The following is a 115,343-nucleotide window of genomic DNA, read 5'->3' as shown; positions in this document are numbered from 1 at the left end:
ACACTATATAGAACGGGCCTCACGGGCCCGTTCTTCATTTCTGCCCACAAATTCCCCCACAAAAAAACGTGATGAGATGACGCCTTGACATCTGGCAGGTATTCTTGCGCCCAGGCAAATATCGATTGAGGGGCCGATGTACCGTCAATTCAAGAAATTCTTACAGGAGAAAATCGCCGACTTTCTCAGGAAATTCAGGAAGTGAGGAAACGCGATGAACGCATCTACTAACGTCCAAATGATCAATGGGCCAGACGGTAAGCCGGCCTTCGTTGTGCTGCCATACGATGAGTATGTGCGGCTCTATCAAAAAGAGAAGAATCTCATTCCAAATGAAGTTATTGGCGCCACCGTCGAGGGCGCCACACCTCTGCGCGCCTGGCGCGAACATCTCAAACTGACCCAGGCTGAAGTTGCGCAACGCCTCGGCATCTCTCAACCTGCCTATGCCAAGCAAGAGAACAGCGAGACTCTTCGGCCGGCAACGATCGCCAAGATCGCGGCAGCACTTGGCATTACTAGCGAACAACTGGACTTCTGAGAACTTGCCATGACAAAAAATTGATCTGCATCGGCGAAATCGGATCAAACATAGAGTGAGCTTTTCGGCCTTCGCCTTCAACGCATGATCAGCCGTCCCCGCGCGCTTGTCGCCGCAGGACGACATGGGTGGCCTTCTCCGACGCCACGCATTCCACGCATTCGTATCCCAGGGCCGGCAAGTCAATCCCTTCGAACAGCGGCTCGCCCCGGCCGAGCAAGACCGGCGAGATCGCAATATGCAGTTCATCAATGAGGCCTTCGCGCAGATACTGCCGGATCGTGTGTGCCCCGCCGCCAATCCGCACGTCCATGCCGGCCGCCGCCGCGCACGCACGATCGAGCGCCTCGCGAATGCCTCCGGTGATGAAGTGGAACGTCGTGCCGCCCGCCATCTCGATGGAAGGACGAGCGTAATGGGTCAAGATGAAGACCGGGACGTGATACGGTGGATTGTCTCCCCACCAGCCTTTCCAGTTCGTGCCCTGCCAGTCTCCACGATTGGGACTGAACATGTTGCGCCCCAGGATCCAGGCGCCGACATTGTGAAAGCCTCGGGCCGCGAAATCATCGTCAACCCCGGCGGTACCTCCGTCCTTGCCGAACAAGGCCTGCTGGAACGTGCGTGTCGGAATGAGCCACTGGTGCAGTTCCGTCGCGCCAACGCCGAGCGGATTGTTAATGTCTTGATCCGGACCTGCGCCGTATCCGTCGAGCGAAACGCTGAAGCCCTCAACGCGAACTCGTGTCATCGTTGCCTCCGTTCAGACGCTTAACCATCTTGATGGGAAAAAGTTTCTATCCAGCTGGCTCGCCGCTCCGCCTGGCAACAGACCGATGAGCCGCATCGAAAAAGATCCGGCGCCGGACATGCAATTACGGCGATGGCGGCAATACCGAGGAGTGATGGCTGGTAATCAGCCATTGCCGGCCGTCCCAGCGATAGGTATAGGTATAGCGCGCATGCACGTCGACCGACCTGGCTTTGAGCGCGAACGTATAGAGGCCGGCATCCACCGCAGTATTGCAACCGATATAGATGCGGCGCATGTCGATTGCGCCGACCGGTTTATTCTGCAGGAAGTGTTCGAAGTAATCGATGCGCTCGGCCGTTGTCAGTCTCGGCTTGCTCGATACCGTCGGCAGCAGGATGGCGTCCTCCGCATAGTTGGCTGCCACCGCTTTAGGGTCGTTGGTTTGCAGCGAAGCGTTCCAGCGGTCAAACAAGGCCGCGATTTCCCGCTCGTCCGTCTTGTGGCAAGCCGCCTCGCCAACAGGCTGCTCCGCGCCGCGCATTGATGCACATCCCGACAAGAGCAGCAGCGCCGCCCCTGACACGCAAAAAAACTTGTTCATTTCCCCTCCAGGCAAGCCAATGGGTTGTTGGAATTTTCTTTGGCACATACGTCCCCCGCATGAGGGCATCGGCCAATTATGCCATTGCGGGGATGCCTCCCAATGCCCAAAAAATACGACTTCCCCTGCCAGATCAAGGGAGCAGCATCCCAAATTGGCACATATTTGCCGCTTGGAAACAAAAAGAGTATTCTTCCCCGAAAGCAATAAAAACGATAACGGAGATAACGATGCGTCAGTTCTTGATTGTGGCCGCCTGTGCAGCGGCAATCAGCGGTTGCGGCAGGTCGCCGGCGGAGCAATTGGCCTATGACCATGCCGAAGCGCAATACCAGATCAATCGCGAAAACTCCGCCCGCTACCGGCAATCGGTCGAGGATGCGGCCAATGAAGAGGTCAAGCCCAGGGAGGCCTCCCCGCGCCCAAAAAGCTGAACCGATCGCTGAACCGGCAAAGGAAAACGCCGCTACGAAGTCATTCGTAGCGGCGTTTTCCATGGCGCCACCGCAATATCCGCTTGGCGTTCTTCCTGGCCGGCGCCAGCACCTTCAGGACATCGGTGCGGCGCCGTACGCCGCTGTCGAGAGGATGCCTTGATCACCAGCGGCCTCAACTCCCATTGGGCCCAGTCGCGGAGAAAAATCCGGGGCAAGGTCAAAAAAGACACTAAAATCTGAACGCCCGACAATCGCCAGGAACGGCCGGGGCGTGCCTGGCCAATCCATGACATGCATGCACGCATGCATACAAACAGCGACGCAACTTATTTAGCAGACATCCACAGGCCGATACCATGAGCGACCACTTCGAGATTTTCCTGCGCCTGCTCATCGCCATGCTGATCGGCTGCGCCATCGGCATCGACCGCAACCTGCGCGGCAAGCCCACCGGCATGAAGACGCTTGGCCTGGTGGCGCTGGGCTCGGCGCTGGCGACCATGGCCAGCATGAACTTCGCGCTCACGGCCGACGGCTACAGCCACGATGCGGTCAGCCGCGCCATCCAGGGCGTGATCACCGGCATCGGCTTTCTCGGCGCCGGCGTGATCATCCATGAACAGGCGTCCGAGAAAGTGCGCGGCCTGACCACGGCGGCTTCGATCTGGGTCACGGCGGCGGTGGGCATCGTGTGCGGCATCGGTTGGTGGAAAGTGGCGCTGATGGCCACCGTGCTGGTGCTGCTGCTGTTTACCGTCGGACGCCGAATCGAGAATGTCCTCCACCGCCGCTGGATGAAAAAAGCCGACCACGAGCGCGCCGCCATCGCCGCGCGCGAAGAAGATTGATGGCGCCCCGGCCGGATACGGGAAAACGACCGCAATGAAAACCCTGTTTCTATACCTCTGCACCGCCCTGGCCGAAATCGTCGGCTGCTACCTCCCTTACCTGTGGCTCAAGCAAGACCGCTCCGCCTGGCTGCTGCTGCCGGCCGCCGCCAGCCTGGCCTTGTTCGCCTGGCTGCTGACCTTGCACGATGCGGCCTCGGGACGCGTGTATGCCGCCTATGGCGGCATGTACATCGCGGCAGCGATCGCCTGGCTGTGGCTGGTGGACGGCATCCGCCCATCGGCCTGGGACGCGGCCGGCGTCGCCGTGGCGCTGGCAGGGATGGGGATCATCGCCTTTCAGCCGCGCTAAACGCCTGCCTCCCGCCCAAAACGATTCAATGCACCGCACCATTTGCGCGCAGCATGCACTGCAATACATCACGCGATGATATATATCCGTCCCCGCCGGTGTTTCCGCGCGCCGTCCCGCCCTCCTCTCCCTGCTCTGTAAAACCCCATCCGGCGGCGTTTTCCGGCCGATTGATGGCGCTGGCACGGGCTTTGCATTAACCCGTTCAGGATCAAAGGCGATCCCACCAATTTCTGATGCTGGTCTAACGATGGATCCGCAGCGCACAAGGACAATGGCGTCCGCTTGACCCGAGGCAATGCCCGGGCTTGAGCGGGCGCCATTTTGCTTTTAGGGATCAAACATGAGCAAAGCAAACCGTATCGCGTTGTTTTCGCTGGGCACGCCCCAGATGCGCGCCTTCCATCTGACCTGGATGGCTTTCTTCGTCTGCTTTTTCGCCTGGTTCGCCTGCGCGCCACTGATGCCGTTGATCAAGGGCGAGTTCCACCTCAGCGCCGGCCAGATCGCCAACATCAACATCGCCGCCGTGGCCGTGACCATCCTGGTGCGCCTGGTGATCGGCCCGATGTGCGACCGCTTCGGGCCGCGCAAGGCCTACACCGGGCTGTTGCTGGCGGGCGCGGTGCCGGTCATCGGCGTGGCCTTCGCGCAGAGCTATGAGAGTTTCCTGTTCTTCCGCCTGCTGATCGGCGCGGTGGGCGCCAGTTTCGTGATCACGCAGTACCACACCTCGGTGATGTTCGCCCCCAATGTGGTGGGCACCGCCAACGCGGCCACCGCCGGCTGGGGCAATGCCGGCGGCGGCGTGGCGCAGGCCGTGATGCCGCTGCTGGTGGCGGCGCTGCTGATGCTGGGCGTGTCGCACGGCTGGGGCTGGCGCGTGGCGCTGCTGGTGCCGGGCCTGCTCATGCTGATCATGGCCGCGCTCTACTGGCGCTACACCCAGGATTGCCCGGAAGGCAATTTCGATGCATTGCGCGCCGCCGGCGTGAATATCGAAAGCGGCAAAAAAGGCGGCTGGGCCAGCTTCCGCACCGCCGCCGGCAACTACCGCGTGTGGATGCTGTTCGTCACCTACGGCGCCTGCTTCGGCGTGGAGATCTTCATCCACAACATCGCCGCCATCTATTACGTCGAGCATTTCCAGCTGTCGTTCGAGGCCGCAGGCATGGCCGCCGCCAGCTTCGGCCTGCTGGCGCTGTTCGCCCGCGCGCTGGGCGGCTTTATCTCCGACAAGGTGGCGCTGGCTGGCGGCCTGAACCGCCGCGCCACGCTGCTGTTCGCGATGATGCTGGGCGAAGGCCTGGGCCTGCTGTGGTTCGCCCATGCCGGCAGCGTGGCCGGCGCGGTAGTGGCCATGCTGTGCTTCGGCCTGTTCACCCACATGGCCTGCGGCGCCACCTACGCGCTGGTGCCCTTCATCGACCGCCGCGCCCTGGGCGGCGTGGCCGGCATCATCGGCGCCGGCGGCAACGTCGGGGCGGTGGCGGCCGGCTTCCTGATGAAAGGCATCGGCAATACGCAACAGACGCTGTCGATGCTGGGCGTGCTGGTCGCCATTTCGGCGCTGTGCGCGGTGGCGGTGCGCTTCACGGCATCGGACAAGAACGACGAACCGGTACTGGTCGACAACAAGGCTGCAGCCTGAGGAGCAACCCAACATGAGCATGAACATCATCGTCATCGGCCACGGCATGGTCGGCCACAAGTTCCTGGAATGCCTGGCCGAGAGCGGCGCGCCCGGCCTCAAGGTCACCATCCTGTGCGAAGAGCCGCGCCCGGCCTACGACCGCGTGCACCTGTCCGAATTCTTCGCCGGCAAGAGCGCCGACGACCTGTCGCTGGTGGCGCCGGGCTTCTTCGACGCCGGCAAGAGCCCGGTGCAGTTCGACCTCAGGCTCAACGCCAAGGCCCAGCGCATCGACTGCGTGGCCAGGACAGTGCTGGTCAATATCGGCGGCGTGGAACAGACACTGGCCTACGACAAGCTGATCCTGGCGACGGGCTCCTACCCTTTTGTGCCGACGGTGGCCGGTAACCAGCGCCGCGATTGCTTCGTCTACCGCACCATCGAAGACCTGGAAGCGATGCTCGAATGCGGCAGGCGCTCCACCAGCGGCGTGGTCATCGGCGGCGGCCTGCTGGGTCTGGAATGCGCCAAGGCGCTGCGCGACATGGAACTTCAAACGCATGTGGTGGAGTTCGCGCCGCGCCTGATGGCGGTGCAGGTCGACGACAGCGGCGGCCGCATCCTGCGCCGCAAGATCGAAGAGCTGGGCGTGACCGCGCATACGCAAAAGAACACCGTGGAGATCGTGGACGGCAAGAACCACACCCACCGTATGAATTTCGAAGACGGCTCGCACCTGGAAACCGACATGATCGTGTTCTCCGCCGGCATCCGCCCGCGCGACGAACTGGCGCGCGAAGCCGGCCTGAAAGTGGGCGACCGCGGCGGCATCGCGATCGACAACAGCTGCCTGACTTCCGATCCGAGCGTCTACGCCATCGGCGAATGCGCGCTGTGGAACGGCCGCATCTTCGGCCTGGTGGCGCCCGGCTACGACATGGCCCGCACCGCCGCCAAGCACCTGCTGTCGCACATGGATGAAGCGGTCGAAGTACCGGCCTTCAACGGCGCCGACATGAGCACCAAACTGAAGCTGATGGGCGTGGACGTGGCCAGCATCGGCGACGCCCACGGCAAGGAGGCCGGCAGCCGCTCCTTCCAGTTCACCGACGAGCGCCGCCAGATCTACAAGAAGATCGTGATCTCCGAATCCGGCAAGCACCTGCTGGGCGCGGTGATGGTGGGCGACGCCGCCGAGTACGGCACGCTGCTGCAGATGATGTTGAACAAGATCGAGCTGCCGGAGTCGCCGGAGTTCCTGATCCTGCCGCAATCCGACGGCACGGCCAAACCGGGCCTGGGCGTGGATGCGCTGCCCGAGTCGGCGCAGATCTGCTCCTGCAACAACGTCTCCAAGGGCCAGTTGTGCGCGGCAGTCGCCGCGGGCGCCGTCACCATCGGCGAACTGAAGGCCTGCACCAAGGCCGGCGCCACCTGCGGCGGCTGCGTGCCGCTGGTGACGCAGGTGATGAAGGCCGAGATGAAAAAGCAGGGCCTGGCCGTCAACAACCATGTCTGCGAACACTTCCCCTACTCGCGCCAGGAGATCTACCACCTGGTGCGCGTGGGCCAGATCCGGAGCTTCGACGCCCTGCTGGAAAAACACGGCAAGGGCCTCGGTTGCGACATCTGCAAGCCGCTTGCCGCCAGCGTGCTGGCATCGGTCTGGAACGAGTTCGTGCTGAAGAAGGAACATGCCAGCCTGCAGGACTCCAACGACTACTTCCTCGGCAACATCCAGAAGGACGGCACCTACTCGGTGGTGCCGCGCATGGCCGGCGGCGAAGTGACGCCCGACGGCCTGATCGCGGTCGGCCAGATCGCCAAGAAGTATGGCCTGTACACCAAGATCACCGGCGGCCAGCGGGTCGACCTGTTCGGCGCGCGCGTGGACCAGTTGCCCGACATCTGGGAAGAGCTGATCGCCGCCGGCTTCGAGACCGGCCATGCCTACGGCAAGTCGCTGCGCACGGTGAAGTCCTGCGTCGGTTCGACCTGGTGCCGCTATGGCGTGGGCGACAGCGTCGGCTTCGCGGTGCGCCTGGAAAACCGCTACAAGGGCCTGCGTTCTCCGCACAAGATCAAGTTCGGCGTCTCCGGCTGCACCCGCGAATGCGCCGAGGCGCAGGGCAAGGACGTGGGCATCATCGCCACCGAAAAAGGCTGGAACCTGTACGTATGCGGCAACGGCGGCATGAAGCCGCGCCACGCCGAACTGATCGCCTCCGACCTCGATGAGGAAACCCTGGTGCGCTACGTCGATCGCTTCCTGATGTTCTACGTGCGCACCGCGGACCGCCTGCAACGCACCAGCACCTGGCGCGAGAACCTGGAAGGCGGCATCGATTACGTCAAGAGCGTGGTCATCGACGACAAGCTGGGCATCGCCGCAGAACTGGAAGCCGAGATGCAGCACGTGGTCGACACCTACGAATGCGAATGGAAAAAGGCCGTGACGGATCCGGAAACCCGCAAGCGTTTCCGCCACTTCGTCAACAGCAAAGCGGCCGACGGCAACATCCGGTTCGTCGAGGAACGCGGCCAGATCCGCCCGGCCACGATGGCGGAAAAGAAGCTGCTGGAGATTCCGGTGGTGGCGGAAATTGCCTGATCTGATGAAACGGTAACCACGCCTTCGATACAGCCTGTCCTGAGCTTGTCGAAGGACGGCTGCGCCGCTACTCAGTCCGAACGGTTTTCCGTGCATTGAGATCCGTTCGGGCTGAGTAGCCGCAACGCGGCGTATCGAAGACGCACCAACGCCAACAAGGAGCAAGAAAATGCACAGCGACCAACAAATCAAGCACTGGATCCCGGTCTGCGACCTCGCGGACATCGTGCCCAACACCGGCGTGTGCGCCCTCATCGACGGCGAGCAGGTGGCAGTATTCCACGTGATCGACACCAGCGGCGGCGGCAAGGAAGCGCGCGTGTTCGCCATCGGCAACTACGACCCGAACGCGGAGGCGTCGGTGCTTTCGCGCGGCCTGGTGGGCAACCTGGGGGAGCGCATCGTGGTGGCCTCGCCGATCTACAAGCAGCACTTCGACCTGCAGACCGGCGAGTGCCTGGAAGAGCCTGCCAATTCTGTCACCGCATGGCCGGCCCGCATCGAGGCCGGCCGCGTCTGGATCGGCGCCTGACATGGAGACCCCGGCCAACAAGGATGGCAAGCCGGCGCTGGTCGTCATCGGCAATGGCATGGCCGGCATGCGCACGGTCGAGGAGTTGCTCAAGCTGGCGCCGGAACTGTACGACATCACCGTGTTCGGCGCCGAGCCGCACGGCAACTACAACCGCATCATGCTCTCGCCGGTGCTGGCCGGCGACAAGAGCATCGACGACATCATGCTCAACACGCGCGAGTGGTATGCGCAGAACGGCATCACGCTGCACGCCGGCGACCCGGTCGAACACATCGACCGCCGCCGCCGCGTGGTGCGCGCCAAGAGTGGCATCGAGGTGCAGTACGACCGGCTGCTGCTAGCCACCGGCTCCACCCCGTTCATCATCCCGGTGCCGGGCCATGAACTGCCGGGCGTGATCGCCTTCCGCGACATCCAGGATGTCGACGCCATGCTGGCGGCGGCGCGCAAGCATCGCCACGCGGTGGTGATCGGCGGCGGGCTGCTGGGGCTGGAGGCCGCCAACGGCCTGATGCGCCAGGGCATGGAGGTGACCGTAGTGCACGTCACCGACACGCTGATGAACCAGCAACTGGACAAGCCGGCCGCCGAGCTGCTGAAGAAGGCGCTGGAGGCCCGGGGCCTGCGCTTCCTGCTCAATGCCGACACCGCCGGGATCGTCGGCCCGGATCGCGTGAGCGCGGTGCGCTTCAAGGACGGCAGCGAGATCCCGGCCGACCTGGTGGTGATGACCGCCGGCGTGCGCCCCAATATCGCGCTGGCCAAAACGGCCGGCCTGCATTGCGAGCGCGCCATCATCGTCGACGACACGCTGCAGACCTACGATCCGCGCATCTACGCCGTGGGCGAGTGCGTGCAGCATCGCCGTGCCACCTTCGGCCTGGTGGCGCCGATCTGGGATCAGGCGCGCGTGGCCGGCGCGCACCTGGCCGGCGCAGGCCATCGCCGTTACGTGCAGCAAGCCACCGCCACCAAGCTCAAGGTGACCGGCGTGGATCTCTATTCGGCAGGCGACTTCATCGGCGCCGACGATACCGAAGACCTAGTGCTGCGCGACCCGCGGCGCGGCGTCTACAAGCGCCTGGTGCTGCGCGGCAACCGGCTGGTGGGCGCGGTGCTGTACGGCGACGTCAAGGACGGCCCGTGGTATTTCGACCTGATCCAGAGCGGGCGCGACATTTCCGCCTTCCGGCGCGAGCTGCCGTTCGGGCAAGCGATGTGCCAGAAGGCTGCCTAGTTTCAAAGGAACCCATACGTGAACCTGTCCCAAACCCCGATCGCCATCGCCGTCTCCACCGTCCAGACCACCTGCCCCTATTGCGGCGTGGGCTGCGGCGTCTCGGCCTCGATGCAGCAGGACGGGAGCATCGGCGTCAAGGGCGACGAGCTGCATCCGGCCAATAAGGGACGCCTGTGCGTGAAGGGTTCGGCGCTGGGCGAGACGCTCGACCTCGGCGGCCGCCTGCTCCATCCCAAGATGCGCGACGGCAACGGCGCCATGCAGCGCGTCTCCTGGGAGGCGGCGCTGGACAGCGTGGCCGGCAAGCTGTCGTCCATCGTCGCCGAGCACGGCCCGGATGCGGTGGCGCTGTATGTCTCCGGCCAACTGCTGACCGAGGACTACTACATCGCCAACAAGCTGATGAAGGGCTACATCGGCAGCGCCAACATCGACACCAATTCGCGCCTGTGCATGTCGTCGGCGGTAGCCGGCCACAAGCGCGCCTTCGGCGAAGACCTGGTGCCGCTGGCCTATGAAGACCTGGAACTGGCCGACCTAGTGGTGCTGGTCGGCTCCAACGCGGCGTGGTGCCACCCGATCCTGTTCCAGCGCATCGCCCGGATCAAGGAAACCCGGCCGCACGCCAGGCTGGTGGTAATCGACCCGCGCCGCACCGCCACTTGCGAGCTGGCCGACCTGCACCTGCCGGTCAAGGCCGGCACCGACGTCTGGCTGTTCAACGGCCTGCTGAGCTACCTGGCGCATCGCGGCGCGCGCAACAACGCCTTTATCGAAGCCCACACCAACGGCTTCAACGAGGCGCTGGCGGTAGCCGACGCCGACTGCGCCGATCCCGCCACCGTGGCGCGCATCTGCAAGGTCGACCTGAAAGACCTGCTGGCCTTCTACGAAGCCTTCGCCGCGACCGAGAAAGTTGTCACCGGTTTCTCGATGGGCGTAAACCAATCCTCGGCCGGCACCGACAAGGTCAACAGCATCATCAACTGCCACCTGATCACCGGCCGCATCGGCCGACCGGGCATGGGGCCGTTTTCGATCACCGGCCAGCCCAACGCGATGGGCGGGCGCGAAGTCGGCGGCCTGGCCAACATGCTGGCCGCGCACATGGACCTGGACAACGCCGTGCACCGCGAGATCGTGCAGGGTTTCTGGGCTTCGCCGCGCATCGCCGACCAGCCGGGCTACAAGGCGGTCGACCTGTTCCGCGCGATCGAGGACGGGCGCGTGAAGGCGGTCTGGGTGATGGCCACCAATCCGATGGTCAGCCTGCCGGACGCCGACCTGGTCCAACGCGCGCTGGAGAAATGCGAACTGGTGGTGTCTTCCGACATCATCGAAAAGACCGATACCAACGCCTTCGCCCATGTGCTGCTACCGGCGCTGGGCTGGGGCGAGAAGGATGGCACGGTCACCAATTCGGAGCGCCGCATCTCGCGCCAGCGCGGCTTCCTCTCGGCGCCGGGCGAGGCGCGGGCGGACTGGGAGATCATCTGCGACGTGGCCCGGCGCATGGGCTTCGAGGGCTTCGACTTCGACGGTCCGCATGCCATCTTCGACGAACACGCGCGCCTGTCGGCGCACCGCAACGGCGAGCCCGAGACGGCTGTCGGCGGCGTCGCCAAGTGCCGCCGCGTATTCAACCTGGCGGGCCTGGCCGGTCTCGACAAGCCGCAGTACGACGCCCTGCAACCGATCCAGTGGCCGGTGCAGCGCCTGTCCGACGGCAGCGTGGCCGGCGCCGCGCGCGTGCTGGAAGACCTGCGCTTCACGCATCCCGACGGCCGCGCGCGCTTCGTGGCGACCGCCCCGCGCCAGCCGGCCCACCAGACCTGCGATGCGTTCCCGCTGGTGCTCAACACCGGCCGCGTGCGCGACCACTGGCACACCATGACGCGCACCGGCAAGTCGGCCACGCTGGCCAACCACATCCCGGAATCCTTCATCGACATCCATCCGCAGGATGCGCTGCTGTACGGCGTGCGCGAAGGCGGACTGGCGCGCATTTCCAGCCGCTGGGGCGCGATGGTGGCGCGCGTGCAGCACGGCGGCGGCATCCCGCGCGGCAGCGTGTTCGTGCCGATCCACTGGAACAACCAGTCGGCCTCGGATGCGCGCGTGGGCGCGCTGGTCAACCCTGTGGTCGACCCGGTCTCGGGCGAGCCGGAGTTCAAGCACACGCCGGTGGCGATCGAGGAGTTCCGCGTCTCATGGCATGGCTTCATCCTGACCCGGCACGACCTGGCGCTGGACGACATCACGCACTGGACGCGCGTGCAGGGCCGCGACTTCACGCGCTTCGAGCTGGCCGGTCGCAACAACATCGCGGACCATGCGGCATGGGCGCGCAAGCTGCTGGGCGTGGACGATCCCGAAGCCGACTGGCTGGAATACGAAGACCGGACCGACGGCACCTACCGCGCGGTGCACGTGGTGGACGACCGCATCGACATGTGCCTTTTCATGTCGCCCCGCCCCGACCTGCCCTCGCGCTCATGGCTGGCCGGCCTGTTCGCCAAAGAACGGCTGGCAGAAGCCGACCGCGTCGGCCTGCTGGTGGGGCAACCGATCGAAAAAGGCGCCGACGCCGGGCCGACGGTATGCTCCTGCTTCGGCGTGGGCCGCAACACGATCTGCGACGCCATCCGCGGCAAGGGCCTGAAAGAAGTGGGAGAAGTCACGGCTTGCCTGAAGGCCGGCGGCAACTGCGGCTCATGCGTGCCGGAGATCAAGAAATTGCTGGTTGAGATCAGGGTCGCAGATGCGGCCGAGGCAGCCTGAACGCCTCGCCGCAAACATTTCCGCCAAGGCAAGTTGACCTGGATGGGAAGATGCTGCTATTATCTCGCTTCTCGGAGTGTAGCGCAGCCCGGTAGCGCACCTGGTTTGGGACCAGGGGGTCCAAGGTTCGAATCCTTGTACTCCGACCACTCATCAAAACGGGCTGTCTTGCGACAGCCCGTTTTCTTTTCCGCAATCGTTTCGACCTGCTTTCCGGCCTCATCGGAAACGTGACTGCAGAAACGGCTTGCATCTCTGCCCTTAGCTCAACCGGATAGAGCAACGGCCTTCTAAGCCGTAGGTTAGGGGTTCGATTCCCTTAGGGCAGGCCAGCTTTCCAGTATTTCCCCAGCGTTTTCCCGCATTTTCCCCGCTTTTTTCCATTTAGGATTCACTATTTGGAGAATGCCGTTTTGGCAATGCCTTCGCGCTCCTGGAGTAGCAGGCATTCACGGTGCCAAGCACCATTTAGTACCAGTCCTATGATTCGCCACCGAGCATTGGTACTGCTCCCATATTCCGCTGTCGCGAACTTTGAAATGATTGCCGCTCGCCATCAGGCAAATCATTTCAAGGTAGTGAACCGTGAATATTTTTCAGAAGAAATTGCTGACCGTCGCCGTCTTATCCACTTTCGGCGGCTTGCCCTCGGTCGGTTCGGCCGCATCGGCAGAAGCCGGGGCCGACAATCGCCTGCGCATCGAGGACGACCAATACGGCACCACCGCCAGCGGCGTTCAGGCAGATCTGGCCGACACCACCATCGCCACTACCGGCAACGGCGCGTACGGCATCTACGAGAGCGGCGGCGCGACAGTCAACGCCACGCGCGTCGCCATCAGTACTTCCGGCATCAGCGCAACCGGCGTTTATACGCAAAATACCGGCAGCAACGTGAATCTGATCGATAGCCATGTCTCTACCTCAGGAACTTATGCAGTCGGCGTCCAGGCAGACACCTATGCCGGCATGAGCATACAGAACAGCCTGATCGAGACCAGCGGCAACTTCAGTAGTGGCGCCGTAGTTACTACCAATCATGCGAATATCACGGTGAACCAGTCCGATATCCGCTCCAGCGGCAACAGGAGCTACGGACTGGCCGCCCTGTACGACAGCGTTATCAGCGCCAGCAACAGCACGGTACTGACCACCGGCGCCAACAGCAATGGGCTGTACCTCTTTAACGGCAAGATCAATCTGCAGAACACGCAGGTGCGTACCGAAGGCGCCAACGCGATTGGAGCAGGTTTGACGGGAGCCAGCACGCTCAACATCGATGGCGGCTCGCTGGTGAGCGCACAAGGCAATGCGATCGAAGTCTATGGCCTGACAGGCGCGGGAGGCGCCGCGGGCGCTGCCATCGCGCTGAAGAACGGCGCGCAAGTCATCGGCGGCAGCGGTACTTTGCTGCTGGTCGGCAATGATGTGGCGCCCATCAACCTGAGCATGGATGGCGGCGTGTACGCGGAAGGCGATATCGTCTCCAAGGCCGACACTTTTTCTGCGGTGACCAATGTTTCATTGAGCAACGCCTCGCATTGGCAAGGCGCGACGGATGGCGCCGTGAAGCAATTGTCGATGTCCGGCGGCAGCCGGTGGACGATGACCAAAGACTCGACGGTAGGCGCGCTGGACATCAACGACAGCGTGGTCGGCTTCAAATCGGACGGCGGCTTCAAGACGCTGACCGTCAGCGGCGATCTGAGCGGAAACGGCACCTTCGAAATGAACAGCGATGTCGCAGCCCTGCAAGGCGACTTGCTGAAAGTGGAAGGCACGGCCAGCGGTTCGCATCAGATCCTGATGCACAACAGCGGCGCCGAACCAAGTGCCGCGGGCCAGCATCTGATGGTGGTCCAGACCGAAGGCGGCGACGCCAGGTTCAACCTGTCCAATACCGGTGGCGTGGTCGATGTCGGCACGTACCAGTATTCGCTGGAAAGCGGCGATCAGGTCGGCGGACGCGGCACCGACCAGTATCTGGTCAACACCGGACGCATCTCCACCGCCGCCGACGCCGGGATCAATACGGCGCCGACCAGCCAGCTGACCTGGTTCACGGAAATGAATTCGCTGGTCAAACGTCTGGGCGAACTGCGTCTGGGCAAAGATGAAGGCGGGGTATGGGCCCGTACGTTTGCCAAGCAACAAAACGTCGACAACAAGGTCGGCAGCGCTTTCGACCAGCGTCTGTACGGCACGCAGTTCGGCGCCGATACCAGCTTCAGGCAAGACAACGGCCGCTGGTATGTGGGCGGCATGGCGGGCCTGTCTACCGGCAACCGGCATCTCTCCGGAAGCAGCACCGGCGAGACCGACAGCTACCACGTCGGCGCGTATGCGACCTGGATCGGCAATGACGGGATTTACGTGGATATGCTGGGCAAGCTGAATCTGTTCAAGAACAGCTTCGACACCCTCAGCACCGACGGCAGCCATGTCACCGGCAGCTACAGCACGCCGGGTATTGGCATGTCGGTCGAACTCGGCCGCCATATCGAACTGGACAAGGGCTGGTTCGTGGAACCGCAGATGCAGTTGACCACCTTGTGGATCAAGGGCAAGGATTATTCCGCCAGCAATGGCCTGCAATTCGAAGTCGATCATTCGCAATCGATCCAGACCCGTTTCGGCGCGGTCGTCGGCAAGAAGATAAAGACCGCCAGCGGCCATCTGGTCCAGCCGTATGTGAAGCTGTCCGGCGTCCATGAATTCGACGGCGTCGATCAGGTCCGCAGCAACGGCCATGCTTTCCGTTCCGACCTGGGCGGTTCGCGCGTTGAAGGCGGCTTCGGCGTAGCCGCGGAGTTGGGTCGGAACAGCCGCCTGTATGTCGACCTGGAAACCGCAAAGGGGCCGAAAGTATCCGAGCCGTGGGGCATCAACTTCGGATATCGCTACGCCTGGTAAGCCTTCTCCAAGCGTTTGCGCCACAGCCGGAAGCCGTCCACGTGTGACGGCTTTTTTTCATGGGCGCCTTTTCCCCGGCGCCCCATCAGTGCCGGCCCAGCCTTTGCAAAGAGGCTTGAATCAGCGCGGCCAGCTCGGGGAGCCCCGCCTGCACGGCGGGAAGGTCGCCAGCCTTGGCCAGATGTTCCAGCGCGCTGCACATGGCAACGATTGGCGCCTGCCGCTGCATCGCAAAGGCGCCTTTGATCGAGTGCAACTGCTCCAGTACGACAACCGCCTCGCCATCGGCCAGCGCCTTCCGGATACCTTCCAGCGATTGCCGGCTGCTGTCTTGCAATATCCGGTGCAATTCTTCGGATAAAGGTTCTTTGCGGTCGCCGGCGGCGTGCGCGGCGCCTGTGCCTGCCGCCGGTTGCAGCAACAGATGCTTGCGCACCGTTTTTTCTATCTCGCCCAACGACATCGGTTTGAGCAGAATATCGTCGATGCCGGCATCCTTGCAGCGCAGGTATTCGTCTCGTGAAGCGTGCGCCGTGATTGCGATGATCGGCAGTCTGGCGCCCCGGCTGCGCAGGATTTTTGCAAAGGCATAGCCATCCATGCCGGCCATCCCCAGGTCGGTCAATACGATGTCGTAACTGTTTTGGTCGAACAGCGCCAGTCCATCGACCGCCTTGTCCGCCAGGCTGATGCTGTAGCCGAGTGTTTCCAGCTGGTCATGAATCAGGCTCAGATTGACGCGATGGTCTTCCACCACCAGCACGCGCACCGTTGCGGCCGCGTTGTCTTCCCGGCCCTCCATGCCTGCCGCTTGCGCTTTGGCGGCGCCGCCATTGACCGGTGCCATGGACAGAGCCATCCTCAAGCTGTCGAGCGCATAGCAAGACACGATGATGCGATGCGCTTCGCTCACCGGGGACCGCGGACCGTCTTCCAGCACATCGATCACCCGGGCCGCACGGGCGCGTATCCGGTCTTCATCGGCGACGCTCCAGACGCGCGGGCCGCCGAACAGGATCAATGGCAGATGCGGCATATCGAATCCCTTGGGGTGGGTAATCAGGGTTGTCCTGATGCCCCATGCCGCAAGATGCGGGACAATCGACGCTTGCCACTCTGGCTGCGGACAGAGCAGTACCGCCTCGGTCACCGGGCTATCCGACACATCCGGCGTATCCGGCAATGCGCCGCCGCGGGCGGCCGCGGGCGGAATGGCGGCCAACGGCAAGCGGACGGTAAAACTGCTGCCAGCGCCTTGGCGGCTGTCGACAGCGATCGTCCCCTGCATCAGGTCCGTCAAACGCTTGCACAGCGCCAGTCCCAATCCGGTCCCGCCAAACAGGCGCGTCGTCGATGCTTCCGCCTGCGTGAAGGGCTGGAACAACTGGCGCTGCCGTGCGGGAGAAATGCCGATGCCGGTATCGCTAACGCGAATCCTCAACAGGCTGCCAGCGGCGCCTTCTTCGGCATCGACCTGGATGACGATCTTGCCCTGTTCGGTAAACTTGATTGCATTGCTGAGCAGATTGATCAGAATTTGCCGGATACGCGTCGGGTCGCCTTCATAGCAGCGTACAAGCGTCGGCGGTATCGCATAAAACAGGCGCAAGTCCTTGGCGTCAGCCAGCGGGACAAAGATGGCGATGGCCTGCTCGATCAGGTCGAGGATATCGAAACGTATTGTTTCCAGCACCATCTGTCCCGCTTCTACTTTGGAGAAATCGAGAATATCGTTGATGATGTCCAGCAAGTCGCGCGAAGAACTGTCGATGATGCGCAGACGATCCTGCTGGCGCTCGCCCAGCGGAGTGCGTCCGAGCAATTCCAGATTGCCGAGGATGCCGTTGAGCGGGGTGCGGATTTCATGGCTCATCGTCGCCAGAAAAGCCGATTTGGCATGGTTCGCCGCATCGGCGGCGGCACGCGCCTCCTGCAGTTTTTGTTCCAACTCCTTGCGGGCCGTGATATCGGAGAAACTGCATAACAATACCTCCTCGCCCTGGTATTTGCTTCTGGCCAGATTCACCAATAAATGGCCGACATTGCCGTCGGCCAGCGTGATCTCCAGATCGTAGCCGTCGAGCGGGATATCGCTGCCGCGCTTGTCGTTGCGCACATTGCGATACAGCGCAAGAAATTGCTGCGGCAAGGGAGAAACGCCATTGTCGCTGGATTGCAATACCCCGTTTTGCAGCAACACCGCGCCATCGCGCAGAGACAGCAGGCATAGTCCGACCGGCGCGGTCGCGATGATGGTGCGATTCAGGCTTTCGCTTTCAAACACCCGTTCCGAACGTTGCAGAAGCGGTGCGAATATTTTTCTGTCGAAGAAAAAATCAGGATCCACAGCAGCGCCAGCAGCAGCAAGGTGCCGCCGGCATAGCCCATGATAAAAGGGCCGCGCGCGGCGAGGATGGTGCGCCAGGAATAGGCATAGGCCAATATCCAGCCGGTATCCGACAAGGGTTCGCTGATGGTGAAGCTGCCGTCGTGGTAAAGGTAGTCGGTGCTGTCCAGATTGGCAGCCCAAGTCCGGGCGTCCAGGACTTTTTTTGTCAGGCCGGGGTCGATCGGTTTGTTGTACCAGGTATTCAGGATCAATTTTCCCTGGCGATCGACAATCATGAAATTGCCGTCATAGGGATCTTCATGCAGCCGCTTGAGCAAAATATCGGACGACAAATTGCTGACAAAAATGGCGAACGGCCGGTCGCCGTCGAAAGCCGGCTGCACCAGCTTGAACACGTTTTCGCCGGTGAATGGATCGGGGGCCGCGGGCAGCCAGGTGACGAAGCGGGTCCTATGCAGGAAATCGAGGAACACGGGATCTTGCAGATTGCCGATATCGGGCGTGACCTTGGCGATCAGCTCGGCCGTGTCGCGCACGCCGAGCGTGACCAGCGGGTCGCCGGTTGTCGGCGCCGGCATGATCGACAGATAACGCTGCCCGGCGTCGATGAAATAGCCGGAAAACGCCCTTTCCCTTTGTTGCGCGCTGGCGGTCACGGTGTATGCCTGCGCTTCGGTGAACGACAGCATTTCTGCGAAAGACTGCGGCGGATGCGCCGCCGAGATGGCGCCGAATACCAGTTGCGGATTGACCTTGCCATTGGCCTGCACAAGCAGGCGCCCATGATTGCGGCCGAACGCCTCCTCCAGGTGGTTGTTCCGCATGAAGGGCGTGCGCCAGATCATTTCGGCATTGATGATGCCGCGCCGCATCGCCGCCTGCTTGGTTTCGATTTCCAGCAGCAGCAGCGTCTTGTTGGCCTGATAAACCGAGCGCCCGTCGGCGATGTAGTTCTGGATATTGATCCAGACCGCAAGGACGCTGGCGGCCAGCAGCGCCAGCGTCAGCACGATGCCGCCGCCCCATAGCAAACTGCGCTGATATCGGCTCAGCAACGTAATTTCACTAAACTTCTTGAGGGTGGCGACGACTTTGCTGCTTTGTGCAAACAAGGCCGATTTATGATCCGGTTTATGGTTCGGAGATGTCATGTACCTGGATGAAGAATATTGTCGTTATGGACATGCCGAAACATTGTCAATGAGGTCTTCGACCATAAAAACCGTGATTTTCTCAAGAACCGTACCAGTCCCATGCGGCCCCGGTCGTTTTCGTATTTGCCTTATTATCCGCAAAGTATAGGGGCGATATAGTGGCGGCCATGCCTTCCTGCGACAAAACAACGTGCAAACATGCAACACCGGGAGGCGCCGGATGAAACTGAAACCCGTGCACCAGATAGCGCCGCTGCCAGCACGTATTCCCCTGTCGATGAAATGAGTTCTGCCATCATGCATGAATGACATGAATCGGTTTATATTTGCATCGGTTTATACTTGTTTTTCCCTGCGCATAAAGAAGCAATGCGGATAGGATGACCAAGCGCACAATCCACAAAACAAGGGCATTCGGCAAGGCATCGGTGCTTGAAAAAGAATACAGGGATAAGAATGAAGGAATTCTCAGTACGTCTCGTCGTTGCGGATGACCACCCGGCCGTACTGGTAGGCACTCAACACATACTGGGCACGGCCGGCACAATTACGGTATTGGGCGCTGCCAGGAATTCAACCGAGCTGATCGCTTTGCTCGATAGCCAGGCCTGCGATGTGCTGGTTACCGATTATGCGATGCCGGGCGGCGAATACGGCGACGGCATCGCCCTGTTCGACTTTCTCGGGAGACGCTATCCGTCACTGAAACTCATCGTAATGACGATGATGGACAACCCCGCCGTGCTGCGCACCCTGCTGGCGCATGGCGTGCGCTGCATTCTGAGCAAATCGGACGATCCTTCGCATTTGATCCCGGCGGTGCATGTCGCTTTTTCCGATGGCACGTATTTTTCGCCGAGTATCGCGGAGATGATGCGGCATCCCGGAGAAAAAGAACCGTTGGCGCGGCCAGGCCTGACCGCGCGCGAGCTCGACATCGTGCGCCTGTATGTCTCAGGGCTGACCGTCAATGAAATCGCGGAACGGCTGCATCGCAGCAAGCAAACCGTCAGTTCCCAGAAAAGCAGCGCGATGAAAAAACTCGGCATAGAACGCGATGCCGATTTATTCAAATACGCGATAGAAACCGGCTTGCTGTCCTCATCGGCGCCGCCTGCGCCCTGATCGAACCTTGACCTGGCCTTGGGGACGCGCCATGTGTGTTCCCGGCTTAATTCCATCGCCTTCAACAGGCTGAACTACGCGGCATTCTCCACCTTGGCGTAGATATCCGGCCGCGAGATGTGCCACACGAAATCGCCGCGGGCAATCGCCTCGAAACCGCAGCGCGCATACAACCATGGCGCCGAGGATGTGGTCAGCATGACCCGCCGCAGCTTGAGCAGCGTGGGATGCTGGTTGCACGATTCGATCAGCCAGCGTCCCAGCCCGTGCCCCCGTTGCCCGTCGACCACGAATACATCGCACAGATAGCCGAAGGTCGCGTGGTCGGTCACGACGCGCGCGAAACCGACCTGCTGGCAGCCGCGGTACATGCCGAAACACAAACTGTTGGCGATCGAAGTGCGCACGGTGTCGATGCCGATGCCGGCGGCCCATGTCGAATGGGTCAGCACGTCGTGCACCAGCGCGATGTTCAGGCGCTCCGGATCGGTATCGATGACAAGATCGTCGCGGCGCCAGATGAGGTGTTCGCTCATATTATTGATTCCCTTTGTCCTGAGTTTTTGCAATGGAAACGGATCAGCTTCCGCTGCGAGACATTGGCCTTCATGATGCCACAGCACTTGGCTGCAGCGCAGCAGTTGCCATAAAGGAATACATCCCCCGCCCCGGCCGAAGGCCTTGAAACATCGCTTGCAATCCCGTTACACCTGCCCGCGCCATCCTGGCCGATCATGGGTTTATCGTTGGCGCGCGAGGCCTGGCGTTTGCGCGCACAGCACAACAGACAGGAGGACGATGTGAACAAGAAGACTCTGGCCTGGGCTACCTGCCTGGTGTTTTCGCTGGTATCGGGCATGCCCGCCGCGCAAGCCCAATCCGCTTATTCCGCCTATCCGCCGGCGCCGGCAAGCTACACCCAGGAACAACTGGACCAGATGCTGGCGCCGGTGGCGCTGTATCCCGACTCGCTGCTGGCGCAGGTGCTGATGGCATCCACCTATCCGCTGGAAGTGGTGCAGGCGCAGCGCTTCGTCGAAGCCCGTCCGGGCTTGCAGGGAGACGACCTGGCGCGCGCGGTGGCGCCGATGCCCTGGGATCCCAGCGTGAAGTCGCTGGTGCAGTTCCCGTCGGTGCTGGCGATGATGAACGATCGCCTCGACTGGATGCAGCAATTGGGGCAGGCTTTCCTGTCGCAACAGGCAGCGGTGATGGACACCGTGCAAAACCTGCGTGAGCGCGCACAGATCGCCGGCTCGCTGCGCAGCAGCCCGCAACAGCGCGTGCTGGTAAGCGACAATGTGATCGTGATCGAGCCGGCCGATCCGCAGGTGGTCTACGTGCCTTACTACAATCCGGTGGCGGTGTATGGCAGTTGGTGGTGGCCGGCCAATCCGCCGGTGTACTGGGTGCCGCCGCCGCGCTATCGGCCGCCCCAGTACAATCCCGGCGTGACGGTCGGCATCGCCTTCAGCAGCGGCATCGGCATTGGCGTGATCCGCGCCGCTTTTGGCGACGCCCGCCCCGACTGGCGCCAGCGGCAGGTGATGGTGACGCAGACGAACATCAATAATGTGACCAACAACGTCACCAACAATGTCACGGTGAACCGCAACGTGACCGTCCACCAGCGGCCGGTGGCATGGCGCCACGACTATTCCCGCTATGACGGCGCGCGCTACCAGCCGCGCCCCAATGCGCAGCAGCCCAATATTCCACCCTCCCGCCCACAACAGGGGCAACCCGCGGCGCCATGGCAAGCCCAACAGCAGCATCCGGGGCGCCCGGCCATGCCGCCTGCGGCCAATCCGCAGCAGCGCGTCGTCCAGGAAGACCAGGCTCGCCAGCGCCAGGTGCGCGAACAGCAAGCCGGCCAGGCGCGGGAAGTCCAGGCGCAGCAGCAGCAACGGGAACATCTGGCGCAAGAGCAGCAGCGCCAGCGCGAACAACAAGCCAACAACCAGCAGCGCCAACGCGAACAGCAGGCGCAGCAACAGCAGATGCTGCAACAACAACGCCAGCAGCAGATGCGGGAACAACAGTCGCATGAACAACAGGCGCGTGAACAGCAGGTACGTGAGCAGCAGGTACGTGAGCAGCAAGCACGCGAACAGCAACGCCAGGCCCGGCAAGCCCGCCCGCAACCGGAACAGATGCATCGTGAACAACAGGCCCGGCCGCCGCAACAGCAGCGCGAGGAACGTCCGCAGGAACGCCGGCGTGATGAACGGCGCGATGACAGGGGCTGAGGCCCGCATTCCCGGCGGGCGGCAGCGCCCTCGAAGGCGTTGTTGCCGGCTTGCAAAGATGGGCCCGGGCATTCCGGATAAGTTATAATCACGCTCTTTCCAGAGCTTTCCGAACATGCTGCGCCGGCCATTGGCGGCGGCGCACGCAAGGCCAGTCAAGGGTTGGATTTTCCAGCCCTTTTTTCATTGGCCGCCGCTCGGGAAGCGCGGCGCCGGCCTGCCGTTTTTCGTTTCCCCGGCGCCCCGACCTGAACCGACAGATCCGACATGCAAGAACCAAGCAACGACATCACCGGCGCCAACGCGGCCGCCGAAGCCAACGAAGGCGGCAACCGCAAGGTGTCGACCGAACTGATCGCGCGCGAAGTCAAGCGCCGCCGCACCTTCGGCATCATCTCCCACCCTGACGCGGGCAAGACCACGCTGACCGAAAAGCTGCTGCTGTTCTCGGGCGCGATCCAGCTGGCGGGCACCGTCAAGGCGCGCAAGAGCGGCCGCCATGCGACTTCGGACTGGATGGAGATCGAAAAGCAGCGCGGCATCTCGGTGGCCAGCTCGGTGATGCAGTTCGAATACCGCGACCACGTGGTGAACCTGCTCGATACCCCGGGCCACCAGGACTTCTCGGAAGATACCTACCGCGTGCTGACCGCGGTCGACTCGGCGCTGATGGTGATCGACGCGGCCAAGGGCGTGGAAGAGCAGACCATCAAACTGCTCAACGTCTGCCGCATGCGCAATACGCCCATCATCACCTTCATGAACAAGATGGACCGCGAAACGCGCGATCCGCTGGAATTGCTCGATGAGCTGGAATCGGTGCTGAAGATCCAGTGCGCGCCGGTGACCTGGCCGATCGGCATGGGCAAGAATTTCCGCGGCGTGTACCACCTGCTGCGCGACGAGATCATGCTGTTCAAGGCCGGCGAGGAACGCGCCGATGGCAATGTCGAGATCATCAAGGGCATCGACAATCCCAAGCTGGTTGAGATGTTCCCATTGGAAATCGACCAACTGAAAATGGAAGTCGAACTGGTGCATGGCGCATCGCATCCGTTCAACCTGGACGACTTCCTGGCCGGCATCCAGACTCCCGTGTTCTTCGGTTCGGCCATCAACAACTTCGGCGTGCGCGAGATCCTCAATGCGCTGCTGGACTGGGCGCCGGGCCCAGGCGGGCGCGACGCCACCGTGCGCAGCGTCAAGCCGACCGAAGAGCCGTTCTCGGGCTTCGTATTCAAGATCCAGGCCAACATGGACCCGGCGCACCGCGACCGCATCGCCTTCCTGCGCGTATGCTCGGGCCGCTTCGAGCGCGGCATGAAACTGAAGCACCTGCGCCTGAACCGCGACATCAAGGTGTCGTCGGTGGTGACCTTCATGGCGTCCAGCCGCGAGCAGGTGGAAGAGGCGTATGCCGGCGACATCATCGGCCTGCCCAACCACGGCAATATGCAGATCGGCGACAGCTTCTCCGAAGGCGAGATGCTGCAGTTCACCGGCATCCCCTACTTCGCGCCGGACTTCTTCCGCGTGGCGCGCATCCGCAATCCGCTCAAGATCAAGCAGTTGCATAAGGGCCTGCAGCAGTTGGGCGAAGAAGGCGCGGTGCAGGTGTTCAAGCCGGTCACCGGCAGCGACCTGATCCTGGGCGCAGTCGGCGTGCTGCAGTTCGAAGTGGTGGCCAGCCGCCTGTTGAACGAATACGGCGTCGATGCGGTGTTCGAAGGCACCAGCATCAGCAGCGCGCGCTGGATCACCTGCGACGACAAGAAGAAACTGGCCGACTTCGAGAAATCCTCGGCCGGCGCCAACCTGGCCATCGATGCGGCCGGCAACCTGGCCTACCTGGCCAGCTCGGGCGTGAACCTGCGCCTGACGCAGGAGCGCTGGCCCGAAGTCGTGTTCCATGCGACGCGGGAGCATGCGGCCAAGCTGGACTGAGCGGCCCTTACTACCCTGCCGCACTTACAAAAACGCCCGGTCAGGTTTTTTGCCTGCCGGGCGTTTTTTCATTCCGAGTTAAGGCTCATGCTGAACCGCCCATCGCCGACTCCGTTCGGGCTAAACGGGCCTGCCAGGGCCGTATCGAAGCCAGCGCGCCAGCGTTGGCGTTCTTGCCTGCCCTTCGATACGCTGCTGCGCAGCTACTCAGGGCGAACGGGGTCTGGAACTCCACAAACACAAATGCCGTTCCGTTAAGGCGCATTCTGAACCACTCACCACAGAATCCGTTCGGGCTGAGTAGGCCCGCCAGGGCCGTATCGAAGCCAGCGTGCCAGCGTTGGCGGACTTGCCTGCCCTTCGATACGCTGCTGCGCAGCTACTCAGGGCGAACGGAGTCTGGACTCCACAAAAAAACAAATGCCGTTCAGCATTTAGCTGAACGGCATCAGGCGCAAGGCCGGTTTCTTGCTACAGCGGTTTGCGACGACTTACTTGGCGGCGTTCTTGTATGCTTCGACGCCAGCCAGGATCTCGGCGCGCGCAGCGTCCGGGCCTTCCCAGCCGTCGACCTTGACCCACTTGCCCTTTTCCAGGTCCTTGTAGTGTTCGAAGAAGTGCTTGATCTGGTTCAGGCGCAGTTCGTTCATGTCTTCCGGCTTTTGCCAGTGGGTGTAGATCGGCAGGATCTTGTCGACCGGCACGGCCAGCAGCTTGGCGTCGACGCCGGACTCGTCGGTCATCTTGAGCACGCCGATCGGACGGCAGCGCACCACCACGCCCGGGAACAGCGGGAACGGGGTGATCACCAGCACATCCACCGGGTCGCCGTCTTGCGACAGGGTCTGCGGAACGTAGCCGTAGTTGCACGGATAGTGCATGGCGGTGCCCATGAAGCGGTCGACGAAGATCGCGCCGGTGTCCTTGTCCACTTCGTACTTGATCGGATCGGCGTTCATCGGGATCTCGATGATCACGTTGAAGTCATTCGGCAGGTCGCGGCCGGCGGGAACGTTGTTCAGGCTCATGGGGATTTCTCGCTAAAGGGGAAAGAAAAACGGAAAGCAGGCTTCTGGATTGGCGAATACACCGCCGACATACGCAGAAAACGGCAATTATAGCGGCTTTCTGTCCGAATTCAGGCCCGAACCGACAGGAAAAACCACCACATCGACGCATTGGCACACTATGCCGGCCGCAGCTTACGCCAGCATGACGCCGTGGTAGCGCCAGTGGCCAAAGAAAAGGCGGAAGGGCCGTGGCCGCTTCCGCCTTTGTTCTCAACCGACTTCAACCGGCAATGACCGCGGTCAGCGGATCGCCGTCGCCAGCGCGCATTGCTTGTAATGCGCCGCCGCCTGTTCGGACTGGTCCAGCGCCTCGTGCAGCTGCGCCAGCGCCAGGTGCGATTCGCGCACGGTGCGCGGCTCGATGGCGTCCGACAGCGCCTGCTCCAGATGGCGCTGGGCCTTGCCCCACAGCTTCTGGCGCAGGCAGAACATGCCCAGCGTCAGCGCCAGTTCGGCATCGGTCGGGTTCTTGGCCAGCCAGGATTCGCAATGCTCGATCTGCGCCAGCAAGGCCGCCGAACCGGCTTCGGCGGTCGACTCACGGTAGGCGCGCAGCAGGCGGATATCCCAGTCGGCGGCCAGGGCGCGCTCCAGCAAGGTGCGCGCCTCATCGTGCAGGCCGCGGCTGGAGAAGGCATGGGCCGCGCGCGCGGCGATGAAGGGCTTCAGCTTGTCGGCGTTGGGCACCTCCGCCCACAGCCGGCGGATCGATTCGGCATCGTGCGAACGGTCCGACAGCAAGGCATCGTAAGACATTTCGCGCAGGCGGTTGGACAGGGCAGGATGCAGCGCGTTGCGCTTGTCCAGCGTCTGCACCAGGCGCAGCACTTCGGTCCAGTTCTTGGCTTGCTGGTTGGCCTTGAGCGCCCATTGCAGGGCCTGGATGTGGCGCGTGCCGTTGGCGTTGAGCTCTTCCACGGTGTCCAGCGCCTGCTTGAACTGGTGCTCGTCGACTTGCAATTCAAGCGCGGTCATCAGGCGCGCGGCCTTGAGCGTAGGATCGACCTCGGTGCTGGCCAGCCAGATATCGCGGCGGTCGGCCTGGCGCATGCGGTGCGCGGCACGGGCGCCGATCAGGGCCGAGATGCCGGCGTTTTCCGGCAGGTCGGAAGCGCGGGTGGCGGACTTCTCGGCCTGGCCGAAGCGTCCCTCGAAGTACGCCTTGAGCGCATCGCGCAGGGCCTTGTTGCTTTCGTTCTCGCGCTTGGCGCGACGATAGGCGATCACGCGGCCGGGCAGTTTCTGGGTCAGGCGCACGGCGCGGATGACCACGTAGATCGCCAAGAACAGCGCCAGCACCAGGAAGATGAAGAAATTCAGCGAGAGATCCAGGCGGTATGGCGGGTAGAACAGCACCACGTTGCCCGGATTGAAGCGCGCCAGCACGGCCAGGCCGATGGCGGACGCGAACAGGGTGAGAAGCCAGAGCAGTATTTTCATATCGCTATTCCGTCATCCGCTCAGCGACGGGCTTTGTAGTTGCGCACCGCATTGAGGCTTTCGGCCAGCGAGGGCATCTGGATGGACAGGTTGCTGCCCTGCACTTGCTTGAGCAGCGCCTGCGTCGTCTGCACCTGCTTGGCGCGGGTGTCGAAATACTTGGCAATGTTGTCCTGCGCGGCCGACAGGTCGTTGCGGAAGGCGAACTCGTTGCGCGAGAGCAGCGCCAGGCGCGCATTGAGCAGGCGCAGCTTCAGGTTCTCGCGCACGAAGTAAGCCTGGCCCGGCGACAGCAGGATCGCGTCCGGCGCCTGCACTTCGCGGATGCGCACCAGTTGCTTGAGCTCGGCCCACATCTCGGTGCTCATGCTTTGCCATGTGTCTTGCGCACCGGCCAGCCATTGCGACCAGGCCGAGGGTTCGGCGGGGAGGTCCGCCGCCTTGGCGTCCCCGGCAGCCTTGCCGTTGGCGGCCTTGGCCGGCTTGATCGGCTGCATGCGCTTGGGTTCGGTGGCCGACTCGACCGGCTTTTCATCCACCAGCAGCGGCATGTTGTCGACCTGGCCGATGGCGCTGTCCAGGCGCACGGCGATGCCGGCGATGTCCACCGTCGGCAATGCCTTGAGGCGGTCGATGTCGCGCGCGATGGCGCGACGGATGGCGATGAATTGCGGCTTGTCGGAACGCGACAGGTTCTTGTCGGCATTCTGCAAGGCGATCAGCGCGCCCTGCACGTTGCCGGCCAGCTCCAGTTGCTGGTCGGCGGTGGACAGCACGTCCTCGATCTCGGAGAGCGCCCAGTCGTCGCGGTTCTTGTTGAGATCCTGGTACATCTGTTCCAGGGCCAGTTGCTGGCTTTGCGACTCGGCCTGCTTGCTGTCGAGCACGCTGACCTTGGCTTGCAGTTCCTTGGTGTTCTCCTGCACCGCCTTGAGCACGCCCTTGACCTCGTTATTGGTGTTGTCGCCGCTTTGCAGGCGCTGCGCGACCTCGTTGCGCAGGCTGCGCAGCTCGGTATGCGATGTCCACCATTGCGCGGCCAGCGCGGCGATGACCAGCAACAACAGCACGGTCAGGAGGCGCATCCTCCTGCGCAATGCCGCGGCGCCATCCGGCGCGGATGAAAAATGGGGGGAGCTCGCAGGGCTGGTGTAACTCGCCTCCGGCTTGGCTTCCGGCAGATTGGGCTCGGGTGTGGATTGCTGTTCGTTCATGGGCTGGATTGTAACGCGGCAAGTAGTCGTTCGTCGCCCGAACCGGTCAGGGTGACGCTGCAAAAGCCCAATGACTGGGCGGTTTGCGCGATCCTGTGGTGCGAAACGAAGATTCTCTGTCGTTGCAGTTTTACCACACGATCATCGCCTCCGGCTAGTCTTGCCATCTCAAGCAAATTGCGCAATGCCTCGGAACTGGTGATGACCCAGTCGGCGCCGGCATCGGCCAGCGCCAGCAATTGCGCGCGATTGCGTCCATCCAGCGATGGCATGAGGCGGCGATAGGCGGTGACGTAGTCGACCGCGATGCCCTGCCCCCGCAACGCCTCGCCGAGGAAATCGCGCCCGGCCTGGCCGCGCACGATCAATGCGCGCTTGCCGCGCAACTGCGCCAGCGGCAGCGCCTTGAGCAACTCCTCGGAATCCATCTTGTCGGTGCGCTGCGGGCCGAAGATGACGGCATTGCCGTCATCGATGCCGTGCGCGCGCAAGGCCGCGCGGCTGCCTTCGCCGACAATGCCGATGGCCACTTGCCGCGGCCACTGCGGGCGCAGGCGCAATGCCGCGTCGATGGCGTTGGGGCTGACGAACACCGCCAGGGCGAACGCTTCCAGCCGGTCCAGCGCGGCCTGCAGTTCGGCAGCGTCTTCAACCGGCTCGATCGCCAGCAAGGGAAAGATTTCAACCCGGCGCCCCAGCGCTTCGACCCGTGCGGCGAAGGCTGTCGCCTGCTGCAGCGGCCGCGTGACAACAACTGGCACCGCTGCGACCGGCACGGCAGCGCCCGGCACCGCCGGGGACGGATCAGGACGGTTCGGCATCGGCCTGCGCCTTGCAGGCCGCGAGAATGGCATCGGCATCCTTGGCCTTGAGCAAGCCTGCCACCTGCTCGCCCAATGCCTCGGGCGCGTTGACGGAACCCTCGGCTTCGGCCGCGGCGATGCGGCTGCCATCGGGGGTGGCGATCATGGCGCGCAGATGCAAACGCTGGCCGTCGACGGCGGCGTAAGCCGCCAGCGGAATCTGGCAGCTGCCGCCGAAGATACGTGACACCGAACGCTCGGCGGCCGAAGCCACGGCGGCGGTATCGTCATGCAGCGGCGCCAGGAAGCGCTTGAGATCGTCGCGACCGGCCGGGATTTCGATGGCCAGCGTGCCCTGGCCCGGCGACGGCAGGCTTTGTTCGGGATCGAGATAGGCGCGGATGCGCTGCTTCAGGCCGAGGCGGTTCAGGCCGGCCACGGCCAGGATGATGCCCGCATAGTCGCCGCGATCGAGCTTGGACAGGCGCGTGTCGAGGTTGCCGCGCAGCGGCTTGACCACCAGTTGCGGATAGCGCGCGGCGATCATGGCCTGGCGGCGCAGGCTGCTGGTGCCGACGACGGCGCCGGCCGGCAGCGCGTCCAGCGCGGCGAAGTCGTTGGAGACGAAGGCGTCGCGCGGATCTTCGCGCTCCAGGATGGCCGCCAGTTCGAATCCTTCCGGCAACTCCATCGGCATGTCCTTGAGGCAATGCACGGCGAGGTCGGCGCGCCCTTCGGCCATTGCCACCTCCAGCTCCTTGACGAACAGGCCCTTGCCGCCGACCTTGGACAGCGTGCGATCCAAAATCTGGTCGCCGCGCGTGGTGGTGCCGAGGATACTGATGCTGCACTGCGGATATAATGCTTTGATCCGGTCGCGTACGTGTTCGGCCTGCCACATGGCCAGGCGGCTTTCACGGGACACGATGACGACGTTCGAAGGAGGAAATTCTTTCAAGGCGGGCTTTCCAATTCAGTCGTGGCACCCGCGGCAGAGGCGGCAGGACAAAGCAGGCGACCGGCGATCACAGACTGAAATTTAAATTTAAATACATAAAAATATCGAGACAAATTCTAGCACCTAGTAGCACGCAACACCCCGGCAGTTCGATCCACAAGCACGACTTTCTTCCTTGAAAACCGCAGCAACCGTCGATCATGGCAACTACAAATAACCAGACTAAACGCAGTGCCCGCTCCGCCCCATCCACCGCTCGTTCCGGCAACACCAAGGCCGCCACCGCCGCCAAACCCGCCCGCAACACCGACAAAGACGCGCCGCTGAAAGAGGACATCCGCCTCCTGGGCCGCCTGCTCGGCGAAGTGGTGCGCGAACAGGAAGGCGACGAGGTCTTCGACGTGGTCGAAACCATCCGCCAGACCGCCGTGCGCTTTCGCCGCGAATCCGACGCCAAGGCCGGCGCCGAGCTCGACAAGTTGCTCAAGAAGCTCACCCGCGACCAGACCAATTCCGTGGTGCGCGCCTTCTCGTATTTCTCGCACCTGGCCAACATCGCCGAAGACCAGCACCACAACCGTCGCCGACGCGCGCACTTGCTGGCCGGTTCGGCGCCGCAGCCCGGCAGCGTGGCCTATGCGCTCTCGCGGCTGGACGATACCGGCGTTTCCGGCGCGCAGGTGCGCTCCTTCTTGAAAGAGTCGCTGATCTCGCCGGTGCTGACCGCCCACCCCACCGAAGTGCAGCGCAAGAGCATCCTCGATGCCGAGCGCGAGATCGCGCGCCTGGTGGCCGAACGCGACAACCCGCTCACGCCCAAGGAACTGCGCCACAACACCGAACTGCTGCGCGCGCGCATCGCCACGCTGTGGCAGACGCGCATGCTGCGCTATACCAAGCTGACGGTGGCCGATGAAATCGAAAACGCCCTGTCCTACTACCGCATCACCTTCCTGCGCGAACTGCCGGCGCTGTACGACGACATCGAAGGCGAGATCGACAGCCAGTTCCCCGCTCGCGCCAGATCAAGCGCCAAGTCGCTCGGCGGCGCCGAGCTGCCGCCTTACCTGCAGATGGGCAGCTGGATCGGCGGCGACCGCGACGGCAACCCCAACGTCAATGCCGGCACCATGCAGCATGCGTTGAAGCGCCAGTCCGCCACCATCTTCGACTATTACCTGGAAGAAGTGCACACGCTGGGCGCCGAGCTGTCGATCTCGACGCTGATGGTCGATGCCAGCCCGGAACTGCTGGCGCTGGCCGCGGCCTCGCCCGACCATTCCGACCACCGCGCCGACGAGCCCTACCGCCGCGCGCTGATCGGCGTGTACGCGCGCCTGGCGGCCACCGCCCGCGCGCTGGGCGTGGTCAACATCCTGCGCCAGGAAGTCGGCGCCGCCGCCCCCTACGGCACACCGGCCGAATGCGTGGCCGAACTGGATGTGCTGGTCGCCTCGCTGCAGGCCAACCACGGCGCCGCGCTGGTCAAGCCGCGCCTGGCCGGCTTGAAGCGTGCGGTGGAAATCTTCGGCTTCCACCTGGCCACGCTGGACATGCGCCAGAGCTCCGACATCCACGAGCGCGTGCTGGCCGAGCTGTTCGCCAAGGCCCAGGTCGAAAGCGACTACGCAAGCCTGGCCGAAGAACGCAAGGTGGCGCTGCTGCTGGGCGAACTGGGCAAGCCGCGCCTGCTGTACTCGCCCTACCTGGAATACGCCGACGAAACCAATTCCGAACTGAGCATCCTGCGCACCGCGCGCGAAATCCGCCGCCGCTATGGCGAGCGCGCCATCCGCAACTACATCATCTCGCACACCGAGACCCTGTCCGACTTGCTGGAAGTGCTGCTGCTGCAAAAGGAAACCGGCCTCCTGCACATCGAAGGCAACCAGTTGAAGGAACTGGAGCTGATGGTCATCCCGCTGTTCGAGACCATCCCCGACCTGCGCTGCGCGGCCGGCATCATGGGCGGCTGGCTGGCGCTGCCGCAGGTCAAGCCGCTCATCGCCCGCCAGGGCAAGCTGCAGGAAGTCATGCTGGGCTATTCGGACTCCAACAAGGATGGCGGTTTCCTGACCTCCAACTGGGAGCTGTACAAGGCCGAGAACCAGCTGGTGGCGTTGTTCAATGAGGCCGGCGTCAAGCTGCGCCTGTTCCACGGCCGCGGCGGCACCGTCGGCCGCGGCGGCGGCCCCAGCTACCAGGCCATCCTGGCGCAGCCGCCGGGCACCGTGAACGGCCAGATCCGCCTGACCGAGCAGGGCGAAATCATCGCCTCCAAGTTTTCCAACCCGGAAATCGGGCGCCGCAACCTGGAACTGCTGGTCGCGGCCACGCTGGAAGCCAGCCTGATGCCGCCAGCCACCGATGCCAAGGAAACCCGCAAGCTGGCCGAGTACGAACGCGTGATGGAAGAGCTTTCCGAACGCGCCTACCGCGCCTACCGCAACCTGGTCTACGAAACGCCCGGCTTCACCGACTACTTCTTCGCGGCCACGCCGATCGCCGAGATCGCCCAGCTCAACATCGGCTCGCGCCCGGCCTCGCGCAAGGCCACCCAGCGCATCGAAGACCTGCGCGCCATTCCCTGGGGCTTCTCATGGGGCCAGTGCCGCCTGCTGTTCCCGGGCTGGTACGGTTTCGGCAGCGCGGTCTCGGGCTGGCTGGCCGATGCCGGCAACCCCAAGGAAAGCGCCCGCCGCCTGGCCACGCTGCGCGGAATGTGCAAGGAGTGGCCGTTCTTCGCCGCCCTGCTGTCCAACATGGACATGGTGCTGTCCAAGACCGATCTCGCCGTGGCGTCGCGCTATGCCGGGCTGGTGGCCGACCGCAAGCTGCGCAACGCCATCTTCGGGCGCATCGCCGATGAGCATGAACGCACCAGCGCCATGCTCAGCACCGTCACCGGCAGCAAGGAACGCCTGGCCGCCAACCCGCTGCTGGCGCGCTCGATCAAGAACCGCTTCGCCTATCTCGATCCGCTCAACCACCTGCAGGTCGAACTGATCAAGCGCTACCGCACCGCCATCGCCACCGGCCGGGCGCCGGAAGAACGCGTGCAGCGCGGCATCCACCTGACCATCAACGGCGTCGCCGCCGGCCTGCGCAATACCGGTTGATCGTCACCCCTCCCCGGCATGGCCAGCAACGGCTGGCCATGCCGCTCTTCCCCTCTCCGCTTTTCCCGTGCCGGCCCATGACAGGCCGGCCCGGGCCTTCCTGTTCCGACAACCTTTCCCGCCCGCCTGGAAAAAGATGAAACGCCCCGTCTCAAGAACTGCGTTTCCTTGCCGTTAACGTTTCGTCAGGGGTGTATCTGGCAGCCGGGCAACTGTGTTGCGCCTGCCGTACAGCTGGGTGTTTTCATGCGCCGGATCGGTTTTTTGCGCCAAAAGGATCTGCCGTAACCTCAGCGCCGCCCTCCAATTTTGTAAAATGGAATCTCATCAGGATTTCAACCGCAGCTGTCGCAGCCGGGGTGTTGGCTTTATCGAAAGACCAACATGTACGGCGCGTGGAGACAAGCCGAGAACGGCGGCGCGGGCATCGACACGAGGAATCACACAACATGCGTATCCGGGGAAAATCTCTCGTCTCGTTTTGCGTCGGCGCTCTCTTTTTCGCAGCCGCGCCCGTGTTCGCCCAGACCGCGCCCAATGCCGCGCCGTCGGCGCAGCTGGTTGCCGAACGCGTCTCGCTGACCAGCGTCGACGGCAAAGGCGGCAAAGCCACCGCGCTGTATGGCGTGTGGATCAAGGCGCGCAAAACGGCGTCCACTGACAAGAATGGCAAGCGCCCGACCGTCATCGCCCTGCATGGTTGCGGCGGCCTGTACAGCATGATCCGCGAAGGCAAGGGCGAATTCACGCCGCGCCACCTGGCCATGGCGCGCGTGCTCACCGATGCCGGCTACAACGTGCTGTTCCCGGACAGCTTCACGCCGCGCGGCCGACGCTCGATCTGCCAGGACAATGCCACCCAGCGCGAAGCCAGCGTCATGAACCGGCGTTACGATGTGCAGGCGGCGCTGCACTGGGTCACTTCCCAACCCGATGTCGACATGTCGCGCGTGGCGCTGCTGGGCTGGTCGCATGGCGCCAGCACCGTGCTGGCCGCGATGAACCTGGCCGACACCGATGTGGCCGTGCGCAAGGTGCAGCCGCGCGCCGCCGTGGCTTTCTATCCGAACTGCCAACCCTACGCCAAGCCCGGCACGCCGTTCAAGCCGGCCGCGCCGCTGCTGGTCCTGATGGGCGAGAACGACGACTGGACGCCCCCCCAGGCTTGCGAAGCGATGGAAAAGAAGATGGAAGGCAGCGATACCGAAATCGCCTTGCGCCTGTATCCGGACACCTACCATGACTTCGATGCCCCGGGACTGCCGGTCCATGTGCGCATGGACATCAACGGCATCGGCAAGCCCGGCTCGGGCGTGACCAGCGGCAGCAATCCGGACGCGCGCGCGATGGCCTACCGGTCGATGCTGAACTTCCTCGAAGCCAAGCTCAACTAAGAACCTGTTGACGATACCTCCGAGGTTGTCGGGTCGCCGCCGCACCGCCACGCGACGCCCGCCCAAAAAAATGCCGGCACATTTTGTGTGCCGGCATTTTTGTTGAGCGACGATTGGCGCGTCAGTCGATCATGTCCCGCATGCCCTCGCCCAGCTCGGCCAGCGGCGGCATTTCCTCGGTGAAGGTTTCCAGCGTCAGGCCCAGCTTTCCGGCCACCTCGGCCGGGAAGGTCGACTCCAGTTCATCGGCCGAATACCGGTTCTCTTCGGCGCGGGCGCGCCAGGCGGCCAGGTGGACGATGGCGGCGAACTGGTCGAACTTGCCTTCCAGCGGCTGCGGGAAGGCCTTGATCACTTGCGAGAACTCGTCCGGGAAGCGCCAGCGCTTGGCCAGCTCGGCGCCGACGTCGGAAAAATCATAGCCGAAGGACTTGCGCTCCACCTCCAGGCGGCGCGCATCCAGCGGCCCCGCGATCTTGTCTACCTGCAATGCCTGCTCCGGCATGCCGGCATGCATCACCAACTGGCCGATGGCGTGCATCAGGCCGACAATGAAGGCGAAATCGGAATTGGCCCTGACCCGCTTGGCCAGCCACCTGGAAATGATGGCGGTGTCCAGGCTATAGCGCCAGAACAGCTTGAGGTCCACCCCCGGCAGCTTCTTGAAGCTGCCCGCCATGCCGGTGGACACCACCAGCGTGCGCACGGTCATGAAACCCAGCATCAGCACCGCGTCCTCGACGGTGCCGATGGTGCGCGAGACATGGTAGTAGGATGAGTTGGCCAGGCGCAGGATCTTGGCGCTGAGCACCTGGTCTGCCGTCAGTTTCTTGCCGATCTCTTCGATGGAGACGGATTCGTTGTTGAAGCTTTCGATGACTTCCTGCACCACCCTGGGAATGCTGGGCAATGCGGTTTGCTGCTGGAACAGTGCCTCCAGATTCATGACCATTTCTCCTGTATCAGTAAGACGACCCCCGAACATCTTTCCAATCTCTCAGCGAGTGCCGCTTAACTTTCCCCTTGCTTTCCAGTTGAGCCGGCCAGTCATCGCGGCTCAAGTATAGCGACTTGATTTGCCAATCATGCAAGCTTTTTACGGGTTACATTACGGGTTGCATTCTGGGCTGCCGACAGGCTGCTCAGGAGCGGCATGCGCCAGCGATGCCGCACGGAAATATCGTGCGCGTCGCATCAGGTGATGGGAATCCGAAAACGGGAAGAGGGAAAAACATGCATGCCGCAGTGCGGCAGATGCGAAAAAGCCGCGGCACGCAGCATTTCCGGCTGCCGCGACATGGCTTGACGCTGCCGCGCTTGCTATAATCGCCCATTCTCCGGAATTCCCAATATGACAGACCAATTTTCGAAAAAAGGCGAAGCCTGGTCGGCTCGCTTTTCTGAACCCGTCTCCGACCTCGTCAAGCGCTATACCGCATCGGTCTTCTTCGACAACCGCCTGGCCCAGGTCGATATCCAGGGCTCGCTGGCCCATGCCGAGATGCTGGCCCACCAGGGCATCATCAACGCCGCCGACTACGCTGACATCCAGCGCGGCATGGCGCAGATCAAGGGCGAGATCGACGCCGGCAAGTTCGAATGGCTGCTGGATCTGGAAGACGTCCACCTCAACATCGAAAAGCGCCTGACCGAACTGGTCGGCGACGCCGGCAAACGCCTGCACACCGGCCGTTCGCGCAACGACCAGGTCGCCACAGACATCCGCCTCTACATGCGCGGCGCCGTGGACGACATCATCGGCCTGCTGCGCGAGTTGCGCAGCGCCCTGCTGGACCTGGCCGAACAGCACGCCGACACCATCCTGCCGGGCTTTACCCACATGCAGGTGGCGCAGCCGATCACCTTCGGCCACCACGTGCTGGCCTATGTCGAGATGTTCGGCCGCGACGCCGAACGCATGCTTGATGCCAGGAAGCGCATCAACCGCCTGCCGCTGGGCGCCGCGGCGCTGGCCGGCACCACCTTCCCGATCGATCGCCTGCGCGTGGCCAGGACGCTGGGCTTCGACGACGTCTGCCGCAACTCGCTGGACGCCGTCTCCGACCGCGATTTCGCCATCGAATTCTGCGCCGCCGCCGCGCTGGTGATGACCCACATCTCGCGCATGTCCGAAGAGCTGGTGATCTGGATGAGCCCGCGCGTGGGCTTCATCGACATCGCCGACCGCTTCTGCACCGGCTCCTCGATCATGCCGCAGAAGAAGAATCCGGACGTGCCCGAACTGGCGCGCGGCAAGACCGGCCGCGTCAACGGCCACCTGGTGTCGCTGCTGACCCTGATGAAGGGCCAGCCGCTGGCCTACAACAAGGACAACCAGGAAGACAAGGAACCGCTGTTCGACACCGTCGACACCCTGACCGACACGCTGCGCATCTTCGCCGACATGGCGCGCGGCATCAGTGTCAAGCCGGACGCCATGCGCGCGGCCGCGCTGCAGGGCTACGCCACCGCCACCGACCTGGCCGACTACCTGGTCAAGAAGGGCCTGCCCTTCCGCGACGCCCACGAAGCCGTCGCGCACGCGGTGCGCACCTGCGTGGACAAGGGCTGCGACCTGGCCGACCTGTCGCTGGACGAGCTGCGCGCATTCTCGTCGCTGGTCGGCGAGGATGTGTTCGAGGTACTGACGCTGGAAGGCTCGGTCGCCGCGCGCGACCACATCGGCGGCACCGCGCCCAACCAGGTGCGTGCGGCCATTGCGCATATCCGCAACGAATTGAAGAACTGAAGCAAGCACCACCCGCCAGCCCTGCGGGACTGGATTCGCATGCCGCTGCGATGCGCCCTACCCGGACGCATTGAAGCGGGTTGTAAAAGCCGGCGCGCGTATTTTTGGGATATGCTGTGCCGGCTGTATCGAAAGAGGCCGCAAAACGGTCTTCAGAGGATGGAGCACAAGTCCCGTTATCCCGGGCGCCTTTTGCATCATCCTCGATGAAGGAATCACTGTAAGAACCCGCGCCGGTCTGCACGGGAGGCGACAGCCGATTTCTACAATATCTAACTGAGGAGAGAACTCGATGCAATTCAATACCATGCTCAAGACCATTCCCGCGCTGCTGCTGGGCGCGACCCTGTCGACCGGCGCACTGGCCGCCGACATCAAGCTGGGCGTCGCCGAAGCGCTGACCGGTCCGGCCGCCAAGTACGGCGTGGCCATCAAGAACGGCTTCACCCTGGCAGCAGAGGAAGTCAACGCCAAGGGCGGCATCAACGGCAACAAGCTGGCCCTGGTGATCGAAGACGAACAAGGCAAGAAGGAAGAAGCCATCAACGTCTTCAAGAAACTGATTTTCCAGGACAAGGTGCTGGCGGTATTCGGCCCCACCCTGTCGAACTCGGCCTTCGCCGCCGACCCGATCGCCAACGCCGCCAAGGTCGTGGCTTTCGGCACCAGCAACACGGCTGACGGCATTACCGCCATGGGCCCGTTCACCTTCCGCAACTCCGTGATGGAAGCCGACGTGCTGCCGGTCACCGTGAAGGCTGCCGTGAAGCACTTCGGCATCAAGAAGGTCGCCGTGATCTACGGTAACGACGACGCCTTCACCAAGTCCGGCTACGACGTCTTCAAGGCCACGCTGGAACAGCAGAAGATCCCGACCACCACCACCGAGGCCTATGCCAAGGGCGACGTCGACTTCAAGGCCCAGCTGACCAAGATCAAGGCCGGCAATCCGGACGCCATCGTCTGCTCCTGCCTGGCCGAGGAAGCCGCCAACATCATCCTGCAGACCCGCGCGCTGGGCATGAAGCAGCCCTTCATCGGCGGCAACGGCCTGAACTCGCCGAAGCTGTTCGAGATCGCCAAGGACGCCGGCGACAATACCCTGATGGGCAGCCCCTGGTCGTCGGAAAACCTGACCCCGGTCAACAAGGCCTTCATCGCGGCCTACAAGGCCAAGTTCGGTTCCGATCCCGACCAGTTCGCGGCACAGGCCTACGATGCCCTGTACATCATGGCTGAAGCGCTGAAGAACGTGAAGCTGTCGGGCAACCTGGCCAACGACCGCGACGCCGTGCGCAAGGCGCTGCCCACGGTGAAGATCGAAGGCGCGACCGGCAAGTTCGCGTTCCGTCCAGCTCCGGCCGTCGCCGGCAAGCAGGTGGGCTTCGACGCCGACCAGGAAGCGATCGTCAACATCGCCAAGGGCGGCAAGTTCGTCCTGCTGAAGTAATTCGGCATCGGCAATACGCAAGCACGCAGCGAAACTCTCCTGAGTTGCGGTAGCGCATGGCCGGCCTCTTGGCCGGTCATGCGCATCCCCGCAGACGCACCAAGGATCGCCGGCTGCCATCCGGTTTGAACAGAACGGAAACCAGAACAGGCCTGTAACGAGAAAGGGCCGCACTTCCGATGTAACGAGGGATACATCGCCCGCCTGACCGGGACAAGCCAGGCGCGAGAGCGATTCCCATTACCTATCGCAGGCTCTATGTTAGAACAACAGCTCATCAATGCCCTCTCGCTGGGCAGCGTGTATGCGCTCTTCGCGCTCGGTTTCACGCTGGTCTTCGGCGTGCTGGGCGTGATCAACCTTTCGCACGGCGCGATCTTCATGCTGGGCAGCTACGCCGCCCTGCTGCTGGTCGAGCAGATGGCGCTGCCGCTGTGGCTGGCGCTGGTCCTGGCCATGGTCGCCACCGGCCTGCTCGGCCTCATCATCGACGTGCTGGTTCTCAAGCCTTTGCGCAAACGCAACGCGCCGCACCTGATCCCGATGATCGCCACCATCGGCGTGGCCATCATGATCACCAACATCGCGCAGGGCCTGTTCGGCGCCGAGAACAAGCGCTTCCCGGTCGGCACCATTCCCGAGGAAAGCGTCAGCCTGGGCAACCTGCACATCACTGCGGTGCAAGTGGCTATCGTGGTGATCGCCTTCGTGCTGATGGTGGTGCTGCTGGGCGTGATGCGCAAGACCCAGCTCGGCCGCGCGCTGCGCGCCATCGCCGAGTCGCCCAAGGCGGCTTACCTGCTGGGCATCAACGTCGAGGGCCTGTTCCTGCTGACCTCGTTCGCCGCCGCCGCGCTGGGCGGCGCCGCTGGCGTGCTGGTGGGCGTGTCGTTCAACGCGATCTCGCCCTTCATGGGCCAGCCGATGCTGCACAAGGGCATCGCCGTGATCATCCTGGGCGGCATGGGCGACATCCGCGGCGCGATGATCGGCGGCCTGTTCCTCGGTTTCGCCGAGGTGCTGACGGTGGCCTATATCTCGAGCGACTTCCGCGACGCGGTGGCCTTCGGCCTCCTGTTCCTGATCCTGCTGGTCAAGCCGTCCGGCATGTTTGGCAAAGTGCTGGAAAGAAAGGCATAAGACCATGAGCTTTATGGAATGGTGGGATGGCTTCTGGGCCACCTACAACACAGTCATTTTCAGCATCGGCGTCAACGCCATGCTGGCCCTGTCGATCTATGTGACGCTGTCGTGCGGCCTGCTGTCGCTGGCCAACGCGGCGTTCATGGGCATCGGCGCCTACACCGCGTCGCTGCTGACGATGCAGTTCGAGATGCCCTTCCCGGTCGCGCTGGCCGCCGGCGGCGTGCTGCCTTCGCTGGTGGCATTGGCGATCGGCATTCCGACCCTGCGCCTGTCGGGCGTCTACCTCGCGATGGCCACACTGGGCTTCGGCGAAGTGGTGCGCGTGATCGTGCTGAACCTGGAGATTACCGGCGGCCCGATGGGGCTGAACGGCGTGCCGCCGCTGACCGAATGGTGGCACATCGTGCTGCTGCTGGGCGTGACCATCTATTGCCTGGCGCGCCTGCGCCGCTCCAAGACCGGCCGCGCCTTCGAGGCGATCAAGGAAGACGAGGTGGCGGCGCGCCTGATGGGCGTGAACGTGGCCGGCTACAAGCTGCTGGCCTTTGTCATCGGCGCGGCCATCGCCGGCGTGGCCGGCGGCCTGAACGCCCACTTCACCTTCACCATCGGCCCCAACAACTACGGCTTCGAAAACGCGGTCGACATCCTGACCATGGCGGTCTTCGGCGGCACCAGCAACCTGATCGGCCCGATGATCGGTTCGACCATCCTCTCGCTGCTGCCCGAAGTGCTGCGCCACTTCAAGGACTTCCGGCTGGCCATCAACGGCCTGATCCTGATCCTGGTGGTGCTGTACCTGCCCAAGGGCATCTGGGACCCGCGCCGCATTCGCGCGATCCTGGGCCGCAACGCTGCTGACAAGAAGGTGAAGTGATGCTCTTAGAACTCAAGCAGATCAGCAAGAACTTCGGCGGCCTGCAGGTGCTGCAAGGCGTCGATTTCAACGTCCGCGAAGGCGAGATCTTCGGCCTGATCGGCCCCAACGGCGCCGGCAAGACCACCGTCTTCAACCTCATCACCGGCCTGCTGCGCGCCTCTTCCGGCAGCATCGCCTTCAACGGCGAAGACATCGGCGAGGTCGCCCCGCACAAGATCACCGAACGCGGCATCGCGCGCACCTTCCAGAACATCCGCGTGTTCAAGGAAATGACGCTGCTGGAAAACGTGGTGGTCGGCATGCACGACCACCTCAACTACGGCGTGGCCGGCATGCTGTTCAACCTGGGGGGCTTTCGCAAGGCCGAACAGGAAGCGCGCGAGCGCGCGCTGGAGCTGCTGTCCTGGGTGCGCCTGGAGCACAAGGCGCACATGCTGGCCGACAGCCTCTCCTACGGCGAGCAGCGCAAGCTGGAGTTCGCCCGCGCGCTGGCGACCAGGCCCAGGCTCTTGCTGCTGGACGAGCCGGTGGCCGGCATGAACCCGGCGGAAAAGACCGAACTGATGGCCGAGATCGTCAACATCAAAGAGCGCGGCTTCACGATCTTCATGATCGAGCACGACATGCGCTTCGTGATGGGCCTGTGCGAACGCATCGCGGTGCTCAACTTCGGCAAGATCATCGCCGAAGGCACGCCGGACCAGATCAAGAACAACCAGGAAGTGATCGAGGCCTACCTCGGCAAGGAAGAAGCATGACAGGCAACAGCAAACCCATCCTGCAAATCGAGGACCTGGCCGTCGCCTACGGCCACATCGAGGCGGTCAAGGGCATCAGCCTGACCTTGAACGAGGGCGAGATCACCGCGCTGGTCGGCGCCAACGGCGCCGGCAAGAGCACCTCGCTGCTGGCCATCTCGGGCCTGGTGAAGGCGCAGCGCGGCCGCGTGCTGTACAGAGGGGAAAAAAACGAGGGCGACGACCTGGTGCAGATGTCGCCGCATCGGATCGTCGAAGCCGGCGTGGTGCAGGTGGCCGAAGGCCGCGCCACGCTGACCACGCTGACGGTCGAGGAAAACCTCGCGCTGGGCGCCTATACCCGCAAGGATAAGGACGGCGTGGCGCGCGACCTGGACTGGGTGTATTCCCTATTCCCGGTGCTGAAGAACCGCGCCGCCGGCCTGGCCGGCAACCTCTCCGGCGGCGAGCAGCAGATGCTGGCGATCGGCCGCGCGCTGATGGCCAGGCCCAAGGTGCTGCTGCTGGACGAACCGTCGATGGGCCTGGCGCCGCTGATCATCCAGGAAATCTTCCGCATCGTGCAGGAGATCAACAAGACCGGCATGACGGTGCTGCTGGTGGAACAGAACGTGCGCCAGGCGCTGCGCATCGCGCAACGCGGCTACGTGCTGGAGACCGGCAAGATCGTGCTGGAAGACACCGGCGCCAACCTGCTGGGCAACCCGAAGGTGGTGGAAGCGTATCTGGGCGGCTGAGCGCCCCGCCCGCCTTCCGGCGCAAACGGCGGCCCTTGTGCCGCCGTTTCTTTTTGCCGCCGGCGCGATTGAAAAGGCCGGATACGCATGCCGTTTCGGGCGGCTCCAAAAAATCCGTAAAAAATTCAATTCCCCTGTTGACCCCTCGCCCAATTACCCTTAATATGCAGCCTCTTTCAAGCACAGCAGCTTTATCGCCGTGTCTGATAAGCCCACGTGGCGGAATTGGTAGACGCGCATGGTTCAGGTCCATGTGCCGCGAGGTGTGGGGGTTCGAGTCCCTCCGTGGGCACCAAAACATAAAAGGTCGATTGATGAAAATCAATCGGCCTTTTGCGTTTTGGAGTGCGTTATTTCTTCTTCGTTTTTTCCTGCGGCCGCTCCACCGCGCCGCGCACTTCAAAGCGGATGCTATCCAGCTCCGTCCCCGACTTGTCCTGCAGCGCGAGCACATGCTTGCCGGGCCATGGCATCCAGTCATACGCCAGTTCCTGATCCGTGTCCGCAGAAGCGTTGGCGGCAATCTGCCGCACATGCGCGCGACCGGAACGCAGGATGGCATCGGGGATCGCCTTGCCATCCAATACCCAGCGGCTGCCAACCGGCGCGCCTTGCGCGCGGAAGCGGATGCGCTGGCGTGCCGGCGGGATGTCGGGATCGAGCGCCGCCAGCATGCCGCCGGTGGGGTAAGTGATGGCGGGACGGATTTCGCGCGCGCGGGCGATGCGGATGTCGGACTGCGCGGTGCCCGGCAAGAAGTATTCGGTGCGCGCCGCCTCGATGTCGTCCTCGTAGCGAATGGCGCGCGCCATCACGTTGGCGGGCTTGGCCGGCGCCGCCTCCGGCCGGCGCGCGTGCAGGTATTGCATCACCTCCTGCCACACCGGCGCGGCGCCGGTCACGCCGGATACGTCCCACATCGGCGCGCCCGAGGCGTTGCCGACCCACACCCCGATCGTATAGCGCCCCGAGTAACCGACGCACCAGTTGTCGCGCATGTCCTTCGAGGTCCCGGTCTTGACCGCGCTCCAGATGCGCGTGGACAGCGCATTCTCCAATCCGAAGGTGCGCGCGCGGGCGCTGCGGTCGGCCAGGATGTCGCCAATGATGAACGAGGCATCGGCATCCATGACCCGGGTAAAGCGGGCTGGCGCGCGGGCCTCATCAAGGCGGGTGCGCAATGGCGAATACCGTCCCTGGTTGGCCAGCGCCCGATAGGCATTGGCGAGGTTGGCCAGCGTCACGTCGGCGCTGCCCAGCGCCAGGCTGTAGCCGTAATAGTCCCCGCTTTCGCGCAGGTTGAAACCCAGCGCCTGCAACCGCTGGAAGAAACGTTCCGGCGTCACCGTCACCAGCGTGCGCACGGCCGGGATGTTGAGCGACGATCCCAGCGCAGTGCGCAGGCTGACCAGCCCCTTGAATTGCTTGTCGTAGTTCTGCGGAATGTAGAGCCCGGCCGAGGTGGCGAGGTTGACCGGCGAGTCGTCCAGCAACGAGGCGGCGGTCATCCATTTCTTTTCGATCGCCAGTTCATACAGGAACGGCTTGAGCGTCGAGCCGGCCTGGCGCTGCGACACCACGCCGTCGACATTGGCCGCCGCCGATAGCGCGCTGCCGCTGGAGCCGACCCAGGCCAGCACCTCGCCGCTGGCGTTGTCGATGACGATCACCGCGCCGTCTTCGATGTTGCGCTCGACCAGGCCGGCCAGTTGCCGGCGCAAGGCTTGCGAGGCGAAGCGCTGCAAGTCGGCGTCCAACGTCGAACGCAAGCGCTGGCCGGGTTGCGTGAGCAGCTTGCGCGCCAGATGGGGCGCCAGTTGCGGCGCATCGCTGGCGCCCGGCAGGTCGCGGCGGCTGGCGGCGCGCGCCAATGCCAGTTCGGTGGCGCCGTCCAGCCCATGGCACTGTTCCGGCGCGCGCTCTTCCTTCAGGATCGCGCAGGCGCGTTCGAATACGCGGCGCGGCGAAGCGTTGGGCGCGCGGATCAGCGCCACCGCAATGGCCGCCTCGCTCTGGTTGAGGCCGCTCGGATGCTTGCCGAACATCACGCGCGACAGCGCATGCACGCCGACCAATTCGCCGCGAAACGCCACCATATTGAGGTAGGCCTCCAGGATCTGGTCCTTGCGCCATGAGCGTTCCAGCGCCTGCGCCACAAACGCTTGCGAGATCTTTTGCGTGACCGAACGCGGGGAAGATTTGCGGCGCAGGTCGGCATCGATCAATCCGGCCAGCTGCATGGTGATGGTGGACGCGCCGCGCGTGCGCGTGTGCCACAGGTTGCCCCAGGCGGATGCGGCCACCGCGTTCCAGTCGATGCCGCTGTGCTGGTAGAAGCGCCGGTCTTCCGAGGCGATCAGCGCATTGCGCAGCGCCGGCGATACGTCTTCCAGTCCGACCCAGGCCAGCTTGCGCTCGTCCATGTTGACGCGCTGCTGCTGCAACAGCTCGCCGTGGCGGTCGTAGAGGCTGGCTTCGGACGGCATGAAATCCCGTTTGACGTCGGCAAAGCCGGGCACGGCATGCGCGGCCGCGGGCGCCAGCAAGGCTGCCAGCAGCAGCAATCTTGCAAGCTTGCGTCCCATTGCGCATCGGATCGACATGCCTGCTCCCTTATTGCGCGGCCTTGACCATGACCTTGCGGTTCGGGATTTCGCCGAACATTTCCGGCGCATACATCGCCTCGACCCGCGTCGGCGGCAAATTGAACTCGCCGGCGTTGTTCAGGCGCACCGTGTAGCTGATGCTGGTACGCCCCTTGGGCATCGACTCGTAGTAGGCGCGATAGCCTTCGAAGCTGCGCTCCTCATAGGCCAGCCAACCCAGGCCGCGCTCCTTCGGCTGGTTCTGCTCGCCCTGGGCGATGGCCGAATCGCGGCCCAGGCCGGAATCCAGCAAGGTCGCGCCGCCCGGCACCGGGTCGGTGACCACGACCCAGGTCATGTCGGCCTGGGCATCGATCTCCAGCGTCACGCGCAGCACGTCGCCGCGGGTATAGCTGCCGGCCTGCTTCTGCTCCACCGCTTCCACCTTGCGCGTGATCCGGTAGCCGCTGGAGAACGGTTGCGCCAGCGGCACCGCGGCCAGGCTTTGCAGCGTCACCCATGGCTTGCCGCTGCCTTCCTGCGTGAAGCGTACTGTGCCGCCCGCGGCATCGGCCTTGGGCCAGGGCAATTGCAGCTTGCCGCCGGCGGCGGCTCCGCCCCATGCCAAGGCCTGGGCAGCGACCGTGGTCCCGCCCTGCTCCAGCGTGGCGCGCGTGCTGCCGCTGACCGGCTCGCCCTCGAACTTGCGCGCGAATTTCTCCAGCGCCAGGCTGCCCCAGACGTTGGCGGTGGTGGTGTTCCAATGGCCGCGCTGCTGGCGTCCGATCGCACCGGCCACCAGGCGCGGCATGTCGTCGCGCCAGGCCGGATTGTTCAGTTCCAGCAGGATCAGGCGGTTGGCGTTGGCATCGCCGCCGCTCATCAGCCACCACCAGTAATCGCCCTCCTCGTTGGAGAAGCCCATGCGCGTGCCCTGGAAGTTCAGGCGCGCGCGCAGGATCTGCTCGGCTTCATCGAGCTTCTTCTGGCGCTCGGGAATGGCCGGCACGCGCTGCAACAGCGCGATCCAGTCCAGCAGGCCGGAAGTCGGCCACTGGTTGGGATTGATCTGCAGCGAGCCGAGCATGGCGGGCTGCACGCGGTTGTAGCGCGACAGCGCCTCCAGCGCGGCCAGCTTGCGCACGTCCAGGTCTTTTTGCGGCGACCAGAAATCGCGCGTGACGCGCCCTTCGACGAAGTTGGCCAATCCCTCCAGCATCTTGTCGCGGCTTTGCTGCGGGATCGCATAGCCGGCCTCGCTGGTGGCTGCCAGCAGGTAGGCGGTCAGGGTATCGCTGCCGCGCCGCGCGCCGCTGTCGGACGGCGGGAAGTAATACGCCAGACCGTCGCCATCGAGATAGGTCGGCAGGTCGGCGGCGATCTTCTGCCAGCCGGCCTCGTCGCGCAGGCCGATGGCTTTGGAGGTTTTCTGCTCCAGGCAAGAGAAGGGATAGTCGGTGAAGTAGCGCGTCAATCCCTCGGCGCCGCCGGCCAGGCTGGGCCTGAGCGTTGCCGTCAAACCGCCGCGCCCCGGCAGGCTGCCTGCAGGCTGGGCGACGCTGATGGTCGCGCTCTTGTCGAGCTGGAACAGCGTGGCTTGCTGCACCGTGACCGGCACCGCCGGCAATACGCGCTGGCTGAACTTCATGGCGTCCCGGGCCCCTTGCCCGCCCTGTTCCTGCGCGCCGATTTCCCAGGCCAGTTGCGCAATGCCTTCCGGCACCTGCACCGGCCACGCCACCTCGGCCGACTGGCCGGCGGCCACCGCCACGTCACGCTCCGGCAGGCTCAGCGCGACAGCCGGCAGGTTGCCCTGGGCGCGCGCGGTCAGCTTGATCTTCATGTCATGCGTGGTGGTGTTGCGCACCGTGACCATGCCGCTGAAGCTGTCGCCTTCACGCACCAGCGGCGGCAAGCCCGAGATGACCTGCACATCCTGGGTCGAGCGGATATTGACGCTGCCGGTGCCGAAGTAGTTGGCGCCGCTTTCGGCCACGGCGACGATGCGAAACGACGTCAGCGCATCGTTCAACGGCACCTCGAGCTGGGCGCGGCCTTGCGCGTCCAGCGTCACATTGGGTTTCCACAGCAGCAGCGTGTCGAACAGTTCGCGCGTGGGCGCGCGGCCGCCGCCACCGCCGGCCGGGGTGGCCTTCTTGCCGTAGTGGCGCTTGCCGACCACCTGCATCTGCGCGGTCGCGGTTTCCACCCCATAGCTGCGCCGCTGCAGCATCGCATGCAACACATCCCAACTGGTGTTGGGCTGCAGTTCGAGCAAGGCCTCGTCCACCGCCGCCAGCGCGAATTCGGCGCCGGCCGCCGGCTGGCCGTCGGGCAACTTGACCTGCACCGTGACCTTGGCCGTGGCCCGGATCGGATAGGCCGGCTTGTCGGCGCTCACCGTCACTTGCAGCTGGTGCCCGGCCTCGCCGACGTTGATCTCGGCAACGCCGAACTTCCAGGCCGGCTTGGAGAGATCGACGATGGGGCCCGGCGCCTGGTATTCGCGGAACTCATGCCACCAGTTGATCGGCTCCTTCCAGCCCCACAGGAAGAAGGAATACCAGGGTACCTCGCGCATGCGCCCGCGCACGGCCAGCACCGACACATAAACGTTGGGCCCATACCCGGCCTTGACCGGCACGGCGATGCTCGGGTCCTGCCCCGACAATTGCACTACCTGGGTATCGATCACGCCTTCGCGCTCCACCGCCACCAGCGCGGTGGCGTAGCGGAACGGCATGCGCACCTGGAACCTGGCGGTGTCGCCCGGCTGGTAGCTCTTCTTCTCCGGCAGGATGTCGATGCGGTCCTGGTTCTCGCCCTCGAACCACAGTTCGCCACGGCCGGTCACCCACACCGACGAATACGCCGCGGCGGCATTGCCGCGCGCATCCTTGGCCAAGGCGATCAGATCCACATTGCCCGGCTCCGACAATTCGGTATCGCACAGGAACATGCCGTGCGCATCGCTCTTGCCCGAGCACAGCTTGCCGAGGTCTTGCGTGCTCTGGTCGTTTTCGTAGGCATAGAAACCGCCGACCATGCGCTTGCGGTGCGAATTGGTCTTGCGCGCGATGGCGCGGATCTCGACCGGCACACCGGCCTGCGGCCGGCCGGCTGTATCCAGCGTCACCGCCGTCAGCGTCAGTTTCTTCTTGACCGAAATCCAGTTGCCGGCGCGCAGGCCGACCACCACGGCGGACGGCCACAGCGGCGTCACGTTGGAGATGGTCTGCACCTCGCCGTTGGGGTCGCTGTAGGTCATCTCTGTGACCAGTTCCTGCGGCCGTGGCGAGGCCGGCAGCCGGGCGATCACGGCGCGCCCGGCGCCGTTCTTGTCGAGCGTGACGGGCAGCTTGTCGGCCACGATCTTCTGGTCGTCGGCATTGCTGCTGTCATCGGCGCGCGGCGGCTCGAAGGAGAAACCGTCGTAGCCGCCGATGCTGACGCTGCGCGAACGCACCAGGCTGGACACGTTCACGTTCTGGCCGGCGGCGCCGCCGCCGTTGATGTAGTTCAGTTGCAGGTCGAGCGGCAATTCCTTGATCGCTACCTGCGCGCCCTTGGGCGGCGTGATGCGCCCCTGCATCAGCGGCAGGCGGAACTCCTCGACGCGGAAGCTGCCGGTATAGTAGCTGCGGCGCCCGCCATCCCAGCCGCGCTCGCCACCGGCCTGGTTGTCGTTCGCATCCTGGCCATTGGCACTGGCACTGGCGCTGACCTTGCCGTCGTCCAGCACCACCTCATAGATGCCGAGCTTGGCCTGCCTGGGCAAGGCAAAGACTGTTTCGGCGCTCTTCTGCCCTCGCCAGGCCAGCGGGAACTGGAACTCCTGGCCGCTGCCCTGGTGGATGATGCGCGCGCGCGTGGGCAGGTCTTCCTTGCGCAACGTAGCGAAGCCTTGCATGGTTTCGCTACGGATCACATGCTTCATCGATACCGTTTCGCCCGCGCGAAACAGCGTACGGTCGAAGATGGTGGTGGCGCGCGTGGTGGCGACTTTTGCGGTCTCGGTCGGCAGGTTGAAACGCCAGGGCTCGATGCCGTCGTTCCACGAACTGAGCGCGAACGCCATGTCGGCGCGGCCTTTCTCATCGGTCTTGCGGGCGCTGACAAACAAGCCGTTGATGCTGCCCGCATTCGCTTCGCTGTAGGGCCGGCTGGCGCAGGCGTCTTCCAGCGCCGGCATGATGGCCACGCCGTTGGCGTCGGTCCGGCCTTGCCATAGCTGCGTGCCTTCGCAATTGGACACGCGCACATCGGCATCGGCAACCGGCTTGGCGTTATCCAGCCGGGTCACCCACACGGCGCCATTGGCGCGGCCCAGCTTGACGTGGACGGCAAGGTTGGTCACCAGTGCGCTGGTGCGCACATACATCGGCTGCGGTTTGCCCAGCAGCGATGCGCCGAGCTTGTGCGACTCCAGTTCGACCACATAGAAACCCGGGTCCTTCAACGGAATGCCCACCACCTCGAAGGGCCACACGCCATCCTTGGCTTCCTTCAGCGGCGGCAGGTCGAGCAGCTTCACGCCCGGCTCCTTCTGCAACAGGCTGATGCTGCGCGAATCGACCTTCTTCGGGTCGCCCCATTTCTCGTGGTACTTGTTCAGGCGGGCGAGCCAGGCGATGACGCCCTTGTCGCCGTCGACCTTGAGGTCGGCCACCTTGCCGGGCATGGCTTTGCCGTCCGCGCCGCGCACCTGCAAACCGGCTTCGACACGGCGCAAGGTCACCGGCAGGGCCGGGTCGGCATTGAGTTCGATGATGCCGAACGGCGCCGCGGGGAATTTGGCCAATGGCGGAAAGTCCGCCAGCGCCGACTTCAGCGGAAACGACCCGGCATTGCCCAGCGTGCGGCCATCCTCGTCCTGGAAGCCGGCCGGCAGCGTGATCGTGAATTCGGACTTTTCCGGGAATGGCGGTTTGAAGCTGAGATCATGGATGGTCTCGCCCTGATCGTTCGGATTCAGGTCGGGCTTGATCTTGCCGGTGGTGGCGTTCATCACGATTTGCGCGGCCAGCTTGCGCGGCACCGGCGAGGAGAACGACAGCGTCACCGGCAGGATGGGCGAACAGGCGGCATTGGCATTCTCGCGCTGGCAACTGAAACTGGCGGTGAACTCGCTGCGCACCTGGAACTTGAACACCTGCGGCTGCGCGGTCACGATTGCGGGGGCATTGGCGGGCGCATTGGCGGCGGCGATGCCGCGGTCCCACACCAGTTGCACATGGGCGTCGTTGGGCAGGCGCTGCTGGCATTGCACCGTGGTGACCGAGGCGGGATCGATATTCCTGGCGAACTCCTTGAGCAGCGCCTGGCGGTCGCTTTCGGCCAACGGTTTGGTGGGGATGCGTTCATTGACGCCTTCGGCTTCGCAGTACAGATGGTCGCGCACCGAAGCTGCCGTCGCCGCGCCGTTCTGGAACAGGATGAACGCCTGGTCTTCGGCGATGCGCGCGCCGGCATAGGGTTGCACGCGCGTCACGGCCGGGCCGCCGGTGCTGAACTGGAAGCGCCCCTTGCCGCCGAGCGGATTGCCGGCCACCGACCTGGTTCCCGTGCGCAGGTTGAAGCTGCAGCTGGTGCCGGGCGGCAGGTCGCGTTCGAAGTCGAAGATCCAGTTCTTGTCATCGGCCCAGCGCGAGGTGCCGGCCACCGGGCAATCGACGTCGAAGGGCGAGCCGGCCTTGGGATCGCCGAACTTGACCATGGCTTCGGAAAAACGCGCCCGTACCTGGCGGATGCGCGACACTTCGCCCTGCGGCGAGAAGCTGGTGACACTGGCGCCGGCCGCCACCGCGCCGGAGGGCGACAAGGCCATGCCGGCCAAGACGCCGATGGCCAGCAAGCTCGCGCCGAATGCGCTGAACCGATTGAGCATCTTGCGGATGACAACCCGCGTCTGCAGCATCTGCTTTGTCCTGGCGTTCCATGCTGCGGCCATGCAGGCCTCCGTTTGCTTCATCTTGTTCTCCGGATCGATCTTGTTATGGCGCTGTGACCTGAATTACGGCAATTTGTTGCCTGGCTGGAGAGCGTATCAGAGCTTGCATTGCAAAAAGTCCAGAAAGCAGCTGATGCGCCTCGAAAGTTGGGTATTGCGGTAATAGACCGCCGAAATCTTTTGCCGGTAACCGCTGTAGGCTGGCTCAAGCAACTTGACCAGCCGGCCGGCGGCGATATCGGCATCCGTCATGAAGTTCGACAGCGAGGCGATACCCTGCCCGTGCAACGCCAGATGGCGGATGGTCTCGCCGCTGGAAGCGCGGATCGCCGGCCTGGCCGGATAGCGGTCGCCGCCGGCATGCAACAGCGGCCACTGGTTCAGCGATTCGGGCTGGGCGAAGCCGATCAGCCGGTGCTGCTCCAGCGCCTCCACCGATTTGGGTTCGCCATGGCGCGCCAGGTAACCGGGGCTGGCGACGATGTTCAGGCGCGCCGAACTAAGCGGCTTGGCATGCAATGTGGAGTCCTGCAGCTCGCCGATGCGGATGGCAATGTCGGTGCGCTGCTCCACCAGGTCGATGAAACGGTCATTGGTGGTCAGCTCCAGCTCAATCTCGGGATACGCCTCGCGGAAAGCGCCCACGTGCGGCACCACGCAATGGAGCATGAATGGCACGGCCGCATCCACCCGCAGCTTGCCGACCGGCTTTTGCGTGCGCGCCCGCACCGCCTCCTCGGCCTGCTCCATTGCGGCCAGGATATGGCGCGCCTGTTCGAGGAAGGCCTGCCCTTCTTCGGTCAGGTCCATGCGCCGCGTGGTACGGGTCAGCAAGCTCGCCCCCAGCTTTTCTTCCAGCCGCGACAGGGCCCGGCTCACGCCGGAGGTGGTCTGCTCCAGCACCTCCGCCGCGGCGGAAAGGCTGCCGGCTTCCACCACGGCAACAAAGGTGCGCAATTCTTCCGATTGAATTGACATCATTGACTCCGAATCAAATATTCTTTGATTTTAACGGTATTTTTCTCAAGAAAGATCGCAGGCACAATCCCGACCATCGCTGGCAACGCCTTTTCGGACGCCGGCCAACAACAAGGATTTGATAGGCCAATTGCGCACAAGGCTGCCGCGCTACCTTCGACCGGCGTCGAAGCCTGCTGACCTTACCTTGATCGGAGAAACCGGATGTCTACTGAAAACACTGGCAAGCAAACTGCCCTGGTGGTCGGCGCCAAAGGCGTCATCGGCAGCAAGCTGATCGAGCACCTGCTCACGCTGCCCGAGTGGGACGTTATCGGCCTGTCGCGCCGCGGCGGCGAAGACCGTGCGGACGGCCGCCTGCGCCATATCGCGGTCGATCTGCTGGATGCGGGCGACACGCGCGCGAAGCTGGCGCCGCTGGAGCATGTCACCCATATTTTCTATACGGCTTACCAGCATCGCGCCACCTGGAGCGAACTGGTGGCGCCCAACCTGGCGATGCTGGAGAACACCGTGGAAACAGTCGAAGCGGCCGCGCCGGGACTGCGCCACATCAGCCTGATGCAGGGCTACAAGGTCTATGGCGGCCACCTGGGCCCCTTCAAGACGCCGGCGCGCGAAACCGATGCCCAGTTCATGCCGCCCGAATTCATGTTCGACCAGCAGCGTTACCTGGAACAGCGGCAGGCGCAGTCAGGCCAGCGCTGGAGCTGGTCGGCGATCCGGCCGGCAGTGGTGGGCGGGGCGGCGCTGGGCAATCCGATGAACCTGGCGTTGGCCATTGCGGTGTATGCCAGCATCTCGAAAGCGCTGGGCTTGCCGCTGCGCTTTCCCGGCAAACCGGGCGCCTATGACAAGCTGGTGGAGATGACCGATGCCGGCCTGCTGGCCAAGGCGACGGTCTGGGCCGCGGCCAATGAGGGCTGTGCCAACCAGGCCTTCAACATCGGCAACGGCGATATCTTCCGCTGGAGCGAGATGTGGCCGAAGATCGCGCGCTGGTTCGACATGGAAGTCGGGCCGCCGCTGCCATTGGCGTTGGCCGACGTGATGAGCGACAAGGCGCCGCTGTGGGAAACCATCGCGCGCGCCCACGGCCTGGCCGCGCATTCCTACGATACGCTGTCGTCATGGGGATTCGCCGATTTCGTGTTTTCGTGGGACTACGACATGTTCGGCGACGGTTCCAAGGCGCGGCGTTTCGGCTTCCATGAGTATGTGGAGAGCGAACGGATGTTTTACCGGCTGTTCGATGAGTTCAGGCGGAACAAGGTCATCCCTTGAGCGCGCCCTGTCGCCCTGTATGTGTACACGCAAAAAAAAAGAGCTTGCCGCGGCAAGCTCTTTTCATTGCGACCAGGTGGATCGGCAAAACGCCAACGGCTCAGGCGTCGCCCTTCTTGATCCAGGCCGCCAGCTGGTGCGGGCCCAGGCTGTCGTAGTCTTCGAAAGGCTGGTGGATCCAGGGATTGGTCGGCAGGTAGTCGATATGGTAATCGGGCTCCACCACCGAGCATCCCTTCCACCACAGGACCGCGGACTTGATCTCGGTGACGGTGGGATAGTGCTCCTTCAGGTGCACCAGCACCTTTTGCAGCGTCACACCGGAATCGACCAGGTCGTCCACCAGCAGGATGCGGCCGCCCAGGGTGCCCTTGGTGATGGTGATGTACTTGGCGATGTCCAGCGAGCTGCGGATGGTGCCGGCCGCCTCGCGATAGGAGCTGGTCGAGAGGATGGCCAGCGGCACGTCGAAAATGCGCGACATCACGTCGCCCGGCCGCAGGCCGCCACGCGCCAGGCACAAGACCTGGTCGAATTGCCAGCCGGACTCGTAGACTTTCAACGCCAGCCGTTCGATCAGGCGGTTGTAGTCGTCCCAGGTGACCCACAGGTCTTTGTCGTCGGAGATCTTCATCTTGTTTATTGCTTGTTGCGAATTGCTTATTGCTGTTATGTGGCAGAGCCTGTGCTTACTTGAACGGATGGCGCAGGACGATGGTTTCTTCGCGGTCGGGACCGGTGGAGATCATGTCGATGGGCACGCCGACCAGTTCTTCGATGCGCTTGATGTAGGCGCGGGCGTTGGCCGGCAGCGCATCCAGCGACTTGGCGCCGACGGTGGACTCGCTCCAGCCCGGCATTTCTTCGTAGATCGGTTCGCAAGCCGCGGCCTCTTCAGCGCCGACCGGGAAAATGTCGACCTGCTTGCCGTTGAGCTTGTAGCCGGTGCACAGCTTGAGCGAGTCGATGCCGTCGAGCACGTCGAGCTTGGTCAGGCACATGCCGGACACGCCGTTGATCTGCACCGAGCGCTTGAGCAGCGCGGCGTCGAACCAGCCGCAACGGCGCGCACGGCCGGTGACGGTGCCGAACTCATGGCCGACGGAGGCCAGGTGCTTGCCGACGCCGGCATCGGTGGGCAGTTCGGCCGGGAACGGGCCGGAACCGACGCGGGTCGTGTAGGCCTTGGTGATGCCCATGATGTAGTGCAGCATGCCCGGGCCGACGCCGGTACCGGCGGCGGCATTGCCGGCCACGCAGTTGCTCGAGGTGACGAACGGGTAGGTGCCGTGGTCGACGTCCAGCAGGCTGCCCTGCGCGCCTTCGAACAGCAGCTTGCCGCCGGCGTTGTGCGCAGCGTACAGGTCGCTGGAGACGTCGGTGACCATGGGCCTGATGCGCGGCACGTTGGCCAGCGCGTCGTCCAGGGTCTTCTGGTAGTCGACCGGCTGGGTCTTGAGGTAATGGGTCAGGACGAAGTTGTGGTAGTCCAGGTTGGCCAGCAGCTTCTCGGCGAAGCGCTTTTCGTTGAGCAGGTCGGCCACGCGGATGGCGCGGCGCGCCACCTTGTCTTCATAGGCCGGGCCGATGCCCTTGCCGGTGGTGCCGATCTTGTCGGCGCCGCGGGCGGTTTCGCGCGCCACATCCAGGGCGACGTGGTAAGGCAGGATCAGCGGACAGGCTTCCGACACCTTCAGGCGCGAGCACACTTCCACGCCAGCCGCTTCCAGCTTGTCGATCTCGCGCAGCAGGTCGGGCACCGACAGCACCACGCCATTGCCGATGTAGCATGCCACGCCGGGGCGCATGATGCCGGACGGAATCAGTTGCAGTGCAGTCTTCTGACCGCCGATGACCAGCGTATGGCCGGCATTGTGGCCGCCCTGGAAACGCACCACGCCTTGCGCGTGGTCGGTCAGCCAATCGACGATCTTGCCCTTACCTTCGTCGCCCCATTGCGTACCGATGACGACGACATTCTTTGCATTGCTATTCTGTAACATGACTCAGCCCAAGTTTTTGATAATCCAGTTTCCATTGCTGAATTCGACGACGCGGTCGCAGTCGAATTCGTCCTGATCGTTTTCGTGACCCGGCAGGCTCTGGATCACGATTTCCCCCGCCTGCCGCAATTGCGCTATTTTCTCACGCAGGCCGGCTTCGGTACCCCATGGCGCGCGAATTGCGCGCTTTCTTTCCGCGCCCGGCATCAGGCGCGCCAGTTCGCGCAAATCCATCGAAAAGCCGGTGGCCGGGCGGGCGCGGCCGAAGGCCTCGCCGACATGGTCGTAACGGCCGCCGCGCACCACCGCATTGGGCAGGCCCGGCACATAGGCGGCGAACATCACGCCGCTGTGGTAATGATACCCGCGCAGGTCGGCCAGATCGATGGTCACGACCGCGCCCTTGTGGCTGCCGGCCAGTTCGACCAGCGCCTGCAGCTCGTCGAGCGCCTGCGCGATGCCCGGCAAGGCCGGCAGCGTGATGCGCGCGCGCGCGATGACGGAGATGTCGCCGTACAAGCCCGGCAGCGCCAGCAGCGCCTGGCGGGTGCTGTCCTGGTAGGCGGCGGTGATTTCCTTGAGGCCCGGCACGTCCTTGGCTTCCAGCAGGCCGAACAACTGGGCCTCCTGGCGTTTGGCGGCCGGGTCGTTGGCGATGATGGCGCGCAGCACGCCGACATGGCACAGGTCCAGGCGGATCTGCTGCATGCCGGCCAGCGCCAGCGAATTGAGCGCCAGTTCCTGGATTTCGGCGTCGGCTTCGATGCCGGCATGGCCGTAGATCTCGGCGCCGATCTGGATCGGCTCGCGCGTGGCGTGCAGGCCCGACGGACGGGTATGCAGCACGCTGCCGGCGTAGCACAGGCGAGTGACCGAGGCGCGGTTGAGCAGGTGGGCATCGATGCGCGCGACCTGGGTGGTCATGTCGGCGCGCACGCCCAGCGTACGGCCGGACAACTGGTCGACCAGCTTGAAGGTGCGCAGGTCGGTGTCGGCGCCGGCGCCGGTCAGCAGCGACTCCAGGTATTCCAGCAGCGGCGGCATGACCATTTCGTAGCCGTACAGGCGGAAATTGTCGAGCAGGCGCCGACGCAACTCTTCGATCTTGCGCGCTTCGGACGGCAAGACGTCGGCAATGTTTTCAGGAAGAAGCCAGTTAGGCATAGACGAAAAATAACTCAGGAAAAAAAACAGGCGGGCGGCCCGGCGGTCTGCATCGGCAAACCATCAACGCTTCAAGTCTGGAGCGGGACTGGACGAAAAACCGGGGCGTTTCGGAATAGAAGAACATCCTGACGCCCCACTCCCGCCATCCGGGAAACTTGCCTGCCCGGAACAATCCGCCACAAAAAAGGAAAGATGCCCTCAACCAGCGGCATCCATCCTCTTGCCCGTTGCACCCTTATGCAGCGCGGGCCTTGTCCACGTTGTCGGTTTATTTCTTGGAAACGCTGTTGCTGTTGCCGATACCCTTGAAATATTTAAAGAATTCCGAACTCGGATCCACCACCATCACGTCATGGCGGTTCTTGAAGCTCGCGCGATAGGCCTCGAGGCTGCGGTAGAACTTGTAGAAGTCGGGGTTCTGGCCGAATGCCTGTGCATAGATCTGCGAGGCCTTGGCATCGCCCGCGCCGCGGATCTTCTCGGAGGCGCGGTAGGCTTCTGCCAGGATCACCACGCGCTGGCGGTCGGCATCGGCGCGGATCTTCTCGGACTCGGCGGCGCCGGTGGAACGCAGCTCATTGGCCACGCGCACCCGCTCGGACTTCATGCGCTCGAAAACGGAGTTGCTGATCTGGTCGACATAGTCCACGCGGCGCAAACGCACGTCGATGATTTCGACGCCGATCTGCTTGGCCTCGTTGGCCACGCGCGCCTGCAACGCATCCATGACGCTGTTGCGCTGGCTGGAAATGACTTCGCGCACGGTACGCTTGGTGATTTCGTCGTTCAGCGCCGCCTTGACGATCTGCGACAGGCGATCCTGGGTGCGGCGTTCGTCGGCGCCGAAGCTGACGAAGTACAGGCGCGGATCGACGATGCGCCACTTGACGTAGGCGTCAACCAGCACGTTCATCTTCTCCGCGGTGATGAAGCGGTCGGCATCTGGCGTATCCAGGGTCTGGATGCGCTTGTCCAGATACATCACGTTCTGGAACGGCGGCGGCAACTTGAAGTGCAGGCCCGGTTCGCTGATCACCTGCTTGACTTCGCCCAGCGCGAACACGATGGCCGAGGAACGCTGGTTCACCACGAAGATAGTGGAGGAAGCCAGCCAGATCGCCACCACGGCGACGATGATGGAGGTAATGAGGCGGCCCATCAGCGCACCTCCCTTTCGCGCGCTTCGCGCGGATCCCGGTTTCTTATGTCGCGCATCAGCTCGGACGAATACACTGTGTCATTTCCCGAAGTCGGATTGGAAGAAGCTGCCGCGCCGGCGGCCTGCCCCGCAGGCGCAGCCTGCGGCTTGCCCGATGCCGCGGCCGGCTGCTCGCCCGCGGTCTGCTGGATCAGCTTGTCCAGCGGCAGGTAGAGCAGGTTGCTGCCGCTCTTGGCGTCGACCATCACCTTGGTGGTGTTGGCGAAGATCTGCTGCATCGTTTCGAGATACATGCGCTCCCGGGTGACGGCCGGCGCCTTCTGGTACTCATCCAGCACCTGCTTGAAGCGCGAGGCATCGCCCTCGGAATTCGCAATGACGCGGGAGCGGTAAGCCTCGGCTTCTTCCAGCAGGCGCGAAGCGGCGCCGGAAGCGCGCGGGATCACGTCGTTGGCATAGGCCTGGCCTTCGTTTTTCAGGCGCTCGCGATCCTGGCCGGCCTTGACCGCATCATCGAAAGCCGCCTGCACCTGCTCCGGCGGCTGCACGCCCTGCATGGTCACGTTGGTGATCTGCACGCCGGTCTTGTAGCGATCGAGGATTTGCTGCATGCGCTGGCTCACATCCAAGGCGACTTTTTCCCGGCCTTCATAGAGCACGAAGTCCATCTTGCTGCGGCCGACGATCTCGCGCATCGCGGTCTCGGCCACCTGGCGCACGGAGTCGTCCTGGTCGCGGTTGTTGAACAGCCATTCGGCGGCATTCTTGAGCTTGTATTGCACCGCGAACTGGATGTCGATGATGTTCTCATCGTCGGTCAGCATCAGCGATTCTTTCAGTTGCTTGTTGCGCACATTGCCGCGGTAGCCGATCTCGGCGGTACGCACTTGCGACATGTTCACGATTTCGTGGCCCTGGATGGGATACGGCCAACGCCAGTTGAAGCCTGGCAAGGTGGTATGGCTGTAACGGCCGAAAGTGGTCACCACGGCGGTCTGGCCTTCCTGGACGATGAAGAAGCCGCTGGCCAGCCACAGGAATGCGACGATGATGGCGATCACGCCCGCGCCGATGCCGGCGCCCTTGACGTCGCCGCGGTTGAAGCCGCCGCCGCCCTCGGAGGAACCGCCGCCACCGCCCTTGCGGCCGAACATGCCGGACAGGCGCTGGTTGAAATCGCGCCAGAGCTGGTCGAGATCCGGCGGCCCGCCGTTGCCGGATGGCTTCTCGGGTCGTTTTTCGCCGTTACTTCCGTTATTCTGATTGTCGCGGTTGTCGTCTTGCGAACCACGTCCCCATTGGGGATCGTTCAACGAAAACTTCACACCGATTTTCTTGAATAAAGACACAAGCATGCGTTTGCGATCCGGCTGTAGTTATTGATAAGTGAATCAAGGAGGAATGTGCGCTCAGAGTCACTGACAAAACGCCGCTGGCGGCGTCGCGCCTCCTTGCCGTACCTTCGTACTGCCTGCGTCGGCGCGCCTTGCCAACGACTTTTGTTAGTGACTCTCAGGGAATTGCTCAGACGTGCACACCTTCGGAATCGACAGGCTGTGATCGGCTGCGGCCCCTGGCCTCCAATGCGGCCTTCAGCGAAGCGGCCACCGCTTCGCGCAGCAGATCCAAGCCAGCACCAGACTTCGCACTGACGAAAACCCGCTGGATTTTACCATACTCGTCATACTCGACCGCCGGCTCCAGGCCGGCCGCATCGATCTTGTTCCAGACCAGGATCTGCGGCACATGGTCGGCGCCGATCTCCCTCAAGACCTCGTTGACCTGCTCGATCTGTTCCATGCGCACCGGGCTGGCGGCGTCCACCACATGCAGCAGCAGGTCGGCATGGATGGTCTCTTCCAGCGTCGCGCGGAAAGCCTCCACCAATTGGTGCGGCAATTCGCGGATGAAGCCGACGGTATCCGAAATGACGACATGCCCGACCTCGCCCAGATAAACGCGGCGGGAAGTCGTATCCAACGTCGCGAAAAGCTGGTTGGCGGCATAAACGCCGGCCTTGGCCAGCGCATTGAAAATGGTCGATTTGCCGGCGTTGGTATATCCCACCAGCGACACCGAAAAGGTCTCGTTGCGCCCCCGCGCCCGTCGTTGCGTCGCATGCTGCCGCCGCAACTTGGCCAGCACCGCGCGCAATGCCTTGACCCGCTCGCCCAGCAGCCGGCGGTCGGTTTCCAGCTGGGTTTCGCCGGGACCGCGCAGGCCGATGCCGCCCTTTTGCCGTTCCAGGTGGGTCCAGCCGCGAATCAGGCGGGTCGCCAGATGCTGCAATTGCGCCAGCTCGACCTGAACCTTGCCTTCGTGGCTTTTGGCCCGTTGGGCAAAAATATCCAGGATCAGGCTGGTGCGGTCGAGCACACGCACCTTCAGCACGCGTTCAAGATTGCGCTGTTGGGCGGGTGACAATGCATGGTTGAAGATGACGAGCTCAAGTTCCAGATCGGCAACCGCGTCGGCGACTTCCTGCGCCTTGCCGGAACCGACGAAGAGAGCCGCATCCGGGCTGGCACGACGTCCGGTGATGGTAATCACCGGCTCCGCGCCGGCGGACTTCGCTAACAGGAACAACTCATCCAGACTTGCGGCGAAATCATTCTTGCCGAAATCCAGGCCGACTAACGCGGCACGCATATCAAGCTGCACACGGCGTTACGCCGGCTCGGTAGACCATTATTCGGCGTCGGACGAGTCGAGACTCAGGTTGACCGCGCGCGCAGGCACGACGGTGGAAATGGCGTGTTTGTAAACCATCTGCGTAACGGTGTTGCGCAGCAGGACCACGTATTGATCGAAAGACTCCACATGGCCTTGCAGCTTGATGCCGTTGACCAGATAGATAGAGACGGGAACGTGCTCTTTTCTCAATGCGTTCAGAAATGGGTCTTGTAACAATTGCCCTTTGTTGCTCATGGCAGCTCCACGGTGTTGTTGTGATTAGGACTTGGAGGCACTTTAGTGAAAAACAAGTGCTTTACCAATTTATGCTTCATCAATGTAAACGATTTTGCCTGCAACGCCAAAATCATTAACTAAATTACAGCATCTCTACGGATTATTTGTCCTGACGGACAAACGGATTCTTTCCGGAACGGAACTCGATACGCAGTGGAGTGCCAACCAGGGAGAAAGTTTCCCGGAAGTGCTTCTCCAGATAGCGTTTGTAGTTGTCGTCGATGGCTTCCAGCGCATTGCCATGGATAACGACCACCGGCGGATTCTGCCCCCCCTGGTGCGCATAGCGCAGCTTTGGGCGAATCGATCCCTTGCGGCGCGGCTGCTGGTGTTCCAGCGCCTCTTCCAGCGCCCGCGTGAGCCTGGGCGTGCTGAGCTTGGCCATCGCCGCGGCGTAGGCGGAATCGATGGATTTCATCAGGGGGCCGATGCCGGTCGACTTCAGGGCCGAGATGAAATGGAACTTGGCGAACGAGAGGAAATTGAGCTTGCGCTCCAGATCCATCTTGATCTGGTCGCGCTGGTCGCTTTGCATGCCGTCCCACTTGTTGACGCCGACCACCAGCGCCCGGCCGGACTCCAGCACGAAGCCGGCAATATGCGCGTCCTGCTCGGAAATATCTTGCTGGGCATCAAGCAGCAACAAGACTACGTTGGCGTCCGAAATCGACTTGAGCGTCTTGACCACCGAGAACTTCTCGATGGCTTCGAACACCTTGCCGCGGCGGCGGATGCCGGCCGTATCGATCAGGGTGTAATGACGGCCATCGCGTTCGAACGGGATCTCGATCGAGTCGCGGGTGGTGCCGGGCATATCGAAAGCGATCACCCGTTCTTCGCCCAGCAGCGTGTTGACCAGCGTCGACTTGCCCACGTTGGGACGGCCGACGATGGCGATCTTGATGCCGCGGATGGCAGCCTCTTCCAGCTCCGGTTCCGGCGTGCGCTGTGCCTCGGCGACGTTCAACGCCTCCTCCACCAGGTCCGCCACGCCGTCGCCGTGGGCGGCGGAAATCACATACGGATCGCCCATGCCCAGCTCGTAGAAGTCGGCCGTGACCGAGGTGTACTTCATGCCCTCGGATTTGTTGACCACCAGCAGCACCGGGCGGCCGCACTTGCGCAGGAAGTCGGTGATGGTCTTGTCATGCGGCGTCAGGCCCTGGCGGCCGTCGACGATGAACACCACCGCGTCGGCCTCGACCACCGCCTGCTTGGTCTGCTTGGCCATCTCGTGCATGATGCCGTCCTTGGCGACGGGCTCGAAACCACCGGTATCGATCACCAAAAACGGGCGTTCGCCGACCCGGCCTTCGCCGTAGTGACGATCACGCGTGAGGCCGGGCAAATCCGCAACCAATGCATCACGGCTGCGGGTGAGCCTGTTGAACAACGTCGATTTGCCGACGTTGGGACGGCCTACTAGTGCAATTACCGGTTTCATTTCAATATTATTCGGTCACGACAGCGACCACAGTTCCTGATTTGGTTTGGAAAACGGCAGACTGGCCGGCATTGACCGGAGGAGCCTGGATGGGACTGCCATCACTGGGCAGACGGGCCACGAAGGAACCGTCTTCGCGCGACAAGAAGTGAATATACCCCTGGTAATCGCCCACAGCCACGGCACGGCCGACGCTGATCGGCGTGGACAGTTGGCGATTCTTCAACTTGTCGTTGCGCCATATGCCCGCGCCGGTGTCGCGCGCGAATTCGGTGACAGTACCGCCGACATCGGCGGCATAGACATAGTTATCGTCGAGCGACACGCCTACATCGCTGGAGAACTCCTTGATCCAGCGGACATTGCCGTTGATCAGGTCGAAGCAGCCAATGCGGCCCTGATAGGCCACCGCGCAGATGTCGCGTGCGCCCAGCGCGGGCACGCCGGACACGTCGGAGATACGCTCAAGCTCGGTGGTGCCGCGCGGGTCGCCGACCGGGATTTCCCAGCGCGGGCCGCCATTGTTCAATGCCAGCGCCGACAGGCGTCCGCCCGGCAGCGCCACGAAGGCGGTCTGCGAACCGATCACGATGCCCGGCGCATTGCGCAGGGTCAGCGACGGCACGGTGCGCTGCGCCATCCAGCGGCGATTGCCGTTGTCGGCATCATAGGCGGTCACACGGTTGTCGATGCTGCGCACCACGACCAGGCCCTCGCCCACCGCCGGGGCCGACAGCACCTCGCTGGAGGCTTGCGCCTTCCAGGTCGGCTTGCCGGAAGCGTCGAATGCCTGGATCCGGCCCTTTTCGCCCACCACGACCACCGTGCTGCCATCGGTGCCGACGCCCGCGGTCAGCGGCATGTCGGCACGCACGCGCCAGAGGGTCTGGCCGTTCTCGGCATTGATGCGCACCACGGTGCCGTCAGCGGCCGCCGCGAACACGCTGCCGGCGGCATAGGCCGGCGTGAAGGTGAAGTTGCCGGCCTTGCCGACCGAGACCGACCAGGCCGTCTGCACGCGCAACTTCTGGGTGAATTCGACCAGCGGCGCCGGCGGGTTCGGGTCTTTCTTGCCGGAAAACCAGGCACAGCCCGAGAGGGCCACGACCGCCGCAGCGGCGGCCAGCCTCAACGCCAGCTTGCCGGCGGACTGGGATCGAGCAAAAGATGTTGCCTTGGCAGCAGTCGCTGTCGCACTACGCATATTGTTTTCCTCTGAGCGATGGATGGATTCGCGGTGGGATTGCGGTTGACTCTTCGGCCGGAGGCCCCGGCCATGGCTGGCTGCGCGCAGCCCCGCAACGGCCGGGCGCGCGCATGCCATATTCCGGTCAGGCCTTGGGCGCTTCGCCGCCGATGGCGTCCAGCTTGATCTGGATCAACTGGCGGCTGGGATCCTTGGCTTCGGTCTTTTCTAGCGCCAGCTTGTAGGCGGCGCGGGCATCGTCGCGCTTGCCCTGGGCCAGCAGCACATCGCCCTTGCGGTCGGCAATGGCGCCGGCGAACTGCGCCGGGAAGTCCCCCGACAATACCTTCAGGGCATCGTCATAGGCCTTGGCGTCGAGCATCACGCCGGCCAGGCGCACCGCTGCGATCGCCTTGTATTCAGGGCCGCGGCCATGGTCGAGCACCCACTGCAACTGCTTGCGGGCGGCGTCCGTATCATTGGTGTCGAAGGCCGACTTGGCGGCCACCAACGCGCTCATTTCGGCATAGGCGGTGCCGCTGAACTTGTCCTGGATGTCGGCCGCGGTGCGCTGCACCTTGGCATTGTCCTTGGCCGCCAGCGACTTCTGCTGTTCTTCATACAGTACCGAGGCTTGCCCCGCCTGCCGGGACTGGTAGGTGTTCCAACCGGTCCAGGCGGCATAGGCCGCCAGCGCAACGATCACCAGCCAGGTAACCAGATTGCCGTATTTCGCCCACCATGCCTTGATGGAGTCGAGCTGTTCTTGTTCTTCGAGATCGTATGCCATGTAACTCTGCAAAAAGTCTTATCGATTAGGGATGGTAGTGCACGTGCTCGTGATCATGTCCATGATCGTGGCCATCGACGATCTGGTCGACGATGTAGTCGACTACCACGTCGAACGCCATGCTGTCCTGGTTGGCCCGGCCGTCGCCGGCATCGCCCTCGCGCAGGTGCTTGACGGTCGCCGTGCCGGATTTCACTTCGTCTTCGCCGATGATCACGGCGAAGGCAGCACCGCTGCCGTCGGCGCGCTTCATCTGCGCCTTGAAGCTGCCGCCGCCGTTCGACGATGCGCAATGTAGCACAACATCGAGGCCGGCAGTCCGCAAACGCTCGGCCAATACGAAAGATTGCATCTGCGCATCTTCGCCTTGATGCACCAGGTAGACATCGCACTGGTTGGGGGCGTATTGCTCGCCGCTGGCTTTCATCAGCTCCAGCAGGCGCTCAACGCCCATGGCGAAGCCGCAGGCCGGCGTCGGCTTGCCGCCGAACATCTCGACCAGCGGATCGTAGCGGCCGCCGCCGCAGACCGTGCCTTGCGAGCCGAGCTGGTCGGTGACCCATTCGAACACGGTGCGGTTGTAGTAGTCCATGCCGCGCACCAGGCGCGGGTTGATGGTGAACGGAATATTGTTGTGGCGCAGGATCTTCTGCACGCCCTCGAAGTGGGCCTTCGATTCCTCGCCCAAGTAATCCAGCAGTTGGGGCGCGCCATTGACCATTGCCTGCATGGCCGGATTCTTGGTGTCCAGGATGCGCAGCGGATTGGAATGCAGGCGACGCTGGGCGTCGGTATCCAGCAATTCCTTGTGCTGCTCGAAATAGGCGATCAGGTCGGCGCGGTGCTTGTTGCGCTCCTGCGCATCGCCGATGGAATTCAGCTCAAGGCGGATGTCGGACAGGCCCAGGTCGTCCCACAGGCGCTGGCACATCATGATCAGTTCGGCATCGATGTCCGGGCCGGTAAAGCCGACCGCTTCCGCGCCGACCTGGTGGAACTGGCGATAGCGGCCACGCTGCGGACGCTCGTGGCGAAACATGGGGCCGACGTACCACAGGCGCTTGGGGCCGTCGTAGGTCAGGTTGTGCTCCAGCGCGGCGCGCACCACGCCGGCGGTGTTTTCCGGACGCAGGGTCAGGTTGTCGCCGTTCATGGAATCGGTGAAGGAATACATTTCCTTCTCGACGATGTCGGTCACCTCGCCCAGGCCGCGCGCGAACAGCGCGGTCGGCTCGACGATGGGCGTGCGGATCTGCTGGAAGCCGTAGCTCTTGAGCACCGAATGCACAGTGTTCTCGAACAGCTCCCACAACGGCGCGTCGGCGGGCAGGATGTCATTCATCCCTTTGACGCCAACGATCTTCTCGACTTTCTTTTGCTCTGACATACCGATACCGGATAGTGTTGTCTTCAATTCAAACTGGATTGCCTGCCATCGCCCGTGATGCACGGCGCATGGCAGGCGCAAGTGTACTGTATCGCTACGGCCGCGCTTTCCCTCCCGCGACCTAAACGTGATCAGGCCTGGCCGTTCTGGCCCGCCTGGCCATAGCGGGTCTGGACATACTCCAGCACCACGCTCTGGAATTCCTCGGCAATGCGTTCGCCGCGCAGCGTCATCCGCTTTTCGCCATCGATAAAGACCGGCGCGGCCGGCGACTCGCCGGTGCCGGGCAGGCTGATGCCGATGTTGGCATGCTTGGATTCGCCGGGGCCGTTGACGATGCATCCCATCACCGCCACGTTCATGCTCTCGACGCCGGGGTACTTGCCCTTCCACACCGGCATCTGGTCGCGCAGGTAGGTCTGGATCTTGTCAGCCAGGTCCTGGAACACGGTCGAGGTGGTGCGTCCGCAGCCGGGGCAGGCGATCACCATCGGGGTGAACTTGCGCAGGCCCATGGTCTGCAGGATTTCCTGGCCGACCACCACTTCCCTGGTGCGATCGCCGCCCGGCTCGGGCGTGAGCGAAATACGGATGGTGTCGCCGATGCCTTCTTGCAACAACACCGACAGCGCCGCAGTGGATGCGACGATGCCCTTGCTGCCCATGCCGGCCTCGGTCAGCCCCAAATGCAGCGGATAGTCGCAACGGCGCGCCAGTTCACGATATACCGCGATCAGGTCCTGCACGCCGGAGACCTTGCACGAGAGGATGATCTTGTCGCCCGCCAGCCCCAGCTCTTCGGCGCGCTGGGCATTCTCAATGGCGGAAGTCACCAGCGCCTCGTACATCACCGCCTGTGCCGGCCAGGGTTCGGCGCGGCCGGCGTTCTCGTCCATGATGCGCGCCAGCAGCGCCTGGTCCAGGCTGCCCCAGTTGACGCCGATGCGCACCGGCTTGTCATACTGGCAAGCCACTTCGATCATCTGGGCGAACTGGGTGTCGCGCTTGGCGCCCTTGCCGACGTTGCCGGGGTTGATGCGGTACTTCGACAAGGCCTTGGCGCAGTCCGGGTATTCGGTCAGCAGCGTATGGCCGTTGTAATGAAAATCCCCCACCAGCGGCACGTCCACGCCCATGCGGTCGAGCTGCTCGCGGATGGCCGGCACGGCGGCGGCGGCTTCCGGCGTATTGACCGTCAGGCGCACCACTTCCGAGCCGGCGCGCGCCAGATCCTTGATCTGGATCGCGGTCCCGATGGCATCCGCGGTATCGGTATTGGTCATCGACTGCACCATCACCGGGGCGCCGCCGCCGACGGCGATCTGGCGCGCGCCGTGGCTGATCAGCACGCGGCGGCTCTGGCGGCGGGCCCAGGGCCCGGAAGCGATCGGGGAAGAAGACATGGCGTCAATTCAAATTCAAACGTGCGACATTGCTGCCGTTTGCAGGTTTCAGGTCCAGCGGCTGGCCGCGCAACGTGGCGTCGACACCGGCGGCGTTGCCGACCACCAGCATTGCAGCATCCGATATGTCGAATGCTTCAGTGGTTCCCGCCTTGAGCAGGCGCGAAATCAGCGTGGTCTTGTCCGCGCGGCGGATCTCCACCCACGAATCCTCGCGGAAGGTCAGCCGCAACAGATCCTTGCTGTTGACGATATGCAATCCAGGCGGCTCTGCTGCGGCAGTTGCCTGCGCCGACGCCGGCTGGCCAGTTGCCGCGGCTGCGGCTGCAGCCGCCGGCGCCCCCGTTCCAGGCGGCGTACTTGCCGGCACCGATGCCGATGGCGTTGACGGCACGACCGGCGCAGCCTTGGCCTGCTCCACCGGCGCCGCATTGGCCGTCTTGTCGGCGCTATCGCCGGACGCGGGCGCGATCGTTTCCACGCGGGCATTGACCGGGGTCTCCGAACCCGGGCCATCCGCGGCATTCGCATCCGGAGCGGATGCGGCCTCCGGCACGGCCGAGGAATCCGCCGGGTGCGCCTTGAGCCACGCCAATTGCGGCACATTGTCGGCCACATCGGTCCAGCGCACGGCGGCCGCGCCGGCCGCCACGGCCACCACCAGCGCGCCGATGATCACCGCCGCCGCGGAAGTGTTGCCCCGGCCGCCCATCATCGCCGGCAAAGGCGCCTCGGAAAACGGCGTCGACAGCGAATACTGCGGCACGATGTGGTCGCGCTGCGCCACCGGCGACTCCTGCGGCATGCCAGCGATCACCTCATTGGCATCCAGCCCCAATGCCTTGGCATAGCTGCGCACAAAACCGCGCGCCACGGCCAGGCCCGGCAAGACCGAATAGTTGTCCGCCTCGATCGCCTGGATCTGGCGCGGCGCCAGCTTGACCAGACTGGCGACCTGCTCCACCGACCACCCCTTCTTCTGCCGCTGCGCAGCCAGCACGGCGCCCGGCAAGGGCAACGCGGGAGCGGGCGAAGGCTGAACGCCTTCCTGCGGCAAAGGCACTTCGTTCATTTGTTGATCACTCATCAAATGCTCCACATGGAAAAACTTTTTTTAAACCGGCCCATGCCGGATTCTTCTGGAGCGTCCCGGCGCAATGCTCGCTGCGCCCCTCCCGGGAATTCGACAATTGCAGCGCGCGCCGCATGAAGCATGCGGCGCACGTAAAAACCTTGAACAACAAATACAAAAGGACGCCCGGCAACGGCCAAAAAGCGCGCCGCCGGCGTCCTTGCGGAGACAACGGCAAACCACATCCCCAAGCGCGTCGATGACACTGTCGCGCCTGTAGCGGCGGATCGGATGGGACGGCTGAGCGAAACATTCAGCAAACCTGCCGTCACCCGGTGATCTCCACGATGCGGCCGAAATCCTTGCCGAACTTGCCCTGGTACTCCGCCATCTTCTGCATGCGCTCCTGCACGCGGGTGCGATCCTTGACCTCGCCCGCCAGTTGCCCGCAGGCGGCATCGATATCGTCGCCGCGCGTCTTGCGGATGGTGGTGACGATGCCCGCATCCATCAGGATCTGCGCGAACGCCTTGATGCGCGGGTTATGCGAACGCTTCAATCCCGACTCGGGGAAGGGATTGAAGGGAATCAGGTTGAATTTGCATGGGATGGCGGTATCGCCCTGCGTCACCAGCTCCACCAGCTCGCGGGCATTGGTATCGCTGTCGTTGACGCCGTCCAGCATGCAGTATTCGAAAGTAATGAAGTCGCGCGGGGCGAATTCGAGGTAGCGCTGGCACGCCGCCATCAGTTCGCGCAGCGGATGCTTGCGGTTCAGGGGAATGAGCCCATCGCGCAGCGCATCGTTGGAAGCGTGCAGCGACACCGCCAACGCCACCGGGCATTCCTGCGCCAGCTTGTCGATCATCGGCACCACGCCGGAAGTCGACAGCGTCACGCGGCGGCGCGACAAGCCGTAGGCATTGTCGTCCAGCATCAGCCGCAGCGCGGTGACGGTCGGTTCGAAGTTGAGCAGGGGCTCGCCCATGCCCATCATCACCACGTTGGTGATCTGGCGCTCGCCCTTGGGGCCGCCTTCGATGCCCTTGGTCTTGCGCAGCTCGAATTCCGCCATCCACAGCTGGCCGATGATTTCGGCCACGCTGAGATTGCGGTTGAAGCCCTGCTTGCCGGTCGAGCAGAACCGGCAATTGACTGCGCAGCCCGCCTGCGTGGAAATGCATAGCGTGCCGCGGTTTTCTTCGGGGATGAACACGGTTTCCACCGCATTGCCCTGGCCCACGTCCACCAGCCACTTGCGGGTGCCGTCGGTGGAAGTGTGGTCGCTGATGATGGCCGGCGCACGCACTTCGGCGCGGGTCTTCAGCTTGTCGCGCAACGATTTGGCCAGATCGGTCATCTGATCGAAATCAGCGACGCCGAACTGGTGTATCCATCGTTGCAATTGCTTGGCGCGAAACGGCTTCTCACCCAACTCGCCGCAATAAGCGACGAGTTGCGCGGGATCCATATCCAGCAGGTTGGTGAGAGCTGTAGTCATGATGCCTTCGGCTGGGAGCTGAACGGAAAGGCGCGGCAAGAACCGCTGCGCCGGTTTCCGCCCAAATCCGGAAAACCGATCAAAAACAGGAACAGATTAACGCGAATAGACGTTCAGTGCCGGGAAGAAATAAGCGATTTCGACCTTGGCGGTTTCTTCGGCGTCCGAACCGTGCACGGCGTTGGCGTCGATGGAGTCGGCGAAGTCGGCGCGGATGGTGCCCTTCTCGGCCTTCTTCGGATCGGTCGCGCCCATCAGGTCGCGGTTCTTCAGGATGGCGCCTTCGCCTTCCAGCACCTGGATCACGACCGGGCCGGACACCATGAAGTCCACCAGGTCCTTGAAGAAAGGACGCTCGCGGTGCACGGCATAGAAACCTTCGGCTTCAGCGCGCGACAGTTGGGCCATGCGCGCGGCGATGATCTTCAGGCCGGCGTTTTCGAAACGGGTGTAGATCTGGCCGATCACGTTCTTAGCCACAGCGTCCGGCTTGATGATCGACAGGGTGCGTTGAATTGCCATGAGAAAAAACTCCAATAAAAATAATGGCTTAAAGCCAATAATTGATAATCCAATGAACCTTGTATTTTAGCATGAAACCATCAACTGGCATGGCAATTCGAGGCTTGCAGACGGCCTTTACGCTTGATTTTCTGCCATATATCCAGCGCCGGCTCGAACTTCAACGTCCGGCCGCCTGTCTTAAGCAGGACGCGCCGTGCTATGCTGTCACTCGCATTTCAACGCAATCGGAGGACAAATGAACCAACATCTGGATACGACTTTCGGCCATTCGACCGTGGGCCTGGCCACTCGCAACCGCGTGCTGCGCAACACCTACTGGCTGCTGGCGCTGTCGATGATCCCAACCGTGCTGGGCGCCTGGCTGGGCGTGCAGCTGCATTTCAGCCTGTTCGCCGGCAGCCCGATGATCGGCTTCGTGCTGTTTCTGGCAATCGCCTTCGGTTTCTTCTATGCCATTGAAAAGACCAAGAATTCCGGCCTGGGCGTAGTCGTGCTGCTGGGCTTCACCTTCTTCATGGGGCTGATGCTGTCGCGCCTGATCGAGTTCACGCTGGGCTTTTCCAACGGCGGCGCGCTGATCATGACGGCCTTCGGCGGCACCGCGGTCATCTTCGGCGGCATGGCGACCATCGCCACCGTTTCCAAGCGCGACTTCTCCGGCATGGGCAAATTCCTGTTCGCCGGCGTGCTGGTGATCCTGGTGGCGTCGGTGGCCAATATCTTCCTGCACATGCCCGCGCTGCAACTGGCCATTTCGGCCATTGCCATCGCCATCTTCTCGGCCTACATCCTGTTCGATGTGCAACGCGTGGTCAACGGCGGCGAGACCAACTACATCTCGGCGACGCTGGCGATTTACCTGGACGTCTACAACGTCTTCGTGAACTTGCTGTCGATCCTGGGCATCCTGGGCGGCAACCGCGACTGAAGCCCCTGCCCAATACGGAAAAGCCGGCGCAAGCCGGCTTTTTTTGTTGGATCGACAACAACTTACGCCGGCAGATCGAATACCGCGATCGATTCGACGTGGGCCGTATGCGGGAACATGTTGACCACCCCGGCATACTTCAATGCATAGCCCCCCAGATGCACCAGCACCCCCGCGTCGCGCGCCAGCGTAGCCGGGTTGCACGAAACGTAGACGATGCGCCTGGGCTTGAGGTGCTGCTGCTCCGGCGGCAGCTCGACCAGCGCCTTGCACACCTCCATCGCGCCTTCCCGCGGCGGGTCGACCAGCATGCGGTCGAACTTGCCCAGCGCCACGAAATCCTCGGGCTTGGCCTCGAACAGGTTGCGGCAGTAAAACGTCGTCTTGCCATCCACGCCGTTGACCTTGGCGTTGTCCAGCGCGCGCTCGGTCAGCGCGGTGCTGCCTTCGATCCCTACCACCTCGCGCGCCTGCGTGGCCAGCGGCAGCGTGAAATTGCCCAGGCCGCAGAACAGGTCGGCCACGCGGTCTTGCGGCTGCACATCCAGCAGGCGCAATGCCCGCGCCACCAGGACTCGGTTGATCTGGTGATTGACCTGGGTGAAATCGGTCGGCTTGAACGGCATGCGGATGCCGAATTCCGGCAGCGTGTATTGCAGCTTCGATTGCGCCGGATAGTAAGGCGCGGCCGTATCCGGCCCCTTGGTCTGCAGCCACCATTCGATCTTATGCAGGTCGGCAAACGCCTTCAGGCTGACCTCATCGGCCGCACTCAGCGCCTCCATGATGCGCAACACCAGTACCGTGACCTTGGCGCCGTCATCGCCCTCGCCCACCGCCAGCTCGATTTGCGGCAAGCGGTCGCGGATCGACAGGCCGGCAATCAGTTCGCGCAGCGGCACCAGCAACGCCGAGACATTGGGCGGCAGGATCTCGCAAGTCTTCATGTCGGCGATGAAGGACGAGCGCTTTTCATGGAAACCCACCAGCATGCCGCCTTTCTTGGCCACATGGCGCACCGAGATGCGGGCGCGGTAACGATAACCCCAGGTCGGCCCGTAGATCGGGCGCAGCATGGTTTCGGCCTTGGTCTTGCCAAGATGCCAAAGATTGTCTTCCAGTACCCGCTGCTTCATCGCCACCTGCGCGGACGGCTCCAGGTGCTGCATGGCGCAGCCGCCGCACGTGCCGAAATAATCGCAGCGCGGTTTGACCCGCAGCGAGGATTCGCGGTGCAGCGCCGTCATGGTGGCGGCTTCCCACTTGGGTTTTCTGCGGAAGGATTCGAAGCTGACCAGTTCGCCGGGCAAGGCGCCCTCGACGAAGATCACCTTGCCTTGGGTGCCGTCCTCGTTTTGAAGATGGCCGACGCCGCGCCCGTCCATATCGAGCGACTTGATTTCAATGATGATGTCTTGTTGCATGAAGGAAACCGCAGGGTGGGACCGAAGCGCCATGCGCTCCAATTGTCCGCTGCCAGAAAACAAAAGCGATATTGTCCGCGATCCGGCAGCCGGAGGGAAGCGCGATGCGCGCCCGGCGCAAGGAATCGGGATGGCGCGCCGCCGGCGGGCGCATAGAGTGACCGGGAATGCGGCTCAGAACAAGGCGTCGCGGTTGACCCCGCGCGACGCCAGCAGCCGTTTCAGCTTGACCAGCGCCTCCTGCTGCACCTGGCGCACCCGCTCGCGGGTGATGCCCATTTCGCCCGCAAGCTGCTCCAACGTGGAAGGATCGTCGTTATCCAGGCCGAAGCGGCGCGCCACGATCACGCGCTGTTTTTCCGACAGGCTCTTGAGCCACTCCCGGATCAGGATCGCCATTTCATGGCTCTCGGCGCGACTGTCGGGATGCTCCTCCACCGCGCTGGGCAGCAGGTCCATCAAGCTGGCTTGCGGATCGTTGTCCAACGGCGTATCCAGGGATGCCGCATGCTCGGACAAGGCCAGCACGTCCTGCACCTCCTCCACCGGCCGTTCGACCAGGTGGGCGATATCTTCGACGCTGGCGTCGCGGCCATTGTGCTGCTGGGCCTCCAGGTGGTACTTGGCGCGCAGGATCTGGTTCAGCTCGCGCACCATATGCACCGGCAGGCGCACGGTGCGCGCCTGGTTCATGATGGCGCGTTCGATGCTCTGGCGTATCCACCAGGTCGCATAGGTCGAAAAACGGAAGCCGCGCTCGGGTTCGAACTTGTCGATGGCGCGCATGAGACCGAGATTGCCCTCCTCGATCAGGTCCAGCAAGGCCACGCCGCGGTTGATGTAATGCTTGGCGATGGATACCACCAGCCGCAGGTTGTGCTCGATCATCTTCTGCCGCGCGATGAACTCGCCCTGCTTGGCCAGGGTGGCGTAGTGCAGCTCCTCGGCCGCGCTCAGCAACGGCTTGGCGCCGATCTTGTTGAGGTAGTGCTGGGTAGTGTCGGTGGACAGTTCGGCGGCGAGCACCTTCTTGAGCTCGTCCACACCTTCGGCCACCGCCGGCTCCTGCTGCTGTTCCACGGCGGCAGTTGGGTCGCCATCGGTCACTTCCGGCTCATCGACCTCCTCGATGGGGTCGTCAATATCCTCGCTGGGAGGGTCCTGGTCTGGCAAGTGATCGCGGCGATTGCTTGTCATGTGCTAGAGCGTGTGATGAACCGTTTCAGTTCCCGCGCCGCCCCGGAACGGGGCCGCATGCAAGGCGCGGACGTACCGTGGCCGCTGGAGCAAGGCCACCGGCGCCCCGTCCCGGGACTGCCCTGAACGTTCCGGCGCGCCTTGTACTGCATCCACTCCGATCCGGATGCGGGAGCCGAAATCGTTCATGACACGCCCTAACGTGGCGGCAAGTATTTCGCAGGATCGACAGGCTTGCCCTGTTGACGGATTTCAAAGTGCAACTTCACGCTGTCGCTGTCGGAGTTGCCCATCTCGGCGATCCTCTGCCCCTTGGTGACGCTTTGTCCTTCCTTGACCAGGATGGCCTTGTTGTGCGCATAGGCCGACAACAGGTTGTTCGTATGCTTGATGATCACCAGGTTGCCGTAGCCGCGGATGCCGCTGCCGGCATACATGACCTTGCCCGCGCCGGCAGCCAGCACCGGCTGGCCGGATTTGCCTGCAATGTCCAGGCCCTTCTTGCCGCCGTCGAAAGTGCCGACCACCTTGCCTTCGGCCGGCCACATCCAGGACACTCCTTCGTCATCGGTCGCCACCGGCACCGGCTTCTCCGCGGGGTGCGCAGGCTCGGCCTTGGCCGGCGCCGCAGGCGCCGTTGCGGCCGGCGCAGCCGCCGTGTCCGGCTTCTCCAGTTCCGCCAATGCGCTTTCCGAATAAGCCCGCTTGTCGCCGCGCGGGCCGGTCTTGTTCGACACCCCGGCCGCAGCCGCGGCCGGCGTCGCCGCACCGGGCGCGCCCAGCGGCTTGACTTCGATCCCCGAGGCCGGCACCGGCGCCACCGCCGCAGTCTGGGCCTGGCCGCCTGCGCCGTCGGGCGGCGCCACGCGCAACACCTGGTCGACCTTGATGTCGTTCGGGTTGCTCAGGTTGTTCCAGGCGACGATGTCGCGATAGCTTTGGCCAGCCTCAAGCGCGATGCGATAAAGGGTGTCGCCCTTCTTCACCGTGTAGTAACCGCGCCCGGCCGGCGCCGCAGCAGGCGCTGCTGCCGACGCGGCTTCCGCCGGTTTGCCGCTGCTGGTGCGCTCGACAACCGGCGCCTGCTGATTGGGCGTCGAGCTGCAAGCAGCCAAAATCCCGACGACACTCCCCAGCACAGCCAAACGAATTTTCTTCATGCTCTTACATTAAATTTTTGTACAACGCTGGTTGACCTACGGCCAGCGTGAGAAGTTCATCCAGGGGAAACGCAAGCCGCGACCGCCCGTTTGCCGGCCGCCTTGCCACTTCGCCATCATTGCCAGACTGCACCATGCCTTTGCTCCATGATACTTGCCGCCTCCTGCCTCATGCCTGTTTCGGCAATCCGTTGCAGATCTTGATACCGGCGCCAATCCATCCTATAACGAGCCAACAGGGGTGGCGATGCGCCTGCCCCGCCCTATACCGTTCCCGGCCGCAACGGCACGAAATGGCATTGTTCCATGGTCGTGCGGCGCCATTCGTAGCGGTCTACGCGTTCGATCAGCTCCAGCACTTGCTGGCGCGCGCCTACCGGCGCCACCAGGCGGCCGCCCACGGCCAGTTGTTCCAGCAAAGCTTGCGGCACCTCAAGGCCTGCGGCCGCCAGAATGATGCCGTCGAACGGCGCCACTTGAGGCAAGCCAAGCATACCATCTCCGTAATGCAAGCGGATATTTGCAATCCTCAGCGGCCGCAGGTTGTTCTTGGCCAGTTCATGCAGCGGCTTGATGCGTTCGATCGAATACACCTCCCCCGCCACCCGCGACAACACCGCCGCCTGGTAGCCGCAGCCGGTGCCGATTTCCAGCACGCGGTCAAGCCTGCCGCCGTGGCGGTTCTGGCGCATGATCTCTATCATGCGCGCCACGATGTAAGGCTGGGAAATGGTCTGGTGGTGGCCAATCGGCAAGGAGGCATCGATATATGCCTGGCTGGCCAGCCCCGGTTCGACGAACATATGGCGCGGCACCGCCTCCAGCGCCGCCAGCACCTTGGCGTCGGCCACGCCTTGCTTGGCCACGCGCGCCACCATCGCACGGCGCACGGCTTCCGACGCCAGCGGCGATGCATGGCTGGAATTGTTGGTCTGGGTGACCGTCATCACATTCCCGACCGCCGTCCTGGGCGCCGGAGCGGCGCTCAACAGCGGCTGTGCCGGCGTCTGCGGCCTGGAGGCTGCCGGCAGCGGCGACGGCTGTGAACGCAACGCCTGCGACAGCCCTTGCTGCACCGGATTGAGCGGCTTGGGCGCGCCACGTTCGGCCCGCTGCGAAGACAGCGCCGCATTCTTGGCTGCAGTCTGCGTGGTGGCTTGCGCGCGCGCGCCATTGGCCACCGTCTTGGCGGAAGCGGCGCCGTTCTTTTTCTTGTCCACCACCGAAGACAGGCTCAGCGGAAAGCGGCTCTGCTTGTCGCTCATGCAAGCGCTTTCTTCAGGTTGTCCAGTTGGGCGCGGTGGGTCAGGTCGATCTGCAACGGGGTGATCGAGACATAGCCGTTCGATGTCGCATGGAAATCGGTGCCCTCGCCGGCATCCTTGGCCGCGCCCGCCGGACCGATCCAATACAGGTCGCGCCCATGCGGATCGACCAGCTTGTGCACCGGCTCGGACATGTGGCGCTTGCCCAGGCGCGTAGCCACGCACCCCTTCAATTCTTCATAGGGAAGATTGGGGATATTCACGTTCAGCAGGTAAGGCTTGGGCAACGCGTCGAACTGGCGCTCGACCACTTCGCGCGCAATGCGCGCGGCCGCCTTCAGCTCGGCCCACCCCTTGTGCAACTGCGAAAAGGCGATCGAAGGGATGCCGAACAGGAAACCTTCGGTCGCCGCAGCGACCGTTCCCGAGTACAACGTATCGTCACCCATGTTCTGGCCCTGGTTGATGCCGGAGACGATCAGGTCGGGCCGTTCCTTGAGCAATCCGGTCAGCGCCACATGGACGCAATCGGAGGGCGTGCCGTTCAGATAGTAGAAGCCATTAGCGGCTTGTTCCACCCAGAGCGGGCGATCCAGGGTGAGCGAATTGGAGCTGCCGGAACGGTTGCTGTCCGGCGCCACGACAGTGATATCGGCGATGGGCGCAAGCACTTCGGCCAAGGCGTTGATGCCTGGCGCGAGGTAGCCATCGTCGTTGCTGATGAGGATTTTCATTGGCTGCATTTTAACCGAAGGCCGGAGATAAAAATCCGCGATACGGCAGACAACATCGCGCGTGCCGGCTCAAGCCAGGTCGGGCTCGGGCTGTGACGCCGCGGCCTGTTCCTCGGCGCGGGAAGCCGCCTGCTGGCGGAAGAATTCCTGCACGACAGCAGCCTCGCGGGTCCGCTTGAACGGGGGCAGGCTCTGCCAGATGCGGCGGCCGTAGTTTTTGCTGATGATGCGGGGATCGCAGATCATCAGCACGCCGCGATCGCCTTCATCGCGGATCAGGCGCCCTGCCCCCTGCTTGAGGTTGATGATGGCGGCCGGCAACTGGTGGTGCACGAAACCGTTCAAGCCCTGCTTTTCCATTTCGGCAATGCGCGCGGCCAGCACCGGATCGTCCGGCGGCGAAAATGGCAGCTTGTCGATGATCACCAGCGAAAGCGCATCGCCGCGCACGTCCACGCCCTCCCAGAAACTCTGGCTGCCGATCAGCACGCCATTACCGGCGGCCCGGAAACGATCCAGCAATTCGGTGCGCCCGGCCTCGCCCTGTACGAACAGCGGGTAAGGCAGCTGGCGCGCCTCGAACTCGGCCCGCAGGCGCTCGGCGGCGCGGTTGACCGCGCGCAGCGTGGTGCACAGGAAGAAACAGCGACCGCCGGCGGCTTCGATGATGGGCAAAGCGGCATCGATGACGGCGTCGGTGTACTCGAAAGAATTGGGCTGCGGCAGATGTTGCGGCACATACAAGATGCCCTGCTGCTCGTAGTCGAACGGGCTGGGCCAGGACTGGGCCGGCTCATTCCACAAGCCCATCTGGGAGGCATAGTGGTTGAAGTCGCGCTTCACCGCCAGCGTGGCCGACGTGAAAATCCAGGAACGCGGCGTGCTTTCGCGCTGCTTGTTGAAGATCGGCGCGATCGACAGCGGCGTACGATGCAACTGCAGCGAAGACGAATACGCCTCCACCCATTGCACATAGAACTGCTTCTCCTGAGGCGCCTCCGTCCCGGCCTCCTCCTTGCCCGGCTTGTCCGCTGCCGGCTTGGTCGGCGCCGCCCCCGGCAAGACGTTCCAGTTTTCCAGCTGGCGCAGGATCTCGTTGGCGCGGTCGCGGCATTGCTGGATGGTTTCGGCGCGTTCGGCCTGCTTTTCCAGCACGGCGATCATGTCGCCCATACAATCCTTGAGCGTATCCAGGGCGGGGAAGAACACGCTGGATGCGGCGATCTGGTTGAGCGCCAGGCGCACCGAGTCTTCCGGGAAAGCCAGTCGCAGGTCGCGCGCGGCACGTTCCACCGGCGCCACCAGGCGCGCCCAGTCGGCGCCGTCCCGCGCGTGCGACAAGCCTTCGGCCAGCACGTCGCGGCACAGCTCCAGCACCTGCGAGGTCGACACAGTATCGCCGAAGAACAGCGTGGCCGTTTCGGGCAACTGGTGCGCCTCGTCGAAAATCACCGTATTGGCCGCCGGCAGCAACTCGGCGATGCCGGTGTCCTTCAAGGCCACGTCGGCGAAGAACAAATGGTGGTTGACCACCACCACATCGGCCTGCTGGGCCTCCTTGCGCGCCTTCATCACGAAACAATCCTGGTAATACTGGCATTCGGAGCCGAAGCAGGTATCGCGGGTGGAGGTGACCAGGTTCCAGACCGACGCCGTCTCGGGCACCTTGGTCAGTTCGGCCTTGTCGCCTGAAGACGTGGTTTTCATGAAGCGCGAGATCTCGCGCAGATAGCCGACATCCTCGCGCGCGGTCAGGCGGCCGTTTTGCAGCGTGCGCTCAAGGTGGAAATGGCAGACGTAATTGGAGCGCCCCTTCAGCAGCGCGACCGAAACCGGCGCCTGCAGGGCTTTGCGCACGGTCGGGATGTCGCGCGTGTAAAGCTGGTCCTGCAGCGTCTTGGTGCCGGTGGAGACGATCACCTTGCCGCCCCATAGCAATGCCGGAACCAGGTAGGCGAAGGTCTTGCCGGTGCCGGTGCCGGCCTCGGCGATCAAGGTTCCCCGGTTGGCAATGGCCGAGGCGATCGCCTTGGCCATTGCCGTTTGCGAATGGCGCGGCCGGTAGCTGCCGACGGCGCCGCCCAGCGCCCCTCCGGCGCCGAACAGCTGTTCGATCTCGGCATCATGGATACCTGGTGTTTCCGATACGGCGGTATCTTCTTGAGCGCTCACTGCAGCAAACCTGTAGGGATGAAAAAACGGAATCGCGGATTGGCCGGACCAAGGATGCCAAACAAGGCAAACCGCGATAAGCCACTATAACCCGCTATTTTACGCGGAGTCGGCGCGGCAAGCCGTATCGGTATGCCGGCCTGATGTCCGGATCAAAATATGGCGGAGCCGGCGCGCCGAAGGCAACGGGATTACGCCGGAATATCGGGAACCAGCTGCATCTTCAGCAGGGAAATATGATCCTTCAGTTGCAGCTTGCGCTTCTTCAGGCGACGCAACTGGAGGTCTTCCGCACGCGGATCGCGCATGAGCAAGTCGATCACACTGTCGAGGTCGCGGTGTTCGACCTCGAGTTCGATGATACGGCGCTGGATGTCTTCGCGATGCGTGCTGGTCATAATGAATGGCTGAATGCGTATCTGGCTTCAGGCCGGAAGCGGCGGCCGATACGCTGTCAACGCGCGGCCCGACCTTGCTTCCGGGGAAATGAGTGCTGGGGCCTGTTAACAATGCCTGTAAATGCTGACAGGCCCTAGTGTAATCCAGCCCTGTCGCGCCAACAATCGCCCGTGGCGGCGACGCCCTTACTTGGCAGCAGGCGGCGTCCCGGATTGCGCTTCGCGCTTTTTGCGTTCGGCGCGCTCGCGCTCGTTCTCGGCCTTCTTGCGCTCCACCTCCAGGCGATGGGCTTCCGCCTCCTTGATGCGCTGCTCGCGGGCGGCCGCATTGGCTGCGCGTTCGGGCGCGCGGGCCGCTTCTTCCGCCTGTTGCTGCCGCATCCTGGCCTCATGCTCCCGGATACGGTAGTCCGCCGGCTGCCCCTGGCTTTGGTCGATGCGCTGTTGCACCTGCTGGCGCTTGGCGTCGCTATCCTGCACCTTGCGCGCGGAATCGGCTTCTTTCTGCTTCTGTTCCTGCAGGCGGCGCGCGGAGTCCTCTTGGTCCTTCTTGCGCTGTTCGGCCAGGGCCTCGTCGCGCTCGTCCACATTCGCCTGGCGCTGGTAGGTGTTGGCTTCGATCTCCACCTGCTTGATGCGGCTTTCAGCCATCCGCTTGCGCTCCTTGGCGTCTTCCAGGCAGGACGTCACCAGGAACTTTTGATAGCAGGCGCGCTGGTCGACGATGTAGCGCACGCCGAGCGCATCCCGGTCCTGAGCCGCCTCGGCCAATGCCTTTTCCGCGACCTCGCGGGATTTGATCGAGCCGGCCGGATAGCGCTCGGCAATCGGCGCGCGCGCCTCCAGCGCCTCCAATGCCGACCTGGACATGGGCGCCTGGCCCGCGGCAGGAGCCTGGCGATCCGTGGGCGCGGCAGTCTGCGCCGAACTCCATCCGGCGCCCAGCATCAGCGCCAGGCCGCAAAGAAAACGGGAAACGCCATTGGCATCAGCGAAGAAACCTTGCATGTAATTCTTGCCCATCTTGGTATGGTTCATGACAGCCGGTCGGCCACAATGCGGCGATCCGCCTCCAAATACTCTTTCGACTGCATCTCAATGATACGTGAAACGGTACGGTGAAACTCATTGGACAGGGTACCGACGGTGTAAAGCTCGTCCGGCTCCACCGCCGCCGACATGATCAGCTTGACCTTGTGGTCGTAGAACACGTCGATCAACCAGGTGAAACGGCGTGCCTCCGACGACATCGCCGCCGACATGCGCGGGATGCCGGACAGGATCACCGTCTGGAACTGGCTGGCCAGCTCCAGGTAGTCGTTCTGCGAGCGCGGGCCGCCGCACAAGGTCGCGAAATCGAACCAGATGGCGCTGCCGGCGCGGCGCAGCGCACGGATTTCGCGCGCCTCGATATGCACGCGCGGATCTTCGTCGGCGGTCTCGGCCACGGCGGCGAAGGCCTGGCGCAGCTCTTCATCGGTCTGCGCGCCGAGCGGCGTGTGATAGACCTTGACTTGCTCCAGCACGCGCTTGCGGTAGTCGATGCCGGCGTCGATGTTCATGACATCCAGTTTTTCCTTGAGCAGCGCAATGGTCGGCAGCATGCGGTCGCGGTGCAAGCCGTCCGGGTACAGCGTTCCCGGCTCGTAGTTGGACGTCATCACGAAGGACACGCCGTTGTCGAACAGGCCCTTGAGCAGGTTGTAGAGGATCATCGCATCGGCGATGTCGGAGACGTGGAATTCGTCGAAGCAGATCAGGCGGTACTTCTTGGCGATGCGTTTGGCGACCTCATCCAGCGGATCGGCAATGCCCTTCAATTCGTCCAGCTGGCGGTGCACGTCGCGCATGAATTCATGGAAATGCAGGCGCGTCTTGCGCACCACCGGCACCACCGAATAGAAGCTGTCCATCAGGAACGACTTGCCGCGCCCCACCCCGCCCCACATGTACACGCCGCGCGGCACCGCCGGCCGGCTGATCAGGCGCTTGAAGGCCGACGCGCGCTGCGCCTTGTAGGCCACCCATTCCTCATACGCCTGCTGCAAGCGGGCGATCGCGCGCAATTGCGCTTCATCCGAGCCATAGCCGCGCTCGGCCAGCGAGTGTTCGTAGAATTGACGGACATCCATAGGAAATTCTCTTAAAACAAAAATGGGCGAGCCAGGCTCGCCCATTGCAGCAACAAATCAATGCTCAGCAATACGCGTGGGGCGTATTGTCGCATTGATCGCGCATCAGAAGTTCAGCGCGCGCTTGTCGACCGCCAGCGCTGCCTCCTTGGTCGCCTCGGACAGCGACGGGTGGGCGTGGCAGATACGAGCGATGTCTTCCGAAGAAGCGCGGAACTCCATGGCGACCACGGCTTCGGCAATCAGCTCCGACGCCATCGGGCCGACGATGTGCACGCCCAGGATTTCATCGGTCTTGGCATCGGCCAGGAACTTGACCATGCCCGAGGTATCGCCCAGCGCGCGTGCGCGGCCGTTGGCCAGGAACGGGAAGGTGCCGGCCTTGTACTGCACGCCTTCGGCCTTCAGTTGCTGCTCGGTCTTGCCGACCCAGGCGATTTCCGGCGAGGTGTAGATGACCCAGGGGATGGTGTTGAAGTTGACGTGGCCGTGCTGACCGGCGATACGCTCGGCCACCGCAACGCCTTCTTCTTCCGCCTTGTGCGCCAGCATCGGGCCGCGCACCACGTCGCCCACCGCCCACACGTTGGGCAGGTTGGTCTTGCAGTCGCCGTCGACGGCGATGAAGCCGCGTTCATCGAGCTTCAGGCCGACGCCTTCGGCGTTCAGGCCGATGGTGTTGGGGGTGCGGCCGATGGAGACGATCAGCTTGTCGAACTCGCCCTTTTGCGCGTCGCCCTTGCTGTCGGTGTACTCGACGGTGACGCCCTTCTTGCCCGCCTTGATCTCGCCGATCTTCACGCCCAGGCTCACGTTCAGGCCTTGCTTGGTCAGCAGCTTCTGCGCTTCCTTGGCGATCTGCTCATCGACTGCGCCCAGGAATGCCGGCAGCGCTTCCAGCACGGTCACTTCCGCGCCCAAGCGGCGCCATACCGAGCCCATTTCCAGGCCGATCACGCCGGCGCCGATCACGCCCAGTTTCTTCGGCACTTCGGTAATGGCCAGCGCGCCGGTGTTGGACAGGATCAGTTGTTCGTCGAATGGCACGCCCGGCAATGCGCGGGCGTTGGAACCGGTAGCGACGATCACGTGCTTGGCGGTGACGGTTTCTTCGGCCGCGCCCGCAACCTTGATCTCATAGCCGTTGGCGTCGCCCTTGACGAAGGAGCCGCGGCCGTGGAAGAAGGCGACCTTGTTCTTCTTGAACAGGTACAGGATGCCGTCGTTGTTCTGCTTGACCACGGTGTTCTTGCGGCCCAGCATCTTGTCCAGGTTCAGGCCCAGGCCCTTGACCTCGATGCCGTGCTCGGCGAAACCGTGGCTGGCATGCTCATAGTGCTCGGACGATTGCAGCAGCGCCTTGGACGGGATGCAACCGACGTTGGTGCAGGTGCCGCCCGGCGCCGGGCCGCCCTTTTCGTTCTTCCACTCGTCGATGCAAGCGGTGTTGAAACCCAGCTGGGCTGCGCGGATGGCGGCGATGTAACCGCCAGGGCCGCCACCGATGACGACCACGTCAAAATTCTTGCTCATGTTTTTTCCAATCTTGTCTATCGCGGACATGTATTCCGCGGATACAAAAAAGGCGCTGAAAAGAAAAGGTTTTCAGCGCCGATCCGGCTCTGTGGGCTGTCGGGCAGGCGTAGCGAGCGAGCCGAGGTCGTCGAGAGAAGCGCAGCCGTACTGGAGTACGGCGAGCATCGCATCGGCGAGATCGGTTCGCGCAGTAGCCTGCCCGGCAGTCATTAGAGATCGAGCAGGAGGCGTGCGGGATCTTCCAGCGCTTCCTTGATCGCTACCAGCGACAGGACGGCTTCACGGCCGTCGATGATGCGGTGGTCGTAGGACAGCGCGAAGTAGTTCATCGGACGGATCACGATCTGGCCGTTCTCAACCACGGCGCGATCCTTGGTGGCGTGGATGCCCAGGATCGCCGACTGCGGCGGGTTGATGATCGGGGTCGACAGCATCGAGCCGAAGGTGCCGCCGTTGGAGACGGTGAAGGTGCCGCCCGACAGTTCTTCGATCGACAGCTTGCCGTCCTTGGCCTTCTGGCCGAATTCGCCGATCTTCTTCTCGATGTCGGCGATCGACATCTGGTCGGCGTCGCGCAGGACAGGAACCACCAGGCCGCGCGGCGAGCCGACGGCCACGCCGATGTCGAAGTAGCCGTGGTAGACGATGTCGTTGCCGTCAACCGAAGCGTTGACGATCGGATACTTCTTCAGCGCGTGCACCACCGCCTTGACGAAGAAGGACATGAAGCCCAGCTTGACGCCGTGTTCCTTCTCGAACTTGTCCTTGTACTTGTTGCGCAGGTCGATGACCGGCTGCATGTTGATTTCGTTGAAGGTGGTCAGGATGGCGTTGGTCGCTTGCGATTGCAGCAGGCGCTCGGCCACGCGGGCGCGCAGGCGGCTCATCGGCACGCGCTGTTCCGGACGGTTTTCCAGGCCGGCTGCCACCGGTGCGGCAACTGCTGCCAGCGCCGGCTTGGCGGCTGCGGCAGGCGCTGCCGACGGTGCGGACAGGGCGCCCAGCACATCGCCCTTGGTCACGCGGCCATCCTTGCCGGTGCCGGTGACTTGCGAAGTCGACAGGTTGTTGTCGGCCAGCAGCTTGGCGGCGGCCGGCATGGCAACGCTGCCCTTGTTGGCAGGTTCGGCGGCAGGCGCTGCGGCTTGCGGCGCCACAGCGGCGGCGGCGGCAGGAGCGCCGGCTTGGGCCGACGCTTCGGTATCGAGGATGGCGATGACTTCGCCGGCGACGACGGTGGCGCCATCAGCCTTGATGATCTGGGTGATCACGCCTGCGTCCGGGGCCGGCAGTTCCAGCACGACCTTGTCGGTTTCGATGTCGATCAGGTTTTCGTCGCGTGCAACTTGTTCGCCCACTTTCTTGTGCCACTGCAGCAGGGTAGCTTCAGCGACGGATTCTGATAATTGCGGGACTTTTACTTCGATTTGAGCCATTTAGTTCTCCGATTCGGGTAATTCGTTTTAATGAAACGCAGGCGCGCTACCCTCGCAGCGCACCTGGTTTGCAACAATAATTATTTGGTCAGGACAAAGCCCTTGAGCTTCGAGAATGCAGTTTCGATCAGCGCCTTCTGCTGTGCGTAGTGCTTGTCGTAGTAACCCACGGCAGGCGACGCGCTGGCCGGGCGGCCTGCATAAGCCAGCTTTTGGCCTTCGGACAGGTTCTCGAAGATGTTGTGCTGGATCTGCAGCCATGCGCCCTGGTTCTGCGGCTCGTCCTGGGTCCACACCAGTTCGTTGAAGTTCGGGAACTGCTTGAGGGCAGCGGCGAACGCCTTGTGCGGGAACGGGTACAACTGCTCGACGCGGATGATGGCGGTGTCGGTCTGGCCGCGTTCCTTGCGGGCGTTGACCAGGTCGTAGTAGACCTTGCCCGAGCAGGCGATCACGCGCTTGACCTTCTTGGCGTCGATGGATTCGTCGACTTCCGGGATCACGGTCTGGAACGAACCCTTGGCCAGGTCGGACAGCGGCGAGCCGGCATCCTTGTTACGCAGCAGCGACTTGGGCGTCATGATGATCAGCGGCTTGCGGAACAGGCGGATCATCTGGCGGCGCAGCAGGTGGAAGATCTGCGCGGCGGTGGTGGGCTGCACCACTTGCATGTTGTTGTCTGCGCACAGCTGCAGGTAACGCTCCAGGCGCGCCGAGGAGTGCTCGGGGCCCTGGCCTTCATAGCCGTGCGGCAGCATCTGCACCAGGCCCGAAGCGCGGCCCCACTTCACTTCGCCGGAGCTGATGAACTGGTCCATCACGACCTGGGCGCCGTTGGCGAAGTCGCCGAACTGGGCTTCCCAGATGGTCAGGGTGTTGGGTTCGGCGGTGGAATAACCGTATTCGAAGCCCAGCACCGCTTCTTCCGACAGCACGGAGTCGATGACGGTGAAGGTCGACTGGTTTTCGGCGACGTTTTGCAGCGGCACATAGGTGCCGGCATCCCAACGCTCGCGGTTCTGGTCGTGCAGCACGGCGTGGCGGTGCACGAAAGTGCCGCGGCCGGCATCCTGGCCGGTCAGGCGCACGGCATAGCCGGACGACACCAGCGACGCGTAGGCCAGGTGTTCGCCCATGCCCCAGTCCAGGTTCATTTCGCCGCGGGCCATGGCGGCGCGGTCGTTGATGACCTTCTCGACCAGCGAGTGGGCCTTGAAGCCTTCGGGGATGGTGGTGATCTTGGCGCCCAGGCGCTTCAGTTCAGCCAGCGGCACGGCGGTTTCGGCCGCGTCGGTCCACTTGCGGTTCAGGAACGGCAGCCAGTCGACCGCGTACTTGCTCTTGAAGTTGGTCAGCACCGGATCGATGGTGTGCTTGCCGGCGTCCATCGCGGCGCGGAAGGCCTTGACCAGCTCCTCGCCGCCGTTGGCGGCGATGGTGCCCTGAGCTGCCAGCTTGTCGGCGTACAACTTGCGGGTACCCGGATGCTGGGCGATCTTCTTGTACATCAGCGGCTGGGTCAGCGCCGGGGTGTCTTGCTCGTTGTGGCCCAGTTTGCGGAAGCAGATGATGTCGACCACGATGTCCTTCTTGAACTTCATGCGGTAGTCGACGGCGATCTGGGTCGCGAACACGACGGCTTCCGGATCGTCGCCGTTGACGTGCAGCACCGGGGCCTCGATCATCTTGACCACGTCCGAGCAGTACAGCGTCGAACGGGAGTCGCGCGGGTCGGAGGTGGTGAAGCCGATCTGGTTGTTGATCACGATGTGCACGGTACCGCCGGTACCGTAGCCGCGGGTCTGCGCCAGGTTCAGGGTTTCCATCACGACGCCCTGGCCGGCGAAGGCGGCGTCGCCGTGCACCAGGATCGGCAGCACTTGCGAGCCGTCCTTGTCGCCGCGGCGATCCATGCGCGCCTTGACCGAGCCTTCCACCACCGGGTTGACGATTTCCAGGTGCGACGGGTTGAACGCCAGCGACAGGTGGACCGGGCCGCCAGGAGTCGAGACGTCGGACGAGAAGCCCTGGTGGTACTTGACGTCGCCGGCCGGCAGGTCATCAGCGTGATGGCCTTCGAATTCGGAGAACAGTTCCTGCGGGGTCTTGCCCAGGATGTTGACCAGCACGTTCAGGCGGCCGCGGTGGGCCATGCCGATCACGATTTCCTGCACGCCGTTTTCGCCGGCGCGCTGGATGGTCTCATCCAGGGAGGCGATGAAGCTTTCACCGCCTTCCAGCGAGAAGCGCTTCTGGCCGACGTACTTGGTGTGGAGATAGCGCTCCAGGCCTTCGGCCGCGGTCAGGCGTTCCAGGATGTGCTTTTTCTTCTCGGCCGAGAAACTGGGCGCGGCGCGGGTCGGCTCCAGGCGCTCTTCCAGCCAGCGCACTTCGGCCATGTCCGAGATGTAGGTGAATTCGGCGCCGATGGAGCGCGTGTAGGTGTCGCGCAGCATCTGCAGCAAGTCGCGCAGCGATGCGGTCTCAGGGCCGAAGTAGGTGTTGTTGATGTTGAACACGATATCCATGTCGGCATCGGTGAAGCCGTAGAAGGATGGATCGAGTTCGGGGATATTGGGGCGTTCCTGGCGCTGCAGCGGATCCAGGTTGGCGAAGCGGGAACCGAGGTCGCGGTAGCCGGCGATCAGCTGGGTGGCAGCGACGCGCTTGCGGCCCATGTCGGAGTCGGCGGAGGCGATGACGGTGCGGATCGGGCCTTGCTTGGCGCGCTCGGCGAACGAGGCGATGACGGGTGCGTGGGCGACGTCGGGACGGTTCGAGCCATCGGTGGCGGGAACGTGCTGGACGGCGTCGAAGTAGGCGCGCCAGTTGTCGGGGACGGATCCGGGATTGTCGAGATAGGCTTCGTACAGTTCTTCCAGGTACGGAGCATTCCCACCGAAGAGGTAGGAGTTGATGTTGTATTGCTCGTAGAGCTTTGTCATTTGCTCACCTTTCTTCGCGTTTCGCGAGATTAGCGGGTTTCTACACCTTCCGCGACACGGCCTGACCGGTTAGCGGATTGCATCAAGTTGTGGGGAAGGACCTTGTTGCCTATATGAACTTCTGTATCAGAACCCATTGCATCGGCAGGCGCCAGCGCCTGCCGATGCAATGAGCTCTACTAGGGTCGTCCAGTCAGGGCTACGGAATTATATATCCTTCTCCCCAATAAAAAAGCGAATCCCTCAGGATTCGCTTTTTTATTTGCTGCGGCTTGCGCGGGGCGTTTCAAACCGCCAACAGCGGCCTGAAGCGCCGCGCCGGCCCCTACCGCCCCGATCGCGGGACAAACAGGAACCGGGTGCACGCCCGTCCGTTGTTGCCAGCCGGCCAACTCCGCCCCGGCAGCTCCCGGCGTTCGTTCAGCGCTTGTCGATCGGCGCCACATCGCGGCGCGGCGAACCGACGAACAACTGGCGCGGACGGCCGATCTTTTGCTCCGGATCCGAGATCATTTCGTTCCATTGCGCGATCCAGCCGACGGTACGGGCCATGGCGAAGATGCAGGTGAACATCGAAGTCGGGATGCCCAGCGCGCGTTGCACGATGCCCGAGTAGAAGTCGACGTTCGGGTACAGCTTGCGCGACACGAAGTAGTCGTCTTCCAGCGCGATCTTTTCCAGCTCCATGGCCAGCTTGAACAGCGGGTCGTCGTGCAGGCCCAGCTCGTTCAGGACTTCGTAGCAGGTTTCACGCATCAGCTTGGCGCGCGGATCGTAATTCTTGTAGACGCGGTGGCCGAAGCCCATCAGCTTGACGCCGGAGTTCTTGTCCTTGACCTGCTTGATGAACTCGGGGATCTTGTCGACCGAACCGATGCTCTCCAGCATGGTCAGCGCGGCTTCGTTGGCGCCGCCGTGCGCCGGGCCCCACAGGCAGGCGATGCCGGCGGCGATACATGCGAACGGGTTGGCGCCCGACGAGCCCGACAGGCGCACGGTCGAGGTCGATGCGTTCTGCTCGTGATCGGCGTGCAGGATCAGGATGCGGTCCAGCGCGCGCACCAGCACGTCGTTGACCTTGTACTCCTCGCACGGGTTGGCGAACATCATGCGCATGAAGTTGGCGCTGTACGACAGGTCGTTGCGCGGATACACGAACGGCTGGCCGATGTTGTACTTGTATGCCATCGCCACCAGGGTCGGCAGCTTGGCGATCATGCGGATAGCCGACACGTCACGGTGGACCGGATTGCTGATGTCCAGCGAATCATGGTAGAAGGCCGACAGCGCGCCCACGGAGCCGGTCAGCACCGCCATCGGGTGCGCGTCGCGGCGGAAACCGCGGAAGAAGAAGTTCATCTGCTCGTGGACCATGGTGTGCTGGGTCACGGTATTGACGAATTCAGTCTTCTGGGCGGCATTGGGCAGCTCGCCGTGCAGCAGCAGGTAGCAAGTTTCCAGGAAATCGCAATTCACTGCCAGTTGTTCGATCGGATAACCGCGGTACAGCAGCTCGCCCTTGTCGCCGTCGATGTAGGTGATCGAGGAGTTGCAGGCTGCGGTCGACATGAAACCCGGGTCGTAGGTGAACTTGCCGGTGCCGGCGTACAGCTTGCGGATATCAATCACGTCAGGGCCGATGGTGCCCTTGTAGACAGGAAAATCTACGGATGGAGACCCGTCGGAGAACGACAGGGTAGCTTTGATATCGGTATTAGACATAGCTTTTCCTTTTGCTGGGATGGTGAAACCGTTAATCAAAACCGCGACCGCGTTGCCTGGCGGCATCCGTGATCCGATGCGCTGGGTGGCGTGAAAAAAGCAGGCCGCGTTCGAGCAAAATCCGTCTGGCTTGTGGCCAGGCGCAAAATCAGGCCGTACGCAGTTTTTGCAACAACGTGTGCACGTGCGGCAGGTCAACTGCCGCCTCCGGCTCCTTGCGAGCCAGCAGCAAGTCCATCAGGTCGTTGTCGGACAGGTCCATCAGCCGCGAAAACGCATCGACCTCTTCGTCGCTCATCCCGGCCTCGTTGGCATCGAGATAGCGCGTCAAGATCAGATCGTTCTCCAGCAAGCCTCGGCGTGCTCGCCAGCGCAGTCGTGCGCGCTTTGCCGGATCATCCTGGTGACGGGTAGTCATGAACTCGCTCACTTCTATACTTTTCATCTTTAATACTACCGAATCCCGGCGTTCCGTGTTCGGCAGCGGGAAGCCCCTGTACCCTGCTTCCCGTTTCGAACCGTCCGCGGCCCGGCTGGGCAGCGCCGCGGGCGGCTCGTACTGCTTTCCTTGCCGCTTAAACCGCGCGGCGCACCATCAGTTCCTTGATCTTGCCGATGGCCGCGTTGGGGTTCAATCCCTTCGGGCAGACATCGACGCAGTTCATGATGGAACGGCAACGGAACAGGCGGTACGGGTCTTCCAGGTTGTCCAGGCGGGCGCCGGTGGCTTCGTCGCGGCTGTCGGCGATGAAGCGGTAGGCTTGCAGCAGGCCGGCCGGGCCGACGAACTTGTCCGGATTCCACCAGAACGACGGGCACGACGTCGAGCAGCAGGCGCACAGGATGCACTCGTACACGCCGTCGAGCTCCTCACGCTGCTCGGGCGACTGCAGGCGCTCCTTCTCGGGCGGGATGCTGTCGTTGATCAGGTAAGGCTTGATCGAATCGTACTGCTTGAAGAAGTTGGTCATGTCGACGATCAGGTCGCGGATGACCGGCAGGCCCGGCAACGGCTTGAGAACGATGGGTTCGGTCAGCTCGTTCAGGTTGGTGATGCAGGCCAGGCCGTTCTTGCCGTTGATGTTCATCGCGTCCGAACCGCACACGCCTTCGCGGCAGGAGCGGCGCAGCGCCAGCGAGTCGTCCACATCGGCCTTGATGCGCTGCAAGGCGTCGAGCAGCATCTTGTCGGTGGGCTTCAACTCGACCGTCAGGTCCTGCATGTACGGCTTCTCGTCCTTGTCCGGATCGTAACGGTAGATTTTGAATTTCAAAGTGCGAGTCATGTTGCGACCTCTTAGAAAGTACGTGCTTTAGGTTTAAATGTCTCGACGGTCAGCGGCTGCATGTTGACCGGCTTGTAGTCGAGACGATTCCCCTCGGAGAACCACAGCGTGTGCTTGAGCCAGTTCACGTCGTCGCGTTGCTCGTAGTCGCTGTGCGCATGGGCGCCGCGCGATTCCTTGCGGGCGGCGGCCGATGTGATGGTGGCCTTGGCGGTTTCGATCAGGTTGTCCAGCTCCAGCGCTTCCTGGCGGGCGGTGTTGAACACCTTGGACTTGTCCTTGAACGAGACATGCTTGCGGCGCTCGTCGAGCTCCATGATCTTCTTGACGCCTTCCTGCAGCAGCGCATCGGTACGGAACACGCCGCAATACTTCTGCATGGTGGCGCGGATGTCGTTGGCGACGTCCTGCACGCGCTCCGAACCGGTGCTGTTTTCCATGCGCGCGATGCGTTCGAGCGAACGGTCCAGCGCGCCGGCCGGGATCGGCTTGTGGCTCTGGTTTTGCAGATTGCTGCCGACGATGTGGTTGCCCGCTGCGCGGCCGAACACCACCAGGTCCAGCAGCGAGTTGGTGCCCAGGCGGTTGGCGCCGTGCACCGAGACGCAAGCGCATTCGCCGATGGCGTACATGCCCTGCACCACTTCCTTTTGCGAGCCGCCCTTGGGCACGACCACCTGGCCGTACACGTTGGTCGGGATACCGCCCATCTGGTAGTGGATGGTCGGCACGACAGGGATCGGTTCCTTGGTCGCGTCGACGTTGGCGAACTTGTGCGCGATTTCCAGGATCGACGGCAGGCGCTTCTTGATGGTGTCGGCGCCGATGTGGCGCAGATCCAGCAAGACGTGGTCCTTGTGCGGACCGACGCCGCGGCCTTCCTTGATTTCCTGGTCCATCGAGCGCGAGACGAAGTCGCGCGGCGCCAGGTCCTTCAAGGTCGGCGCATAGCGCTCCATGAAGCGTTCGCCGTTGCTGTTGATCAGGATGCCGCCTTCGCCGCGCACGCCTTCGGTGATCAGCACGCCGGCGCCGGCCACGCCGGTCGGGTGGAATTGCCAGAACTCCATGTCCTGCAGCGGCAGGCCGGCGCGTGCCGCCATGCCCATGCCGTCGCCGGTGTTGATGAAGGCGTTGGTCGATGCCGCCCAGATACGGCCGGCGCCGCCGGTGGCGAACAGGGTCGCCTTGGCGTGCAGCATCATGATTTCGCCGGTTTCCATTTCCAGCGCGACCACGCCGAGGACGTCGCCCTCTTCGTTGCGGATGATGTCCAGCGCCATCCACTCGACGAAGAAGTGGGTCTTGGCGCGCACGTTACGCTGATACAGCGTGTGCAGCAGCGCGTGACCGGTACGGTCGGCGGCGGCACAGGCGCGCTGCACCGGCTTTTCGCCGAAGTTGGCGGTATGGCCGCCGAACGGTCGCTGATAGATGGTGCCGTCGGGATTGCGGTCGAACGGCATGCCGAAGTGTTCCAGCTCGTACACCGCCTTGGGCGCCTCGCGGCACATGAATTCGATGGCGTCCTGGTCGCCCAGGTAGTCCGAACCCTTGACGGTGTCGAACATGTGCCAGTACCAGTTGTCTTCCGACATGTTGCCCAGCGAAGCGCCGATGCCGCCCTGGGCGGCCACGGTGTGCGAGCGGGTCGGGAAGACCTTGGACAGCACGGCCACGTTCAGGCCGGCCTCGGCCAGTTGCAGGGAGGCGCGCATGCCGGAACCGCCGGCGCCGACGATGACCGCGTCAAAGCGGCGGGTAGTGATTGTGGATTTGATAGCAGCCACGATTTACATTCTCCACAGAATCTGCGCGGCATAGCCGGCGCAACCGATCAGCCACAGGATCGTGGCAACTTGCAAGACCAGGCGCAGGGCGACCGGCTTGACGTAATCCATCCAGATATCGCGCACGCCGATCCAGGCGTGGAAGAACAGCGCCATGAGCGTGACGAAGGTGGCGATCTTGAACCATTGGTGCGAGAACAGCGCGCCCCAGCCTTCATAGCTGAAATGCACGGAGGTGAAGAAGCACACCAGCAAGATCACGGTGTAGACAGCCATCACGACTGCGGTGGCGCGCTGCGCGAGCCAGTCGCGCAGGCCATAGTGGGCGCCGACGACGAGGCGCTTGGAACCGATATTGTTATCCATGTTTAGAATGCTCCGAACAGTTTCAATGCAACCAGGATCATCAGCGCGATGCTGACGACCAGAACGCCGGCCGACGACTTGCGCGCGCTGTCCTTGTCCAGGCCGATATGGTTGTCCATGATCAGGTGGCGGATGCCGGCGCAGAAGTGGTGGAGATAAGCCCAGGACAGGGCGAGGATGACCAGCTTGACGCACCAGTTGGAGGCGATGCCCTTGAGATGCTCGAAAGTGCCCTCGGAGAGCAGGCTGTTATCCAGCAGATACAGGATAAAAGGCAGCATCAGGAACAGGAACAGCCCGCTGACGCGGTGCATGATCGACACCAGCGCAGCCAGCGGCATACGGTAACCAGCAATTTGGGTAAGGTGTATGTTACGAAATTGCGGCCGTTGTGGTTTAGCGGCTTCAGACATACAAGGTTCTCCTCAGATTAAAACAATCTTGCAATTTTCGCCTATTTTACAAATCGTCACCAACATTATTCCGCTTCGCAGCACAGCCAAATGGGGAGCCACCGCCCCCTTCCGCCCAGGGGACGCGCCCCGCAGGACGTCAGCTCAGTTCGCTCTGGTAATGATGATTTGTCGTCAAATACAGGCCGCGCCGCATTTCCACCGGCTTGTCGCCGTAGGTAAATGAAGCGCGCTCTACACTCAACAACGGCGTGTCGGGCGGAACCCCCAGGATTTCCGCAGATTCAGGATCCGCCGCCACGGCACGGATGCGCTCCTCGGCGCGGATCATGCGGGTCCCGAATTCCGACTCGAACAGGCCATATAACGGCCCTTTGTATTCCACCAGACGTTCAGCCGTCAGCCCCTTGAAGATCACGCCAGGGAGCCAGATTTCTTCGAGGATGATGGGAACGCCATTGAAGTACTTGACCCGCCGGATAAAGATGACCGAGTCGCCGGATTTCACATCCAGCTGCCTCGCCACTTCGGCGGATGCGCGCACGCGCTTGACTTCGATAATCTTGTTTTCCGGACGCTGCGGCTCGTCGCTGTCGGCCATCAGGCGGAGGAAGCGGAATTGGGCCTGCGTTTCATGATGGGTGGCAACGAACGTCCCCTTGCCCTGGCGCCGCACCACGAGGTTTTCCGCCGCCAGCTCATCGATGGCCTTGCGCACCGTTCCCTGGCTGACCTTGAAACGGTTGCCCAGCTCGACTTCGCTGGGGATCAATTCGCCCGGCTTCCACTCGCCGGCCTCGAGGCGCTGCATGATGAGCGCCTTGATCTGCTGGTACAGCGGACTGAAGGTCGGCGCGGGGCCGGCAACACCCGATCCCACGCCTTGCGCGTCACCGTTGTTCGAATTGGGCAGGATCGAGCTCATAACCCCGAATTTCACCACAAAACCGCATCCGGCGTCCAGCAAAAATGATGCAATAATATGTCTTATATAAGACATAAGATATTGATTGACACGCGTCCTCCGCAGGCCTACACTCGCGAGCAACCTGAAAAGCCGCAACGCAGACGCGACGCGCGCTTCCGGCCAATCAACGATAACGAGAATCGATTGCATTTAGACCTTCGGGATTCCGCATTTTTATGCGAGCCGGACATGAGTGCGACGGTTTTTTGCGTGGCCGGCGGCGCTGCCCGCGAAAGCGACTGACTGCCTTCGTTTTCGACGGTATCATGGCGGTCTAACAAGAATTTGAGGAACACGCGCAAGACATCTTGCGCAAACAAGAAGCAACCGCAGACGGCCCTGCCGCGCCTTACGCGACGCGACCGCAACGTGCGCTTCGATGCAGTCCGGAATGCTTTTTTTCATCACCTCTTTGGAGATTCAACATGGCTAAAGCCCCCAAGCGTGTTGCCGTCACCGGCGCCGCCGGTCAAATCGGTTACTCCCTGCTGTTCCGCATCGCCAACGGCGACCTGCTCGGCAAAGACCAGCCGGTCATCCTGCAATTGCTGGAAATCCCTGATGAAAAAGCGCAGAAGGCGCTCAAGGGCGTCATCATGGAAATCGACGACTGCGCCTTCCCGTTGCTGGCCGGCGTGACCGCCCACAGCGATCCGCTGACCGCGTTCAAGGATGCCGACATCGCCCTGCTGGTCGGCGCCCGTCCCCGCGGCCCCGGCATGGAGCGCAAGGACCTGCTGGAAGCCAACGCCCAGATCTTCACCGTGCAGGGCAAGGCGCTGGACGCCGTGGCTTCGCGCGACGTCAAGGTGCTGGTGGTCGGCAACCCGGCCAACACCAACGCCTACATCGCCATGAAGTCGGCTCCCAACCTGCCGGCCAAGAACTTCACCGCCATGCTGCGCCTGGACCACAACCGCGCGCTGTCGCAAGTGGCCGCCAAGATCGGCAAGCCGGTCTCCGCCATCGAAAAGCTGTGCGTGTGGGGTAACCACTCGCCGACCATGTACGCCGACTACCGCTTCGCCACCGCTGACGGCAAGTCCGTGAAGGACACCATCAACGACCAGGAATGGAACGCCAACGTGTTCCTGCCGACCGTCGGCAAGCGCGGCGCGGCCATCATCGAAGCGCGCGGCCTGTCCTCGGCGGCATCGGCTGCCAACGCGGCGATCGACCACGTGCGCGACTGGGTGCTGGGCACCAACGGCAAGTGGACCACCATGGGCATCCCGTCCGACGGTTCCTACGGCATCCCCGAAGGCACCATGTTCGGCTTCCCGGTGACCACCGAAAACGGCGAGTACAAGATCGTCCAGGGCCTGGAAATCGACGCATTCTCGCAAGAGCGCATCAACATCACTCTCAAAGAGTTGCTGGAAGAGCGCGAAGGCGTCAAGCACCTGGTCGGCTAATTAAGCGACTGCAGCGCGGCGTGCGGCTTGCCGCCGCCGCGCAGTTCTCACTGAATACACAACCATTCATTCCGCAGCAATGCATCCCTCCCAGGTCTTGTTCCCAGGTGCGCAGCAACCGGTTTCGCTTCCGGTTTGCGATCACTACGCCGGCTCCGAAAAGCTGATGCGCAAGTCGATCGCCCTGCAGCAGGAACTCGGCCCGGTATTCGACATCACGCTCGACTGCGAGGATGGCGCGGCCGCCGGCAACGAGGCCGCACATGCGCAACTGGTCGCCTCGCTGATCAAGGGTCCCGACAACCGCTACCGCCGCATCGGCGCGCGCGTGCATGACGTCGGCAGCCCGCACTTCGCGCAAGACGTTGCCATCATCTGCTCGGCCGCGGCGCACGAGCTGGCGTTCGTGATGCTGCCCAAGGCCGAGGGCGTCGACGATGTACTGTATGCGCTGGAAACCATCAACCACACCTGCCTTGCGGCCGGGCGCCATGCGCTGCCGCTGCACGTGCTGATCGAGACCCACGGCGCGCTGGCCGATGCATGGAAGATCGCGGCATTGCCGCAGGTCGAATCGCTCTCTTTTGGCGTGATGGATTTCGTCTCCGCACATTACGGCGCGATTCCCAGCGCCGCGATGCGCTCTCCCGGGCAGTTCGACCATCCGCTGGTGCGCCGCGCCAAGCTGGAAATCGCCGCCGCCTGCCATGCCCATGGCAAGACGCCGTCGCACAACGTGACGACCGACATCAGGAATCCCGCCGCCGTCGCCGACGATGCGCGACGCGCGGCGCAAGAATTCGGCTATACCCGGATGTGGAGCATTCATCCGGACCAGATCAGGCCGATCGTGCATGCCATGTCACCTTCCGTCGAGGAAGCCGATCAAGCGGCACACATTTTGCTCAAGGCCCAGGCAGTGCAATGGGGGCCGATCCAGCACGATGGAAATCTGCACGACCGGGCAAGCTATCGTTATTTCTGGTGCATCCTGCAACGCGCCCATGCCGCCGGCGTGGCGCTGCCGCCGCAAGCGGCGCCCTGGTTTGCCGCTGGCAACGCCCCATCAACCTCTCAGCAACCGAATCACCGTCCATGAAAAAACAACTGACCGCAATCGCCCTGCTCGGCGCCCTGTTCGCCGCCGCCGGCCTGCCCGCCGCCCAGGCGCAAACCGCATCGACGCAAACCGCCGCTAAGAAGAAGGCCGTCAAGAAGGCGCCGGCCAAGAAAGCTGCCGCCGCCGCAGCAGCGGCCGTGCCCGCTGCCAAGATGCCGTTCTCATCGGACGCCGAAGATGACGACAGCGAACCCGAACTGGGCGGCACCCTTTCCGCAGACTTCAACTGCGAGCTGGGCCACAAGCTGACCATCTGGAAGAACGCCGACGACGACAAGCATATCGCCCTGCGCTGGAACAAGCGGATCCACCGCCTGACCCGCGTCGCCACCACCACCGGCGCCAACCGCTTCGAGAACCGCAAGGTCGGCCTGGTCTGGATCGGCATCCCCGCCAAGGGCCTGCTGCTTGACTCCAAGAAGGGGCAGCAGTTGGCCAACGAATGCAAGAACGTCGAGCAGCAGGCCGCCACGGCTGCCGCCCCCAACAGCTGACGCAAAACAGGAAGCATCAGGAACCTGGCATTCCTGCCGTAATACAGAGTCAACAGAATCAGGCAGCACCCAGCAGTTTGAACATTGCAGCGCAAACCGGATTCGACTAGCTAACATCACTAATTGCCATCTAAGGAGAAGAGGCCATGTCTCGCAACACATTGAACACCCTAAAGGAATTCAAGATTTCCGGTTCCAAGAAAGGCAAGTTCTACTCGCTGCCAGCGCTGGAAAAATCGCTGGGCGTGAAGATCTCCCGCCTGCCGGTTTCCATCCGCATCGTGCTGGAATCGGTCTTGCGTAACGTCGATGGCCAGAAGGTCACCGAACAGCACGTCAAGGAACTGGCCAATTGGGGCGCCAAGGCTGCGCGCGTGGACGAGATCCCGTTCGTGGTCGCCCGCGTGGTGCTGCAGGACTTCACCGGCGTACCCCTGCTGGCCGACCTGGCCGCGATGCGCAACGTCGCCAGCAAGCTGGGCAAGAACCCCAAGAACATCGAGCCGCTGGTGCCGGTCGACCTGGTGGTCGACCACTCGGTGCAGATCGACCACTTCCGCGAGAAGAAAGCGCTGGACCTGAACATGAAACTGGAATTCCAGCGCAACAACGAGCGCTACCAGTTCATGAAGTGGGGCATGCAGGCATTCGACACCTTCGGCGTGGTGCCCCCGGGCTTCGGCATCGTGCACCAGGTCAACCTGGAATACCTGGCGCGCGGCGTGCACAACAAGTCCGGCGTGTACTACCCCGACACCCTGGTGGGCACTGACTCCCACACCACCATGATCAACGGCATCGGCGTGGTCGGCTGGGGCGTGGGCGGCATCGAGGCGGAAGCTGGCATGCTGGGCCAGCCGGTCTACTTCCTGACCCCGGACGTGGTCGGCGTGAACCTGACCGGCGCGCTGCGCGAAGGCGTCACCGCCACCGACCTGGTGCTGACCATCACCGAACTGCTGCGCAAGACCAAGGTCGTGGGCAAGTTCGTCGAATTCTTCGGCGAAGGCACCGAGTCGCTGTCGCTGACCGACCGCGCCACCATCGCCAACATGGCCCCGGAATACGGCGCCACCATGGGTTTCTTCCCGGTCGACGACGCCACCATCGAGTACTTCAAGGGCACCGGCCGCACCAAGGCCGAGATCGACGCCTTCGAAGCCTACTTCAAGGCGCAGGGCCTGTATGGCGTGCCCAAGGCAGGACAGATCGACTACACCCAGGAAGTGTCGCTGGACCTGGGCACCGTCGCCCCGTCGCTGGCCGGTCCGAAGCGTCCGCAAGACCGCATCGAAATCGGCAACGTCAAGTCCACCTTCGCCGACCTGTTCACCAAGCCGGTGGCCGAGAATGGCTTCAACAAGAAGGCTGAAGACCTGGGCGCGACCTACAAGAACGCCGACGGCGTCGACCTGCACAACGGCGACGTGCTGATCGCCGCGATCACCTCCTGCACCAACACCTCCAACCCGAGCGTGCTGCTGGCCGCAGGCCTGTTGGCCAAGAAGGCCGTCGAAGCCGGCCTGAAGGTCGCACCGCACATCAAGACGTCGCTGGCGCCGGGATCGCGCGTGGTGACCAAGTACCTGGAAGCGGCAGGCCTGCTGCCCTACCTGGAAAAGCTGGGCTTCGGCGTGACCGCCTACGGTTGCACCACCTGCATCGGCAACGCCGGCGACCTGACCGCGGCCATGAACGAAGCGATCGTCAAGAACGACGTGGTGGCCGCGGCCGTGCTGTCGGGCAACCGCAACTTCGAAGCGCGCATCCACCCGAACATCCGCGCCAACTTCCTGGCATCGCCGCCGCTGGTGGTGGCCTACGCCATCGCCGGCAATGTCAACGTCGACCTGATGACGCAACCGGTCGGCAAGGGTAAGGGCGGCAAGGACATCTTCCTGGGCGACATCTGGCCGACTTCGCAAGAGATCGAGAAGCTGTTGAAGTTCGCGATGAACGCCAAGACCTTCAAGGACAACTACGCCGACGTCAAGGGCGCGCCGGGCAAGCTGTGGGAAGCCATCAAGGGCGTCGCCAAGGGCGAGGTCTACAACTGGCCGAAATCGACCTACATCGCCGAACCGCCGTTCTTCGAGGCCTTCACCGAAGCGCCCAAGGCCGCGGCAACCGGCATCACCGGCGCGCGCGCCCTGGGCGTGTTCGGCGATTCGATCACTACCGACCACATCTCCCCGGCCGGTTCGATCAAGGAAAGCAGCCCGGCCGGCAAGTGGCTGCAGGCCAACGGCGTGCTCAAGGCCGACTTCAACTCCTACGGCTCGCGCCGCGGCAACCATGAAATCATGATGCGCGGCACCTTCGCCAACGTGCGCATCAAGAACCTGATGGTGCCGGGCGTGGAAGGCGGCGTGACGGTCCACCAGCCGAGCGGCGAACAAATGGCGATCTACGATGCGGCCATGAAGTACATCAAGGACGGCGTGCCGACCATGGTGTTCGGCGGCGAAGAGTACGGTACCGGCTCCTCGCGCGACTGGGCCGCCAAGGGCACCCAGCTGCTGGGCGTGAAGGCGGTGATCACCCGTTCGTTCGAGCGTATCCACCGCTCCAACCTGGTTGGCATGGGCGTGCTGCCGCTGCAGTTCATCGGCAACGACAGCGTCCAGACCCTGGGCATCACCGGCGAGGAAACCTTCGACCTGAAGGGCCTGGACGGCGATATCAAGCCGCAACAGGAAGCCACCCTGGTGATCCACCGCAAGAACGGCGAAACCAAGGAAGTCAAACTGCTGCTGCGCATCGATACCCCGATCGAAGTGGACTACTACAAGCATGGCGGCATCCTGCCGTTCGTGCTGCGTCAACTGCTGGCAGCTTAAGCAAGCGGACGTCGCAAAGGGCCATGCCGCCTGCAGACGGGCGGCATGGCCAAACAAAAACGCCGGACACTCTTGTCCGGCGTTTTTTATTGCCCCCACGCATGAGATCTCGCGGCACCACGCCAAGGCCGGAATTCGGGCCCAAATCATCTACAATACAAAGTTTCCCCTACCTCCCCCAGAAACACACCCATGCGTCGTCCCGCCAAACGTTCTTCCTCCAAGCTTTCTTCCGACAGCCAGCACCTGGTGACCTTCGCGCAAGCCATTGCGCAAGCCTCCAGCCGGCTGGAGGAAAAGGCCTGGCTCAAACCGCTGGACGCCTTGCTGCACAAGCTCTTGCGTACCGGCCACCAGACGCTCATCGACGCCGCCCTGGATCATCTCTTCAAGGCCGACCTGGACGCCTACGACGTGCTGATCGAAGCCGTCGAGGCCGGCAGCGAATCGACTGCCATTGAATTCGAAGGGAAAGAATACGACGTGCAGCTGCTGGTGCTGCCGGTGCTGGCCTGGACGCGCTTTTCGATCGCCTCCGGCGCCATCTCCGCCGACATGCAAAATGCGCTGGCCGCCCACCTGCACGCCCATGTGCTGGCCAACGATGCCAAGCTGGCACTGGCGCCCACGCTCTTTGCGATCGAGCAGTTGCCGCGCCATCACAGCGAGGTCTTCGCCCTCACCCAGCAGCTCGGCCAGGCCGCGCTCAAGCATGCGCCGGTACAGTTGCGCGGCGAGCAGCAACCGTCGGCCGCCTTCCTGGCCGATACCCGTTACGTGATCGCCGCCGTCGCCGTGCCGAGCGGCAGCGCCCTGTTCCACTGGCAGGAAAGCGAGCAGCAAAGCCATTTCTCGGCCGGCAAGAGCGCCGCCATCGACGCCTGGAAGCAGCAAGTCACGCCCCTGCTTGCCCGCATGCTGCCCGGCTGCAATGTCGAACTGCTGCTGCCTCAAGCCTATTACTTCGGTTGCCGCGAGGCCGACAAGCGCATCCGCCCGGCCTCGATCCGTGCCGCGGACTACTTCCTGACCCAGACCCTGGATATTTCCTCGGTCGAACTGCATGCCAGCATTGGCGGCTTTTCCGAAGACATCAACGGCCAGGTCGACGAATACCGCATCGGCTTTGCCATCGGCGGCGACCCGACCGTGGTCTACGGCACCGTATGGCCATTGTATGAACAGGAAAGCGGCGAAGACATGACGCCGCTGATGCCGGCCGGCGTCGCCTTGCCGGAGCCGCTGGCCCCCAGCCCGTTGCAGGAGATCCTGACCGTGCTGCGCGAATGCGGCATCGTCCACATCAAGCACCATACGGAACGCTTCACGATGGAATTCTGCGATGACTGCGGCGCCCCGCTGTTCCCGGATCGCGAGGGGGAATTGGTGCATGCCGAGATGCCGGAAGACACGCCGCCGCCGGCCGAGCATTTCCACTGATCGCCGATCCGGACCGGCAATAAAAAAGGCATCTGCCGCATGACGGCAGATGCCTTTTCCTTTTCTCTATCGGGCTTTGCCGCCCGCTTTTTCCGAATGCGCGCGACGCGCCATCCGGCCTTGGTCTCCTCCGATTCCGGAGAACTGCGGCCGGGTTCCGTCAGGCGGCCAGCTTTTCGATCAGCCCCATTTCGGTGCTCGACATCAGCTTGTCGATGTCGACCAAAATCAGCATGCGCTGTTCCAGCGTGCCCAGGCCGATCAGGTAATCGGAGTCGAAGGTGGTGCCCATTTCCGGCGCCGGCTTGATCTGCTCCTGGGTCAGGGTGATCACGTCAGACACGCTGTCGACCACCATGCCGACCACGCGGCCGGAGATATTGAGGATGATCACGACCGTAAACTGGTCGTAAGTCGGCTCGCCCAGCTGGAACTTGATGCGCATGTCGACGATGGGCACGATGATGCCGCGCAGGTTCACCACGCCCTTGATGAAATCGGGCGAATTGGCGATGCGGGTCACGGCCTCGTAGCCGCGGATTTCCTGAACCTTCAGAATATCGATGCCGTATTCTTCCTTGCCCAAGGTAAAGGCAAGAAACTCATTTCCGTTGCTGTCGGTTTTTTCGCCGAAGCCGGAAAGATTCTTGGATGCAGTGTCAGACATATTGAGGCCCTTTAAAAATCAGGAAAATACAGATTCGTCATTCAGTTGGCGGCTGGATCGCAGCAACGCTGCCACATCGACAATCAGGGCGACGCCGCCGTCACCCAGAATGGTAGCACCGGAAATGCCCGCCACCTTTCGATAATTCGATTCGAGATTTTTTACGACAATTTGTTGCTGCCCGATCAAGTCGTCCACAAACAGCGCCGCTTTCTTGCCGTCGGACTCCAGGATCACCACCAGTCCTTGCGACGGATCGGTAAACGAAGGCGCAATGTTGAAAATCTGATAAAGCGGTATCAATGGCAGGTATTCGCCGCGAACGCGCAGCACTTTCCCTTGTCCGCTGATTTCCTTGATATCTTGCGCCATCGGCTGCAAAGATTCAACCACATACCCCAACGGCAAGATATACACCTCTTCGCCGATGCGAATCGACATGCCATCCAGGATCGCCAGCGTCAACGGCAGCGAGATCGAGATGGTGGTGCCGAAGCCCTTGCTGGAACGGATATCCACCGCGCCGCCCATGGCCAGGATGTTGCGCTTGACCACGTCCATGCCGACCCCGCGGCCGGACACGTCGGTCACCTGCTCGGCGGTCGAGAAACCCGGTTCGAAGATCAGTTGCCAGACGTCGGCGTCGCTGATGTTGTCCGACACCGGCATGCCCTGCGACTTGGCCTTGGCCAGGATCTTGTCGCGGTTCAGGCCGCCGCCGTCGTCGGAGACTTCGATAATGATGTTGCCGCCCTGGTGCTCGGCCGACAGGGATAAGGTGCCGGCGTCGCTCTTGCCGGCCGCGCGACGCGCGTCGGGCAACTCGATGCCGTGGTCGATGCTGTTGCGCACCAGGTGGGTCAGCGGGTCGACGATACGCTCGATCAAGCCCTTGTCAAGTTCGGTCGCCGCGCCGTGGGTGACGAACTCGACCCGCTTGCCCAACTTGGCCGCCAGGTCGCGCACCATGCGCGGGAAGCGCGAAAACACATAATCCATCGGCATCATGCGGATCGACATCACCGATTCCTGCAGGTCGCGCGTGTTGCGGCTCAACTGGCTGACGCTGTTGAGCAGATGCTCGTGCGTCATCGGGTCGAGCTTGCCGACGCGCTGTTCGATCATGGCCTGGGTGATCACCAGTTCACCGACCAGGTTGATGAGCTGGTCGACCTTTTCCACGCTGACGCGAATCGACGACGATTCATGGCCTGCCGCCGCGCCGCCGGCCTTGGCGGCCTTCTTCTCGTGCGCGCCGCCTTCTGTGATCGACAACGGCGCCTCATCCGGGTGCTGGTGCGGTTCCGGCTCCGGCACGGCCTTCCTGGCGGAAAGATCCAATGGCACGAAGGGCGGGAAGAAGCCGTAGCCCTGCGTACGTTCCCGGTCTTCGATGGCAGTATGGTTGTCGAGGAAACCATAGCCCCGGATGCGCTCCCGGTCTTCCTGCGTTGTGAAGTTATCGAAGAAACCGTAGCCCTGTTCCTCTTCCTTGGCGCTGGCCGTGGCCGGGCCAAGCGCCTGTGAAATCTTCAGGTCCGCAACATTGACGATGAAGGCGCAGATGGCCACCACGTCATCGATGGGCTCGGCGGTATCCAGGATGAAAACCCAGCGTCCTTGCGGCGACTTCGATTTCGCGATCTTGCCCAGCATCGCCAGTTCGTCGGCCAATGCTTCTGCATCCTTGTCGACGATGTCCGGCATCTCGATGCGATAGCTGCGCATGCCGCCCGCCCCTGCCGGTGCGCCTGGGGCCGCGCCAGCCGGCGCGGAACGCTTGCCCTGCGACAGCGCCTCAAGCAGCATGCGCACGTCGCCGGCGGCATCCAGGTCGACCTCGGCGCCGTGCTTGTGGCCGTCCAGCATGGACTTGAGCACATCCTTGGCAGCCAGGAAGGCATCCACATGCTCGCCGGTCAGGGCCATCTGGCCCTGGCGGATACGGTCCAGGAGCGACTCCAGCACATGCGTGACCTCGGCGATATCGGTCAGGCCGAAGGTCGATGAACCGCCTTTGATGGAATGGGCGGCACGAAAAATCGCGTTCAGATCCTCCGGATCCGGCGACGCGACATTGACGGCCAACAAAAGCTTTTCCATTTCGGCGAGACCTTCTTCGGCCTCGTCGAAAAACACCTGGAAAAACTGGCTCATATCAATGCTCATGCCTGGGCTCCGTCACGAATGCGGTACGTGTTGTTCTTCTTCTGAAAATTCAGCCGATCACTTTCTTGACGACCTCGGTCAAGCGCTGCGGGTCGAACGGCTTGACCAGCCAGCCGTTGGCGCCGGCCGCCTTGCCCTTGGACTTCATCTCATCGCTGAACTCGGTGGTCAGCATCAGGATGGGGACGCGCTGGTAGCTGGTCAGTTCGCGCAAGGAGCGAATCAGCGTCAAGCCATCCATGCGCGGCATGTTCTGGTCGGTCAGCACCAGGTCAAAGGTCTGCGCCTTGGCTTTTTCCAGCGCATCCACGCCATCGACCGCCTCGGTGACGCTGTAACCCGCAGCCTTCAGACTGAATACCACCATCTGGCGCAGAGATCCGGAATCGTCTACTGCGAGAATCGTTTTGGACATTGTTACTCCCTGTTTCTTCAATTACGGACATCGATCACGATATCGGATTATGCCGCACCATTGCTGCCAACCGTACTGCCGGCGGCGTCGCGCTTGCTCGCTTGCCTTCCCCCGCGCTATCCGCAACCCCGGCGCGCCTTGCCTGCCATCGACACTCTGCCAGCGATCCTAGAACAACTCGATATCGCCGCTTTCCATGCGGGTCTGCCGCACCGCCTTCCACAGCCCGTGCTCCAGCATGGTCAACCGTTCTTCCATGGAGTTGACGGTATTGGCCAGCAAGTTCTCCAGCTCCTGGTCGGTCTGCCCCTGTTCGGGCAATATCTCGAAACTGTTGGCGCTCAATACACCCAATGCTTCGCGCAGGCCGATCACACGCCGCACGATACGCTCCAGCAATTGGCTGGTCATATCCTGGAATTGCAGCCCCGTTACCGCGGCATTGACATGCTGGCTCACCGCATTCTGCGTTTCCTTGAGCTTCTCGATGCTCTCTGCGTCGAGCGCCTGGCCGCCATTCATCAGGCCTTCGAGGATCTGCTGCTGCGCCTGCACCGAACGGTGCAGGTCCATGAAGCTTCCGCCCAGCTTGCCGATGGCTTCGCCCAGCAGAATGTTGGTCTGGACCAGATCCGACTCCACTTCCGTCAATTGGCGGCTGCCTCCGCTGGCTGTGTCGAGCAGCAGGCGCTTCAACTCCTGCAGCATTGTCTGTGTCGGCATTTCCAGCCCTCTTCCCCGTGGTCAGTTAAACATCCCGTCAATTCTTGGCAGGGCCGGTCAAGCCTTCCTGTACGTCCTCATCGGTGGAGACGTTGAGCGAGCCGCTGTCTTTTTCCACCATCTCTTCTGCTTTCTTGTTCATCACGATGATGCTGATGCGGCGGTTGATTGGGTTAAACGGATCTTCCTTGTCCAGCAAGACCGCCGACGACAGCCCCACCACGCGCAGCACCTTGGATTCATCCATGCCGCCCAGGATCAGTTCGCGCCGCGAAGCGTTGGCGCGGTCGGCCGACAGTTCCCAGTTGCTGTAGCCCTTCTCGCCGCTGGAATAGGGCGTGGCATCGGTGTGGCCGGACAGGCTGATCTTGTTGGGCACGTCGTTGAGCGTCTTGCCGATCTCGTGCAGGATCTCCTTGGTGTATGGCTGCAACTGGGCGCTGGCCAAGGCAAACATCGGACGGTTCTTTTCGTCGACGATCTGGATACGCAGGCCTTCGGACGTGATATCGATCAACAGCTGGTTCTTGAACTGTTTCAGGGTGGGATTGGAATCGATCGCCTTTTCGATGCGCTGCTTGAGCTGCTCCAGGCGGACGCGCTCGGCGCGCTCCAGCTCCTGCTGCGCCTCCTTCAAGGTCTGGCGGCGCGTGACGACGTCGTTCTCGCCCTTGCGCAACTGGCCGTCCTGGCGGGTCAGGTCCTTGCCGCCGCCGGGCAGCACGGTATTGGCGTCGCCGCTGCCGGAGCCGCCGGCCATGGCCACCTTGAGCGGGGTCTTGAAGTATTCGGCAATACCGTTGAGATCGCCCTTGGCGGTCGAACCCAGTAGCCACATCAGCAGGAAGAACGCCATCATCGCGGTCACGAAGTCGGCGTATGCGATCTTCCAGGCGCCGCCATGGTGGCCGCCGCCCCCCTTCTTGATCCGTTTTACGATAATGGGACGTAGCCCTTCGTCGGCCATGTCTCTACTCCTGCTCGGTGCTGGTGGTTGCTGTCAAAATCGATGGTCGCCGGTTCGGTTCGCCTTACTTGCTGCGCGCCTGCTTCACGTGCTCTTCCAGCTCGAGGAAGGTCGGGCGTTCGGTCGAGAACAGGACCTTGCGGCCGAATTCGATCGAAAGCGCCGGTGCATACCCGTTCAGGCTGGCCAGCAAGGTGACCTTGACGCATTGGAAGATCTTGGTCGACTCGTGCAGCTTTTGTTCCAGCAGGCTCGCCAACGGCCCCACGAAACCGTATGCCAGCAAAATACCGAGGAAGGTGCCGACCAGCGCGTGCGCAATCAGCATACCCAGCTCGGAAGGCGGGATGCCCACCGATTCCATGGTGTGCACCACGCCCATCACCGCCGCCACGATACCGAAAGCCGGCATGCCGTCGCCCAGCTTGGCGATGCAATGCACCGGGATTTCGCCTTCGTGGTGGTGCGTTTCGATTTCGTTGTCCATCAGGTTTTCGATCTGGAACGCGTCCATGTTGCCCGACACCATCAGGCGCAGGTAGTCGGTCATGAATTCGATCAGGTGATGGTCGGCCAGTACGCCCGGGTACTTGCTGAAGATCGGGCTGTTCTCGGGCTCTTCGATGTCGCCTTCGATCGACATCAGGCCTTCCTTGCGCGACTTGGTCAGGATTTCGAACAGCAGCGCCATCAATTCCATGTACAGCGCCTTGGTGTACTTCGATCCCTTCAGGACCGACGGCAACGCCTTGAGCGTGGCCTTGATGGCCTTGCTGCTGTTGCCGACCAGGAACGCGCCGCCGGCCGCGCCGCCGATCATGAGCAGTTCGACTGGCTGAAACAGCGCCCCCAAGTGGCCGCCAGCAAGGGCAAATCCGCCGAAGACGGACGCCATGACAACGACATATCCAATGATGACTAGCAAGTGCCTACTCCCGTCCCGGTGGCGTTGAGTGTATTTTCACGTTCGTCAGATTACATGTATTCCATTCAAGCAAATGGGGGAATACATATCCGAAAAACGTCCTTCCTTTTCGATTACGGCTGAAAACGGGGAAACTTAATACGTTTCGTCTCGCCTTATTTCGGAAGCCGCCCTCTTTCCGCTAGCGCGCGGCCGGCGATATGCGCCATCCATGCAGCGCCGGCCCGCCTCCGGCCGGTTGCACCACGATGTCCGGCGGCGCTCCCGGGATATGGAACTCATAACTGAGCAACAAGGATCCGGGACGCATTTCCGCCGACGCCTTCTGCCACAGCGCGACCATGGCGGCCGGCGACAGATAGGCGAACACGACGTCGTAGTCGGCAAAATCGAGCAGCAGGTAGTCGCCCCTGATAAAACGACAATGGTTGCCCGCCAGGGCGGCGCGTACACGGCTGACCAGCCATGGCAAGGGAGCGATTTCGATACCGGTGAATTCGCTGTCCGGCCGGCGCCGCGAGAGATTGAGCACGGCGCCGCCCAACCCGCTGCCGATATCCATGAAGCGGATCGGGCGTCCGGCCGGCAACAGCCCGGCCACCGCATCCCATGCCGCAAGGCCGGAAGGATAGAACGGCACCTGGCTGCGGAAGGTCGACCAGAACAACACCAGCATGAACAGGAAGATGGCCAGGAACAGCCAGGAAGGAAGATGCAAGTGCGCCACGCCCTGTGCGGCTGCAGGGAACACCAGCAGGATGAACCACCACCAGGCCGCCATGCGCCGCAGCCGCGCCAGCAGCGCACCAATCAAGCCATGCAGCAATGATGTCTGGAAAGGGGAAAATGGCGCAAGGCCGGCGCGCTGGGCAATCACGTCCAGCACATTGGCGCTGACCAAGCCAATGCAAAAGAAGAACAACGCCTGGATAGCCGGAGTCTGCAGCAAAGGCTTGCGGCGCGCTCCGGAATCATTCTGGTCTGCGGGCATCTATGCAAACGGGCTCATGGAGGTGTACGCGTACTGCCGATTGCCAGACCGGAAAGCGCTCAGGCGACAGCCGCCAGCGGCGCCGCTGCTGCAACCGGCAGCAGCGCGGGCTCGACCAGCGCCACCACGGCGTCCTTGGCCTTCTTGGTCTTGCCGGCGCGCGACGGCATATGGCATAGGCCGCACAGGTAATCCTGGTGCAGATCCAGGCGGTGCACCACGAAATGGCCGCTGCACTTGCAGCAAGGCGTGGTCATCAGCATCTTGCTTTCGAAAAAACGCACCAGCGTCCAGGCGCGGGTCAGCGACAGCACCGGTTCCCCCGAATCGGTCTGGCCGACCTGCTCCAGATAGAGCTTGTAAGCCTTCATGACTGCCTCGATACCCAAGATGCGCGCATGCTGCACCAGGTATTTATGGATGTTGATGAAGAGAGAAGAATGGATATTGGGCTGCCAGGTAATGAACCAGTCCGTGGAAAACGGCAACATGCCCTTGGGCGGCGAAACGCCCTTCAATTCCTTGTACAGCTTGAGCAACCGCTCGCGCGAGAGTGAAGTTTCAGACTCCAGCAACTGGAGCCTTGCCCCCAGATTGATCAGCTCTATGGCCAACTGAATTTCCTGCGCCTCCGTGACAACGCTTTTCTTAGCCATGCTACCCCCGATGATTTCGTATCGACCCTGCCTTGCCATCCGCCTGTAGGCAAGACATCAGACTGCAAACTTCCAAGACCAACTTATGTCCTGCTCAACGTCTTCCCCTCCGGTGCGTTGACTGCATGCAGCCGCACCGGCTCTTCTTGTCTTGTTGTTTTACGAAATTTGTTCGCTGGGCTGACAAGCCATCAGAATGGCCGCATGCGACTGGGCCAGGCTTTTATCTTTGTTGTAGTTCGTCAGCATGCCGAGAATGGCGCTGTCGTCGAAACGAAAGCGCGTCAGCATCATGTTTGTGGCGGCCAGCTTCATGATCTGGGCATTGCTCAGGCCTTCGATCAGATCGGCGATGTCCACGCTGATGCCGAGCCGGAAGATCGCGGTCGGCTTGTCGGAACGGATCATCTGCTGTGCCAGCATGAGATAGCTCAAGTTGGCGTCGCGAATCTCCGCCATCATGTCGTTAGTATTCATTTGCACCCCCCGCCTCAAAAGGAAACTACTTACAGTCAGTTACATATCTTGACTGCAAGCCAATTCTGAGGGGGGGGAGACAGGCGGGAAATTAGACTTGGTCGGTATTTTTCGTCAGATACAACCTAGTATATTTTGTAGGCGTTTATCCTACAATTTTCTATAGTAGTTTCAAATAAATCAAGTAATGCTTATTTGAATACAGGCAGTAGAAGACTTCCGGAGATGTTTCCAATTTTTCAACAGAAAAAATTTCCGCAGCGAAATCCCACGAAAAAATGGTCATCCCGACAATGAAACCATATGTAAATTATTTGCATGCGAGGAGCTTATGTTGCTTGGCAGCGACTAGCTCATCAACAAAGCGGACATCTCGTTGCTGCCAGCAATGTAATTTTGTTCTCCCCCGCAGAGGATAAAACTTGCATCTATTTACAAGACATTACACCGTTTGCGCAACATGGCAACTCCGGGAAAGATTGTAAAACCTCCATGCTGCGGATAAAGGGATGAAAAGAGGCAACATTTGCTGCATTTCAATGACCAGCCGAAAAACAGCCGGCAATGCTGCCGCCGGAGAGACAGTTCGTCTCGACATGCCACGCGGGCAACTACATCCTGGCAAGCGCCTGCTCGATATCGCCGATGAGATCTTCAGGAGTTTCCAGCCCGATATTGAAACGGACCAATTGACCTTCCCGCGCCCACTGGTTCCGCATACCCCGCATCCGGTAGGGCACGCACAAACTGTGCGCCCCGCCCCAGCTATAGCCGATCCGGAACAGGCGCAAGCTATCGACGAAGCGGTCGGTCTGTTCTTCGCTAAAGCGCGGATCGAAGATCACCGAAAACAGGCCGCCCGCACCGGTGAAATCGCGTTTCCAGAATGCATGCCCCGGGCAATCCTCGAAGGCGGGATGCAATACGGCGGCAATCTCCGACCGCCGCTTGAGCCAGGCGGCGACCTTGCGCGCGCCCGCGTCATGCGCCTCGAACCGCAAGCGCATCGATGACAGGCTGCGCAGCACCAGGTAGACATCGTCCATGCCCACGCCGAAACCGAGGCGCATGTGCGCCAGTTCCAGCTTCTCATTGAGCGCCTGGTCGCGCACGATGACCGCGCCCATCAAGACATCGGAACCGCCGGACTGGTACTTGGTCAGGGCTTGCATGACGATGTCGACGCCATGCTCGAAGGCATTGAACGCCAGGCCCGCCGCCCAGGTATTGTCGATGGCCACCAGCACGCCTTTTTCATGGGCGGCGCGGCAAATGGCCGGGATATCCGGCACTTCCATCGAGACCGAGCCGGGCGCCTCGGTCCACACCAGGCGCGTATTGGGCTCGATCAGGTCGGCGATGCCGGCGCCGATCATCGGATCGTAAAAGCGCGCCGTGATGTTGAAGTCGCGCTGCAGCCATTGCCCGAGATCCTTGCTGGGTCCATAGGCATTGTCCGGCAGCAGCACATCGTCGCCGGTTTTCAGCAAGGCGAAATTGACCATCGCGATCGCCGCCAGGCCGCTGGGGGTGACGCGGCAATACTTTCCGCCTTCGATCTCCGCCAGGCGGGCCTCCAGCACGAAGCTGGTCGGGGTGCCATGCAAGCCATAGGTATAGCCCAGCTTTTCGCGCCAGTCGCGCGAGCGCATGGCGGCGACATTGGGAAACAGCACGGTGGAGGCATGATGGATGCCGACCGGAAAAGCCTCGAAGCCATCCGGGGCACGATAGCTGCTATGGATCAGGGAAGTCTGCGGGGTATGCTTTTGTTCTGACACGAATCGGCCTCTGACGACGAAATGGCGGCAGCGATACCGTGCCGCCGCGGAAAAATCTCACTATACGCGGACAGCAAGTTGCGCGCAGCGTTCAACCGCGAGGAAAGCGGGAACATCAGTGCCCTTAGCCCCTAGCCTCCAAGGCAGGCGCATCGCGGCGATGCGCCCGGAAAACGCTCAGGGAAGCTGCAGCGAAAACGGCTTGGTGACGGATCCGTCGGCGTTGGACCAGGTGCCGCTGATGGCATTGCCTTGGCGATGCCCTTCCCATTGGCCGGATACATCCTTGCCGTTGACCGACTCCTCCATTACCAGGTCGTCGCCTTCCACTTCGCCCGCGACCAGGATCTCCGGCGAACCGCCGAAAAAGAAGTAACGGCCTTCCAGCCCATCCTCGTTTTTCTTCGGCTGCAGCGACAACTGGATCTGGCGGCCATCGATGTCGCCGCGCAAAACGACGGCACGCGCCATCAGGCTTTGCTGCAAAGAAGCGGCCGGGGCAACGGCGGCGTCGCCGGCCGCAGCAGGCACGCCAGTCAAACCGGACAGCAACGCCGCCGCGCAGGTCAGGCTGCGCCATCCTGCAAACGACGCCATCACTCAGCCGCACCCCAAAGGTCATGGGCATCGGCGGCGGTAACGCGTACATCGACGAACTGGCCCACGGCCAACTTGCGGTGCGGTTCGAACGGCGGCTTCACATAGATCACGCCGTCGATTTCCGGGGCATCCGAATAGGTGCGGCCAATGCCGCCATTGCGGTCGACTTCATCGATCAACACGCGCAGGGTCTTGCCGACCTTGGCCTGCAGGCGCTTCTTGGAAATCTCTTCCTGCAACTGCATGACACGGGCGCGGCGCTCCTCGCGCAGCTCTTCCGGCACCGGATTGTCCAGCGCATTGGCGGTCGCGCCTTCCACCGGCGAATAGGCAAAGCATCCCAGGCGGTCGATCTCGGCTTCCTTGAGGAAGTCCAGCAGGTATTCGAATTCAGCCTCGGTCTCGCCCGGGAAGCCGGCGATGAACGTGGAGCGGATCGTGATGTCCGGGCACATGGCGCGCCAGGCCTGGATGCGCTCGATGTTCTTCTCGCCATTGGCGGGGCGCTTCATGCGCTTGAGGACGTCCGGGTGCGCATGCTGCAGCGGCACGTCCAGGTACGGCAGGATCTTGCCCTCGGCCATCAGCGGGATGATCTGGTCCACGTGCGGATATGGATAAACATAATGCAGGCGCACCCAGGCGCCGTACTGCGCGGCCAGTTCGCCCAGCGCGCCCACCAGTTGCGTCATGTGGGTCTTGATCGGCTTGCCGTTCCAGAAGCCGGTGCGGAACTTCACGTCCACGCCGTAGGCGCTGGTGTCCTGCGAAATCACCAGCAGTTCCTTGACGCCTGCCTTGAACAGGTTTTCCGCCTCCAGCATGACATCGGCAATCGGACGCGAGACCAGATCGCCGCGCATGGACGGGATGATGCAAAAGCTGCAGCGGTGGTTGCAGCCTTCTGAAATCTTCAGGTAAGCGAAATGCTTGGGAGTGAGCTTGACGCCCTGCGGCGGCACCAGGTCGATGAAGGGTTCGTGCGGCTTGGGCAAATGCCTGTGCACCGCCTGCATGACTTCGCCGACCGCATGCGGGCCGGTCACTTCCAGCACCTTGGGGTGGATCTTCTGGATGATGTCGTCGCCGTCGGCATCTTTCTTCGCGCCCAGGCAACCGGTGACGATCACCTTGCCGTTTTCATTGAGCGCCTCGCCGATGGCATCCAGCGACTCCTGCACCGCGGCGTCGATGAAACCGCAGGTATTGACGATCACCAGATCGGCGCCGTCGTAGGACTTGGCGGTGTCGTAGCCTTCGGCGCGCAACTGGGTCAGGATCTGCTCGGAATCGACCAGCGCCTTGGGGCAGCCGAGGGAGACGAAACCGACCTTGGGCTGCGCCGGGGGATTGGAAGAGGATGCGTTGGACATGATGGACTGGCTGGAGAAACTGGCTGGAAGGGAAAACGGGGAAACGCTTTAGGAAATGCTTTTAAAATCAGGGCCGTATTGTACCTTGTCCACCGCGCCCCACTCTCTTCTGCGCTTTTTTCGCGCATATTTCCTTCGGCGCCGCCACAACACTTGCCAAAATGCAAAACGGCCCGATGGGCCGTCTGGGAGGTCGACCTGTGACGTTTTTCAGGCTGCCGCCGCAAGCCTGTCCAACGCCGCGCTGGCCTTACTTCTTCTGGTCCGGCGGATTGCCGAACGGGAAAGTGCCGAACATGTTCTTGGTCTGGCTCTGCATCTGCTCCTGCATCTGGATGAACAGGTTCTTGCTCTGCTCGATATAGTTGCTCATCATGCCCTGCATCATCGGCCCCTGCACATTCATGAACTGGGTCCACATCTCGGGGCTGAACGGCTTGCCTTCATAGAAGCCCTTGGAATTTTCGGCCAGCTTGTTCTGGATGTCGATGAAGGTCTGGATGTTCTTCTCCAGGTAGGAGCCCATCATGCCCTGCATCGCATGGCCGTAGTAGCGGATGATCTGCGACAGTGCGCCGCTGGAGAACATCGGCGCGCCGTGCGACTCCTCTTCCAGGATGATCTGCAACAAAATGCTGCGGGTCAGGTCGTCGCCGTTCTTGGCATCGAGCACGGTGAATTCTTCATTGTCCAGCACCAACTGCTTGACGTCGGTCAAGGTAATGTAGGAACTGGTCTGGGTATCGTAAAGACGGCGGTTGGGATACTTCTTGATCAAGCGATCGGCCGATTTTTTTGCAGTAGTCATCTGAAGTCCAGTCTCTCTTTTCAGCCGCTGTTGCGGCTATTGTTTGCAGCGATTGCGGGCCGCTTCAGTTGCCTCCCAGCCCGCAGACGTCTGGGACATTCTTATCTGTCCTCTCTCTTACTCTTTCTTCTTTTGCCCTGCCCGTTCGGGCATCGTGCAACCCACGGTTTTGCAGGGCAGCATGCCGGAACATTATAGGGGGGAAAGAGTGCGAATGGGCAAACCAATATTGCAATGCGAAGAATAACCCTTCGCAACAATCCCGCAGCCGGCGCGGGCGGCGCCGGCCGCGGCAAGTGACATCAGCCCATGTAGAGGCCGCCATTGAGCGAGAAGTCGGAACCGGTAGCGTAACCGCCTTCGGCCGAAGCGATCCAGGCGACGATGGAGGCAATTTCCTCCGGTTCGCCCAGGCGCTTGACCGGGATGCCGGAGACGATCTTCTCCAGCACTTCCGGACGGATCGAACGCACCATATCGGTACCGATGTAGCCCGGCGAGACGGTATTGACGGTCACGCCCTTGGTCGCCACCTCCTGCGCCAGCGCCATGGTGAAGCCATGGATGCCCGCCTTGGCGGTGGAATAGTTGGTCTGGCCGAACTGGCCCTTCTGGCCGTTGACGGATGAAATGTTGATGATCCGTCCGAAGCCGCGCTCGACCATGCCGTCGATGACCTGCTTGGTGACGTTGAAGAGCGAATTGAGGTTGGTATTGATGACGGCGTCCCAGTCGTCCTTGCTCATCTTGCGGAACTGGCCGTCGCGGGTGATGCCGGCATTGTTGACCAGCACATCGACTTCACCGATTTCGGCGCGGACCTTCTCGAACGCCGCCTTGGTCGAATCCCAATCGGAGACGTTGCCTTCGGAGGCGTGGATATCGAAGCCTTGTTCGCGCATCGTCGCCAACCATTTGTCCTTGCGCGAGGAATTCGGGCCGCAACCTGCCACGACGGTATATCCGTCCTTGCAAAGACGTGCGCAGATGGAGGTTCCGATACCGCCCATGCCGCCGGTCACATATGCAATACGCTTGTTCATTGTGCTGCCTCCTAGTGTGGATTGATTACCGGGGATATCAACATCTCCCCTCTCTCGCGTCTGCTCTGCGTCCGCATTTCCCAGGGCACCGGTTGCCTCCGGCCGCCCTGAATCCTTACTTCATCCGGTTCTTCGCTGCATGATGATGCAGGCCTGTCGCACAGCCGCGCAAGCTCCGATGCATTTTCCATGCCGGCTTTCCCGCACGGCCGCACCGGGAACCGCTGGCAAGATGCCGCTGAAAACGTTACCGGCCTCGCCGCGCTCGCCCGCAGATTCAGATGATCTGGTCGGCCTTGACCTTCACGTAGCGCCCGGGAGCCGGTTCGATCTTCTTGTACCTTACCGAGCCAGCGGCCTTGGGCGCGGCCACCTTGCGTCCCGCATGCTTGCCCAGGAAGGCCGCCCATTCGCTCCACCAGCTGCCGGGATGCTCCCTGGCCTTGGCCAGCCACGCATCGGGATCGGCCTCCAGCTTGTCGTTGGTCCAGTAATTGCGCTTGTTCCTGGAGGCCGGATTGATCACGCCGGCGATATGGCCGGATGCGCCCAGCACGAAACGGTTATTGGCGCGCTTCGATGCATTGAGCAGCGCCACCGACGCATAGGCCGATTTCCACGGCACGATATGGTCCTCGCGCGAGGCGTAGATGAACGCCGGCGCGGTGATCTTGCGCAGGTCGATCTTCTCGCCGGCCACCGTCAGTCGCCCCGGATCCTTCAGCGCGTTCTCCAGATACATGTGGCGCAGGTAATAGCAGAACATCGGCCCCGGCAGGTTGGTGCTGTCGGCATTCCAGTACAGGAGATCGAACGCGGTCGGCGTCTCGCCTTTCAGGTAATTGGATTCGACATAGTTCCACAGCAGGTCGTTCGGGCGCAGGCTGGAAAAGGCGCTGGAAAAATCGCGCCCGGCCATCAGGCCGCGCTTGCCGATCATCTGCTCGCGCATGGCCAGCTGCATCTCATCGATATAGACATCGATGGCGCCGGTATCGGCGAAATCGAGGAAGGTCGTCAGCAGCGTCAGGCTGGACACCGGATCTTCGCCGCGCGCGGCCAGCAGCGCCAACGCGCACGACAAGATGGTGCCGCCGACGCAAAAGCCCAGCGCGTTGATCTGCGGCTGCTTGCTGACCTCCTGGACGATATGGATGGCGTTGACCACGGCGCCGTCGACATATTGCTCCCAGGTGGCGCCATCGATCGAGGCATCGGCATTGCGCCACGAAATCAGGAATACCGTATGCCCCTGCTCGACCGTATAGCGCACCAGCGAATTCTGCGGCTGCAAGTCGAGGATGTAGAACTTGTTGATGCAAGGCGGCACGATCAGCAGCGGCACGGCATGCACGGTCTTGGTCAGCGGCTTGTACTG

92 protein-coding genes and 3 tRNA genes (1 of these 95 only partly in view) are annotated in these 115,343 nt (G+C 62.8%); 31 read left to right on the top strand and 64 right to left on the bottom strand.

The window, feature by feature from the left end:
* Nucleotides 1-214: 214 nt before the first annotated feature.
* Nucleotides 215-541, top strand: a complete 327-nt coding sequence (locus FB597_RS03475; RefSeq protein WP_144768056.1) for a helix-turn-helix domain-containing protein — start codon at nucleotides 215-217, stop codon at nucleotides 539-541.
* Nucleotides 542-629: 88 nt separating this feature from the next.
* On the opposite strand, the gene FB597_RS03470 is transcribed toward FB597_RS03475, so the two are convergent.
* Nucleotides 630-1,292: a dihydrofolate reductase family protein gene (locus FB597_RS03470; RefSeq protein ID WP_144768054.1), complete on the bottom strand. Its 663-nt coding sequence runs from the start codon at nucleotides 1,290-1,292 to the stop codon at nucleotides 630-632.
* Between the two features lie 124 nt (nucleotides 1,293-1,416).
* On the bottom strand, nucleotides 1,417-1,836 hold the full coding sequence (locus tag FB597_RS03465; protein WP_370454640.1) for an SgcJ/EcaC family oxidoreductase: 420 nt from the start codon (nucleotides 1,834-1,836) through the stop codon (nucleotides 1,417-1,419).
* 119 nt (nucleotides 1,837-1,955) lie between these two features.
* On the opposite strand from FB597_RS03465, the gene FB597_RS20415 reads away from it, so the two are divergent.
* The 11 genes from FB597_RS20415 to FB597_RS03410 all read left to right on the top strand — a co-directional run bounded on the left by FB597_RS20415 (nucleotide 1,956) and on the right by FB597_RS03410 (nucleotide 15,246).
* A complete protein-coding gene (locus FB597_RS20415) occupies nucleotides 1,956-2,330 on the top strand; it encodes a hypothetical protein (RefSeq protein WP_255517062.1) in 375 nt (124 codons plus the stop codon).
* Nucleotides 2,331-2,689: 359 nt separating this feature from the next.
* Nucleotides 2,690-3,181: an MgtC/SapB family protein gene (locus FB597_RS03455; RefSeq protein ID WP_141916356.1), complete on the top strand. Its 492-nt coding sequence runs from the start codon at nucleotides 2,690-2,692 to the stop codon at nucleotides 3,179-3,181.
* Between the two features lie 34 nt (nucleotides 3,182-3,215).
* The gene (locus tag FB597_RS03450) at nucleotides 3,216-3,533 is read left to right on the top strand and encodes a YnfA family protein (RefSeq protein WP_141916354.1); all 318 of its coding nucleotides are present in this window, start codon (nucleotides 3,216-3,218) and stop codon (nucleotides 3,531-3,533) included.
* Between the two features lie 343 nt (nucleotides 3,534-3,876).
* On the top strand, nucleotides 3,877-5,184 hold the full coding sequence (locus FB597_RS03445; RefSeq protein ID WP_141916352.1) for an MFS transporter: 1,308 nt from the start codon (nucleotides 3,877-3,879) through the stop codon (nucleotides 5,182-5,184).
* 19 nt (nucleotides 5,185-5,203) lie between these two features.
* The gene (nirB, locus tag FB597_RS03440) at nucleotides 5,204-7,777 is read left to right on the top strand and encodes a nitrite reductase large subunit NirB (protein ID WP_144768391.1); all 2,574 of its coding nucleotides are present in this window, start codon (nucleotides 5,204-5,206) and stop codon (nucleotides 7,775-7,777) included.
* Nucleotides 7,778-7,946: 169 nt separating this feature from the next.
* Nucleotides 7,947-8,309 carry a nitrite reductase small subunit NirD gene (gene nirD / locus FB597_RS03435; RefSeq protein ID WP_141916350.1) on the top strand — a complete coding sequence of 121 codons (363 nt, stop codon included), beginning with the start codon at nucleotides 7,947-7,949 and terminating at the stop codon, nucleotides 8,307-8,309.
* Nucleotide 8,310: 1 nt separating this feature from the next.
* Entirely contained in the window at nucleotides 8,311-9,549 is a 1,239-nt protein-coding gene (locus tag FB597_RS03430) for an NAD(P)/FAD-dependent oxidoreductase (RefSeq protein WP_144768050.1), read from the top strand.
* 18 nt (nucleotides 9,550-9,567) lie between these two features.
* Nucleotides 9,568-12,333, top strand: coding sequence for a nitrate reductase (locus FB597_RS03425; RefSeq protein ID WP_144768048.1), 2,766 nt, complete (start codon nucleotides 9,568-9,570; stop codon nucleotides 12,331-12,333).
* A 72-nt stretch (nucleotides 12,334-12,405) separates the two neighbouring features.
* A tRNA-Pro gene (locus tag FB597_RS03420) sits at nucleotides 12,406-12,482 on the top strand.
* Nucleotides 12,483-12,588: 106 nt separating this feature from the next.
* Nucleotides 12,589-12,665 (top strand) — tRNA-Arg (locus FB597_RS03415).
* Between the two features lie 253 nt (nucleotides 12,666-12,918).
* Complete coding sequence (locus FB597_RS03410) at nucleotides 12,919-15,246, top strand: autotransporter outer membrane beta-barrel domain-containing protein (protein ID WP_144768046.1); 2,328 nt, start codon at nucleotides 12,919-12,921, stop codon at nucleotides 15,244-15,246.
* A gap of 85 nt (nucleotides 15,247-15,331) precedes the next feature.
* Here the strand turns inward: FB597_RS03410 and FB597_RS03405 are convergent, their stop codons facing one another.
* Together FB597_RS03405 and FB597_RS03400 are read right to left on the bottom strand one after the other, a co-directional pair.
* Nucleotides 15,332-17,593, bottom strand: coding sequence for a hybrid sensor histidine kinase/response regulator (locus FB597_RS03405; RefSeq protein ID WP_144768044.1), 2,262 nt, complete (start codon nucleotides 17,591-17,593; stop codon nucleotides 15,332-15,334).
* Nucleotides 17,509-18,651: a cache domain-containing protein gene (locus FB597_RS03400; RefSeq protein ID WP_144768042.1), complete on the bottom strand. Its 1,143-nt coding sequence runs from the start codon at nucleotides 18,649-18,651 to the stop codon at nucleotides 17,509-17,511. Before FB597_RS03400 ends, FB597_RS03405 begins: the two co-directional genes overlap by 85 nt.
* Nucleotides 18,652-19,182: 531 nt before the next feature.
* Between FB597_RS03400 and FB597_RS03395 the strand changes: the two genes are divergently transcribed.
* Entirely contained in the window at nucleotides 19,183-19,875 is a 693-nt protein-coding gene (locus tag FB597_RS03395; RefSeq protein ID WP_370454629.1) for a response regulator, read from the top strand.
* A gap of 74 nt (nucleotides 19,876-19,949) precedes the next feature.
* Here the strand turns inward: FB597_RS03395 and FB597_RS03390 are convergent, their stop codons facing one another.
* Nucleotides 19,950-20,411: a GNAT family N-acetyltransferase gene (locus FB597_RS03390; RefSeq protein ID WP_144768040.1), complete on the bottom strand. Its 462-nt coding sequence runs from the start codon at nucleotides 20,409-20,411 to the stop codon at nucleotides 19,950-19,952.
* A 264-nt stretch (nucleotides 20,412-20,675) separates the two neighbouring features.
* On the opposite strand from FB597_RS03390, the gene FB597_RS03385 reads away from it, so the two are divergent.
* Nucleotides 20,676-22,124, top strand: a complete 1,449-nt coding sequence (locus tag FB597_RS03385) for a DUF3300 domain-containing protein (protein ID WP_186442729.1) — start codon at nucleotides 20,676-20,678, stop codon at nucleotides 22,122-22,124.
* 267 nt (nucleotides 22,125-22,391) lie between these two features.
* On the top strand, nucleotides 22,392-24,068 hold the full coding sequence (locus FB597_RS03380) for a peptide chain release factor 3 (RefSeq protein ID WP_141916340.1): 1,677 nt from the start codon (nucleotides 22,392-22,394) through the stop codon (nucleotides 24,066-24,068).
* Nucleotides 24,069-24,559: 491 nt separating this feature from the next.
* On the opposite strand, the gene ppa is transcribed toward FB597_RS03380, so the two are convergent.
* The 5 genes from ppa to hemC all read right to left on the bottom strand — a co-directional run bounded on the left by ppa (nucleotide 24,560) and on the right by hemC (nucleotide 29,553).
* Nucleotides 24,560-25,096 carry an inorganic diphosphatase gene (gene ppa / locus FB597_RS03375; RefSeq protein WP_141916339.1) on the bottom strand — a complete coding sequence of 179 codons (537 nt, stop codon included), beginning with the start codon at nucleotides 25,094-25,096 and terminating at the stop codon, nucleotides 24,560-24,562.
* Between the two features lie 282 nt (nucleotides 25,097-25,378).
* Nucleotides 25,379-26,578 (bottom strand): heme biosynthesis protein HemY, encoded by a 1,200-nt coding sequence (locus FB597_RS03370; protein ID WP_141916337.1) that lies wholly within the window; start codon nucleotides 26,576-26,578, stop codon nucleotides 25,379-25,381.
* 20 nt (nucleotides 26,579-26,598) lie between these two features.
* Nucleotides 26,599-27,792 carry a uroporphyrinogen-III C-methyltransferase gene (locus FB597_RS03365; protein ID WP_144768038.1) on the bottom strand — a complete coding sequence of 398 codons (1,194 nt, stop codon included), beginning with the start codon at nucleotides 27,790-27,792 and terminating at the stop codon, nucleotides 26,599-26,601.
* Nucleotides 27,789-28,613: a uroporphyrinogen-III synthase gene (locus FB597_RS03360; RefSeq protein WP_144768036.1), complete on the bottom strand. Its 825-nt coding sequence runs from the start codon at nucleotides 28,611-28,613 to the stop codon at nucleotides 27,789-27,791. The genes FB597_RS03365 and FB597_RS03360 overlap by 4 nt, the downstream gene beginning before the upstream one ends.
* The gene (hemC, locus tag FB597_RS03355; protein WP_144768034.1) at nucleotides 28,597-29,553 is read right to left on the bottom strand and encodes a hydroxymethylbilane synthase; all 957 of its coding nucleotides are present in this window, start codon (nucleotides 29,551-29,553) and stop codon (nucleotides 28,597-28,599) included. The genes FB597_RS03360 and hemC overlap by 17 nt, the downstream gene beginning before the upstream one ends.
* A 200-nt stretch (nucleotides 29,554-29,753) precedes the next feature.
* On the opposite strand from hemC, the gene ppc reads away from it, so the two are divergent.
* Together ppc and FB597_RS03345 are read left to right on the top strand one after the other, a co-directional pair.
* Nucleotides 29,754-32,672 carry a phosphoenolpyruvate carboxylase gene (gene ppc / locus FB597_RS03350; RefSeq protein ID WP_144768032.1) on the top strand — a complete coding sequence of 973 codons (2,919 nt, stop codon included), beginning with the start codon at nucleotides 29,754-29,756 and terminating at the stop codon, nucleotides 32,670-32,672.
* Nucleotides 32,673-33,187: 515 nt separating this feature from the next.
* Nucleotides 33,188-34,066: a dienelactone hydrolase family protein gene (locus FB597_RS03345; RefSeq protein WP_255515791.1), complete on the top strand. Its 879-nt coding sequence runs from the start codon at nucleotides 33,188-33,190 to the stop codon at nucleotides 34,064-34,066.
* Between the two features lie 121 nt (nucleotides 34,067-34,187).
* On the opposite strand, the gene FB597_RS03340 is transcribed toward FB597_RS03345, so the two are convergent.
* Nucleotides 34,188-35,012 (bottom strand): HDOD domain-containing protein, encoded by an 825-nt coding sequence (locus FB597_RS03340; RefSeq protein ID WP_141916326.1) that lies wholly within the window; start codon nucleotides 35,010-35,012, stop codon nucleotides 34,188-34,190.
* A gap of 405 nt (nucleotides 35,013-35,417) precedes the next feature.
* Here FB597_RS03340 and argH point away from each other — a divergent pair, with 405 nt between their 5' ends.
* From argH to FB597_RS03305, 7 genes are all read left to right on the top strand, one after another.
* Entirely contained in the window at nucleotides 35,418-36,815 is a 1,398-nt protein-coding gene (gene argH, locus FB597_RS03335) for an argininosuccinate lyase (RefSeq protein WP_144768030.1), read from the top strand.
* A gap of 292 nt (nucleotides 36,816-37,107) precedes the next feature.
* Entirely contained in the window at nucleotides 37,108-38,265 is a 1,158-nt protein-coding gene (locus tag FB597_RS03330; protein ID WP_141916322.1) for an ABC transporter substrate-binding protein, read from the top strand.
* 258 nt (nucleotides 38,266-38,523) lie between these two features.
* Nucleotides 38,524-39,405 (top strand): branched-chain amino acid ABC transporter permease, encoded by an 882-nt coding sequence (locus tag FB597_RS03325; RefSeq protein ID WP_144768028.1) that lies wholly within the window; start codon nucleotides 38,524-38,526, stop codon nucleotides 39,403-39,405.
* 4 nt (nucleotides 39,406-39,409) lie between these two features.
* Nucleotides 39,410-40,288 (top strand): branched-chain amino acid ABC transporter permease, encoded by an 879-nt coding sequence (locus tag FB597_RS03320; RefSeq protein ID WP_141916318.1) that lies wholly within the window; start codon nucleotides 39,410-39,412, stop codon nucleotides 40,286-40,288.
* Entirely contained in the window at nucleotides 40,288-41,049 is a 762-nt protein-coding gene (locus tag FB597_RS03315; protein WP_141916316.1) for an ABC transporter ATP-binding protein, read from the top strand. The genes FB597_RS03320 and FB597_RS03315 overlap by 1 nt, the downstream gene beginning before the upstream one ends.
* Nucleotides 41,046-41,786, top strand: a complete 741-nt coding sequence (locus tag FB597_RS03310; RefSeq protein WP_141916314.1) for an ABC transporter ATP-binding protein — start codon at nucleotides 41,046-41,048, stop codon at nucleotides 41,784-41,786. Before FB597_RS03315 ends, FB597_RS03310 begins: the two co-directional genes overlap by 4 nt.
* A 210-nt stretch (nucleotides 41,787-41,996) precedes the next feature.
* A tRNA-Leu gene (locus FB597_RS03305) sits at nucleotides 41,997-42,081 on the top strand.
* A 55-nt stretch (nucleotides 42,082-42,136) separates the two neighbouring features.
* Here the strand turns inward: FB597_RS03305 and pbpC are convergent.
* The 3 genes from pbpC to FB597_RS03290 all read right to left on the bottom strand — a co-directional run bounded on the left by pbpC (nucleotide 42,137) and on the right by FB597_RS03290 (nucleotide 51,299).
* A complete protein-coding gene (pbpC, locus tag FB597_RS03300; RefSeq protein ID WP_144768026.1) occupies nucleotides 42,137-44,389 on the bottom strand; it encodes a penicillin-binding protein 1C in 2,253 nt (750 codons plus the stop codon).
* A 10-nt stretch (nucleotides 44,390-44,399) separates the two neighbouring features.
* Complete coding sequence (locus FB597_RS03295; RefSeq protein WP_370454628.1) at nucleotides 44,400-50,321, bottom strand: MG2 domain-containing protein; 5,922 nt, start codon at nucleotides 50,319-50,321, stop codon at nucleotides 44,400-44,402.
* Nucleotides 50,322-50,417: 96 nt separating this feature from the next.
* Nucleotides 50,418-51,299 carry a LysR family transcriptional regulator gene (locus tag FB597_RS03290; RefSeq protein WP_141917032.1) on the bottom strand — a complete coding sequence of 294 codons (882 nt, stop codon included), beginning with the start codon at nucleotides 51,297-51,299 and terminating at the stop codon, nucleotides 50,418-50,420.
* A gap of 204 nt (nucleotides 51,300-51,503) precedes the next feature.
* Here FB597_RS03290 and FB597_RS03285 point away from each other — a divergent pair, with 204 nt between their 5' ends.
* The gene (locus FB597_RS03285) at nucleotides 51,504-52,583 is read left to right on the top strand and encodes an SDR family oxidoreductase (RefSeq protein ID WP_144768024.1); all 1,080 of its coding nucleotides are present in this window, start codon (nucleotides 51,504-51,506) and stop codon (nucleotides 52,581-52,583) included.
* 100 nt (nucleotides 52,584-52,683) lie between these two features.
* Here FB597_RS03285 and FB597_RS03280 read toward each other — a convergent pair whose 3' ends face one another.
* The 16 genes from FB597_RS03280 to ndk all read right to left on the bottom strand — a co-directional run bounded on the left by FB597_RS03280 (nucleotide 52,684) and on the right by ndk (nucleotide 69,187).
* Entirely contained in the window at nucleotides 52,684-53,217 is a 534-nt protein-coding gene (locus FB597_RS03280) for a phosphoribosyltransferase (protein ID WP_144768022.1), read from the bottom strand.
* A 55-nt stretch (nucleotides 53,218-53,272) separates the two neighbouring features.
* Entirely contained in the window at nucleotides 53,273-54,586 is a 1,314-nt protein-coding gene (locus FB597_RS03275) for an adenylosuccinate synthase (RefSeq protein WP_141916306.1), read from the bottom strand.
* Nucleotides 54,587-54,589: 3 nt separating this feature from the next.
* Nucleotides 54,590-55,750 (bottom strand): ATP phosphoribosyltransferase regulatory subunit, encoded by a 1,161-nt coding sequence (locus tag FB597_RS03270; RefSeq protein ID WP_144768020.1) that lies wholly within the window; start codon nucleotides 55,748-55,750, stop codon nucleotides 54,590-54,592.
* A gap of 271 nt (nucleotides 55,751-56,021) precedes the next feature.
* Nucleotides 56,022-56,912, bottom strand: a complete 891-nt coding sequence (gene hflC / locus FB597_RS03265; RefSeq protein WP_144768018.1) for a protease modulator HflC — start codon at nucleotides 56,910-56,912, stop codon at nucleotides 56,022-56,024.
* Nucleotides 56,912-58,267: an FtsH protease activity modulator HflK gene (gene hflK / locus FB597_RS03260; RefSeq protein WP_141916300.1), complete on the bottom strand. Its 1,356-nt coding sequence runs from the start codon at nucleotides 58,265-58,267 to the stop codon at nucleotides 56,912-56,914. The genes hflC and hflK overlap by 1 nt, the downstream gene beginning before the upstream one ends.
* A 169-nt stretch (nucleotides 58,268-58,436) precedes the next feature.
* A complete protein-coding gene (gene hflX, locus FB597_RS03255; protein WP_141916298.1) occupies nucleotides 58,437-59,561 on the bottom strand; it encodes a GTPase HflX in 1,125 nt (374 codons plus the stop codon).
* 39 nt (nucleotides 59,562-59,600) lie between these two features.
* Nucleotides 59,601-59,840, bottom strand: a complete 240-nt coding sequence (gene hfq, locus FB597_RS03250) for an RNA chaperone Hfq (RefSeq protein WP_050467890.1) — start codon at nucleotides 59,838-59,840, stop codon at nucleotides 59,601-59,603.
* A gap of 142 nt (nucleotides 59,841-59,982) precedes the next feature.
* Nucleotides 59,983-61,326, bottom strand: coding sequence for a ribosome biogenesis GTPase Der (gene der / locus FB597_RS03245; protein ID WP_141916296.1), 1,344 nt, complete (start codon nucleotides 61,324-61,326; stop codon nucleotides 59,983-59,985).
* A 7-nt stretch (nucleotides 61,327-61,333) separates the two neighbouring features.
* Nucleotides 61,334-62,530, bottom strand: coding sequence for an outer membrane protein assembly factor BamB (gene bamB, locus FB597_RS03240; RefSeq protein WP_141916294.1), 1,197 nt, complete (start codon nucleotides 62,528-62,530; stop codon nucleotides 61,334-61,336).
* Between the two features lie 127 nt (nucleotides 62,531-62,657).
* Nucleotides 62,658-63,302 carry a tetratricopeptide repeat protein gene (locus tag FB597_RS03235; protein ID WP_144768015.1) on the bottom strand — a complete coding sequence of 215 codons (645 nt, stop codon included), beginning with the start codon at nucleotides 63,300-63,302 and terminating at the stop codon, nucleotides 62,658-62,660.
* Between the two features lie 25 nt (nucleotides 63,303-63,327).
* Nucleotides 63,328-64,689 (bottom strand): histidine--tRNA ligase, encoded by a 1,362-nt coding sequence (gene hisS, locus FB597_RS03230; protein WP_144768013.1) that lies wholly within the window; start codon nucleotides 64,687-64,689, stop codon nucleotides 63,328-63,330.
* Nucleotides 64,690-64,820: 131 nt separating this feature from the next.
* Nucleotides 64,821-66,092, bottom strand: coding sequence for a flavodoxin-dependent (E)-4-hydroxy-3-methylbut-2-enyl-diphosphate synthase (gene ispG, locus FB597_RS03225; protein WP_141916288.1), 1,272 nt, complete (start codon nucleotides 66,090-66,092; stop codon nucleotides 64,821-64,823).
* A gap of 4 nt (nucleotides 66,093-66,096) precedes the next feature.
* Nucleotides 66,097-67,179, bottom strand: a complete 1,083-nt coding sequence (locus tag FB597_RS03220) for a helix-turn-helix domain-containing protein (protein WP_144768011.1) — start codon at nucleotides 67,177-67,179, stop codon at nucleotides 66,097-66,099.
* The gene (locus FB597_RS03215; protein WP_144768009.1) at nucleotides 67,179-67,409 is read right to left on the bottom strand and encodes a hypothetical protein; all 231 of its coding nucleotides are present in this window, start codon (nucleotides 67,407-67,409) and stop codon (nucleotides 67,179-67,181) included. The genes FB597_RS03220 and FB597_RS03215 overlap by 1 nt, the downstream gene beginning before the upstream one ends.
* 83 nt (nucleotides 67,410-67,492) lie before the next feature.
* The gene (gene rlmN, locus FB597_RS03210; RefSeq protein WP_141916282.1) at nucleotides 67,493-68,665 is read right to left on the bottom strand and encodes a 23S rRNA (adenine(2503)-C(2))-methyltransferase RlmN; all 1,173 of its coding nucleotides are present in this window, start codon (nucleotides 68,663-68,665) and stop codon (nucleotides 67,493-67,495) included.
* 96 nt (nucleotides 68,666-68,761) lie between these two features.
* On the bottom strand, nucleotides 68,762-69,187 hold the full coding sequence (gene ndk, locus FB597_RS03205) for a nucleoside-diphosphate kinase (protein WP_141916280.1): 426 nt from the start codon (nucleotides 69,185-69,187) through the stop codon (nucleotides 68,762-68,764).
* A 238-nt stretch (nucleotides 69,188-69,425) separates the two neighbouring features.
* Here ndk and FB597_RS03200 point away from each other — a divergent pair, with 238 nt between their 5' ends.
* Nucleotides 69,426-70,118, top strand: coding sequence for a Bax inhibitor-1/YccA family protein (locus FB597_RS03200; RefSeq protein WP_141916278.1), 693 nt, complete (start codon nucleotides 69,426-69,428; stop codon nucleotides 70,116-70,118).
* A 62-nt stretch (nucleotides 70,119-70,180) separates the two neighbouring features.
* Here FB597_RS03200 and rlmD read toward each other — a convergent pair whose 3' ends face one another.
* The 19 genes from rlmD to FB597_RS03105 form a co-directional block, all read right to left on the bottom strand.
* Nucleotides 70,181-71,542, bottom strand: a complete 1,362-nt coding sequence (rlmD, locus tag FB597_RS03195; RefSeq protein ID WP_141916276.1) for a 23S rRNA (uracil(1939)-C(5))-methyltransferase RlmD — start codon at nucleotides 71,540-71,542, stop codon at nucleotides 70,181-70,183.
* A gap of 174 nt (nucleotides 71,543-71,716) precedes the next feature.
* Nucleotides 71,717-72,739: an RNA polymerase sigma factor RpoS gene (gene rpoS / locus FB597_RS03190; protein WP_144768007.1), complete on the bottom strand. Its 1,023-nt coding sequence runs from the start codon at nucleotides 72,737-72,739 to the stop codon at nucleotides 71,717-71,719.
* Nucleotides 72,740-72,936: 197 nt separating this feature from the next.
* Nucleotides 72,937-73,899, bottom strand: a complete 963-nt coding sequence (locus tag FB597_RS03185; protein ID WP_144768005.1) for a peptidoglycan DD-metalloendopeptidase family protein — start codon at nucleotides 73,897-73,899, stop codon at nucleotides 72,937-72,939.
* Nucleotides 73,900-74,162: 263 nt separating this feature from the next.
* Entirely contained in the window at nucleotides 74,163-75,164 is a 1,002-nt protein-coding gene (locus FB597_RS03180) for a protein-L-isoaspartate(D-aspartate) O-methyltransferase (RefSeq protein ID WP_144768003.1), read from the bottom strand.
* On the bottom strand, nucleotides 75,161-75,898 hold the full coding sequence (surE, locus tag FB597_RS03175; RefSeq protein WP_141916268.1) for a 5'/3'-nucleotidase SurE: 738 nt from the start codon (nucleotides 75,896-75,898) through the stop codon (nucleotides 75,161-75,163). Before surE ends, FB597_RS03180 begins: the two co-directional genes overlap by 4 nt.
* A 69-nt stretch (nucleotides 75,899-75,967) precedes the next feature.
* Nucleotides 75,968-78,070, bottom strand: a complete 2,103-nt coding sequence (locus FB597_RS03170; RefSeq protein ID WP_144768002.1) for an ATP-dependent DNA helicase — start codon at nucleotides 78,068-78,070, stop codon at nucleotides 75,968-75,970.
* 191 nt (nucleotides 78,071-78,261) lie between these two features.
* On the bottom strand, nucleotides 78,262-78,468 hold the full coding sequence (locus FB597_RS03165; protein ID WP_141916264.1) for a YdcH family protein: 207 nt from the start codon (nucleotides 78,466-78,468) through the stop codon (nucleotides 78,262-78,264).
* A 186-nt stretch (nucleotides 78,469-78,654) separates the two neighbouring features.
* A complete protein-coding gene (locus FB597_RS03160; protein WP_370454627.1) occupies nucleotides 78,655-79,506 on the bottom strand; it encodes a hypothetical protein in 852 nt (283 codons plus the stop codon).
* The gene (zapE, locus tag FB597_RS03155; RefSeq protein ID WP_141916262.1) at nucleotides 79,503-80,600 is read right to left on the bottom strand and encodes a cell division protein ZapE; all 1,098 of its coding nucleotides are present in this window, start codon (nucleotides 80,598-80,600) and stop codon (nucleotides 79,503-79,505) included. The genes FB597_RS03160 and zapE overlap by 4 nt, the downstream gene beginning before the upstream one ends.
* Before the next feature lie 105 nt (nucleotides 80,601-80,705).
* On the bottom strand, nucleotides 80,706-82,133 hold the full coding sequence (gene lpdA, locus FB597_RS03150; protein ID WP_144768000.1) for a dihydrolipoyl dehydrogenase: 1,428 nt from the start codon (nucleotides 82,131-82,133) through the stop codon (nucleotides 80,706-80,708).
* Between the two features lie 212 nt (nucleotides 82,134-82,345).
* Complete coding sequence (gene odhB / locus FB597_RS03145) at nucleotides 82,346-83,572, bottom strand: 2-oxoglutarate dehydrogenase complex dihydrolipoyllysine-residue succinyltransferase (RefSeq protein WP_144767998.1); 1,227 nt, start codon at nucleotides 83,570-83,572, stop codon at nucleotides 82,346-82,348.
* 80 nt (nucleotides 83,573-83,652) lie between these two features.
* A complete protein-coding gene (locus FB597_RS03140) occupies nucleotides 83,653-86,517 on the bottom strand; it encodes a 2-oxoglutarate dehydrogenase E1 component (protein ID WP_141916256.1) in 2,865 nt (954 codons plus the stop codon).
* A 420-nt stretch (nucleotides 86,518-86,937) separates the two neighbouring features.
* Nucleotides 86,938-88,239: a citrate synthase gene (gltA, locus tag FB597_RS03135; protein ID WP_141916254.1), complete on the bottom strand. Its 1,302-nt coding sequence runs from the start codon at nucleotides 88,237-88,239 to the stop codon at nucleotides 86,938-86,940.
* Nucleotides 88,240-88,387: 148 nt separating this feature from the next.
* On the bottom strand, nucleotides 88,388-88,657 hold the full coding sequence (locus FB597_RS03130) for a succinate dehydrogenase assembly factor 2 (RefSeq protein ID WP_050467912.1): 270 nt from the start codon (nucleotides 88,655-88,657) through the stop codon (nucleotides 88,388-88,390).
* Between the two features lie 157 nt (nucleotides 88,658-88,814).
* Nucleotides 88,815-89,525: a succinate dehydrogenase iron-sulfur subunit gene (locus tag FB597_RS03125; protein WP_141916252.1), complete on the bottom strand. Its 711-nt coding sequence runs from the start codon at nucleotides 89,523-89,525 to the stop codon at nucleotides 88,815-88,817.
* A gap of 11 nt (nucleotides 89,526-89,536) precedes the next feature.
* Entirely contained in the window at nucleotides 89,537-91,315 is a 1,779-nt protein-coding gene (sdhA, locus tag FB597_RS03120) for a succinate dehydrogenase flavoprotein subunit (protein WP_141916250.1), read from the bottom strand.
* Between the two features lie 3 nt (nucleotides 91,316-91,318).
* Nucleotides 91,319-91,681, bottom strand: coding sequence for a succinate dehydrogenase, hydrophobic membrane anchor protein (gene sdhD / locus FB597_RS03115; protein ID WP_141916248.1), 363 nt, complete (start codon nucleotides 91,679-91,681; stop codon nucleotides 91,319-91,321).
* Between the two features lie 2 nt (nucleotides 91,682-91,683).
* A complete protein-coding gene (gene sdhC / locus FB597_RS03110) occupies nucleotides 91,684-92,094 on the bottom strand; it encodes a succinate dehydrogenase, cytochrome b556 subunit (RefSeq protein ID WP_141916246.1) in 411 nt (136 codons plus the stop codon).
* Nucleotides 92,095-92,233: 139 nt separating this feature from the next.
* On the bottom strand, nucleotides 92,234-93,019 hold the full coding sequence (locus FB597_RS03105) for a GntR family transcriptional regulator (protein ID WP_141917026.1): 786 nt from the start codon (nucleotides 93,017-93,019) through the stop codon (nucleotides 92,234-92,236).
* Between the two features lie 467 nt (nucleotides 93,020-93,486).
* On the opposite strand from FB597_RS03105, the gene FB597_RS03100 reads away from it, so the two are divergent.
* The 5 genes from FB597_RS03100 (at nucleotide 93,487) to FB597_RS03080 (ending at nucleotide 100,370) form a co-directional block, all read left to right on the top strand.
* Nucleotides 93,487-94,476, top strand: coding sequence for a malate dehydrogenase (locus tag FB597_RS03100; RefSeq protein WP_141916244.1), 990 nt, complete (start codon nucleotides 93,487-93,489; stop codon nucleotides 94,474-94,476).
* Between the two features lie 79 nt (nucleotides 94,477-94,555).
* Nucleotides 94,556-95,575, top strand: coding sequence for a CoA ester lyase (locus FB597_RS03095; protein ID WP_144767996.1), 1,020 nt, complete (start codon nucleotides 94,556-94,558; stop codon nucleotides 95,573-95,575).
* A complete protein-coding gene (locus FB597_RS03090) occupies nucleotides 95,572-96,090 on the top strand; it encodes a hypothetical protein (protein WP_144767994.1) in 519 nt (172 codons plus the stop codon). Before FB597_RS03095 ends, FB597_RS03090 begins: the two co-directional genes overlap by 4 nt.
* Before the next feature lie 146 nt (nucleotides 96,091-96,236).
* Nucleotides 96,237-98,930, top strand: coding sequence for an aconitate hydratase AcnA (gene acnA, locus FB597_RS03085; RefSeq protein ID WP_141916238.1), 2,694 nt, complete (start codon nucleotides 96,237-96,239; stop codon nucleotides 98,928-98,930).
* Nucleotides 98,931-99,122: 192 nt separating this feature from the next.
* Nucleotides 99,123-100,370 carry a DUF2863 family protein gene (locus FB597_RS03080; RefSeq protein WP_144767992.1) on the top strand — a complete coding sequence of 416 codons (1,248 nt, stop codon included), beginning with the start codon at nucleotides 99,123-99,125 and terminating at the stop codon, nucleotides 100,368-100,370.
* 160 nt (nucleotides 100,371-100,530) lie between these two features.
* On the opposite strand, the gene FB597_RS03075 is transcribed toward FB597_RS03080, so the two are convergent.
* The 15 genes from FB597_RS03075 to FB597_RS03005 all read right to left on the bottom strand — a co-directional run.
* Nucleotides 100,531-101,037 carry a chemotaxis protein CheW gene (locus FB597_RS03075; protein WP_050467922.1) on the bottom strand — a complete coding sequence of 169 codons (507 nt, stop codon included), beginning with the start codon at nucleotides 101,035-101,037 and terminating at the stop codon, nucleotides 100,531-100,533.
* An 18-nt stretch (nucleotides 101,038-101,055) separates the two neighbouring features.
* A complete protein-coding gene (cheA, locus tag FB597_RS03070; RefSeq protein WP_141916234.1) occupies nucleotides 101,056-103,206 on the bottom strand; it encodes a chemotaxis protein CheA in 2,151 nt (716 codons plus the stop codon).
* Between the two features lie 49 nt (nucleotides 103,207-103,255).
* The gene (locus FB597_RS03065) at nucleotides 103,256-103,621 is read right to left on the bottom strand and encodes a response regulator (protein ID WP_141916232.1); all 366 of its coding nucleotides are present in this window, start codon (nucleotides 103,619-103,621) and stop codon (nucleotides 103,256-103,258) included.
* A gap of 168 nt (nucleotides 103,622-103,789) precedes the next feature.
* Nucleotides 103,790-104,344, bottom strand: coding sequence for a chemotaxis protein (locus FB597_RS03060; RefSeq protein ID WP_141916230.1), 555 nt, complete (start codon nucleotides 104,342-104,344; stop codon nucleotides 103,790-103,792).
* A gap of 37 nt (nucleotides 104,345-104,381) precedes the next feature.
* On the bottom strand, nucleotides 104,382-105,311 hold the full coding sequence (motB, locus tag FB597_RS03055) for a flagellar motor protein MotB (protein ID WP_141916228.1): 930 nt from the start codon (nucleotides 105,309-105,311) through the stop codon (nucleotides 104,382-104,384).
* 64 nt (nucleotides 105,312-105,375) lie between these two features.
* Nucleotides 105,376-106,236, bottom strand: coding sequence for a flagellar motor stator protein MotA (gene motA, locus FB597_RS03050; protein ID WP_141916226.1), 861 nt, complete (start codon nucleotides 106,234-106,236; stop codon nucleotides 105,376-105,378).
* Nucleotides 106,237-106,417: 181 nt separating this feature from the next.
* Nucleotides 106,418-107,227 carry a class I SAM-dependent methyltransferase gene (locus tag FB597_RS03045; RefSeq protein ID WP_141916224.1) on the bottom strand — a complete coding sequence of 270 codons (810 nt, stop codon included), beginning with the start codon at nucleotides 107,225-107,227 and terminating at the stop codon, nucleotides 106,418-106,420.
* A 59-nt stretch (nucleotides 107,228-107,286) separates the two neighbouring features.
* The gene (gene flhC / locus FB597_RS03040; RefSeq protein WP_141916221.1) at nucleotides 107,287-107,883 is read right to left on the bottom strand and encodes a flagellar transcriptional regulator FlhC; all 597 of its coding nucleotides are present in this window, start codon (nucleotides 107,881-107,883) and stop codon (nucleotides 107,287-107,289) included.
* 159 nt (nucleotides 107,884-108,042) lie between these two features.
* A complete protein-coding gene (gene flhD / locus FB597_RS03035; RefSeq protein ID WP_144767990.1) occupies nucleotides 108,043-108,360 on the bottom strand; it encodes a flagellar transcriptional regulator FlhD in 318 nt (105 codons plus the stop codon).
* Between the two features lie 611 nt (nucleotides 108,361-108,971).
* On the bottom strand, nucleotides 108,972-110,141 hold the full coding sequence (locus FB597_RS03030) for a cystathionine beta-lyase (protein ID WP_144767988.1): 1,170 nt from the start codon (nucleotides 110,139-110,141) through the stop codon (nucleotides 108,972-108,974).
* 177 nt (nucleotides 110,142-110,318) lie between these two features.
* Entirely contained in the window at nucleotides 110,319-110,738 is a 420-nt protein-coding gene (locus FB597_RS03025; protein ID WP_255464069.1) for a hypothetical protein, read from the bottom strand.
* Nucleotides 110,738-112,114 (bottom strand): 30S ribosomal protein S12 methylthiotransferase RimO, encoded by a 1,377-nt coding sequence (rimO, locus tag FB597_RS03020; protein ID WP_144767986.1) that lies wholly within the window; start codon nucleotides 112,112-112,114, stop codon nucleotides 110,738-110,740. Before rimO ends, FB597_RS03025 begins: the two co-directional genes overlap by 1 nt.
* A gap of 250 nt (nucleotides 112,115-112,364) precedes the next feature.
* A complete protein-coding gene (gene phaR / locus FB597_RS03015; RefSeq protein WP_144767984.1) occupies nucleotides 112,365-112,922 on the bottom strand; it encodes a polyhydroxyalkanoate synthesis repressor PhaR in 558 nt (185 codons plus the stop codon).
* Nucleotides 112,923-113,224: 302 nt separating this feature from the next.
* Nucleotides 113,225-113,965 (bottom strand): 3-ketoacyl-ACP reductase, encoded by a 741-nt coding sequence (locus tag FB597_RS03010; RefSeq protein ID WP_141916211.1) that lies wholly within the window; start codon nucleotides 113,963-113,965, stop codon nucleotides 113,225-113,227.
* Between the two features lie 277 nt (nucleotides 113,966-114,242).
* Nucleotides 114,243-115,343 carry the 3' portion of an alpha/beta hydrolase gene (locus FB597_RS03005; RefSeq protein ID WP_144767982.1) on the bottom strand. The gene runs 723 nt beyond the window's last position, so the window shows 1,101 of its 1,824 coding nt (coding positions 724-1,824); its start codon lies beyond the right edge, outside the window; its stop codon occupies nucleotides 114,243-114,245.

The organism is Herbaspirillum sp. SJZ099 (assembly GCF_007828355.1).
GTDB lineage: Bacteria > Pseudomonadota > Gammaproteobacteria > Burkholderiales > Burkholderiaceae_D > Herbaspirillum.
This window is presented reverse-complemented; position numbering and strand designations above follow the sequence as displayed.

What these genes read in the sequence shown, in the direction of transcription:
- FB597_RS03475 (WP_144768056.1), top strand. Translation starts at nt 215, where the DNA reads ATGAACGCATCTACTAACGTCCAAATGATCAATGGGCCAGACGGTAAG.
- FB597_RS03470 (WP_144768054.1), bottom strand. Translation starts at nt 1,292, where the DNA reads ATGACACGAGTTCGCGTTGAGGGCTTCAGCGTTTCGCTCGACGGATAC.
- FB597_RS03465 (WP_370454640.1), bottom strand. Translation starts at nt 1,836, where the DNA reads ATGCGCGGCGCGGAGCAGCCTGTTGGCGAGGCGGCTTGCCACAAGACG.
- FB597_RS20415 (WP_255517062.1), top strand. Translation starts at nt 1,956, where the DNA reads ATGAGGGCATCGGCCAATTATGCCATTGCGGGGATGCCTCCCAATGCC.
- FB597_RS03455 (WP_141916356.1), top strand. Translation starts at nt 2,690, where the DNA reads ATGAGCGACCACTTCGAGATTTTCCTGCGCCTGCTCATCGCCATGCTG.
- FB597_RS03450 (WP_141916354.1), top strand. Translation starts at nt 3,216, where the DNA reads ATGAAAACCCTGTTTCTATACCTCTGCACCGCCCTGGCCGAAATCGTC.
- FB597_RS03445 (WP_141916352.1), top strand. Translation starts at nt 3,877, where the DNA reads ATGAGCAAAGCAAACCGTATCGCGTTGTTTTCGCTGGGCACGCCCCAG.
- nirB (WP_144768391.1), top strand. Translation starts at nt 5,204, where the DNA reads ATGAACATCATCGTCATCGGCCACGGCATGGTCGGCCACAAGTTCCTG.
- nirD (WP_141916350.1), top strand. Translation starts at nt 7,947, where the DNA reads ATGCACAGCGACCAACAAATCAAGCACTGGATCCCGGTCTGCGACCTC.
- FB597_RS03430 (WP_144768050.1), top strand. Translation starts at nt 8,311, where the DNA reads ATGGAGACCCCGGCCAACAAGGATGGCAAGCCGGCGCTGGTCGTCATC.
- FB597_RS03390 (WP_144768040.1), bottom strand. Translation starts at nt 20,411, where the DNA reads ATGAGCGAACACCTCATCTGGCGCCGCGACGATCTTGTCATCGATACC.
- FB597_RS03380 (WP_141916340.1), top strand. Translation starts at nt 22,392, where the DNA reads ATGCAAGAACCAAGCAACGACATCACCGGCGCCAACGCGGCCGCCGAA.
- ppa (WP_141916339.1), bottom strand. Translation starts at nt 25,096, where the DNA reads ATGAGCCTGAACAACGTTCCCGCCGGCCGCGACCTGCCGAATGACTTC.
- FB597_RS03370 (WP_141916337.1), bottom strand. Translation starts at nt 26,578, where the DNA reads ATGAAAATACTGCTCTGGCTTCTCACCCTGTTCGCGTCCGCCATCGGC.
- FB597_RS03365 (WP_144768038.1), bottom strand. Translation starts at nt 27,792, where the DNA reads ATGAACGAACAGCAATCCACACCCGAGCCCAATCTGCCGGAAGCCAAG.
- FB597_RS03360 (WP_144768036.1), bottom strand. Translation starts at nt 28,613, where the DNA reads ATGCCGAACCGTCCTGATCCGTCCCCGGCGGTGCCGGGCGCTGCCGTG.
- ppc (WP_144768032.1), top strand. Translation starts at nt 29,754, where the DNA reads ATGGCAACTACAAATAACCAGACTAAACGCAGTGCCCGCTCCGCCCCA.
- FB597_RS03340 (WP_141916326.1), bottom strand. Translation starts at nt 35,012, where the DNA reads ATGAATCTGGAGGCACTGTTCCAGCAGCAAACCGCATTGCCCAGCATT.
- argH (WP_144768030.1), top strand. Translation starts at nt 35,418, where the DNA reads ATGACAGACCAATTTTCGAAAAAAGGCGAAGCCTGGTCGGCTCGCTTT.
- FB597_RS03330 (WP_141916322.1), top strand. Translation starts at nt 37,108, where the DNA reads ATGCAATTCAATACCATGCTCAAGACCATTCCCGCGCTGCTGCTGGGC.
- FB597_RS03325 (WP_144768028.1), top strand. Translation starts at nt 38,524, where the DNA reads ATGTTAGAACAACAGCTCATCAATGCCCTCTCGCTGGGCAGCGTGTAT.
- FB597_RS03320 (WP_141916318.1), top strand. Translation starts at nt 39,410, where the DNA reads ATGAGCTTTATGGAATGGTGGGATGGCTTCTGGGCCACCTACAACACA.
- FB597_RS03315 (WP_141916316.1), top strand. Translation starts at nt 40,288, where the DNA reads ATGCTCTTAGAACTCAAGCAGATCAGCAAGAACTTCGGCGGCCTGCAG.
- FB597_RS03310 (WP_141916314.1), top strand. Translation starts at nt 41,046, where the DNA reads ATGACAGGCAACAGCAAACCCATCCTGCAAATCGAGGACCTGGCCGTC.
- pbpC (WP_144768026.1), bottom strand. Translation starts at nt 44,389, where the DNA reads ATGTCGATCCGATGCGCAATGGGACGCAAGCTTGCAAGATTGCTGCTG.
- FB597_RS03295 (WP_370454628.1), bottom strand. Translation starts at nt 50,321, where the DNA reads ATGGCCGCAGCATGGAACGCCAGGACAAAGCAGATGCTGCAGACGCGG.
- FB597_RS03290 (WP_141917032.1), bottom strand. Translation starts at nt 51,299, where the DNA reads ATGTCAATTCAATCGGAAGAATTGCGCACCTTTGTTGCCGTGGTGGAA.
- FB597_RS03285 (WP_144768024.1), top strand. Translation starts at nt 51,504, where the DNA reads ATGTCTACTGAAAACACTGGCAAGCAAACTGCCCTGGTGGTCGGCGCC.
- FB597_RS03280 (WP_144768022.1), bottom strand. Translation starts at nt 53,217, where the DNA reads ATGAAGATCTCCGACGACAAAGACCTGTGGGTCACCTGGGACGACTAC.
- FB597_RS03275 (WP_141916306.1), bottom strand. Translation starts at nt 54,586, where the DNA reads ATGTTACAGAATAGCAATGCAAAGAATGTCGTCGTCATCGGTACGCAA.
- FB597_RS03270 (WP_144768020.1), bottom strand. Translation starts at nt 55,750, where the DNA reads ATGCCTAACTGGCTTCTTCCTGAAAACATTGCCGACGTCTTGCCGTCC.
- hflC (WP_144768018.1), bottom strand. Translation starts at nt 56,912, where the DNA reads ATGGGCCGCCTCATTACCTCCATCATCGTCGCCGTGGTGGCGATCTGG.
- hflK (WP_141916300.1), bottom strand. Translation starts at nt 58,267, where the DNA reads ATGCTTGTGTCTTTATTCAAGAAAATCGGTGTGAAGTTTTCGTTGAAC.
- hflX (WP_141916298.1), bottom strand. Translation starts at nt 59,561, where the DNA reads ATGCGTGCCGCGTTAGTCGGCCTGGATTTCGGCAAGAATGATTTCGCC.
- hfq (WP_050467890.1), bottom strand. Translation starts at nt 59,840, where the DNA reads ATGAGCAACAAAGGGCAATTGTTACAAGACCCATTTCTGAACGCATTG.
- der (WP_141916296.1), bottom strand. Translation starts at nt 61,326, where the DNA reads ATGAAACCGGTAATTGCACTAGTAGGCCGTCCCAACGTCGGCAAATCG.
- bamB (WP_141916294.1), bottom strand. Translation starts at nt 62,530, where the DNA reads ATGCGTAGTGCGACAGCGACTGCTGCCAAGGCAACATCTTTTGCTCGA.
- FB597_RS03235 (WP_144768015.1), bottom strand. Translation starts at nt 63,302, where the DNA reads ATGGCATACGATCTCGAAGAACAAGAACAGCTCGACTCCATCAAGGCA.
- hisS (WP_144768013.1), bottom strand. Translation starts at nt 64,689, where the DNA reads ATGTCAGAGCAAAAGAAAGTCGAGAAGATCGTTGGCGTCAAAGGGATG.
- ispG (WP_141916288.1), bottom strand. Translation starts at nt 66,092, where the DNA reads ATGTCTTCTTCCCCGATCGCTTCCGGGCCCTGGGCCCGCCGCCAGAGC.
- FB597_RS03220 (WP_144768011.1), bottom strand. Translation starts at nt 67,179, where the DNA reads ATGAGTGATCAACAAATGAACGAAGTGCCTTTGCCGCAGGAAGGCGTT.
- FB597_RS03215 (WP_144768009.1), bottom strand. Translation starts at nt 67,409, where the DNA reads ATGTGGTTTGCCGTTGTCTCCGCAAGGACGCCGGCGGCGCGCTTTTTG.
- rlmN (WP_141916282.1), bottom strand. Translation starts at nt 68,665, where the DNA reads ATGACTACAGCTCTCACCAACCTGCTGGATATGGATCCCGCGCAACTC.
- ndk (WP_141916280.1), bottom strand. Translation starts at nt 69,187, where the DNA reads ATGGCAATTCAACGCACCCTGTCGATCATCAAGCCGGACGCTGTGGCT.
- FB597_RS03200 (WP_141916278.1), top strand. Translation starts at nt 69,426, where the DNA reads ATGAACCAACATCTGGATACGACTTTCGGCCATTCGACCGTGGGCCTG.
- rlmD (WP_141916276.1), bottom strand. Translation starts at nt 71,542, where the DNA reads ATGCAACAAGACATCATCATTGAAATCAAGTCGCTCGATATGGACGGG.
- rpoS (WP_144768007.1), bottom strand. Translation starts at nt 72,739, where the DNA reads ATGACAAGCAATCGCCGCGATCACTTGCCAGACCAGGACCCTCCCAGC.
- FB597_RS03185 (WP_144768005.1), bottom strand. Translation starts at nt 73,899, where the DNA reads ATGAAGAAAATTCGTTTGGCTGTGCTGGGGAGTGTCGTCGGGATTTTG.
- FB597_RS03180 (WP_144768003.1), bottom strand. Translation starts at nt 75,164, where the DNA reads ATGAGCGACAAGCAGAGCCGCTTTCCGCTGAGCCTGTCTTCGGTGGTG.
- surE (WP_141916268.1), bottom strand. Translation starts at nt 75,898, where the DNA reads ATGAAAATCCTCATCAGCAACGACGATGGCTACCTCGCGCCAGGCATC.
- FB597_RS03165 (WP_141916264.1), bottom strand. Translation starts at nt 78,468, where the DNA reads ATGACCAGCACGCATCGCGAAGACATCCAGCGCCGTATCATCGAACTC.
- FB597_RS03160 (WP_370454627.1), bottom strand. Translation starts at nt 79,506, where the DNA reads ATGAACCATACCAAGATGGGCAAGAATTACATGCAAGGTTTCTTCGCT.
- zapE (WP_141916262.1), bottom strand. Translation starts at nt 80,600, where the DNA reads ATGGATGTCCGTCAATTCTACGAACACTCGCTGGCCGAGCGCGGCTAT.
- lpdA (WP_144768000.1), bottom strand. Translation starts at nt 82,133, where the DNA reads ATGAGCAAGAATTTTGACGTGGTCGTCATCGGTGGCGGCCCTGGCGGT.
- odhB (WP_144767998.1), bottom strand. Translation starts at nt 83,572, where the DNA reads ATGGCTCAAATCGAAGTAAAAGTCCCGCAATTATCAGAATCCGTCGCT.
- FB597_RS03140 (WP_141916256.1), bottom strand. Translation starts at nt 86,517, where the DNA reads ATGACAAAGCTCTACGAGCAATACAACATCAACTCCTACCTCTTCGGT.
- gltA (WP_141916254.1), bottom strand. Translation starts at nt 88,239, where the DNA reads ATGTCTAATACCGATATCAAAGCTACCCTGTCGTTCTCCGACGGGTCT.
- FB597_RS03130 (WP_050467912.1), bottom strand. Translation starts at nt 88,657, where the DNA reads ATGACTACCCGTCACCAGGATGATCCGGCAAAGCGCGCACGACTGCGC.
- FB597_RS03125 (WP_141916252.1), bottom strand. Translation starts at nt 89,525, where the DNA reads ATGACTCGCACTTTGAAATTCAAAATCTACCGTTACGATCCGGACAAG.
- sdhD (WP_141916248.1), bottom strand. Translation starts at nt 91,681, where the DNA reads ATGGATAACAATATCGGTTCCAAGCGCCTCGTCGTCGGCGCCCACTAT.
- sdhC (WP_141916246.1), bottom strand. Translation starts at nt 92,094, where the DNA reads ATGTCTGAAGCCGCTAAACCACAACGGCCGCAATTTCGTAACATACAC.
- FB597_RS03105 (WP_141917026.1), bottom strand. Translation starts at nt 93,019, where the DNA reads ATGAGCTCGATCCTGCCCAATTCGAACAACGGTGACGCGCAAGGCGTG.
- FB597_RS03100 (WP_141916244.1), top strand. Translation starts at nt 93,487, where the DNA reads ATGGCTAAAGCCCCCAAGCGTGTTGCCGTCACCGGCGCCGCCGGTCAA.
- FB597_RS03095 (WP_144767996.1), top strand. Translation starts at nt 94,556, where the DNA reads ATGCATCCCTCCCAGGTCTTGTTCCCAGGTGCGCAGCAACCGGTTTCG.
- FB597_RS03090 (WP_144767994.1), top strand. Translation starts at nt 95,572, where the DNA reads ATGAAAAAACAACTGACCGCAATCGCCCTGCTCGGCGCCCTGTTCGCC.
- acnA (WP_141916238.1), top strand. Translation starts at nt 96,237, where the DNA reads ATGTCTCGCAACACATTGAACACCCTAAAGGAATTCAAGATTTCCGGT.
- FB597_RS03080 (WP_144767992.1), top strand. Translation starts at nt 99,123, where the DNA reads ATGCGTCGTCCCGCCAAACGTTCTTCCTCCAAGCTTTCTTCCGACAGC.
- FB597_RS03075 (WP_050467922.1), bottom strand. Translation starts at nt 101,037, where the DNA reads ATGTCTGACACTGCATCCAAGAATCTTTCCGGCTTCGGCGAAAAAACC.
- cheA (WP_141916234.1), bottom strand. Translation starts at nt 103,206, where the DNA reads ATGAGCATTGATATGAGCCAGTTTTTCCAGGTGTTTTTCGACGAGGCC.
- FB597_RS03065 (WP_141916232.1), bottom strand. Translation starts at nt 103,621, where the DNA reads ATGTCCAAAACGATTCTCGCAGTAGACGATTCCGGATCTCTGCGCCAG.
- FB597_RS03060 (WP_141916230.1), bottom strand. Translation starts at nt 104,344, where the DNA reads ATGCCGACACAGACAATGCTGCAGGAGTTGAAGCGCCTGCTGCTCGAC.
- motB (WP_141916228.1), bottom strand. Translation starts at nt 105,311, where the DNA reads ATGGCCGACGAAGGGCTACGTCCCATTATCGTAAAACGGATCAAGAAG.
- FB597_RS03045 (WP_141916224.1), bottom strand. Translation starts at nt 107,227, where the DNA reads ATGCCCGCAGACCAGAATGATTCCGGAGCGCGCCGCAAGCCTTTGCTG.
- flhC (WP_141916221.1), bottom strand. Translation starts at nt 107,883, where the DNA reads ATGGCTAAGAAAAGCGTTGTCACGGAGGCGCAGGAAATTCAGTTGGCC.
- flhD (WP_144767990.1), bottom strand. Translation starts at nt 108,360, where the DNA reads ATGAATACTAACGACATGATGGCGGAGATTCGCGACGCCAACTTGAGC.
- FB597_RS03025 (WP_255464069.1), bottom strand. Translation starts at nt 110,738, where the DNA reads ATGGCGTCGTTTGCAGGATGGCGCAGCCTGACCTGCGCGGCGGCGTTG.
- rimO (WP_144767986.1), bottom strand. Translation starts at nt 112,114, where the DNA reads ATGTCCAACGCATCCTCTTCCAATCCCCCGGCGCAGCCCAAGGTCGGT.
- phaR (WP_144767984.1), bottom strand. Translation starts at nt 112,922, where the DNA reads ATGACTACTGCAAAAAAATCGGCCGATCGCTTGATCAAGAAGTATCCC.
- FB597_RS03010 (WP_141916211.1), bottom strand. Translation starts at nt 113,965, where the DNA reads ATGAACAAGCGTATTGCATATGTGACCGGCGGCATGGGCGGTATCGGA.